General features: G+C 61.7%; 122 protein-coding genes and 1 tRNA gene (2 of these 123 running past the window's edge). 59 read left to right on the top strand and 64 right to left on the bottom strand.

What is annotated here, in order from left to right; all coding sequences use genetic code 11:
- From KD146_RS17010 to dnaJ, 3 genes are all read left to right on the top strand, one after another.
- Positions 1–312, top strand: the 3' portion of a protein-coding gene (locus KD146_RS17010; protein ID WP_212660021.1) for a hypothetical protein. 156 nt of this gene lie to the left of the window's left edge; 312 of the gene's 468 nt are visible here — the last part of the coding sequence; the start codon falls outside the window, past its left edge; its stop codon occupies positions 310–312.
- A 319-nt stretch (positions 313–631) separates the two neighbouring features.
- Positions 632–1687, top strand: coding sequence for an alpha/beta hydrolase (locus KD146_RS17005; RefSeq protein WP_212660020.1), 1056 nt, complete (start codon positions 632–634; stop codon positions 1685–1687).
- A 231-nt stretch (positions 1688–1918) separates the two neighbouring features.
- Complete coding sequence (gene dnaJ, locus KD146_RS17000) at positions 1919–3052, top strand: molecular chaperone DnaJ (protein WP_212660019.1); 1134 nt, start codon at positions 1919–1921, stop codon at positions 3050–3052.
- 88 nt (positions 3053–3140) lie between these two features.
- Here the strand turns inward: dnaJ and KD146_RS16995 are convergent, their stop codons facing one another.
- The gene (locus tag KD146_RS16995; protein ID WP_212660018.1) at positions 3141–3548 is read right to left on the bottom strand and encodes a VOC family protein; all 408 of its coding nucleotides are present in this window, start codon (positions 3546–3548) and stop codon (positions 3141–3143) included.
- Positions 3549–3662: 114 nt separating this feature from the next.
- On the opposite strand from KD146_RS16995, the gene KD146_RS16990 reads away from it, so the two are divergent.
- On the top strand, positions 3663–4208 hold the full coding sequence (locus KD146_RS16990) for an NADPH-dependent FMN reductase (RefSeq protein ID WP_212660017.1): 546 nt from the start codon (positions 3663–3665) through the stop codon (positions 4206–4208).
- 4 nt (positions 4209–4212) lie between these two features.
- On the top strand, positions 4213–4833 hold the full coding sequence (locus tag KD146_RS16985; RefSeq protein WP_212660016.1) for a histidine phosphatase family protein: 621 nt from the start codon (positions 4213–4215) through the stop codon (positions 4831–4833).
- Here the strand turns inward: KD146_RS16985 and KD146_RS16980 are convergent.
- The gene (locus KD146_RS16980; protein WP_212660015.1) at positions 4805–5023 is read right to left on the bottom strand and encodes a hypothetical protein; all 219 of its coding nucleotides are present in this window, start codon (positions 5021–5023) and stop codon (positions 4805–4807) included. The two genes, KD146_RS16985 and KD146_RS16980, sit on opposite strands and share 29 nt — an antisense overlap.
- 131 nt (positions 5024–5154) lie before the next feature.
- Between KD146_RS16980 and pyrF the strand changes: the two genes are divergently transcribed.
- Both pyrF and KD146_RS16970 read left to right on the top strand, forming a co-directional pair.
- Positions 5155–5853, top strand: coding sequence for an orotidine-5'-phosphate decarboxylase (gene pyrF, locus KD146_RS16975; protein ID WP_212660014.1), 699 nt, complete (start codon positions 5155–5157; stop codon positions 5851–5853).
- Positions 5853–6620 (top strand): hydroxypyruvate isomerase family protein, encoded by a 768-nt coding sequence (locus KD146_RS16970; RefSeq protein WP_212660092.1) that lies wholly within the window; start codon positions 5853–5855, stop codon positions 6618–6620. Before pyrF ends, KD146_RS16970 begins: the two co-directional genes overlap by 1 nt.
- 380 nt (positions 6621–7000) lie before the next feature.
- Here the strand turns inward: KD146_RS16970 and KD146_RS16965 are convergent, their stop codons facing one another.
- Together KD146_RS16965 and KD146_RS16960 are read right to left on the bottom strand one after the other, a co-directional pair.
- Complete coding sequence (locus KD146_RS16965) at positions 7001–8008, bottom strand: adenosine kinase (protein WP_212660013.1); 1008 nt, start codon at positions 8006–8008, stop codon at positions 7001–7003.
- Positions 8009–8079: 71 nt separating this feature from the next.
- Positions 8080–8640, bottom strand: a complete 561-nt coding sequence (locus tag KD146_RS16960; protein ID WP_212660012.1) for a TetR/AcrR family transcriptional regulator — start codon at positions 8638–8640, stop codon at positions 8080–8082.
- A gap of 60 nt (positions 8641–8700) precedes the next feature.
- On the opposite strand from KD146_RS16960, the gene KD146_RS16955 reads away from it, so the two are divergent.
- The gene (locus KD146_RS16955; RefSeq protein ID WP_212660011.1) at positions 8701–9153 is read left to right on the top strand and encodes a DUF2214 family protein; all 453 of its coding nucleotides are present in this window, start codon (positions 8701–8703) and stop codon (positions 9151–9153) included.
- Here the strand turns inward: KD146_RS16955 and nth are convergent.
- Complete coding sequence (nth, locus tag KD146_RS16950; protein WP_212660010.1) at positions 9150–9842, bottom strand: endonuclease III; 693 nt, start codon at positions 9840–9842, stop codon at positions 9150–9152. The genes KD146_RS16955 and nth overlap by 4 nt on opposite strands.
- 48 nt (positions 9843–9890) lie before the next feature.
- On the opposite strand from nth, the gene KD146_RS16945 reads away from it, so the two are divergent.
- From KD146_RS16945 to KD146_RS16935, 3 genes are all read left to right on the top strand, one after another.
- A complete protein-coding gene (locus KD146_RS16945) occupies positions 9891–10373 on the top strand; it encodes a DUF2244 domain-containing protein (RefSeq protein WP_212660009.1) in 483 nt (160 codons plus the stop codon).
- Between the two features lie 69 nt (positions 10374–10442).
- The gene (locus KD146_RS16940; RefSeq protein WP_212660008.1) at positions 10443–11330 is read left to right on the top strand and encodes a methylated-DNA--[protein]-cysteine S-methyltransferase; all 888 of its coding nucleotides are present in this window, start codon (positions 10443–10445) and stop codon (positions 11328–11330) included.
- Between the two features lie 196 nt (positions 11331–11526).
- The gene (locus KD146_RS16935; RefSeq protein ID WP_212660007.1) at positions 11527–12561 is read left to right on the top strand and encodes an AI-2E family transporter; all 1035 of its coding nucleotides are present in this window, start codon (positions 11527–11529) and stop codon (positions 12559–12561) included.
- A 1-nt stretch (position 12562) separates the two neighbouring features.
- On the opposite strand, the gene KD146_RS16930 is transcribed toward KD146_RS16935, so the two are convergent.
- Both KD146_RS16930 and dapB read right to left on the bottom strand, forming a co-directional pair.
- A complete protein-coding gene (locus KD146_RS16930) occupies positions 12563–13177 on the bottom strand; it encodes a 2,3-bisphosphoglycerate-dependent phosphoglycerate mutase (RefSeq protein WP_212660006.1) in 615 nt (204 codons plus the stop codon).
- Positions 13178–13192: 15 nt separating this feature from the next.
- Positions 13193–14005, bottom strand: a complete 813-nt coding sequence (dapB, locus tag KD146_RS16925; protein ID WP_212660005.1) for a 4-hydroxy-tetrahydrodipicolinate reductase — start codon at positions 14003–14005, stop codon at positions 13193–13195.
- Between the two features lie 126 nt (positions 14006–14131).
- Here dapB and KD146_RS16920 point away from each other — a divergent pair, with 126 nt between their 5' ends.
- Positions 14132–14482 carry a VOC family protein gene (locus KD146_RS16920; RefSeq protein ID WP_212660004.1) on the top strand — a complete coding sequence of 117 codons (351 nt, stop codon included), beginning with the start codon at positions 14132–14134 and terminating at the stop codon, positions 14480–14482.
- Here KD146_RS16920 and coaA read toward each other — a convergent pair.
- From coaA to hisB, 8 genes are all read right to left on the bottom strand, one after another.
- Entirely contained in the window at positions 14479–15429 is a 951-nt protein-coding gene (coaA, locus tag KD146_RS16915; protein WP_212660003.1) for a type I pantothenate kinase, read from the bottom strand. The genes KD146_RS16920 and coaA overlap by 4 nt on opposite strands.
- A complete protein-coding gene (locus KD146_RS16910) occupies positions 15429–15761 on the bottom strand; it encodes a phosphoribosyl-ATP diphosphatase (protein ID WP_212660002.1) in 333 nt (110 codons plus the stop codon). The genes coaA and KD146_RS16910 overlap by 1 nt, the downstream gene beginning before the upstream one ends.
- Before the next feature lie 113 nt (positions 15762–15874).
- The gene (gene hisF, locus KD146_RS16905; RefSeq protein ID WP_212660001.1) at positions 15875–16672 is read right to left on the bottom strand and encodes an imidazole glycerol phosphate synthase subunit HisF; all 798 of its coding nucleotides are present in this window, start codon (positions 16670–16672) and stop codon (positions 15875–15877) included.
- A 103-nt stretch (positions 16673–16775) separates the two neighbouring features.
- Positions 16776–17003, bottom strand: coding sequence for a hypothetical protein (locus KD146_RS16900; RefSeq protein WP_212660000.1), 228 nt, complete (start codon positions 17001–17003; stop codon positions 16776–16778).
- Entirely contained in the window at positions 17003–17734 is a 732-nt protein-coding gene (gene hisA / locus KD146_RS16895; protein WP_212659999.1) for a 1-(5-phosphoribosyl)-5-[(5-phosphoribosylamino)methylideneamino]imidazole-4-carboxamide isomerase, read from the bottom strand. The genes KD146_RS16900 and hisA overlap by 1 nt, the downstream gene beginning before the upstream one ends.
- Positions 17731–18381 (bottom strand): imidazole glycerol phosphate synthase subunit HisH, encoded by a 651-nt coding sequence (hisH, locus tag KD146_RS16890; RefSeq protein WP_212659998.1) that lies wholly within the window; start codon positions 18379–18381, stop codon positions 17731–17733. The genes hisA and hisH overlap by 4 nt, the downstream gene beginning before the upstream one ends.
- Complete coding sequence (locus KD146_RS16885) at positions 18378–18725, bottom strand: DUF2628 domain-containing protein (protein ID WP_212659997.1); 348 nt, start codon at positions 18723–18725, stop codon at positions 18378–18380. The genes hisH and KD146_RS16885 overlap by 4 nt, the downstream gene beginning before the upstream one ends.
- Positions 18726–18820: 95 nt before the next feature.
- Positions 18821–19408 carry an imidazoleglycerol-phosphate dehydratase HisB gene (gene hisB / locus KD146_RS16880; RefSeq protein WP_212659996.1) on the bottom strand — a complete coding sequence of 196 codons (588 nt, stop codon included), beginning with the start codon at positions 19406–19408 and terminating at the stop codon, positions 18821–18823.
- Between the two features lie 503 nt (positions 19409–19911).
- Here hisB and hslV point away from each other — a divergent pair.
- From hslV to hslU, 3 genes are read left to right on the top strand one after another with little or no spacing between them, the layout of a single operon-like run.
- A complete protein-coding gene (gene hslV, locus KD146_RS16875) occupies positions 19912–20472 on the top strand; it encodes an ATP-dependent protease subunit HslV (protein ID WP_212659995.1) in 561 nt (186 codons plus the stop codon).
- Entirely contained in the window at positions 20469–20987 is a 519-nt protein-coding gene (locus KD146_RS16870; protein ID WP_212659994.1) for a GNAT family N-acetyltransferase, read from the top strand. Before hslV ends, KD146_RS16870 begins: the two co-directional genes overlap by 4 nt.
- Positions 20984–22294 carry an ATP-dependent protease ATPase subunit HslU gene (hslU, locus tag KD146_RS16865; protein ID WP_212659993.1) on the top strand — a complete coding sequence of 437 codons (1311 nt, stop codon included), beginning with the start codon at positions 20984–20986 and terminating at the stop codon, positions 22292–22294. The genes KD146_RS16870 and hslU overlap by 4 nt, the downstream gene beginning before the upstream one ends.
- Before the next feature lie 80 nt (positions 22295–22374).
- Here the strand turns inward: hslU and KD146_RS16860 are convergent, their stop codons facing one another.
- Genes KD146_RS16860 through KD146_RS16850 form a run of 3 tightly spaced genes read right to left on the bottom strand, consistent with a single transcriptional unit; the run spans position 22375 to position 24077 of the window.
- Complete coding sequence (locus KD146_RS16860; protein WP_212659992.1) at positions 22375–22743, bottom strand: helix-turn-helix domain-containing protein; 369 nt, start codon at positions 22741–22743, stop codon at positions 22375–22377.
- Entirely contained in the window at positions 22740–23333 is a 594-nt protein-coding gene (locus KD146_RS16855; RefSeq protein WP_212659991.1) for a Smr/MutS family protein, read from the bottom strand. Before KD146_RS16855 ends, KD146_RS16860 begins: the two co-directional genes overlap by 4 nt.
- A gap of 30 nt (positions 23334–23363) precedes the next feature.
- Positions 23364–24077: a Tim44/TimA family putative adaptor protein gene (locus tag KD146_RS16850; protein ID WP_212659990.1), complete on the bottom strand. Its 714-nt coding sequence runs from the start codon at positions 24075–24077 to the stop codon at positions 23364–23366.
- A 160-nt stretch (positions 24078–24237) separates the two neighbouring features.
- Between KD146_RS16850 and KD146_RS16845 the strand changes: the two genes are divergently transcribed.
- A complete protein-coding gene (locus tag KD146_RS16845; protein WP_212659989.1) occupies positions 24238–24696 on the top strand; it encodes an FxsA family protein in 459 nt (152 codons plus the stop codon).
- An 81-nt stretch (positions 24697–24777) separates the two neighbouring features.
- Positions 24778–25293: a protein-export chaperone SecB gene (secB, locus tag KD146_RS16840; protein ID WP_212659988.1), complete on the top strand. Its 516-nt coding sequence runs from the start codon at positions 24778–24780 to the stop codon at positions 25291–25293.
- A 69-nt stretch (positions 25294–25362) separates the two neighbouring features.
- Here the strand turns inward: secB and dnaQ are convergent, their stop codons facing one another.
- From dnaQ to KD146_RS16820, 4 genes are read right to left on the bottom strand one after another with little or no spacing between them, the layout of a single operon-like run.
- Positions 25363–26076, bottom strand: a complete 714-nt coding sequence (dnaQ, locus tag KD146_RS16835) for a DNA polymerase III subunit epsilon (protein ID WP_212659987.1) — start codon at positions 26074–26076, stop codon at positions 25363–25365.
- On the bottom strand, positions 26077–26670 hold the full coding sequence (gene coaE / locus KD146_RS16830; protein ID WP_212659986.1) for a dephospho-CoA kinase: 594 nt from the start codon (positions 26668–26670) through the stop codon (positions 26077–26079).
- A 2-nt stretch (positions 26671–26672) separates the two neighbouring features.
- Positions 26673–27500 (bottom strand): shikimate dehydrogenase, encoded by an 828-nt coding sequence (locus KD146_RS16825; RefSeq protein ID WP_427857118.1) that lies wholly within the window; start codon positions 27498–27500, stop codon positions 26673–26675.
- A complete protein-coding gene (locus KD146_RS16820) occupies positions 27497–28099 on the bottom strand; it encodes a Maf family protein (protein ID WP_212660090.1) in 603 nt (200 codons plus the stop codon). Before KD146_RS16820 ends, KD146_RS16825 begins: the two co-directional genes overlap by 4 nt.
- A gap of 434 nt (positions 28100–28533) precedes the next feature.
- Between KD146_RS16820 and hemE the strand changes: the two genes are divergently transcribed.
- From hemE to KD146_RS16780, 8 genes are all read left to right on the top strand, one after another.
- Positions 28534–29559 (top strand): uroporphyrinogen decarboxylase, encoded by a 1026-nt coding sequence (gene hemE / locus KD146_RS16815; protein ID WP_212659985.1) that lies wholly within the window; start codon positions 28534–28536, stop codon positions 29557–29559.
- Between the two features lie 30 nt (positions 29560–29589).
- Positions 29590–30015, top strand: a complete 426-nt coding sequence (gene hemJ, locus KD146_RS16810; protein ID WP_212659984.1) for a protoporphyrinogen oxidase HemJ — start codon at positions 29590–29592, stop codon at positions 30013–30015.
- A gap of 183 nt (positions 30016–30198) precedes the next feature.
- Complete coding sequence (rho, locus tag KD146_RS16805; protein ID WP_212659983.1) at positions 30199–31464, top strand: transcription termination factor Rho; 1266 nt, start codon at positions 30199–30201, stop codon at positions 31462–31464.
- A 52-nt stretch (positions 31465–31516) separates the two neighbouring features.
- A complete protein-coding gene (gene mnmE / locus KD146_RS16800) occupies positions 31517–32809 on the top strand; it encodes a tRNA uridine-5-carboxymethylaminomethyl(34) synthesis GTPase MnmE (protein WP_249327936.1) in 1293 nt (430 codons plus the stop codon).
- A gap of 83 nt (positions 32810–32892) precedes the next feature.
- The gene (gene mnmG, locus KD146_RS16795) at positions 32893–34755 is read left to right on the top strand and encodes a tRNA uridine-5-carboxymethylaminomethyl(34) synthesis enzyme MnmG (protein ID WP_212659982.1); all 1863 of its coding nucleotides are present in this window, start codon (positions 32893–32895) and stop codon (positions 34753–34755) included.
- Entirely contained in the window at positions 34755–35402 is a 648-nt protein-coding gene (rsmG, locus tag KD146_RS16790) for a 16S rRNA (guanine(527)-N(7))-methyltransferase RsmG (RefSeq protein ID WP_212659981.1), read from the top strand. Before mnmG ends, rsmG begins: the two co-directional genes overlap by 1 nt.
- Before the next feature lie 24 nt (positions 35403–35426).
- Entirely contained in the window at positions 35427–36227 is an 801-nt protein-coding gene (locus tag KD146_RS16785) for a ParA family protein (RefSeq protein ID WP_212659980.1), read from the top strand.
- Positions 36228–36237: 10 nt separating this feature from the next.
- Positions 36238–37110 carry a ParB/RepB/Spo0J family partition protein gene (locus KD146_RS16780; RefSeq protein ID WP_212659979.1) on the top strand — a complete coding sequence of 291 codons (873 nt, stop codon included), beginning with the start codon at positions 36238–36240 and terminating at the stop codon, positions 37108–37110.
- Positions 37111–37135: 25 nt separating this feature from the next.
- Here KD146_RS16780 and holA read toward each other — a convergent pair whose 3' ends face one another.
- From holA to leuS, 3 genes are read right to left on the bottom strand one after another with little or no spacing between them, the layout of a single operon-like run.
- Entirely contained in the window at positions 37136–38158 is a 1023-nt protein-coding gene (holA, locus tag KD146_RS16775; protein ID WP_212659978.1) for a DNA polymerase III subunit delta, read from the bottom strand.
- Positions 38158–38664, bottom strand: coding sequence for a hypothetical protein (locus KD146_RS16770; RefSeq protein ID WP_212659977.1), 507 nt, complete (start codon positions 38662–38664; stop codon positions 38158–38160). Before KD146_RS16770 ends, holA begins: the two co-directional genes overlap by 1 nt.
- The gene (gene leuS, locus KD146_RS16765) at positions 38651–41269 is read right to left on the bottom strand and encodes a leucine--tRNA ligase (protein ID WP_212659976.1); all 2619 of its coding nucleotides are present in this window, start codon (positions 41267–41269) and stop codon (positions 38651–38653) included. Before leuS ends, KD146_RS16770 begins: the two co-directional genes overlap by 14 nt.
- A gap of 130 nt (positions 41270–41399) precedes the next feature.
- Here leuS and KD146_RS16760 point away from each other — a divergent pair, with 130 nt between their 5' ends.
- From KD146_RS16760 to KD146_RS16750, 3 genes are all read left to right on the top strand, one after another.
- Entirely contained in the window at positions 41400–42083 is a 684-nt protein-coding gene (locus KD146_RS16760; protein WP_212659975.1) for a YggS family pyridoxal phosphate-dependent enzyme, read from the top strand.
- A 156-nt stretch (positions 42084–42239) separates the two neighbouring features.
- Positions 42240–42923 carry a response regulator transcription factor gene (locus KD146_RS16755; protein WP_212659974.1) on the top strand — a complete coding sequence of 228 codons (684 nt, stop codon included), beginning with the start codon at positions 42240–42242 and terminating at the stop codon, positions 42921–42923.
- A gap of 123 nt (positions 42924–43046) precedes the next feature.
- A complete protein-coding gene (locus KD146_RS16750; RefSeq protein ID WP_212659973.1) occupies positions 43047–43511 on the top strand; it encodes a Crp/Fnr family transcriptional regulator in 465 nt (154 codons plus the stop codon).
- Between the two features lie 21 nt (positions 43512–43532).
- Here the strand turns inward: KD146_RS16750 and KD146_RS16745 are convergent, their stop codons facing one another.
- The 4 genes from KD146_RS16745 to rimM all read right to left on the bottom strand — a co-directional run bounded on the left by KD146_RS16745 (position 43533) and on the right by rimM (position 46519).
- On the bottom strand, positions 43533–44345 hold the full coding sequence (locus KD146_RS16745) for an exodeoxyribonuclease III (protein ID WP_212659972.1): 813 nt from the start codon (positions 44343–44345) through the stop codon (positions 43533–43535).
- Between the two features lie 189 nt (positions 44346–44534).
- On the bottom strand, positions 44535–45101 hold the full coding sequence (gene rplS / locus KD146_RS16740) for a 50S ribosomal protein L19 (RefSeq protein WP_212659971.1): 567 nt from the start codon (positions 45099–45101) through the stop codon (positions 44535–44537).
- A 189-nt stretch (positions 45102–45290) separates the two neighbouring features.
- On the bottom strand, positions 45291–45983 hold the full coding sequence (trmD, locus tag KD146_RS16735) for a tRNA (guanosine(37)-N1)-methyltransferase TrmD (protein WP_212659970.1): 693 nt from the start codon (positions 45981–45983) through the stop codon (positions 45291–45293).
- Positions 45980–46519: a ribosome maturation factor RimM gene (gene rimM / locus KD146_RS16730; protein ID WP_212659969.1), complete on the bottom strand. Its 540-nt coding sequence runs from the start codon at positions 46517–46519 to the stop codon at positions 45980–45982. Before rimM ends, trmD begins: the two co-directional genes overlap by 4 nt.
- A gap of 117 nt (positions 46520–46636) precedes the next feature.
- Here rimM and KD146_RS16725 point away from each other — a divergent pair, with 117 nt between their 5' ends.
- Positions 46637–46939: a hypothetical protein gene (locus tag KD146_RS16725; protein WP_212659968.1), complete on the top strand. Its 303-nt coding sequence runs from the start codon at positions 46637–46639 to the stop codon at positions 46937–46939.
- A 63-nt stretch (positions 46940–47002) separates the two neighbouring features.
- On the opposite strand, the gene KD146_RS16720 is transcribed toward KD146_RS16725, so the two are convergent.
- From KD146_RS16720 to htpX, 8 genes are all read right to left on the bottom strand, one after another.
- Positions 47003–47308, bottom strand: coding sequence for a hypothetical protein (locus KD146_RS16720; protein ID WP_212659967.1), 306 nt, complete (start codon positions 47306–47308; stop codon positions 47003–47005).
- A 180-nt stretch (positions 47309–47488) separates the two neighbouring features.
- The gene (locus KD146_RS16715; RefSeq protein ID WP_212659966.1) at positions 47489–47917 is read right to left on the bottom strand and encodes a metallopeptidase family protein; all 429 of its coding nucleotides are present in this window, start codon (positions 47915–47917) and stop codon (positions 47489–47491) included.
- A complete protein-coding gene (leuC, locus tag KD146_RS16710) occupies positions 47908–49314 on the bottom strand; it encodes a 3-isopropylmalate dehydratase large subunit (protein ID WP_212659965.1) in 1407 nt (468 codons plus the stop codon). The genes KD146_RS16715 and leuC overlap by 10 nt, the downstream gene beginning before the upstream one ends.
- Positions 49315–49403: 89 nt before the next feature.
- Positions 49404–50759 (bottom strand): oligosaccharide flippase family protein, encoded by a 1356-nt coding sequence (locus KD146_RS16705; protein ID WP_212659964.1) that lies wholly within the window; start codon positions 50757–50759, stop codon positions 49404–49406.
- A gap of 112 nt (positions 50760–50871) precedes the next feature.
- Positions 50872–52458: a bifunctional phosphoribosylaminoimidazolecarboxamide formyltransferase/IMP cyclohydrolase gene (gene purH, locus KD146_RS16700; protein ID WP_212659963.1), complete on the bottom strand. Its 1587-nt coding sequence runs from the start codon at positions 52456–52458 to the stop codon at positions 50872–50874.
- 68 nt (positions 52459–52526) lie between these two features.
- A complete protein-coding gene (locus KD146_RS16695; protein ID WP_212659962.1) occupies positions 52527–54125 on the bottom strand; it encodes a heparinase II/III family protein in 1599 nt (532 codons plus the stop codon).
- A 100-nt stretch (positions 54126–54225) separates the two neighbouring features.
- Positions 54226–55533 (bottom strand): RsmB/NOP family class I SAM-dependent RNA methyltransferase, encoded by a 1308-nt coding sequence (locus KD146_RS16690; protein ID WP_212659961.1) that lies wholly within the window; start codon positions 55531–55533, stop codon positions 54226–54228.
- Between the two features lie 8 nt (positions 55534–55541).
- The gene (htpX, locus tag KD146_RS16685; RefSeq protein ID WP_212659960.1) at positions 55542–56519 is read right to left on the bottom strand and encodes a zinc metalloprotease HtpX; all 978 of its coding nucleotides are present in this window, start codon (positions 56517–56519) and stop codon (positions 55542–55544) included.
- A gap of 93 nt (positions 56520–56612) precedes the next feature.
- Here htpX and KD146_RS16680 point away from each other — a divergent pair, with 93 nt between their 5' ends.
- Complete coding sequence (locus tag KD146_RS16680) at positions 56613–56828, top strand: DUF1674 domain-containing protein (RefSeq protein ID WP_212659959.1); 216 nt, start codon at positions 56613–56615, stop codon at positions 56826–56828.
- A gap of 12 nt (positions 56829–56840) precedes the next feature.
- Here KD146_RS16680 and KD146_RS16675 read toward each other — a convergent pair whose 3' ends face one another.
- From KD146_RS16675 to ccmA, 6 genes are all read right to left on the bottom strand, one after another.
- Complete coding sequence (locus KD146_RS16675; RefSeq protein ID WP_212659958.1) at positions 56841–56993, bottom strand: Flp family type IVb pilin; 153 nt, start codon at positions 56991–56993, stop codon at positions 56841–56843.
- A 72-nt stretch (positions 56994–57065) separates the two neighbouring features.
- Complete coding sequence (locus KD146_RS16670; protein ID WP_212659957.1) at positions 57066–57611, bottom strand: DsbE family thiol:disulfide interchange protein; 546 nt, start codon at positions 57609–57611, stop codon at positions 57066–57068.
- Complete coding sequence (ccmD, locus tag KD146_RS16665) at positions 57611–57781, bottom strand: heme exporter protein CcmD (RefSeq protein ID WP_249327935.1); 171 nt, start codon at positions 57779–57781, stop codon at positions 57611–57613. Before ccmD ends, KD146_RS16670 begins: the two co-directional genes overlap by 1 nt.
- On the bottom strand, positions 57778–58539 hold the full coding sequence (locus tag KD146_RS16660; RefSeq protein ID WP_212659956.1) for a heme ABC transporter permease: 762 nt from the start codon (positions 58537–58539) through the stop codon (positions 57778–57780). The genes ccmD and KD146_RS16660 overlap by 4 nt, the downstream gene beginning before the upstream one ends.
- 33 nt (positions 58540–58572) lie before the next feature.
- The gene (ccmB, locus tag KD146_RS16655) at positions 58573–59226 is read right to left on the bottom strand and encodes a heme exporter protein CcmB (protein WP_212659955.1); all 654 of its coding nucleotides are present in this window, start codon (positions 59224–59226) and stop codon (positions 58573–58575) included.
- Entirely contained in the window at positions 59223–59855 is a 633-nt protein-coding gene (ccmA, locus tag KD146_RS16650; protein WP_249327934.1) for a heme ABC exporter ATP-binding protein CcmA, read from the bottom strand. The genes ccmB and ccmA overlap by 4 nt, the downstream gene beginning before the upstream one ends.
- Positions 59856–60025: 170 nt before the next feature.
- Here ccmA and acnA point away from each other — a divergent pair, with 170 nt between their 5' ends.
- The 4 genes from acnA (at position 60026) to KD146_RS16630 (ending at position 64719) form a co-directional block, all read left to right on the top strand.
- Positions 60026–62698: an aconitate hydratase AcnA gene (acnA, locus tag KD146_RS16645; protein WP_212659954.1), complete on the top strand. Its 2673-nt coding sequence runs from the start codon at positions 60026–60028 to the stop codon at positions 62696–62698.
- A gap of 134 nt (positions 62699–62832) precedes the next feature.
- Positions 62833–63567 carry a DUF1223 domain-containing protein gene (locus tag KD146_RS16640; protein ID WP_212659953.1) on the top strand — a complete coding sequence of 245 codons (735 nt, stop codon included), beginning with the start codon at positions 62833–62835 and terminating at the stop codon, positions 63565–63567.
- A 292-nt stretch (positions 63568–63859) separates the two neighbouring features.
- A complete protein-coding gene (locus tag KD146_RS16635; RefSeq protein WP_212659952.1) occupies positions 63860–64249 on the top strand; it encodes a DUF2794 domain-containing protein in 390 nt (129 codons plus the stop codon).
- A 155-nt stretch (positions 64250–64404) separates the two neighbouring features.
- On the top strand, positions 64405–64719 hold the full coding sequence (locus tag KD146_RS16630; protein WP_212659951.1) for a GNAT family N-acetyltransferase: 315 nt from the start codon (positions 64405–64407) through the stop codon (positions 64717–64719).
- Positions 64720–64741: 22 nt separating this feature from the next.
- Here KD146_RS16630 and KD146_RS16625 read toward each other — a convergent pair whose 3' ends face one another.
- Positions 64742–65242 carry a GNAT family N-acetyltransferase gene (locus KD146_RS16625; RefSeq protein WP_212659950.1) on the bottom strand — a complete coding sequence of 167 codons (501 nt, stop codon included), beginning with the start codon at positions 65240–65242 and terminating at the stop codon, positions 64742–64744.
- A 102-nt stretch (positions 65243–65344) separates the two neighbouring features.
- On the bottom strand, positions 65345–66115 hold the full coding sequence (locus KD146_RS16620) for a Bax inhibitor-1/YccA family protein (RefSeq protein ID WP_212659949.1): 771 nt from the start codon (positions 66113–66115) through the stop codon (positions 65345–65347).
- A 200-nt stretch (positions 66116–66315) separates the two neighbouring features.
- Between KD146_RS16620 and thpR the strand changes: the two genes are divergently transcribed.
- From thpR to KD146_RS16590, 6 genes are all read left to right on the top strand, one after another.
- Complete coding sequence (gene thpR / locus KD146_RS16615; protein ID WP_212659948.1) at positions 66316–66855, top strand: RNA 2',3'-cyclic phosphodiesterase; 540 nt, start codon at positions 66316–66318, stop codon at positions 66853–66855.
- A gap of 272 nt (positions 66856–67127) precedes the next feature.
- On the top strand, positions 67128–67598 hold the full coding sequence (locus KD146_RS16610; protein ID WP_212659947.1) for an invasion associated locus B family protein: 471 nt from the start codon (positions 67128–67130) through the stop codon (positions 67596–67598).
- A gap of 92 nt (positions 67599–67690) precedes the next feature.
- On the top strand, positions 67691–68194 hold the full coding sequence (locus KD146_RS16605; RefSeq protein WP_212659946.1) for an invasion associated locus B family protein: 504 nt from the start codon (positions 67691–67693) through the stop codon (positions 68192–68194).
- Between the two features lie 125 nt (positions 68195–68319).
- Positions 68320–69525 (top strand): dual-specificity RNA methyltransferase RlmN, encoded by a 1206-nt coding sequence (rlmN, locus tag KD146_RS16600; RefSeq protein WP_212659945.1) that lies wholly within the window; start codon positions 68320–68322, stop codon positions 69523–69525.
- Complete coding sequence (locus KD146_RS16595) at positions 69525–69923, top strand: bleomycin resistance protein (RefSeq protein ID WP_212659944.1); 399 nt, start codon at positions 69525–69527, stop codon at positions 69921–69923. Before rlmN ends, KD146_RS16595 begins: the two co-directional genes overlap by 1 nt.
- A 61-nt stretch (positions 69924–69984) precedes the next feature.
- Entirely contained in the window at positions 69985–70398 is a 414-nt protein-coding gene (locus KD146_RS16590; protein WP_212659943.1) for a GNAT family N-acetyltransferase, read from the top strand.
- On the opposite strand, the gene KD146_RS16585 is transcribed toward KD146_RS16590, so the two are convergent.
- Together KD146_RS16585 and KD146_RS16580 are read right to left on the bottom strand one after the other, a co-directional pair.
- Positions 70399–71046 (bottom strand): LysE family translocator, encoded by a 648-nt coding sequence (locus KD146_RS16585; RefSeq protein WP_212659942.1) that lies wholly within the window; start codon positions 71044–71046, stop codon positions 70399–70401.
- Between the two features lie 73 nt (positions 71047–71119).
- Positions 71120–71587: an Lrp/AsnC family transcriptional regulator gene (locus KD146_RS16580; RefSeq protein WP_212659941.1), complete on the bottom strand. Its 468-nt coding sequence runs from the start codon at positions 71585–71587 to the stop codon at positions 71120–71122.
- Positions 71588–71717: 130 nt separating this feature from the next.
- Between KD146_RS16580 and KD146_RS16575 the strand changes: the two genes are divergently transcribed.
- The 8 genes from KD146_RS16575 to leuB all read left to right on the top strand — a co-directional run bounded on the left by KD146_RS16575 (position 71718) and on the right by leuB (position 80672).
- Entirely contained in the window at positions 71718–72944 is a 1227-nt protein-coding gene (locus KD146_RS16575; protein ID WP_212659940.1) for an argininosuccinate synthase, read from the top strand.
- Between the two features lie 112 nt (positions 72945–73056).
- Positions 73057–75183: a putative bifunctional diguanylate cyclase/phosphodiesterase gene (locus KD146_RS16570; protein WP_212659939.1), complete on the top strand. Its 2127-nt coding sequence runs from the start codon at positions 73057–73059 to the stop codon at positions 75181–75183.
- Positions 75184–75425: 242 nt separating this feature from the next.
- Complete coding sequence (gene typA / locus KD146_RS16565) at positions 75426–77240, top strand: translational GTPase TypA (RefSeq protein ID WP_212659938.1); 1815 nt, start codon at positions 75426–75428, stop codon at positions 77238–77240.
- 92 nt (positions 77241–77332) lie between these two features.
- Positions 77333–77941, top strand: coding sequence for a DedA family protein (locus KD146_RS16560; RefSeq protein ID WP_212659937.1), 609 nt, complete (start codon positions 77333–77335; stop codon positions 77939–77941).
- 99 nt (positions 77942–78040) lie between these two features.
- On the top strand, positions 78041–78646 hold the full coding sequence (gene leuD / locus KD146_RS16555; protein WP_212659936.1) for a 3-isopropylmalate dehydratase small subunit: 606 nt from the start codon (positions 78041–78043) through the stop codon (positions 78644–78646).
- Positions 78647–78655: 9 nt separating this feature from the next.
- Positions 78656–79042: a RidA family protein gene (locus KD146_RS16550; protein WP_212659935.1), complete on the top strand. Its 387-nt coding sequence runs from the start codon at positions 78656–78658 to the stop codon at positions 79040–79042.
- Positions 79043–79045: 3 nt separating this feature from the next.
- Positions 79046–79471, top strand: coding sequence for a GNAT family N-acetyltransferase (locus KD146_RS16545; protein ID WP_212659934.1), 426 nt, complete (start codon positions 79046–79048; stop codon positions 79469–79471).
- A gap of 100 nt (positions 79472–79571) precedes the next feature.
- Positions 79572–80672: a 3-isopropylmalate dehydrogenase gene (gene leuB, locus KD146_RS16540; protein WP_212659933.1), complete on the top strand. Its 1101-nt coding sequence runs from the start codon at positions 79572–79574 to the stop codon at positions 80670–80672.
- On the opposite strand, the gene KD146_RS16535 is transcribed toward leuB, so the two are convergent.
- From KD146_RS16535 to KD146_RS16520, 4 genes are all read right to left on the bottom strand, one after another.
- Positions 80669–80989 carry a hypothetical protein gene (locus KD146_RS16535; RefSeq protein ID WP_212659932.1) on the bottom strand — a complete coding sequence of 107 codons (321 nt, stop codon included), beginning with the start codon at positions 80987–80989 and terminating at the stop codon, positions 80669–80671. The genes leuB and KD146_RS16535 overlap by 4 nt on opposite strands.
- 125 nt (positions 80990–81114) lie before the next feature.
- On the bottom strand, positions 81115–81540 hold the full coding sequence (gene rpsP, locus KD146_RS16530) for a 30S ribosomal protein S16 (protein WP_212659931.1): 426 nt from the start codon (positions 81538–81540) through the stop codon (positions 81115–81117).
- A 29-nt stretch (positions 81541–81569) separates the two neighbouring features.
- A complete protein-coding gene (gene ffh / locus KD146_RS16525; RefSeq protein WP_212659930.1) occupies positions 81570–83165 on the bottom strand; it encodes a signal recognition particle protein in 1596 nt (531 codons plus the stop codon).
- A 216-nt stretch (positions 83166–83381) separates the two neighbouring features.
- Entirely contained in the window at positions 83382–84812 is a 1431-nt protein-coding gene (locus tag KD146_RS16520) for a methyl-accepting chemotaxis protein (protein ID WP_212659929.1), read from the bottom strand.
- A 225-nt stretch (positions 84813–85037) separates the two neighbouring features.
- Between KD146_RS16520 and KD146_RS16515 the strand changes: the two genes are divergently transcribed.
- A complete protein-coding gene (locus KD146_RS16515; RefSeq protein ID WP_212659928.1) occupies positions 85038–85367 on the top strand; it encodes a hypothetical protein in 330 nt (109 codons plus the stop codon).
- A gap of 1 nt (position 85368) precedes the next feature.
- Here the strand turns inward: KD146_RS16515 and KD146_RS16510 are convergent, their stop codons facing one another.
- Together KD146_RS16510 and KD146_RS16505 are read right to left on the bottom strand one after the other, a co-directional pair.
- Complete coding sequence (locus KD146_RS16510) at positions 85369–86589, bottom strand: GNAT family N-acetyltransferase (protein ID WP_212659927.1); 1221 nt, start codon at positions 86587–86589, stop codon at positions 85369–85371.
- Positions 86586–87545, bottom strand: coding sequence for a hypothetical protein (locus tag KD146_RS16505; protein ID WP_212659926.1), 960 nt, complete (start codon positions 87543–87545; stop codon positions 86586–86588). Before KD146_RS16505 ends, KD146_RS16510 begins: the two co-directional genes overlap by 4 nt.
- 301 nt (positions 87546–87846) lie before the next feature.
- On the opposite strand from KD146_RS16505, the gene dapF reads away from it, so the two are divergent.
- From dapF to KD146_RS16485, 4 genes are all read left to right on the top strand, one after another.
- The gene (dapF, locus tag KD146_RS16500; RefSeq protein ID WP_212660086.1) at positions 87847–88698 is read left to right on the top strand and encodes a diaminopimelate epimerase; all 852 of its coding nucleotides are present in this window, start codon (positions 87847–87849) and stop codon (positions 88696–88698) included.
- A complete protein-coding gene (gene mtaB / locus KD146_RS16495; RefSeq protein WP_212659925.1) occupies positions 88698–89963 on the top strand; it encodes a tRNA (N(6)-L-threonylcarbamoyladenosine(37)-C(2))-methylthiotransferase MtaB in 1266 nt (421 codons plus the stop codon). The genes dapF and mtaB overlap by 1 nt, the downstream gene beginning before the upstream one ends.
- Positions 89964–89981: 18 nt before the next feature.
- Positions 89982–91223, top strand: coding sequence for a signal recognition particle-docking protein FtsY (gene ftsY, locus KD146_RS16490; protein ID WP_212659924.1), 1242 nt, complete (start codon positions 89982–89984; stop codon positions 91221–91223).
- Between the two features lie 91 nt (positions 91224–91314).
- Positions 91315–91947, top strand: a complete 633-nt coding sequence (locus KD146_RS16485) for a septation protein A (RefSeq protein ID WP_212659923.1) — start codon at positions 91315–91317, stop codon at positions 91945–91947.
- 33 nt (positions 91948–91980) lie between these two features.
- Here the strand turns inward: KD146_RS16485 and KD146_RS16480 are convergent, their stop codons facing one another.
- The 5 genes from KD146_RS16480 to tsaD form a co-directional block, all read right to left on the bottom strand.
- The gene (locus KD146_RS16480; RefSeq protein WP_212659922.1) at positions 91981–92385 is read right to left on the bottom strand and encodes a DUF1761 domain-containing protein; all 405 of its coding nucleotides are present in this window, start codon (positions 92383–92385) and stop codon (positions 91981–91983) included.
- 69 nt (positions 92386–92454) lie between these two features.
- Positions 92455–92889 carry an EVE domain-containing protein gene (locus KD146_RS16475; protein WP_212659921.1) on the bottom strand — a complete coding sequence of 145 codons (435 nt, stop codon included), beginning with the start codon at positions 92887–92889 and terminating at the stop codon, positions 92455–92457.
- 5 nt (positions 92890–92894) lie between these two features.
- Positions 92895–93188: a YciI family protein gene (locus KD146_RS16470; RefSeq protein ID WP_212659920.1), complete on the bottom strand. Its 294-nt coding sequence runs from the start codon at positions 93186–93188 to the stop codon at positions 92895–92897.
- Positions 93189–93195: 7 nt separating this feature from the next.
- Positions 93196–94182, bottom strand: coding sequence for an NAD(P)H-dependent glycerol-3-phosphate dehydrogenase (locus tag KD146_RS16465; protein WP_212659919.1), 987 nt, complete (start codon positions 94180–94182; stop codon positions 93196–93198).
- A complete protein-coding gene (tsaD, locus tag KD146_RS16460; RefSeq protein ID WP_427857121.1) occupies positions 94172–95230 on the bottom strand; it encodes a tRNA (adenosine(37)-N6)-threonylcarbamoyltransferase complex transferase subunit TsaD in 1059 nt (352 codons plus the stop codon). The genes KD146_RS16465 and tsaD overlap by 11 nt, the downstream gene beginning before the upstream one ends.
- Positions 95231–95306: 76 nt before the next feature.
- Here tsaD and hemC point away from each other — a divergent pair, with 76 nt between their 5' ends.
- From hemC to KD146_RS16435, 5 genes are all read left to right on the top strand, one after another.
- Entirely contained in the window at positions 95307–96248 is a 942-nt protein-coding gene (hemC, locus tag KD146_RS16455; RefSeq protein WP_249327933.1) for a hydroxymethylbilane synthase, read from the top strand.
- The gene (locus tag KD146_RS16450) at positions 96245–96976 is read left to right on the top strand and encodes a uroporphyrinogen-III synthase (RefSeq protein ID WP_212659917.1); all 732 of its coding nucleotides are present in this window, start codon (positions 96245–96247) and stop codon (positions 96974–96976) included. Before hemC ends, KD146_RS16450 begins: the two co-directional genes overlap by 4 nt.
- Positions 96977–97003: 27 nt before the next feature.
- Positions 97004–98311: a COG4223 family protein gene (locus tag KD146_RS16445; RefSeq protein WP_212659916.1), complete on the top strand. Its 1308-nt coding sequence runs from the start codon at positions 97004–97006 to the stop codon at positions 98309–98311.
- Positions 98308–99684 carry a heme biosynthesis protein HemY gene (locus tag KD146_RS16440; protein ID WP_212659915.1) on the top strand — a complete coding sequence of 459 codons (1377 nt, stop codon included), beginning with the start codon at positions 98308–98310 and terminating at the stop codon, positions 99682–99684. The genes KD146_RS16445 and KD146_RS16440 overlap by 4 nt, the downstream gene beginning before the upstream one ends.
- Positions 99685–99697: 13 nt before the next feature.
- A tRNA-Thr gene (locus KD146_RS16435) sits at positions 99698–99773 on the top strand.
- Between the two features lie 119 nt (positions 99774–99892).
- Here KD146_RS16435 and KD146_RS16430 read toward each other — a convergent pair.
- The 3 genes from KD146_RS16430 to KD146_RS16420 form a co-directional block, all read right to left on the bottom strand.
- Positions 99893–100675 (bottom strand): N-acyl amino acid synthase FeeM domain-containing protein, encoded by a 783-nt coding sequence (locus tag KD146_RS16430; RefSeq protein ID WP_212659914.1) that lies wholly within the window; start codon positions 100673–100675, stop codon positions 99893–99895.
- 104 nt (positions 100676–100779) lie between these two features.
- Positions 100780–103092 carry a putative bifunctional diguanylate cyclase/phosphodiesterase gene (locus KD146_RS16425; protein ID WP_212659913.1) on the bottom strand — a complete coding sequence of 771 codons (2313 nt, stop codon included), beginning with the start codon at positions 103090–103092 and terminating at the stop codon, positions 100780–100782.
- Positions 103093–103320: 228 nt separating this feature from the next.
- Positions 103321–104538, bottom strand: coding sequence for an ABC transporter substrate-binding protein (locus KD146_RS16420; RefSeq protein ID WP_212659912.1), 1218 nt, complete (start codon positions 104536–104538; stop codon positions 103321–103323).
- A 269-nt stretch (positions 104539–104807) separates the two neighbouring features.
- Between KD146_RS16420 and KD146_RS16415 the strand changes: the two genes are divergently transcribed.
- On the top strand, positions 104808–105098 hold the full coding sequence (locus tag KD146_RS16415; RefSeq protein ID WP_212659911.1) for a 4a-hydroxytetrahydrobiopterin dehydratase: 291 nt from the start codon (positions 104808–104810) through the stop codon (positions 105096–105098).
- Between the two features lie 10 nt (positions 105099–105108).
- Here the strand turns inward: KD146_RS16415 and KD146_RS16410 are convergent, their stop codons facing one another.
- The 3 genes in view from KD146_RS16410 to KD146_RS16400 are tightly spaced (each overlapping or abutting the next) and all read right to left on the bottom strand, a layout consistent with a single transcriptional unit that may run on beyond the window.
- Positions 105109–108552: an error-prone DNA polymerase gene (locus tag KD146_RS16410; protein WP_249327932.1), complete on the bottom strand. Its 3444-nt coding sequence runs from the start codon at positions 108550–108552 to the stop codon at positions 105109–105111.
- The gene (locus KD146_RS16405) at positions 108549–110186 is read right to left on the bottom strand and encodes a Y-family DNA polymerase (RefSeq protein WP_212659910.1); all 1638 of its coding nucleotides are present in this window, start codon (positions 110184–110186) and stop codon (positions 108549–108551) included. Before KD146_RS16405 ends, KD146_RS16410 begins: the two co-directional genes overlap by 4 nt.
- Positions 110110–110811 carry the 3' portion of a hypothetical protein gene (locus KD146_RS16400; protein WP_212659909.1) on the bottom strand. Its footprint extends 102 nt past the window's final position, so the window shows 702 of its 804 coding nt (coding positions 103–804); its start codon lies off the right edge, out of view; the stop codon is at positions 110110–110112. Before KD146_RS16400 ends, KD146_RS16405 begins: the two co-directional genes overlap by 77 nt.

Below are 110811 nucleotides of genomic sequence, written 5' to 3'. Positions count from 1 at the left end.
GTCGAACGGGCCTTCTGGACCAGCCTGGCGGCTGCCGAAGAGTTCCGCACCGCCGACAATGGCCGGGTGACCCGGCTGGTCAAGGTGCGCGCCAAGCACAAGCGCGTCGGCGCCAACAAGGTGCTGAGCGATCAGATGATGGAAGAAGGCGTCAGCGACGGCTTCGAGAAACTGGTGGCCCATGGTCGCGGTGACCTGACCAGCGAAGCCATCGTGATGCGCCATGAAGACGAATTCAGCGTCGATGCGGTCAATGCCGCGCGCAAGAAGCTGATGGACAAGGGCGTCAATGTCGCCGACGTAACCGGCTAAGACTGCGCCGCGGGGGCCTGCGTGCCCCCGACCATGCCCCTTCGGGCAGCGCCACCGATATGCGCCGCATCAGCGGCCGCCACCTTCAATCCCCATGCTGCAATCCCCCCGAACCGACACCACACGCGCCACTGGCGCGGTTTTTCGTTGTGGTGAAGGCTTGCTGGTTTCACGTGAATCAGGCCAGAAACCGGCGCCTAGCGGGTATGCCGCTGTCGGCGGACGACAGGGTTGCCGCAAAATATCCTTGATTGAGCCCAATTGCGGACCGGTTCAGCCGGTCCAAGGGACGCTTGAAAACTGACAGGGCAGCGCCATCATGACCGATCCCCGCCCCGATCCCGACGCAGCCGCCGACTCAATTGGCCGGATTGCCGAACTGATCGGGCAAGACCCTGCCATCGGGCTTGATACCGATATGAAGCTGGTGATCGACATGCTGGGACAACTGGGTGCGCGTCCGCTTGAGCAGTTGAGCCCCGATGCGGCCCGCAGCCAGCCCAGGGCCGTCGATGCGATCGCCGCGCTGATGGCGCAGGGGGGCGGCACGCTCAGTGATGATCAGGTGGCGGACGAGGCGCTGAGCATTCCCGGCGGCGATGGCAGCCTTGCGGCGCGGCTTTATCGTCCCGCCGGGCTGGCGGAGCGGCTCAATCCGATGGTGCTGTATTTTCACGGCGGTGGTTTTGTTACCGGCGATCTGGACAGTCACGACGCCTCGGCCCGCGCCTTTGCCTGGCGGGCGGGCGCCATTGTGCTTTCGCTCGATTACCGGCTGGCGCCCGAGCATGGTTTTCCCGCGGCCCATGATGATGCCTGGGCGGCATGGGGCTGGCTGAGTGGTCAGGCCCATCGGCTGGGCGGCGATCCGCGCCGCATTGCGGTGGCCGGCGAAGATGCAGGCGCCAATCTGGCCATGCATGTGGCGCTCAAGGCACGTGAAACGCGGGGGCTGCGGCCGGTACAGCAAGTGCTGATCCATCCCATTGCCGACACGGATATGGGCACACCGTCCTATGATGAAGCCCTGCGCACGCGCCCGATCGGGCTACCCGCCATGCGCTGGCGCTTCAAGCAGCTGTTTCCCGAAGGCATGCCCGAAACCGTGCCCGCGCTGCAATTGGTAGGCCGCGATGATCTGGCCGGACTGCCACCGAGCCTGATCGTGCTGGCGGGGATTGATCCGCTGCGCTCGGAAGGCGAAGCACTGGCCAGCGCATTGAGCGCGGCCGGTGTGGCGGTCACCATGCTGCGCTATGACGGGGTCACGCAGGGATTTTTCGGCATGGGCGGGATCGTCACCAAGGCGCTGTTTGCCCAGGCCGATGTCGCGGACGGGTTGAGCAAGACATTTGCGGCCGCGCTGCGCCGCTAGCCAATCGAATCACCCATGTTGAAGCCTGCGCCCGCTCTTGCTACATGAGCGGGTAATTGGTTGCCCTGAGAGCAGAAGGGCGTTTTGGCCGACAAAAGTGCACCAACTTTTGCTCAAAACGCTCTAGCGGCCCCAGACCCCTTGCGGGCCGTGGGGTCGATTGCCATCTAGGGGCTTAGATCTTGATCGGGCGCGCCTGTCGCGACCGGCAACGCATTGGAGACGTGCTTCTTGTCCAAACGGGATTTCTACGACGTGCTCGGTGTCGAAAAGGGCGCCGATGACGCTGCGCTCAAGAGCGCCTACCGCAAGCTGGCCATGGCGCATCACCCTGACCGGAATCCGGGCAATGATGAGGCCGAGGCCAAGTTCAAGGAAATCAACGAGGCCTATGACACGCTCAAGGACGGCCAGAAGCGGGCCGCCTATGACCGGTTTGGCCACGCGGCGTTCGAGAATGGCGGTGGTCGCGGTCCGAGCGGTTTCGGGCCTGACTTCAACTCGTCCATGTCCGATATCTTTGACGATATCTTTGGCGACTTCATGGGCGGCGGCGGCCGTCGGGGCGGTGGCGGCGCGGCCAAGCTGCGTGGCAGCGATCTGCGCTACAATCTTGAAATCAGCCTCGAAGAGAGCTTTGAAGGCCGCACCGTCGAGATCGACGTGCCAACCTTGGTGGGCTGCGATACCTGCGACGGCTCGGGTGCCAAGCCTGGCACGGGCACCCATACCTGCCGGCAGTGTAATGGCCATGGCAAGGTGCGCGCCGCCCAGGGCTTTTTCACCATTGAGCGGACCTGCCCGGTCTGTCAGGGCCGCGGCCAGATGATGGACCAGCCCTGCACCGATTGTGGTGGTCAGGGCCGTCGTCAGGAAAACCGTACGCTCAGCGTTGATATTCCCAAGGGGATTGAAGACGGCACGCGCATCCGGCTGGCCAATGAAGGCGAAGCGGGGCTGCGCGGGGGCCCGCCGGGGGACCTGTATATCTTTATCTCGATCCGGCCCCATGAGCTGTTCCAGCGCGATGGCGCCGATCTGTTCGCCCGGGTTCCCATTGCCATGACCACCGCCGCACTGGGCGGCGAGTTCGAAGTGCCAACGCTGGACAATGCGAGGGCCAAGGTGAAGGTGTCGGCCGGTACCCAGCCCGGCCAGCGTGTCCGGCTCAAGGGCAAGGGCATGCCGGTGCTGCGCAGCAAGGATGTCGGCGACATGTATGTGCAGCTCGATATCGAGACGCCACAAGCGCTCAGCCGCAAGCAGCGCGAACTTCTCGAAGAGTTCGCCCAGCTCGAAACCGAGGCCACCAGCCCGACCTCGGGCGGGTTCTTCGACAAGCTCAAGAAGATGTTCGACGCCTAAGGCGCATCGCGTATTCAATCAGCGCCATGCGGGGTAACCCCGCATGGTATCAATGCCGCGCACGCGGCAGCGCAATCACCAGCGGCGCCTAGTCCTGGGGCATTTGCGCCATATCCATCCACATATGTTCCCACACATGGCCATCCAGATCGGCAATGGCGCGTGAATACATAAAGCCCATATCCTGGGCCGGCCGTATTTCGCTGCCCCCGGCCTTGAGACCGGCCTCGGCTATGGCATCCACCGCCGCGCGGCTATCGCGCGAGAGCGCATAGAGGGCCTGGGTCTGGGCCTTTGGATCGGGAATGGGCAGGGGCGAGAACTGCTTGAACTTGTCATGGGTGAGCAGCATGACAAAAATGGTGTCGCTGATGACGATGCAGGCCGCTGTCTCATCGGTAAATTGCGGATTGTGATCAAAGCCGATGGCCTTGTAATAGGCCATGGCAGCGTCCAGATCGGTGACCGGCAGGTTGACGAAGATCATTGCAGACATGGGCAATACTCCCTGATGGATTGATATGGCTAGGACATTGCCCGATCGGGGGCAACGCCCTTGCCACGACGGACCAGCCACGTCACTTTCGACATCAATTGAGTTGGAGATGACATGACCACTGCCCTGACCCTGTCCGGATCGATCCGCCAAGGCTCGCACAACCTGAAATTGCAGGCCCATATGGGACGCCAGCTCGAGGCGACGGGCGTGAGCGTGAACGCCATCAATCTGGGTGATTTCAATCTGCCCATCTTCAATGAGGATCTGGAAGCCGATGCCGTTCCGCAGGGTGCGGTGGCCCTGGCCGAGCTATGGCGCAGCCACGACATCGTTTTCATTGCCACGCCAGAATATAATGGCGGGCTGCCGCCACTGCTGGTCAATGCCATCACCTGGGTCAGCCGCCAGCGGCCGAGCCCGTTTCGCCATGCGGTGTTCGGCATTGGCGGGGTGAGCTCGGGCAAGTACGGCACAATCTGGTCGCTGAGCCATCTGCGCGAATCGCTGACCAAGGTGGGAGCGCTGGTGGTGCCAACCCTGCTGGGCATCGGGCCCGCCGAAGAAGCGTTCGACGCCCAGCAGAACTTTGTCGAACCCGCCATTGTGCGCAAGGTCGATCAGATGGTGCACGAACTGACCCATTTTAGCCGGGGCTAGCGCAGTGCGCGCGCTCTATGTCACCCATCCGCAAGTGCTGATCGACGCCAGCGTGCCGGTGCCGCAATGGGGGTTGAGCCCACAGGGGCGCGCGCGGGCCCAGGCTTTTGCCGATCGCGATATCGTACCGACAGGGGCGGCGATCTTTGCCAGCGATGAGCGCAAGGCGATCGAACTGGCCACGCTGTTGTCGCCCGACCGCGATATCCGCATCGATCCTTCCCTGGGCGAGAATGATCGCAGCGCCACCGGCTTTCTGCCCAGCGCAGAATTCGAGACCATGGCTGACCGGTTCTTTGGCGAACCGGCAACCAGTGCCCAGGGCTGGGAACGCGCCATCGACGCTCAGATGCGCATCGTGGCGGCGGTGGCCCGGGCGCTGGCCGAAACCGGCGCGGACCGCCCGGTGGTGTTTTGCGGCCATGGCGGGGTGGGCACCTTGCTCAAGTGCCATGTGAGCGGCCGCGCCATTGCCCGCGCCGAGGATCAGAGCCGGCATGCGCATCCCGGCGGCGGCAATTGCTTCGCGTTCGATCTCGAACCGGCAAAGCTTGCGGCCGAATGGGTGGCGATGGAAGATTTCGCACCCGGCTGGTTCAGCCCTTCTGTTGCGGCAGCTCGATAGTGGCCGCCACCAGTTCATCGGACAGGGACTGAACTGCGATATTGGCCGCGCGCTCGGCATCATCAAGCGTGGTGCCATAGGGCACTTCGAGCCCCAGCCGCTTGGCCGGATCATCGGACCAGACGAAATTCAGATAGGATCTGCGGTTCTGCAGATCGTGGTTGAGATGGGTGACGACGAGCGTGGACATTGACCATTGCCCTCCTTGGCATCGCCAAGACTAAGCACGCCGACCCGCCATCGGCAATCGCGCCCGGCAGCTTGCGGCGTGGGTGCAAATCCTCTAGGTGCTGAGCCAACATACACATCGGAGGGAAGAGCATGGCTGGCCAATTGATCGTTGGACTGGATGTGTCGTCACGCGCACGCGCCGAGGAAATCGTGGCGCTGCTGGGTGACAGCGTCGACTTCTACAAGATTGGCTATCAGTGCTTTTACGGCGCCGATGGCTTCGCGCTGGGCAAGGCGCTGCTGGCGGCAGGCAAGAAGGTGTTCTTTGACCTCAAGCTGCTCGATATCGACAATACGGTCGAAAAGGGCGTGGCCGCGATTGCCGAGACCGGGGCCACCATGCTGACCGTGCACGCCTATCCCCAATGCATGCGCGCCGCGGTCAAGGGTGCGGCAGGCTCGGATCTGTCCATTCTGGGCGTTTCGGTGCTGACCTCGATGGACGATAGCGATCTCAAGGAAGCCGGTTTTGCCCGCGACACGGCAGGACTGGTGGCGCTGCGGGCGCAGCAGGCGCGCGATGCCGGCATTGGCGGGCTGGTCGCCTCGGCGCATGAAGCGGCCATGGTACGCGACATTGTTGGCCCAAATCTCTCCATCGTCACCCCGGGCATCCGGCCGGCCGGCAGCGCGGCTGGTGATCAGAAACGGGTGATGACCCCGGCGCAGGCGCTCAGCGCCGGGGCTACCCATCTGGTGGTGGCGCGGCCCATCATTGAAGCGGCCGATCCCGCTGCTGCGGCCAAAGCCATTCTGGCGGAAATGAATACCGGCACGCGGCTGGCATGATGCGCAAATTCTCTGCCTGCATCGACATGCTGTTCGTCCCCGAGACCGATGATTTTTGCCAGCGCATTGAACTGGCCAAGGCAGCGGGGTTCGAACAGGTCGAATTCTGGCTGTGGTCGAACAAGGATCTCGATGCGGTGGAGCGGGCGCTGCAGCAGACCGGCATCACGCTGGCCGGCATTGTCGCCGAACCGTTTGCCGAGCTGACGCGCGACAGCGACCATGACCGCTTTCTTGCCGGCCTCGAAAACAGCCGCGATGTGGCGGTGCGTCTGGGTGCGCCGATCCTGATCTGCCAGTCGGGGCCGTTGCTTGAGGGCGTCGAGCGCGCCCGCCAGCATGCGGCGCTGACCCGGGCCATGGCCCGCTCGGCCGATGTGCTGACTGGCTCGGGCGTGCGGCTGGCGCTGGAGCCACTCAATGATCGCGTCGATCATCCCGGCTATTACCTGACCAGCACCGCCGAAGCGCTCGACATTGTCGACGCCGTCAACCGCCCCGAGATCGGGCTGACCTATGACATGTATCATTCCATGGTGATGGACGAGGACCCCGAGAGCGTGCTGGCCGGCCGATTGAACCGCATCTTTCACGTCCACATCGCCGACCATCCCGGCCGCAACCAGCCCGGCAGCGGGCATTTGCCGCTCCGACAGAAGCTGAGCTGGCTGGACACACAAGGCTATGCGGGCGCCGTGGGTCTGGAGTTCCGGCCGACGGGAACGACAGCAGACGCGCTGGAAATGATGCGGAGGAGTCTGGGGTAGGTCCGCCGTCAAAGATCGTGTTCTAGCGGGAAGGGCTTCGACTCCCAGAGATGTTCAACGCCCTATTTGCTCCATGCCGGTAGCGTTAACTACTTCTCAGCAGCGGCATGCCGGGGACGATACATCTTGTTGTTTCCTAAAGCCCAAGGCGAGGCTCCAGAATCTGATGTTTGGGAGAATGGGAATGGACTTTATGCGTTTTCTATCTGCGCTGGTTGCCGCTGCGGTTGTTTATTCCGCGGCGTAAAGCAGTGTGCCGACAGCACTGGCTGCAATCGCATTCTTCGTCATGCTCTCAGCCGGGTGGAGCGAAGCCCGGTTTGAGCGGATCATGAAGGCCATCAACTCCAAGTGGGGGCTCGACTAGCGGCAGAGAACGCCTAGCTGGCGGCCAGGCCGTGCTGGCTGAGCAGGGTGGTCAGGTCGACCTGTGGCCTTGCGCCGATATGGCTGATCACTTCATGGGCCGACAGACAGCCGGTCTTGAGGGCTTCTTCCATGGTCTGATTGCGGGCCAGACCGAGCAGGAAGCCCGAGGCGAACAGATCGCCCGCGCCGGTGGCGTCGACCACCTTGTCGATGGGGAAGGCAGGGACCGAGGTCACTTCGCCATTGTGGATGGCCATGGCGCCATCAGCCCCCATGGTAATGGCCGCGACTTCGGCATCCTTGGCAATTTCGCGCACGGCTTCGCCCAGATCATCGGTCTGATAGAGCGATTTGAGCTCGTGCACATTGGCAAAGACGTAGTCGATGGTCTTGGAGCGGATCAGGTCGAGGAATTCGGCACGGAAACGATCAACGCAGAACGGATCAGACAGGGTCAGGGCCGCGGCGCGCTCGTTCTTGTGGGCATAGTGGGCGGCCAGCACGAAGGCCTTCTTGGCCTCCTGGGGATCCCACAGGAAACCTTCCATGAAGGTAATGGCTGCGCCGCCGATCTCGTTTTCGTTGATATCGGCTTCGGTCAGCTGGTGGCAGGCGCCCAGATAGGTGTTCATGGTGCGCTCGCCATCTTCGCTCAGAAAGATCATCGAGCGGGCGGTCAGCGCGCCATTCTTGAGGCGGCTGGTATTGTAGAACACGCCAATATCGTTCAGATCGGCCTCGAACACATCGCCGAGCGGATCATCGGCAACCTTGCCGACAAAGGCGGCGCGACCACCCAGCGAGGCAATGCCGGCTGCGGTATTGGCGGCGCTGCCGCCGGAAATCTGCTGACGGCCCTGGGGCATCTTGGCGTAGAGATCTTCGGCCCGATCGGTATCGATCAGGTGCATGATCCCCTCTTTCATGCCCTCGCGTTCGATGAAGCCTGGTTCCACCGGTGCAATGATATCGACGATGGCATTGCCGATGGTGAGAACGTCGAAGCGCGTCTGGGTCATGAACGGATCCGGGTTGAGGGGGCCGGATGACCGTTTAGAGCAAGGTTTGGCCGGGCGCAACGTCCAGCGGCTCAGCGCTTCTCGATGATTTCGGTGATCAGGGCCTCGATATCCTCGCCGGCCTGGATGGCGATCTGTCCATCAAGCAGCAGGACGGCCAGACCATGCACCCGGGCCCAGGCGGCCAGCGCGGCGATCCGCCCGCCGGGATTATCGCCGCCGCTGACCTGGCGGAGCGTGTCAAAGGCGGCATTGGCGGCCATGCGCAGACCGGGGCGGTTATCGCGCTTGAGCTGGGGCGAAAACATCAGCCGGAACAGCGCTGTATTGTTCAGCGCGAACAGCACATAGGTCTTGCCCATGGCCGAGAGAATATCGGGTGGGTTGCTGGCCGCGACCTCGTTCATGGCGGTGGTGAAGCGCTGATAGCCGGTGACGGCCAGCGCTTCGAGCAGGGCGGCGCGGCTATCGAAATGGCGATAGGGCGCCGCAGGCGACACCCCCACCGCCCGCGCCAGATCGCGCAGACCCAGCCCCGCCTCGCCGTCACGTTCGAGAATGATCAGTGCTGCATCGAGCAGGGCGCGGCGCAGATCGCCGTGATGGTAAGGCGCATTGGCAGATGTTGACATTGTTTACATGGCCATTCATATATGTGAGCAGTGATAACATAAGGTGCTGGAGCCCCGCAAATGGATATCGATCTGGTTCTGGCCGTCGCCCATCATCTGGCGGTGTTCGTGGTGGTGGGGATTGTCGCTGCCGAATTCGCGCTGTTGCGGCCAGGTCTGGAAGGCATGCGACTGAGACAGCTGGCACGGATCGACCGGGCCTATGGCGGCGCGGCAATGTTGCTGATCGCCGTGGGCGTGGGGCGCGTGCTGTTTGGCCAGAGCGGGGCGGGCTATTATCTGGCCAACCACATTTTCTGGGGCAAGATGGGGCTGTTCGTGATTGTGGGCCTGCTCTCGATCCAGCCCACCGTTTCTCTGGTGCGCTGGAGCCGGGCGCTGCGGGATGATCCGGGCTTTGTCGTGCCCGATGCCCAGATCGCGCGCAGCCGCCGCTTCATCCATCTGCAGATAATCGGGCTGGCGCTGATCCCGCTGTTTGCTGCTGCCATGGCGCGGGGCTACGGCATCTAGCCCTGATGGGCCTTGGCCGGAACGCTGGGCATGGGCGTCTTGGGGGTAAAGCGACACCACTGGGCAATCGGGCAGCGCCAGCATTCAGGCTTGCGCGCCTTGCAGATATAGCGCCCGTGCAGGATCAGCCAGTGATGGGCATGCAGCATATATTGCGCGGGGATGACCTTGAGCAGGATCTGCTCGACCGCCAGGGGTGTGTTGGCCGGCGCCATGCCGGTGCGGTTGGAAACCCGGAACAAATGGGTGTCCACCGCGATGGCGGGCTGCTTGAAAAAGATATTGAGCACCACATTTGCGGTCTTGCGACCGACGCCAGGCAGGGCTTCGAGCGCTTCGCGGGTCTGCGGCACTTCGCCACCGTGCAGGTCAAGCAATTGCTGACTGAGCAGGAACACGTTCTTGGCCTTGGTGCGGAACAGGCCAATGGTGCGCACATGCTGCTCGATCTGTTCCTGGCCCAGCGCCACCATGGCGGCGGGATCAGGGGCCAGTGCAAACAATGACTTGGTTGCCTTGTTGACCCCCACATCGGTGGCCTGTGCCGACAGCACCACCGCCACCAGCAGGGTAAAGGCATTGGAATAGTCCAGCTCCCCCTTGGGTTCGGGCTCAATTTGGTGGAAGCGCGCAAAGATGGCTTCGATGTCCGCCCTGGGCAGGCTCTTCACTTTTTTGCTGGCAGCCATTCTCTCGCCTCTGATTCTGGGCCTATAGTTAGGCCACAAGAGAACGCCATGCCAATGCAAGCCACAACCACAACGCCGCTGTTTGCGGCAGAACTGACGCCCAACCGCTCGCTGAGCGCGCGCGGCGCCTGGGTGTTGTTCGGCCTGACCGCCGCGCTGTTCGCCATGCCCGGCCTGTTGTTCATGTCGATGGGCGCCTTTCCGGTCACTGCATTGATGGGGCTGACCGGCGCGGCCATCATCGGTGCGCTCCATGTAGCGCTGCGCCGCAGCAAGCGCAGCGAGCGCGTCACGGTATGGTCCGACCAGATCGAGTGGCTCAGCGTGGACAGTGCTGGCCAAAGCATGCTGCGCCGGTTTGATCCGGTGAGCATCCGGCTGGTGCTGACCCGCGACGAGCACGAAAAGACCAATGCGGTCTGCCTGCGCGATGGCAAGGATGTGTTCGAGCTGGGCGCATTCCTGAGCACCGAAGACAAATCGAGCTTTGCCAAGGCGCTGGGGACGGCGTTGCGCCGGGCACGCAACTAGGTTCGGGCAAAACCGGGTCGCTTCGGGACCCGATGGGTTCTACAGCCTTGATCACGACAGCAATCAGCAATGAGCGTGGCGATGAACCAGGCGGCACAGATCAGTCCGGCCAATGATTACGACACCATCAGGGCGGCCATTCGCTATCTCAGCGAGAACGGACCCGATGTGGCAGACCTGCCCGGTTTCGGTCGCGCGCTGGGGCTGAGCGAGCGGCAATTGACTGATCTTTTCCGGCGCTGGTGTGGTCTGTCGCCCAAGAGCTTTGCCCAGGCCGTGGCGCTGGATCATGCCAAGGGTCTGCTGCGCGCGCAGGAAAGCGTGCTCGACACCACCTATGAGGTGGGACTGAGTTCGACCTCGCGGCTGCATGATCTGTTTGTGACCTATGAGGCGATGCCGCCCGGCGTGTTCCGGGCCGGTGGCGCCGGACTGGACATGATGTGGGGCGCGGCACCCTCGCCCTTTGGCACGGCGGTGGTGACGGCGACCGATTACGGCATGAGCGGGCTGGGCTTTGCCGATGAAGAGACATCGATCGAGCAGGCGTTTGAGGATCTGGCCAATCGCTGGCCCAATGCCCGCTTCGCCCGGGATGATGCCCGCGTTGCGCCCATGGTGGCGCAGGCTTTTGATCCCAACCACTGGGCGGCGGACCGGCCCGTGCGGGTGGTGCTGATCGGCACCGATTTTGAAGTCCAGGTGTGGGAGACACTGCTCAAGATCCCCGTGGGCAAGGCGACCACCTATTCGGCCGTGGCCAATCATATCGGCCGCCCCACCGCCTCGCGTGCCGTTGGCGCGGCGGTGGGCAAGAACCCGATCAGCTTTGTGGTGCCGTGCCACCGCGTGGTGGGCACATCGGGGGCACTGACCGGCTATCACTGGGGTGTGCCCCGCAAGCGCGCCATTCTGGGCTGGGAAGCCGGGGTGATCTCGGCGACACGCCAGGCCTGATAGCTAAAAATCCTCTGGTTCAGGCATCAACGGCCCGGCCATTCGTGCTTTGCTCTCAATCGCCTTCTCGCCTCAAATCGCGCCACTGGCGCGATTTGCCCTGCGGGATAGTTCGACGTTTCACGTGAATCGGTAGCTTTGAGCGGAACTTCGGCGGCGCTGGGGGCTTGGTCCTTTGACAAACCCTGGAGGCACCATGTCCGAACCCGTCCGCGCGGTTCTCATCGGCGTGGCGGCCACGGTTGGATTGGCCATGGTGTGGCTGCTCGCCGGACCGCTACTGACCATTTTTGCCGGCCTGCTGGTGGCGGCGCTGCTTGACGCCATCGTGCGCGGCATACGCCGGGTCGTGCCCCTGCCACAGGCACCGCTGGTGATCGTGGTCAGCCTCGCCATTGTCGGGCTGACAGCCACGGGGCTGTCCTTTGGCGGCATGGGGCTGTGGCGCTCGGTGGATGAGCTGGTGCAGATGCTCAGGCTGCAAGCGGGAGAAATCTATCAGCAACTGGCCTCATTTGGATCCGGCAGCGATCTGCTGCCCGATGACCCGGGCGCCATGCTGGCCGATTTCATGCCCAGTTCTGCCGGGGTGTTCTCCAGCGCCCAGTTCCTGTTCGGCAGCACGATGGGACTGGTGAGCAATGCCGTGGTGATCGTATTTCTGGGCATTTTCTTTGCCCTGGCGCCGGGGCGTTATCGCGACGGGCTGTTGCGCATGGTGCCTGCTTCGGCGCGCGAGGAAGCCCGCCGGGCCATGGATGGCACCGGCCATACGCTGCGCGGCTGGCTGGTCACGCAGATGGTGACCATGATGGTGGTTGGCACGCTGATGGGGGGGCTGCTGCTGGCACTGGGCGTGCCCAATGCGATTTTGCTGGGCGTACTAGCCGGGCTGTTGAACTTCGTGCCGTTTCTGGGGCCGCTGTTTTCCGCCGTGCCGGTGCTGATGACACTGGCGACGCAGGACATGACCACGCTGATCATCGGCGTTGGGGGGCTTTTGCTGATCCAGAATCTGGAAGGCTATGTGCTCACGCCCATGCTGCAGGCGCGGATCATTTCGCTGCCGCCGGCGTGGTCGCTGTGCATGATGCTGGTGATGGGGGCCCTGTTCGGGCTGCCGGGTGTGGCGCTGGCCACACCGTTGTTCGCCGTCATTCGCTCGCTGACGCTGTCGCTCTATGTCGAACCGCAGCGGGCCGGTGCCGGCCCGCCGCTGGAAGATGATTGAGCTAAAGCTCGACGCGGCGCTCGAGCTTACCGTCGGTGCTGATCTCATAAACCGTTGGCTGACCGGTGCCGATTTCGCGGGCCAGAATCTGCTCGGGCGTCAGGTCTTCAATGTACTTGACCAGGGCGCGCAGCGAATTGCCGTGAGCGGCGACCAGCACGGTCTTGCCGGCCTTGAGCAGCGGCAGCAATTCGGTCTCGTAATAGGGCAGGGTGCGGTCGGCCGTGTCCTTCAGGCTCTCGCCGCCGGGCGGGGGAACGTCGTAGCTGCGGCGCCAGATATGGACCTGCTCCTCACCCCATTTGACGCGGGCGTCGTCCTTGTTCAGACCCGCCAGATCACCATAGTCACGCTCATTGAGCGCGATATTGCGGGTGATGGTGACATTGTCGATGCCCATTTCCTCAAGCATCAGGTCCAGCGTGTGCTGGGCGCGACGCAGGGCCGAGGTGTAGTAATAGTCCGGTACGATGCCCTTGGCCTTGAGCGCCTTGCCGGTCTCGCGGGCTTCTTCAACACCCTTTTCGGTCAGGTCCGGATTGCGCCAGCCGGTGAAGAGGTTTTTCAGGTTCCACTCGCTCTGGCCGTGGCGGACGAGGATCAGGGTTCCGGTCATCAAAATCATCCTTGTTCAGTCGTTGAGGCCGAGCACGTCGACCATGGAATAGAGCCCGGGCTGCTGATCGGCAGCCCAGAGGGCGGCGCGGGCAGCGCCATTGGCAAAGATCGAACGGTCCTCGGCGCGGTGGCCCAGCTCGATCCGCTCGCCGGGACCCGCCAGGATCACCGAATGATCGCCCACAACCGTACCGCCGCGCAGGGTGGCAAAACCGATCGTGCCGGTTTCGCGCGGGCCGGTATGGCCATCCCGGACGCGCACCGCATGGGCCTTGAGCGAAATATCGCGGCCCTTGGCGGCGGCTTCGCCGAGCATCAGGGCAGTACCCGATGGTGCGTCGACCTTGCGGTTGTGGTGCATTTCAAGAATGTCGATATCGTAGTCAGCCAGGGCGGCGGCAGCCTTTTCGACCAGATTGGTCAGCACCACCATGCCCATAGAAAAATTGCCGGACTTGACGATGCGCGCGCCATCCTTGGCCGATTGGGCAATCGCCGCGTCGTCAGCTTCGCTACAACCAGTAGTGCCGATAATGTGCACCAGGCCGAGATCGGCCACGCGGGCGGCCAGCGCCACACTGGCCTGGGGCGCGGTAAAATCGATAATGATGTCGGCGCCCACCAGAGCGACATCAAGATCATCGGTAATGGTGACGCCCTGTGCGGCAATGCCCGCGAACAGCCCGGCATCCTGGCCAATGGCGTCGGCGCCGACACGATCGACGGCAGCATGCAGGCTCAGCCCGGCCTGCGCCGCGACAGCGCGAATATTGGCCGCACCCATGCGCCCACCGGCGCCAGCGACCACGACCTTGAGTTCTGCCATCTGTCGTCTCCCAATTCGGTCTGGGCTATAGCAGCGCTGTGATAAAAGGCCAACACTGTGCCCGGGCCTGCCGCATTACCGTCAACATGGTAAGGTTGAGGTTGGGACAAAACCAAGGACGCTGATTTGACTATCACCAACGCGCTGGCCGGTATCGCGGTGGACGACATCACCGAGGCGCTCGATTTCTATGAACGGCTGTTTGGGCGGGCGCCAGATGCGCGGCCGATCAGCGATGTTGCGGAGTGGAAACTGCCCGGTGGTGGCTGGGTGCAGATCCTGGCGGACAGCGACAAGGCGGGGGCGTCAACGCTGACGCTGATCGTTGATGATCTGGCCGAGGAGCTGGGCCGGCTAAGCCTGCAGGGGCTCAAGCCGGTCGCCAAATCGATGGGCGATTTCTTCAAGACCGCCAAGTTCCGCGACAGCGACGGCAATCAGATCATCTTCAGCCAGCCCCAGCACGGGACCTATTAGACCCGGCGCAGCTTGACGTCCTCGATGTGGTGGCTCTTGCCCTTTTTGAGGATGAGATCGGCACGGCCGCGCGTGGGCAGCACATTGTCGAGCAGGTTGGGCAGGTTGATGGTGCGCCACACCATGCGGCCAAATTCGCCAGCTTCTTCTTCGCTCATTTCGGCAAAGCGGCGGAAGAACGAGGTTGGGTCCTTGAAGGCGGTCTCGCGCAGGCGGAAGAAGCGCTCCATGAACCAGGCCTCAAGATCATCGACTTCGGCGTCGATATAGATCGAGAAATCGATGAAGTCCGAAGCGAACAGGATCGGCGCGCCGTTCTTGGGCAATTCGCCGGGCTGCAGGATGTTGAGCCCCTCAACGATCAGGATATCGGGCTGCTCGATGGTGACTTCGCTATCGGGCACCACGTCGTAGACCATGTGGGAATAGACCGGCACCTTGACGTTGGTCTTGCCCGATTTGATATCGGCCAGAAACTGCACGAAGCGGGCGCGATCATAGCTTTCGGGAAAACCCTTGCGCGCCATGATGCCGCGCTTTTCCAGCTCCGCATTGGGATGCAGGAAGCCGTCCGTGGTGACCAGATCCACCTTGGGGCTGGCCGGCCAGCGCTGCAGGAGCGCCTGCAGGATACGCGCGGTGGTCGACTTGCCCACCGCGACCGACCCGGCCACACCGATGATGAAGGGGACCTTGTGGTCGCGGGTTTCGAGAAAACGGGTCGAGACCGAGTGCAGGTTCTGGATCGCCTCGACATAGAATGAGAGCAGACGCGTCAGCGGCAGATAGGTCTCTTCGGCCTCTTCAAGCGAGATCGGATCGCTCAGTGTGCGCAGACGCGAAATGTCTTCGCGGGTCAGCGTCATGGGTTCGTCGGCGCGCAGGGCCCCCCATTGCGCCTTGGTGAAATGGTGATACGGCGCCAGGACCGGCTTGCGCTTGGCCATCAGCCCTGATCCTGACCGGGTTGATATTGGCGGGCGGCCTTTTCGGCCAGGCCCGACTGGGCCGTGCGGGCATCAAGCTCGGCCATCACATCCGCCAACGGCACCCCGGCAGCGCGCAGTACAACGAGCAGGTGATAGAGCACGTCGGCGCTCTCCTTGACCAGTTCGGGCTTGTTGGCGGTGACCGCGGCGATCACCGCTTCGGTGGCTTCCTCACCCAGCTTCTGCGCGCATTTTTCAATACCGCGGCTGAGCAGTTTGGCGGTGTAGCTGTCCTCGGGTGCGGCAGCTGCACGCAGGGCGAGGCGGGCGTCGAGATCGTCCAGGGTCATGGCAGGCAAGGCTCCTCATCGACGATGTCATCCCGGTATTGAGCCGGGGTAGCACCGCTATTGGGACTGGCTTAAAGCAAACTTTGGTGGCCGCGTCATCTCCGACCTGTGGCTTAGGCCGGGCGGTCCATGCGCACGGCAACGCCATGATCGGCCAGATATTGCTTGGCCTGGGGAATGGTGAAGGTGCCGAAATGGAAGATCGAGGCGGCCAGCACGGCGCTGGCATGGCCATCAACCACACCATCGACCAGATCCTGCAGCGATCCCACGCCCCCCGATGCGATCACCGGCACGGCCACAGTGTCGGCAATGGTGCGGGTCAGCTCGAGATCAAAGCCGGACTTGGTGCCGTCGCGATCCATCGAGGTCACCAGCAATTCGCCCGCGCCCCGCTCGACCATGCGGGCGGCAAATTCGACGGCGTCGACGCCGGTCGGCTTGCGGCCACCATGGGTGAAGATTTCCCAGGCCGAAACATTGTCGCCGCCCACGGCCTGGGTCAGGCGCTGCTTGGCATCGACCGAAACCACGATGCACTGATTGCCGAACTTGTCGGCCGCGCGGGCGATGAAATCGGGATCGTTCACGGCGGCGGAATTGATAGCCACCTTGTCGGCCCCGGCCAGCAGCAGCTTGCGGATATCGTCAATGCTACGCACCCCACCGCCCACAGTGAGAGGCATGAAGCAGTGTTCGGCGGTACGGGCGACAACGTCCAGAATGGTGTCGCGCCCCTCATGGGTGGCGGTGATGTCGAGAAAGGTCAGCTCGTCAGCACCCGCGGCGTCATAGGCCATGGCCGCCTCGACCGGGTCACCGGCATCGCGCAGATCGACAAAGTTGACGCCCTTGACGACACGGCCGTCCATGACATCGAGGCAGGGAATAAGGCGAGTCTTGAGGGTCACCGGCCGCGTCCTTTTTGATTTGCGCGTCCTCGCGCCTGCGGCGCTGCGGGCGACACGGGCATATCCATGACATGGAGGCAGGGGATAAGGCGGGTCTTCAGGGTCACGGACGCTGTTCCTTACGCTCTTGCCGCTTGCGCTTGAGCACGGCGAACACCGTGAAACCCAGCGAGAACAGCCACATCAAAAAGGCGAAGACGGCGATCAGCAGCGACCAGCTCGGTAGCCAGCTCATCAGCGCCGCATAACCCAATGCCAAGATGGGCACGATCGGCGCCAGATACCAGAGGAAGTTGACGTTCCTGATCAGCAGGGGGCGGGGGGCATTCATCAGCCAGCCGCCTTGAGCAGCGCCAGTGCTTCACGTGAATCAATGCGGCCATCATAGAGCGCGCGCCCCGAAATGGCGCCCTCGAGCACGGCGCAATCGGGCTGGGTCAGACGCTCGATATCGCTCATCGAGGCGAGGCCGCCCGAGGCGATCACCGGGATCGAGGTGGCGCGGGCCAGCTCGATGGTGGAATCCCAGTTGATGCCGGCCAGCACGCCGTCGCGATCAATATCGGTATAGATGATGGCAGCCACGCCCGCCCCTTCAAAGCGCTTGGCCAGTTCGATGATGGACAGCTCGGAGGTCTCGGCCCAGCCTTCAACGGCGACCATGCCCTTGCGCGCATCAATGCCGACGGCGACCTGACCGGGCCATTTGCTGGCGGCAGCCTTGACCAGTTCAGGATCGCGCACCGCAACGGTGCCCAGAATGACGCGGGCCAGACCCTTGTCGAGCCAGCTTTCGATATGGGCCAGGGTGCGGATACCACCGCCCAACTGGACCGGGAATTTCACGGCCTTGAGGATCGCTTCGACCGCCGCGCCATTGACGCTCTGCCCGGCAAAGGCGCCATTGAGATCGACGACGTGGAGATAGTCGAACCCCTGATCCTCAAAGCTCTTGGCCTGGGCGGCGGGATCATCGTTGAACACGGTGGCCTGCTCCATGTCGCCCAGCTTGAGGCGCACGCACTGACCGTCTTTCAGATCGATGGCAGGAAACAGGATCACGGCGTCCACCTCAGAAAATTCTCAATCAATTGCAGACCCAGCGCCTGGCTCTTTTCGGGATGGAACTGGGTGCCAAACATGTTGTCGCGGCCGACACAGGCGGTCAGCGGCCCACCATAATCGGTGGTCGCCAGCAGCGTGTCGGGGCTCTGCGTCACCAGGTGATAGGAGTGCACGAAATAGGCGTGCAACCCTTCCGGGCCATCGGGGATATTATCAAACAGCGGATGCGGGTGGGTGATGGAAATGGTGTTCCAGCCCATATGCGGCACCTTGAGCGCTGGGTCAGACGGTGTGATCGCCTGCACCGCACCGGGGATCCAGCCCAATCCCGCGGTCACGGTTTTCTCGCGGCCCTCGGATGCCATCAGCTGCATGCCGACGCAGACGCCCAGAAAGGGCGTGCCGCCCTTGATGACGCGTTCTTCGAGAACCTCTTCCATGCCGGGCACGGCATCGAGCCCCGCCTTGCAATCGGCAAAGGCGCCGACGCCGGGCAGCATGATGCGATCGGCCTGACGGACGCGCTCGGGATCAGCGGTCACTTCAATGGTGATGCCGCCCAACCCCTCGGCCATGCGTTCGAATGCCTTAGCGGCGGAATGCAGATTGCCGGCGCCGTAATCGATAATGGTGACAAGGCTCACGACAGGGCCTCCAATTGAGCAAGATCAGCACTGGCAGCGATACGGTCGCCGCGATGGCGCCAGCCGCGCCAGCTCAGGCCATGGCGGCGAAAGCCGGGGGCGGCGAAACCGAGCCAGATGGCGAGCAGGCCATAAAGCAGCAGCGCGGCGTCATCACCGATGAATCCGGCCAGGATGACCAGCGCGACAATTTTGAGACCGTAGGCCAGGCATTCCAGCCACAGGCCATGGCGCAGGAAAAATACCGGCGGCAGGACAGCGGCCAGCCAGGAGAATTTTTCCGGGACCGCGACAGGCAGGGCAGGCTTGCCCGGCTGGGGATCAAAAATGGCGTAAAGGGTCACACGTGGCTCCAGTCCCGCGACTGTCATCCCGGACGCTGGCCGGGGTGACACCGTGAATGAGGGTGGATTAGTGCAAAAGGGCCGAAAACAAAAGCCTAGAGCGTGCCCTTGGTGGAGGGGATGCGATCAGCGGTGCGCGGATCGATCTCCACGGCCACGCGCAGCGCCCGTGCCACCGCCTTGAACATCGACTCCGCCAGATGGTGGTTGTTGTCGGTGTAGAAGTTTTCGATGTGCAGCGTGATGCCGGCATTCATGGCAAAGGCCTGAAAAAATTCACGGAACAGCTCGGTGTCCATCTCGCCGACCTTGTCGCGGCTGAATTCGGCGCGGAACACCAGAAACGGGCGGCCGGACACATCAAGCGCGGCGCGGGTCAGCGTGCCGTCCATGGGCAGATCGGCCGAGGCATATCGACGAATGCCCTTTTTGTCGCCCAGCGCCTGAGCGATAGCCTGGCCCAATGCGATGCCGACATCTTCCACCGTGTGGTGAAAATCGATGTGCAGATCGCCCGAGCAGGCCACGTCCATATCGATCAGGGAATGGCGGCTGAGCTGATCAAGCATGTGATCGAAAAAGCCGACGCCGGTCGCCATGGTGTGCGCACCGGTGCCATCGAGATTGATCGTGACCTTGATTTCGGTCTCGTTGGTCTTGCGGGCAATGGTCGCGGTACGCATGGGCTGTTCTCATCAAAGTTCGGCGCTGTCCTAGCAGATAAGGGCAAACGCATAAAGATTGCGTTGCCGTGGGGATCTGGGTGCCGCTGGCTCGCCCCTCTCCCTGGCAGACAGGATGCAGGCGACGGCCAGACTGCGCGAACCGAAAAAAATATTCATCTAATCCCCACCCTCAAGACTCCGTGCCATCATAGCCCCGTTCCCGCCAGTCACCGGCCCCAACGCAGGGTCGGGCGGGGAGACCGGGGGATGGGGGCGCCCGTCCAGTGGGGCAAGCGGCAGTCGCGTCTGAAACACCGGCGCAGGCTGAACCGCCCCCCGCACAAAACCGGCTCGTGACGGGCGGCCCTTGGCTCCCCATTGTCTGTTTCAGTTGAGTCAACGGCCGCCCGTTACCGTGCACCGCGACGCCAACGAGGCGCGGCGGGGTTTTGGCGCGTCGGTTGCATTCCGGGCTGAGGCTCCTAAATATCACTCAACAGTTCTGGAGTATTTTTTCCATCATGAGTGACTCTGCATTCCCCGGCTGGCACGGGACAACGATCGTGTCGGTACGCAAGGGCAACAAGGTTGTGGTGGCTGGCGATGGCCAGGTGTCCATGGGCCAGACCGTCATGAAGCATGGCGCCAAGAAGGTGCGGCGGCTGGCGGGCGGCAAGGTGATCGGCGGCTTTGCCGGATCGACCGCTGATGCCTTCACCCTGTTTGAAAGACTTGAAGCCCGGCTTGAGCAATATCCCGACCAATTGATGCGTGCCGCGGTCGAGCTGGCCAAGGACTGGCGTACCGATCGCTATCTGCGCAAGCTGGAGGCGATGATGATCGTGGCCGACAAGAAGGACACGCTGGTGCTGACCGGCACGGGCGATGTGCTGACCCCCGATCATGGCGTTACCGCGATTGGCTCGGGCGGCAATTATGCGCTGAGTGCTGCGCTGGCGCTGCATCAGGGCACCGAGATGGACGCCGAAGAAGTGGCGCGACGCGCCATGTCGATCGCCGAGCAGATCTGCGTTTACACCAATGGCAGCGTGACGCTGGAAACCATCGAGCTGGACGCGTGAGCTACGCCATCCGGCGCCTGACACCGGCCGATGTCGAGGCTTACCGCGCCATACGGCTCGAAGCCCTGACCAATCATCCCGAAGCCTTTGGCAGTGCGGCCGAGGATTTCGTGCTGCACGCCATCACCGATCTCGAAGCGGTGCTGGAAAAGCTGGTGTTCTTTGGCGGGCTGACCCCGGATGGCGAACTGGTCGGGATCATGGCCTTTGACGTCAGCCAGGGGCGGCAGGCGCACCGGGCCTGGGTGATCCAGGTCTATGTGCGGCCGCACATGCGCGGCACGGGCTGCGCCGCGGCGCTGCTGGATGCGGTGATCGATTACGCCAGAGGCGAGGTCAAACAGCTCCACCTCAGCGTCGCCGCACACAACGCCCCGGCCCTTCGCCTCTACGAAAAGGCAGGCTTTGAAATCTACGGCACCGATCCGCGCTTCATGGCGGTGAATGGCCGCTATATCGACGAACATTTGATGGTGCGCTTGCTCGATAAGGCACCAGGAAAGACAGACCAATGAGTGAGACCAATTTTTCGCCTCGTGAGATCGTCAGTGAGCTGGACCGCAATATCGTTGGCCAGAATGACGCCAAGCGCGCTGTCGCGGTGGCGCTGCGCAATCGCTGGCGCCGGCAGCAGCTGCCACCCGAACTGCGCCGCGAGGTCAGCCCCAAGAATATCCTGATGATCGGGCCGACCGGCGTCGGCAAGACCGAGATTTCGCGTCGTCTGGCCCGTCTGGCCCAGGCCCCGTTCATCAAGGTGGAAGCCACCAAGTTCACCGAGGTGGGCTATGTCGGCCGCGATGTCGAACAGATCATCCGCGATCTGGTGGAAGCCGGGATTGCCGTTTTGCGCGACAAGCGCCGGGCCGATGTACAGGCCCAGGCGCACCAGAATGCCGAAGACCGCGTGCTTGAAGCGCTGGTGGGCAATTCGGCGACGCCCGCAACCCGCGATTCGTTCCGCAAGAAGCTGCGCAATAACGAACTCGATGACAGCGAAATCGAGATCGAAATGACGCCACCGGCCAGCAGCGGGGGCTTTGATATCCCCGGCATGCCCAATGGCGGCATCGGCATGATCAATCTGAGCGACATGTTCAAATCGGCCATGGGCGGGCGCGGCGTCAAACGCAAGATCAAGGTCAAGGATGCCTATGAGCCGCTGATCGCCGAAGAGGCGGACAAGCTGCTTGATCAGGACCAGCTGAAAAGCGAAGCCATCGAGCTGGTGGAGAACCACGGCATCGTGTTCATCGACGAAATCGACAAGGTGGCTCACCGCGAAGGCGGGGCACAGGGCGGTCCGTCGCGTGAAGGCGTGCAGCGCGATCTGCTGCCGCTGATCGAGGGCACCACCGTCTCGACCAAATATGGCCCGGTCAATACCGACCACATCCTGTTCATCGCCTCGGGCGCTTTCCACGTGTCCAAGCCCAGCGATCTGCTGCCCGAATTGCAGGGCCGCCTGCCGATCCGGGTGGAGCTCAAGGCGCTGACGCGTGGCGATTTCATCCGCATCCTCAACGATACCGAGGCCAGCCTGATCAAGCAGTATATCGCGCTGATGGGCACTGAAGGGGTGACGCTTGAATTCAGCCAGGATGCCATTGAGGCAATTGCCGACGCGGCGGTGCTGGTCAACGATACGGTCGAGAATATCGGCGCCCGGCGTCTGATGACCGTGATGGAACGACTGGTAGAAGACATCAGCTTTGATGCCCCCGACAAGCATGGTCAGACCATCAGCATCGACGCGGCCTTCGTGGCTGAAAAGGTCGGCGCGCTGGCTGGTGATACCGATCTGAGCAAGTTCGTATTGTAGCCGACGAACCCGTCACAAATGCGATGTCACCCCGGCGCAGGCCGGGATGACATCGTGGGTCAAGCGAGGAACGAGAAAACTCAGCGCTTGCGGGAGGCCCGGCGGGCGAGTTCGTCGCGCAGGGCGTGCAGATCCTCGGCATCAAGCCGGGCAATATCGGCAGCCAGCCGATTGGTCAGCTCGGTGGCTTCGGGCAGCATGCCGCCGGTATCGATGGTAATCTTGGGGTCGCTGATTTCGGCCAGCCGCTGCAGCTCTTCGGCCTCATCCCAAATGACATTGAAAAAGGCGATGATACGGTGCAGCAAAAAGCCGGTGGGCTTGCCGCGATGGCCATGCTCGAGCGCCGAAAGATAGGCGCTAGAGACATTGAGCGCGGCGGCCATTTCCTTGAGGGAAATGCCGCGCTCCTCGCGCAATTGGCGGATACGGGCACCCAATGGGGTCATCGGCGACGCAGGCGCACATACCACGCCCCCTCCCCACCATGGCTGCGCGCGGCGGCCGACCAACCCGACACCAGCGGCGCCAGAGACGGCTCGTTAAGCCAGATGGGCAGCATGGTGCGCAAAATGCCCCGACCGGTCATGGCGGCGATATAATCATCATCGGATTTCAGGCCCTTGCCGGTAATCACCAGAATGGTACGGGCGCCCTGAGCCACCTTGGCCTGGACAAATCTGTGCAGCGCAGAGCGGGCCTCGGCCTGGGTCATGTCATGCAGATCGATCTTGCCGTCAATCTCGATGCGGCCGCGACCCAGCTTTTTGCGGATCGAGGGATCAACCGCCTTGTCGGGCGGCGCGCTATTGGCCTGAGGGGCCTGATAGGGGGGCAGGAACGGCTCGCGCGGCGCCTGGCGCTTGGGCGCGGCCTTGCCATTGGCCGGGGCCTGCCGTGGTGGTTCCTCAGCGGGCAGGGGCAGGGGGCCGGTGCCCAGCTTGAGCAGCCCCTTGCGCCGCAGCGGATCGACCGTCGCGGCGACGGCCGTCCAGAGATGAAAGTCATGCGGCAGGCGCCGGGGATCACGCTTAGACATGAGTCATGAACCCGCCGCGCCGCTTTCGGTTCAGTCGAGCTGGCTGGTGGAAACGACTTTCCAGTTGGGGTCGCGCGATTTGGGATTGCGCGCAAAGGTCCATTCATCGGCGATGGTCTGGACCTGATCGGCATTGCCATCAACCAGATTGCCGTCTTTGTCGCGGGTCGCCGAGACTACTTCGGCGTGGAAGCGCACGGTCAGCGTGACGGTCTTCTTGTCGAATTCAGCGTCGGAATATTCGACCTTGGGCAGACCCACAAAGGTGAAATCAACAGTCTGGCCAGCGGCCTCGCGCTCGGTGATGGCGCTCTGGAAGCCTTCATAGACGTCCTTTTCGAGCAGGTTCTTCAGCGTTGCCCGATCGCCGGTGGCGTAGCCGGTCACGATCATCTCATAGGCCTGCTTGGCACCATCGAGAAAGGATTTGGGCGTGAAGGTCGGATCGGCGTCAGCCACTTCCTTGAAGCCGGCGGCCAGTTCAGCATCGCCATGGGAGAACTGTTCGATCTCAGCCTCAACCTTGCGGGCGCGGCGTTCCTCATCAAGCTCGGGGGCAGCCGTGCCCTTGGGACGCAGCGGCACCACGGTGTCTTCATTGGCCGGGGTGTCGCTGGGCTTGCGGCGCTCAAGCGGTGGGCGCTCGGTGCCGGTGCGGGTGCCCAATACGGAGCGCAGCCGGAACAGCACGAAAACCGCGATAGCGATCACGATGAGAGTGGGCAGATCGAAGAATTCGTCCATTGAGCAATGCACCTTACCGTCGACTACGTCGGAAAATGACGCGGGAGCGCTCGCTGAGCGCCAGATTTGAACTATATATAGGCAAAGCCTCACCCCAAAACCAGTTCACGATGGGGTAAACGCCGTTTTGCCGCGCTTTGCGCGAGAAGGAAACCCGACCTTGGCCCGATTTTTTGCTCTTAGCCTGCTTGTGTTGCCCATTATCGAGATCGCGATCTTCATCAAGGTGGGGCAGACCATCGGCCTGTTTCCTACGCTGGCGCTGATTATAGGCGCAGCGCTGCTTGGTGGGGTGGTGCTGCGCCTGCAGGGGCTGCAGGTGCTCGGCCAGCTGCGCAACAATGTCAGCACCGGCAAATTGCCCGGCCGCACCATTGCCGACGCCATGATGATCGGGCTGGCCGCGCTGCTATTGATTCTGCCGGGCTTTCTGAGTGACTTCGTGGCGCTGGGCCTGCTGCTGCCGCCGGTGCGCAGCTGGATCTATGCGGGGCTGGCCAGTCGGTTCACCGTGGTCAGCGCCACCAGCAGCTATCGCCGCTCTGATCAACCCGATGAACCCCGCGTTGGCGGCCCCGGCGTGATTGATCTGGACGACGACGATTACCGCCCACAGTAACCCTTAGGGGTGGCTCGCGCTTGTGGCCTCACCCCAAAGATGGTAGCCAGCTGCAACGTTTTTTCGACAAAGGAACCGTCTATGACTGACGAGACCCAGGGCGACGCAACAGCCCAGGCCAACACGCCCTCGATGAACATGGTGGGCCAGTATATCCGTGATCTGTCCTTCGAAAATCCCGGCGCACCCGGTTCGATCATGGCGGGCGGCGGCAACCCGGCCTTCAACGTCTCGATTTCGGTCGCGGTCAAGAAGCAGACCGACGAAGTCTATGCCGTTGAGCTGACGCTCAATGCCAAGGCCAATCGCGAAGAGACAGTGCTGTTCAATGTCGAACTGATCTATGGCGGCGTGTTCCGTCTGCAGAATGTGCCCGAGGCAACTCTGAGCCAGCTGCTGATGATCGAATGCCCACGCCTGATCTTCCCGTTTGCCCGCCAGGTGCTGGCCAGCGTGACCCAGCAGGGTGGCTTCCCGCCACTGATGATGGAGCCCGTCGATTTTGCTGCCATCTACCGGCAGAACCTGGCCAAGCTGGCTGCCCAGCAGGGCGCTGCACCGCTGGCCACGCCAGATGGCGCCGACAAGCCCAACTGATCGGTCCCTGATCGCTGAATATGAATTTGAAGAGCCCCGGATCACTCCGGGGTTTTTTGTTGGCTGGTATCAGGAGGCCGAAACGACGTCCTGGCGGTATTTCTGCCAGATGGCGTCGTCACCGAGCTTGCCGATGAAGGCGGCATGGGCCTCAGCTTCGGCCTGGGTCAGCCGGCTTGGCAGCGGCGTTGGCCGCGCGGTGGCGGTGACGCGGGTGGCGATGGCATCAGCGCCCGACACATTGCTTTCGGCGATCAGGGCGAGACTGACCTGCTTGCCGCCCAGCAGCTCGAGATAGACCTCGGCCAGGATTTCGCTATCGAGCAGGGCCCCATGCAGCGTGCGGCGCGAATTGTCGATACCGTAGTGCTTGCACATCGCATCAAGGCTGACACGGGCACCCGGGTGCTTCTGGCGCGCCAGCATGACTGTGTCGATGACCCGATTGGCTAATGGCTTGTGGCCGGCGCGTTCCAGCTCGGCATTGAGAAAGCCCATATCGAAAGGCGCGTTATGGATGACCAGTGTGGCGTCGCCGATAAACGCCTGAAAATCGCTGACCACGTCCCCAAACAAGGCCTTGTCGGCAAGGAATTCCTCGCTCAGCCCGTGCACGCGGAACGCCTCTTCGGGCATGGAGCGCTGCGGGTTGATATAGACGTGGTAGTGATTGCCCGAGGGAATGTGGTTGATCAGCTCAACGCAGCCGATTTCAACCAGACGGTCGCCCGAAGCGGGGGACAGGCCGGTGGTTTCGGTATCGAGGACGATCTCGCGGTTCATTTAGCTGGCATCCCTGGCGCGAATTGCAGCCACCAGAGCGGCGACCATCTCGCGGGTCTCTTCGATCGGCATGGCGGTATCAAACAGATAGCTCGCCCGTGCCTTCTTTTCGGCCTGTGGCATCTGGCGGGCAAGGATGGTGTCGAGCTTTTCCCCGCTCATTGCTGGACGCGCCAGGGCACGTTGTCGCTGGATGGCGGGATCGACCCAGGTCACCGCAACTGCGTCAAAACCATAGTCGAAGCCGCTTTCAAACAGCAGGGGGACCTCAACAACTGCCAGCTTGTGACCCTGCGCCTGAGCGTCTTCGAAAAACCGGGCAATGCGCTCGCGCACCAGGGGGTGCACGATGGCTTCAAGGCGCGCAAAGCCAGATGGATCGGCCGTCAGCGCGCGCGACAGGGCTGCCTTGTCGATGGCGCCATCGCGTGCCGTGCCGGGAAACAGCGCCTCGATCGGGGCCACTGCCTGGCCTCTATAGAGCTCGGCCACGGCCTGATCGGCAGAAAATACCGGAACACCGAGATCACCAAAGGCCTGCAACACAGTGGATTTGCCGGTAGCGATCGAGCCGGTCACTCCAATGCGCCACATGCTCAATGCTCCAGCGCCGCTTCAATCGTCGCGCGCAGGGCCGGTGTCACATTAGGGCGCACGCCGAACCAGGCACTGAACCCCGGCACGGCCTGATGCAGCAGCATCCCCAGCCCATCGACCGTTCTGAGGCCACGAGCGCGGGCATCGGCCAGCAAGGGAGTTACCAGCGGCACATAGACAATATCGGTGATCAGCGCGTCGTCAGGCAAGTGGTCGAGGGCCAGATCCTTAAACCGGGTGCCGTGCATGCCGATCGAGGTGGTATTGACGACAAGGCCCGCACCCGGCGCCAGGGCGTTGAAATCGCCCAGCGCACCGGCGGTGATGGCCCCACCAATTTCTCTTGCCAGCTTGTCAGCGGTGGCACGGGTGCGATTGAGCAGGTGAACAGGGATGTTGCGGCTCTTGAGCGCCACCAGAATGGCCCGGGCAGCCCCGCCAGCCCCCATCACGATAGCCGGGCGGCCGGCACGGTCCCAACCGGGCGCGCCGGCGTCCAGATTGCCCAGAAAGCCGAGATAGTCGGTATTGGTGCCATGCACCTGGCCATTGTTGACCACCAGCGTATTGACCGCGCCAATGGTGGTGGCGAGGGGATCAATGCTGTCGCAAAGGGCGAACACGGCTTCCTTGTGCGGGATAGTGACATTGCCGCCGGCAAATTCGCCACTGCGCAGGCGTTGGAAGAAGGCTGGCAAATCGGCGGGCGCCACATCGATCGCTTCATAGCTGCCGGCAATGGCGTGTTGCGCCAGCCAGTTGCCATGGATCAGGGGCGAGCGCGAGTGATTGATCGGATGACCGATGACAAAGGCTTTGATGATCACTGCAGCGTCTCGGGGGCAATCATGCGCAGCGCCGCCAGCAATCGCAGCAGGGGCAGGCCCAGAATGGTGAAATAGTCGCCAACCACCTTGTCGAACAGACGAATGGAGGGCCCTTCGAGCCGATAGCCGCCGACCGAGGCCAGAATGGCGTCGCCTTCGCGATCGAGCACATCGTCGCGCTCCTGGGCGGTGAACTCGCGCATGGTCAGCTCAGCGGTCTGAATGTCGGACCACAGCAGGACATCATCGCGGACCAGTGTCACCGCCGCATGCAGACGATGGGTCTTGCCACGCAGATGGTCGAGCTGGGTGGCGGCATCATGGCGGTCAGTGGGCTTGTGCAAAAGCTCGGTGCCCAGGCTCAATGTCTGGTCGGCACCGATCACAATGGCGCCGGGATGGGTTTTGGCGACCGCCTCAGCCTTGTGTCTGGCCAGCAGGAGGGCGACATCACGGCCATCGCCGCCGGCAGCAATGGCGGCCGTTTCCAGTGCCCGCTCATCAATGGCAGCGGGGGCGGTGGAAAAACCCAGTCCGGCCTGCTCTAGCAGTGCTTTGCGGGTGGTGCTCTTGGACGCAAGGATCAGCATGGCTAGCATGTTTTCCACACTGTCATCCCCAGCTCAAGCCCAAGCTGTGACAATGACTCATGACTTTGGCTGATCGGCAAACTTGTTCGACTTGGTTACCAATCTATTAACAGTTCGGCCCGGCCCCTGTCTGCCGGGGGGCTATGGATAGCTCTGGGGATAACCCATGCGGAACGTTATTCGCCTGCCAAGCGGTTTTGCACACGCGCGCAGCGAATCGTTGACTCCGGAGTCGGCCCGTTAAGCTTTCGTTAAGACCTGTTAAGGACTGGTAACCATGTGCGGGCACCGACAGTGTTAACACCGTCTTAACCATGGGGCTGCGCGCTTGTGCCACGAGCCAGGGTGATTGTGGATGGCCATGAATTGCCTCAAAACACCGCCATGATAATACAAATACTAAGTCAGAAAGACTCTTTAGGGGTTTTGGAAGGAAGTCAGGCGTGACCGTTAAACCATTGCTGGCAACCGTGCTCGGTGAGCGCCAGGCACGACCGCCCATCTGGATCATGCGTCAGGCCGGACGCTATCTGCCTGAGTATCGGGCAACGCGCGCCCAATCCAAGGGGTTCCTTGATCTCTGCTATACCCCCGAGCTGGCGATTGAAGTCTCGCTGCAGCCGCTTCGCCGGTTTGATCTCGATGCAGCGATCATGTTCTCGGACATTCTGGTGATCCCCGATGCGCTGGGCCAGTCGGTTCGCTTCGCGCAGGGCGAAGGACCCATTCTCGACCCGATCGATGAAACCAGTATCGCTTCGCTGACGCCGGAGAAGGCTCTGGATCATCTGGCACCCGTGCTGGAGACCCTGAAGGGGTTACGAGCAGCGCTGGCGCCTGAAAAGACCCTGATCGGCTTCTGCGGGTCTCCCTGGACCGTGGCGACCTATATGATCGGCGGTCGTGGATCGACTGATCAGGCCGCGGCGCGACTGTTCGCCGTGCGTCACCCGGAAGCTTTTGGTCAGCTGATGGATATTCTGGTGCAGACCAGTATCGATTATCTGGTGGCCCAGTTTGCAGCGGGTGCCGATGTGGTGCAGCTGTTTGAGAGCTGGGCCCTTAATCTGGATGATCAGGCTTTTGACGAGCGGGTGATCAATCCCAATCGCCGAATTGTCGAAGGCGTACGCGCCAAGGTGCCAAATGCGCCCATTATCGGTTTTCCGAGGGGTGCTGCGGGCAATCTGGCGCGCTATGCAGCCGCGACCGGGGTCAATGCGCTGGGTCTGGACTATGCAACGCCGCTGGATTTTGCAGCCAGGTACCTGCCCAAGGATCTGCCGGTTCAGGGCAATCTCGATCCACTGCGCCTGGTGGCCGGCGGCGCGCAGATGGACAACCGGATTGACGCGATCATTGAGGCCTTCAGCGACAGGCCACACATTTTCAATCTCGGTCATGGCATTGTGCCAGAAACACCTATCGAGAATGTCGCCCGGCTGATCGAGCGGGTCAAAAACGGCTAAATCTGCTGAACTGTTGAGGAGTTGGCGAGCATGGAATGGGTCAAGGCCGCGCATGTGCTTTCGGTGATCGCCTGGATGGCGGGGATGATGTACCTGCCAAGGCTGTTTGTTTATCACGCTGACGCGGCGGTGGGCTCGGACAAATCCGAGACCTTCAAGGTCATGGAAAGACGGCTTTATCGGGGAATTATCACCCCGGCCATGCTGGCCACCTGGATCTTTGGCTTGTGGCTGGCCTTCGGGTTCGGACTGGTCGATTTTTCCCAGGGCTGGATGTGGGTTAAAGCGGTGATGGTTATCGCCCTGAGTGGCGTGCACGGGTTTTACGGCAGCCTGCTGCGGGGCTTCGCCCAAGACCGCAATACCCGCAGTCACAAATTCTACCGGGCGATCAATGAAATTCCCTTCGTTCTGGCAATCATCATCGTGATCATGGTGATCGTTCGGCCATTCTAAAATCGCTGTTTCACGTGAATCTGGCGGTTGGGCGACGGTTCAACCTTGAAACAACCGCCAGATCGGGTTATGTGGCTTTTAACGCATCCCATTTCACAAGCTGACCCGCCCGGGTCGCTGCGCGGTGCCTACCCTCCCAAATAGACTAGTCGTCCAGATTTCCCTCAAGGGTTTATCGATTACATGCAGAATATGAAGCTCAGTGAGCTCAAGGCCAAATCCCCGGCCGAATTGCTGGTGTTCGCCGAAGAACACGAGGTCGAAAACGCTTCGACCATGCGCAAACAGGAATTGATGTTTGCCATTCTCAAGGAACTGGCCGCCCAGGAAGTGGACATCACCGGCGAAGGCGTCGTTGAGATCCTGCCCGACGGGTTCGGTTTTCTGCGCTCCCCGGACGCAAACTATCTGCCCGGTCCCGACGATATCTATGTGAGCCCCTCGCAAATTCGTCGCTTTGGTCTGCGGACCGGCGACACGGTTGAAGGCCAGATCCGGTCTCCCAAGGATGGCGAGCGCTATTTTGCGCTGCTCAAGGTCAACACCATCAATTTCGAGGATCCTGAGGCGGTTCGCCACAAGGTCAACTTCGACAACCTCACCCCGCTTTATCCTGAAGAACGCCTCCGCATGGAGATGCCCGATCCGACCGTCAAAGATCGTTCGGCGCGCCTACTGGATTTGGTGGCACCATTGGGCAAGGGCCAGCGCGCTTTGATTGTTGCGCCGCCACGTACCGGTAAGACGGTACTGTTGCAGAATATTGCACAATCAATCGCCGCCAATCACCCTGAATGCTATCTGATCGTATTGCTGATCGACGAACGGCCAGAAGAAGTGACCGATATGCAGCGCTCGGTGCGCGGCGAAGTCATCTCCTCGACCTTCGATGAACCTGCCAGCCGACACGTGCAGGTCGCTGAAATGGTGATTGAAAAGGCCAAGCGCCTCGTTGAACACAAGCATGACGTGGTGATTCTGCTCGATTCAATCACCCGCCTGGGCCGCGCCTACAACACTGTGGTGCCATCGTCGGGCAAGGTGTTGACCGGTGGTGTAGATGCCAACGCCCTGCAGCGTCCGAAGCGTTTCTTCGGTGCCGCCCGCAACATCGAAGACGGTGGCTCGCTGACCATTATCTCCACTGCGCTGATCGATACCGGCTCACGTATGGATGAAGTGATCTTTGAAGAATTCAAGGGTACCGGCAATTCGGAAATCATTCTGGATCGCAAGGTTGCTGATAAGCGTATCTTCCCTGCCATCGACATCACCAAGTCGGGCACGCGCAAGGAAGAGCTGCTGATCGAACCCGATATTCTCAAGAAGATGTACGTGTTGCGTCGTATCCTCAATCCAATGGGGACGATTGATGCCATGGAATTCCTGATGGACAAGGTTCGTCAGACCAAAACGAATTCCGACTTCTTCGACTCGATGAACACCTAACAGCCATGGGCGTGTTGCTGATTGCTGCCGCCCATGACCTGGCCTGATCGAGATGCGGTCGGGCGACACAATTGTGGCGTTGTCCTCCGGGGCACCGCCTTCGGGGGTGGCGGTCATCCGCCTTTCGGGTCCCGATGTTGCGACAATCATCAAAAGCGTCGCTGGTGGCCTGCCAGAGCCCCGCCGATTGAGCTTGCGCCCCATCGGGGACCAATCGCTGCTTGATCGCGGCCTAGTCGCCTATTTTCCAGCACCGCACAGTTTTACCGGCGAAGATTGCGCAGAATTGCAGGTGCATGGTTCGCCAGCCGGTGTGCGCGCTATCCTCAAGCTCCTGACAACCCAAGGTGCTCGCCTGGCCGAAGCTGGCGAGTTCACCCGTCGGGCATTTGAAAACGGCAAACTCGATCTGGTCGAGATCGAAGGCCTGGGCGATCTGCTTGAGGCAGAAACAGAGAACCAGCGCCGTCAGGCGCTTGCCCGGTTTGAAGGCGGTCTGAGCCAGCATGTCGACAGCTGGCGCCATCAACTGCTGGATCTACGCGCCGAGATCGAGGCACGGCTCGATTTTTCCGACGAAGGTGATGTCAGCGATGCCTTGCCGCAAAGCTTCGGCTCCAGCATTGCGACCCTTCAAAGCGATATCGGTCTGGCGTTGGCATCAGCCGAGCATGGTCGGGTGGTGCGCGAAGGTATTCGCGTGGCGCTCGCGGGCGCCCCTAATGCCGGAAAATCCAGCCTACTCAATGCTCTGGCGCGATCCGACATTGCCATTGTGACAGATGAAGCTGGCACCACGCGCGACGTTCGTGAAGTCCCATTGGACATTCACGGTCAACTCTACATCCTTCTCGACCTAGCGGGGCTGCGTGAGACGGATAGCAAAGCGGAAGCGGAGGGCGTACGGCGCGCCCGACATGCAATCAGCCAAGCTGATATCGTCTTATGGCTATCTGCGCCCGATATTGAGGACACCGATAGTGCGTTGAGGGCCGGGGCGGATCTACGTATCGGGACCAAGGAAGACATAGGCGCCGCGCCCGACGTTGATCATCTGGTTTCGGTAGCTACAGGTGCGGGCCTGACCGAATTACTCGCAGCGATCGAGTCAATTGGGCGCACCATTATGGGCGGCGAGCCCGCATTGATCAGCCGCGCCCGCGACCGGGTCGCACTGGCGAGCGCCATCGACGCACTGGATAGTGCCCAGACGCAGCTTGAGGTCCCTGAAATCGCGGCTGAAAGCCTTAGATTGGCCTCTCAGTCGCTGGAACGATTACTGGGGCGAGTGGACGCCGAACGCGTGTTGGACCGGCTGTTTTCCAGTTTCTGCATCGGCAAATGATTCACGTGAAACACTGCCATGCTTGGTGCGGAATTGATTCACGTGAAACATTGGCCTATTGAGCCCGTCTGGAGATCAGACCTATGAATGATTACGCGGTCATCGTCGTTGGGGGCGGTCACGCCGGCTGTGAAGCCGCGGCGGCATCGGCACGCCTGGGCGTCCCGACAGCGCTGGTCACCCACAAATTTGCAACCATCGGCGAAATGAGCTGCAATCCCGCTATTGGTGGTCTGGGGAAGGGCCACCTCGTTCGCGAGATCGATGCGCTCGATGGTCTGATGGGCCATGTCGCCGACGCAGCCGGTATCCAGTTCCGTGTGCTCAATCGCCGCAAGGGTCCGGCGGTACGCGGACCACGAGCGCAGGCGGATCGAAAGCTGTATCGCAATGCGATGCAGGCGGCGATTTCGCGCCAGGCCAATCTAACGGTAATCGAAGGCGAAGTTGACGATATTGTCGTCAGCGATGGTATCGTTACCGGTGTCAAGTTACTTGACGGCCGCGCTCTCGGCACTAAGGCTGTGGTCCTCACAACCGGTACCTTTTTGCGCGGGCTGATCCACCGCGGTGAGCAAACCACGCCGGCGGGTCGCATGGGTGAAGCACCGGTCCTGGGATTATCGACGCGCCTTGAAGCGATGGGGCTGCAGCTCGGGCGTCTCAAGACAGGTACACCGGCGCGCCTGGATGGTAGCACCATTGATTTCTCGGTACTTGAGGATCAGCCCGGCGATACGCCAGCTGAGCCGTTCTCCGCGATGACGCAGGCGATCACCACCCCCCAGGTCAGTTGCCACATCACACGAACGACCGCAGAAACGCACAAGATCATTTCGGACAATCTGCACCGCTCAGCGATGTATTCGGGCAAGATCAGCAGCCGCGGGCCGCGCTACTGTCCCTCGATCGAAGACAAGGTTGTTCGTTTTGCCGATCGCGACAGTCATCAGATCTTCCTCGAGCCAGAGGGACTGGATGACACCACGATCTATCCCAATGGCCTGTCGACATCCCTGCCAGCGGATGTGCAAGAAGCGTTTCTGCGTTCGATGCCCGGTCTGGAAAATGTGAAGATCGTTCGCCCGGGCTATGCGATTGAGTATGACTATGTTGATCCGCGCGAACTGCGTCCGACGCTGGAGGTCAAGCGTCAGCCCGGGCTGTATCTGGCTGGGCAGATTAACGGAACAACGGGCTATGAAGAGGCGGGTGCGCAGGGGTTGCTGGCGGGTGCCAATGCAGCACTGGCATCAGCGGGGCGTGAGCGTCTCATGCTGTCGCGCACCGAAAGCTATCTTGGCGTGATGGTGGATGATCTGGTAACGCGGGGGGTAAGCGAACCGTACCGCATGTTTACCTCCCGAGCCGAGTTCCGCCTGCACTTGCGTGCCGATAATGCCGATCAACGGCTTACGCCTCTGGGAATTGCTACCGGCTTGGTGGGTGAGGAGCGAACCGCTCTATTTACGGCAAAGGCCAAGGCCTTGGCCAAAGGCATGCGCTTGCTGACGTCCTTATCGACAACGCCCAGCGCGGCGCGAAAAGCAGGTATTGCAGTCAACGAAGACGGTAAATCACGGTCGGCGTTTGATCTGCTGTCCTATCCGGACGTCGACCCAACAGATGTCAGCCGGCTTTGGCCCGAGATCGGACAAATTGCGCCGGTTGTGATCGAACAATTGGTCGTCGATGCCCAGTATGCGGTCTATCTCGATCGACAGCGGGACGATATTGATGCGGTCCGCAGAGACGAACAAAAACCTATTCCCGATAGTATCGATTATGAGGCTATCCCCGGCCTGTCGATGGAACTTCGCCAGAAGTTGGACCAGTATCGCCCACAGACAATAGCCCAGGCGCAAGCCATGGACGGCATGACGCCTGCAGCCGTCACGTTGCTGCTAGCCGTGATCCGTCGTGGCGAATTGCGAAAGGCGAGCTAATGGCAGATTATTCGGCAATAGCCCCCTACACCCCCTATTTTGCGCGGGGCCTGGATGAGGTTGGCGCGGATCTGGAATCCTATGCTGCGCTGCTGCGGAAATGGCAGAGTGTACAGAATCTTGTTTCACGTGAAACACTGGATGAAGTCTGGACGCGGCATTTCGCAGACAGTCTGCAGGTGCTTAAGCTACTGACGGAAACCGATCAGTCATTTCTGGACTTCGGTAGCGGCGGGGGGCTGCCGGCGCTGCCGTTGGCGATCGCCCTTAAAGGGTCGAATCGGCAGTTCACCCTGATTGAACCGAATGGCCGTAAGGTCAGCTTCTTGCGGACAGTAGCACGGGAGCTTGGCTTGCTGGTGAGTGTCGAGGGACGTCGCACGGATCAGGTTGATTCACGTGAAACACCAGCCCCGGACGTCATCACCACGCGGGCTTTGGCCTCCTTGCCGCAGCTCTGTAGCTGGATGCAGCCCTTTGTGACGCCGAAAACCCGGGCGATTCTGCACAAAGGCCGGGAACATGTTGAAGAACTCGCGGAAACGGGTGCGCTGTGGGACTTTAACGTGGTATTAACGCCTAGCGACACCGATCGAAGCGGTGTTTTGCTTACGCTTTCGGATTTGAAAGCGAAATCAGTAAGTTAGCGGCGAACGAGCTGGAGGCCGATAGTGGCGCCCCGTATCCTGACACTGGCCAATCAAAAGGGTGGCGTGGGTAAGACCACGACGGCCATCAACCTTGCCACGGCATTGGCTGCCATCGGCGAACGCGTCCTGATCGTGGACCTTGACCCGCAGGGCAATGCGTCCACGGGGCTGGGCATTTCGCGGACGGATCGCGAGGTTTCATCCTATGATCTGCTGGTCGGCGAAGCGACGGTCGCCGAAGCAGCCATCATGACCAGCGTTCCCAACGTGGCCATTGTGCCCTCGACGATGGATTTGCTCGGCGTTGAGCTGACCATTGCAGAACATGGGGATCGTGCCTTCAAACTGCGTAATGCGTTCAAGCAGCTTGGTGATTTGACGATCAATGAGAAGCCGGTCTCCTATATCCTGATTGATTGCCCCCCATCACTGAACCTGTTGACGGTGAACTCTCTGGTCGCAGCAGACGCGGTGCTTGTGCCGCTGCAGTGTGAGTTTTTCGCGCTGGAGGGTCTTAGCCAGCTGCTGCAGACCATCGAGCAGATTCGCTCGACGCTCAATCCACGGCTGTCGATCCAGGGTGTGGTGATGACCATGTTCGACAAGCGCAATAATCTGAGTGAACAGGTGCTGCACGACGTGCGCAGCGAAATGGGGTCGCTGGTCTATGACACGGTCATTCCACGCAATGTCCGCTTGTCGGAGGCGCCCTCCTATGGCAAGCCCGCTTTGCTTTATGATTTGAAATGTGCCGGCAGCCAGGCCTATTTGCGGCTGGCAACCGAAGTGATCCGCCGCGAGCGGCAGCTCAACGCGGCATAGGAGCCCGTCCATGAACGAAAAACCCACACGTCTTGGCCGCGGGCTGGCCGCCCTGATTGGCGATATGGCCACTGTCGAGGGTGCACGCGTCACCGAATCGGGCGGAATCAAGCGCCTACCGGTTGATTTCATCATCGCTAACCGGTCCAATCCCCGCCGCACCTTCAATGACGAGCAGCTGGAAGAACTCACGAACTCGATTCGCGAGAAGGGTGTGATGCAGCCCCTGCTGGTGCGTCCGAGCGACGATCCCAACATCTTTGAGCTGATCGCGGGTGAACGCCGGTGGCGCGCCTCGCAGCGCGCTGGACTGCATGACGTACCCGTTATCATTCGCGACGTGAATGACAAGGAAGCGCTTGAACTCGCGATTATCGAGAATGTGCAGCGTGCCGATCTCAATCCGCTCGAAGAAGCTATGGGTTATGGTCAACTGATCGAACAGTTTGAATATACCCAGCAGGATCTGGCCCAGGTGATCGGCAAGAGCCGCTCTCACGTGGCCAATACGCTGCGTCTGCTGCGCCTCCCCGAAGACGTGCGTGAAATGGTGTCGAGTGGATCGCTGACGGCCGGTCATGCGCGGACGCTGATTACGGCTGAGGATCCGGCTACGCTGGCGCGGCAGATCGTGTCCGGGGGGTTGTCGGTGCGGGATGCAGAGGCATTGAGCCAGCAGCGCGACATTGCCGGGACAAAGAAACCCAGTGCATCGGCGAGCGTGCGAGACCCGGATACCGTGGCGCTTGAGCGGCGTCTGGCAGATGCCCTGGGTCTGTCGGTTTCGCTTTCACACGGCGATCGTGGCGGCAAGCTTGAAATACGCTACAAGACGCTGGAGCAGCTTGATGGTATCTGCCTCAAGCTGACCGGCTCGAACTAGTTTCACGTGAAACGCTGCGGCGGGCCTAGCGGGCCGCTGCCATCATGCATATCGCCAGCAAGGTGCGCCGCAAGGCCGGTTCGGCCAGACCCGGCCGGCGGCGGGTGTCGGCGGTCGTCTGCAGAATGCGGGCGCTTGCCGTCGCCAGCGCATTATCGGACCAGAGTCGCAATTGCTGCTCTAGAGCGCCAATGCGGGAGAAGTGTGGCTTGGGGCGTTGGCCGTCCAGCACGGCCCGCGGCGCCTTCCCGGCATCCACTTCGGTCCGCCAACGGCGCAAATTATCAAAATGAATCATACACATACGCAGTAATCGCTGCGGATCAACGGCTGACGACAGGGCGCGATTGAGCGCCAGTTCGAGCCGCTCGGCATGGCCGCCGCCAGTTGCGTCCAGAATGGCGTCTATCACCAGCATACCGTTATCGGCACAGAGCAATAGCACGTCCTCGCGTGAAAGCTCCTTGCTCGCGGCAGCGTAGAGGCAGAGCTTTTCGAGTTCGCGACGGGTGATTTCGCGATCATTACCGAGGATTTCGCGCAGTGTACCGACGACGTCGGCGTCCACACGAATACCCTGTTGGTTGAACGTGTCTCGTATAAGGGCCGCCAGCGCCTCATCGCTGTCGGGATAGCAAGGAAGGGCCCGGCCGTTCTTTGCAGCCTCCACAAGGGCTCGCAGGGCGTCTCTGGGAGGGAGATTGCCAGCCTCGAGCACGATAGAGGCGCCTTGCATATCGTCACGCAGTTCAGTGAGGGTCATAACCAGTGACTTGCCCGCGCCACGGACACGGACAATACGCTTGCCGCCAAACAGGGAGATGGTCTTCGCTTCGACTGCGAGAATAGATGGATCAGCATCAACTTCGGAACCATCCAGGGTCACGATGCTGGCCTGTTCGGGGTCGTCGCCGCTCAATTTTCGGATCAGGCGCTGTGCTGTCTCGCGTACCAGACCGGCATCAGGCCCGTAGGCCAGGAAGATACCCTCATCAACGTCCGGGCGCGTGAGAAAGCGTGCAACCTCATGGGCCTTCAGTGCCGCCATTAGCGGTTCAGACCTGCCAAAACGGCCAAACGCAATGATTCGGCAGCGCCTCTGGCGGCGCGTTCTACCGCTTCATCGGCGGCGGCATTATCAGCCACGATCTGGCCCGAGCGGGTATAGTTCGCCGACGCAGTCCGGGTGAAGCTGCGCGCCTCGGCGTCGCTGCCGTCGCGTGCCGTAATTGTCAGGGTCGCGGTGACCTTAACCTCAACCGGAATGGCGGGGCTGGGGTTACCGGTAACCAGCATGTCGCCGCCACCGGCACTCGCCGAGACGGTGGCGAGCGGGGCGGTTTCCGAGGTCGATTCGCCCAAGCGCAGGGCTAGTTCTTGATAGATCAGCTGTTCGAGGCGATTAGCAGGCTTGGCATAGGCGAGGTTCAGCGAAGGCTGGCTCGCCAAGGTGCCACTATAGACCGGGGAGAAGCTGCAGCCGCCCAGCGCCGCACCGATGCCGAGCATGAAACCAGCCAGAACCGTGCGGCGAAGCGCGTTAGACAACGACATTGACGATCCTGTCCGGGACGATGACGATCTTTTTTGGAGCCTTGCCGTCAAGAATGCGGATAATCTCGTCCATAGACAAGACAAGTTTCTCCACTTCGGCGGCCGGCATGCCCTTGGCAACAGTGATTTCGCCGCGGCGCTTGCCGTTGAACTGGATGGGCAGCGTCACATCATTGTCGACGAGAAGGCTCTCATCGACGTCAGGCCAGGGGGCGTCGGCCACAAGGCCAGTCTTGCCCAGGGCTTCCCAGCAGGTTTCGGCCAGATGCGGCATCATCGGCGCAATCAACTGGATCAGGTGGGAAACACCAAGCTCCAGTGCCGCCAGGCGGCTGGCAGGTGCCACGGCGCAAATACCTTCGGCCCGCACCAAAGCGTTGGTGAGTTCATAGATCTGGGCCACAGCGCGGTTAAAGCGCAGGCCTTCGATATCGGCGCCGACATTGTGCACCGCGCGATGGATGATCTTGCGCAGCGCCAGCCCCTCGTCGTCGTCTTTTACGCGAACAGTCTGGGAAGACTGTTTAACGATCTCGATCGTTTCACCAACCAGACGCCAGACGCGCTGCTGGAAGCGGCTGGCGCCTTCGACGCCGGATTCGGTCCACTGCACATCGCGCTCCGGGGGAGAATCCGAAAGCATGAACCAGCGCGCGGTATCGGCGCCATAGGTCGCGACGATCTCATCGGGGTCGATGACGTTTTTCTTGGATTTGCTCATTTTTTCGACCGAGCCGATGGCAATCGCCTCGCCCGATTTGAGGTGCTTGGCGCTACGCGTTTCGCCATTGGTCTCGACCACAATATCGGCCGGCGCCACCCATTCGCCCTTGGGCGACTTATAGGTTTCGTGGGTGACCATGCCCTGGGTGAACAGGCCCTTGAACGGCTCGTCGAGCCCCACATGGCCCGTCGCCTTCATGGCGCGCGTGAAATAGCGCGAATAGAGCAGGTGCAGGATCGCATGCTCGACGCCACCAATATACTGATCGACCGGTAGCCAGCGATTGGCAATCTCGGGCACGGTTGGCGTCGCCGCATGCGGTGCGGTGAAGCGGGTATAGTACCAGGACGAATCCACAAAGGTGTCCATGGTATCGGTTTCACGCCGCGCTGCGCCGCCGCATTGCGGACAGTTGACGTGCTTCCAGGTGGGGTGATGATCAAGCGCATTGCCGGGTTTGTCGAAGCTGACATCCTCAGGCAGCACGACAGGAAGATCCTTCTTGGGCACGGGCAGGGTGCCACAGACCTCGCAATGGATCACGGGGATCGGGCAACCCCAATAGCGCTGGCGAGAGACACCCCAGTCGCGCAGACGGTAATTGACCTCGACCGTGCCCTGCGGCTTGCCGTCGACGGTGCGGGCCTCGAAATGGGCCGCTGCGGCCTTTTTGGCCTCGTCAATGGTCAGTCCATCCAGAAAGCCGGAATTGAAGATGGTGCCGGCATCGGTAAAGGCTTCGTTGGCGACGGCAAAGCTCGCGGCATCGGCGCCGCTGGGCAGCACCACGGGCTTGACCGGCAGGTCATAACGGCGCGCGAAATCCAGATCGCGCTGATCATGGGCAGGACAGCCGAAAATGGCGCCGGTGCCGTAATCCATCAATACGAAATTGGCGACATAGACGGGCAGAGTAGCGCCCTCGATCACCGGGTGCTGCACGTGCAGGCCGGTGAAGACGCCTTTTTTCTCTGCCTTTTCAAGGGTTTCTGTCGCAGTGCCCTGAGCATGGCACTCAGCGATGAAGGCGGTCAGTTCGGCATTGTCGGCAGCCAGCTGGGTGGCCAGCGGATGATCGGCTGAGAGCGCGATGAAAGAGGCGCCAAAGATGGTGTCGGGACGGGTGGTGAAAACCTCGATCGACTTGGCGTTGGTCTGATTGCCCTCAACCAGTGCGAACAGCAGGCGCAGGCCTTCGGACTTGCCGATCCAGTTACGCTGCATGACGCGTACTTTTTCAGGCCATTCGGTGAGCGTATCAAGCCCGGCGAGCAGATCCTCGGCAAAATCGGAAATCTTGAAGAACCACTGGGTCAGTTCGCGCTGTTCCACAGGGGCGCCCGAGCGCCAGCCCTTACCGTCAATGACCTGCTCATTGGCCAGCACGGTCATGTCGATGGGGTCCCAGTTGACCTTGGACTGTTTGCGCGTGACCAGGCCCGCTTCCATCATGTCGATGAACATGGCCTGCTGGTGCTGGTAGTATTCCGGCTCGCAGGTGGCGATCTCGCGGGTCCAGTCGATCGCCAGACCCATGGACTGCAACTGTGCCTTCATCGAGGCGATATTCTGGCGCGTCCAGGTGCCCGGATGGGTGTTGCGCTCGATTGCGGCGTTTTCCGCTGGCAGACCGAACGCATCCCAACCCATGGGATGGAGCACATTCTTGCCCTTGGCGCGGTGATAGCGCGCTACCACATCGCCCATGGAGTAGTTGCGGACATGACCCATGTGGATGCGCCCCGAAGGGTAGGGGAACATCTCAAGGACGTAATAGGGTTCGCGCGGGTCATCATTGGATGTGACAAAGCTTTTGGCCTGATCCCAGACCTGCTGCCATTTGGGTTCCATCTCGCGCGGATTGTAGCGTTCGCCGCTCACTTGGCTCGTCCTCGGGTGAATGTCGCAATGCACGCTGGAAGGTCCAGAGCGGCTTGCGTTTATGGGGGATTTTGTCTACCGGACCATCACCAGAAATACCCCGCTAGGTCAACAGGAACAGGGCGAAAGCATGGAAGCCAGTGCCGCCAGCAATCTCGCCGCGATCAATGAGCGGATCGCAAAGGCCAAAGACCGCTTCGGACCGCCGCCTGATCGGGTGACGCTGGTCGCGGTATCCAAGACCTTCCCCGCCGAGGCAATTGCGCCTTTTCTGGAAGCTGGACAGCGGGTTTTCGGCGAGAACCGGGTGCAGGAAGCCAGTCAGAAATGGCCAGGGCTGCGTGAGCGCTTCAGTGATGTCGAGCTGCACCTGATCGGCCCATTGCAGACCAACAAGGCGCGCGAGGCGGTGGCGCTGTTCGATGTGATTGAAACAGTTGATCGTAACAAGCTGGCCGGCGTTCTGGCGGAAGAAATGGACCGCGCGGGACGACAATTGCCGTGCTTTGTGCAGGTCAATATCGGGCTTGAAGAGCAAAAGGCCGGCGTTGCGCCCGCTGAGGCAGCTGGGTTCGTGCAGCGCTGCCGGGACGAGCACGGGCTTAACATTGTCGGGCTGATGTGCATTCCCCCCGACGGCGTGCCCCCCGGCCCCTATTTCGCCCAGATGGTAGCGTTGGGACAGGCGGCGGGTGTCAGTCAGCTGTCTATGGGCATGAGTGGCGATTTCGAGGTTGGCATCGGTATGGGGGCAACCCATGTGCGGGTGGGATCGGCTTTGTTTGGTCACCGGCCCACGATAATTGAGGCCTGAGCCAAGAAATATTGTCATTACCGGCTGATTGCCTGCAACTTCTCCGGGGGCGGGCACGTTGTTGTTCAGGATAACGCCGTTGTGATTGGCAGGCCAAAAACCGGTCGCAATATTGTGACCGTTGGGCAGGTCGACGCAAAAAGACCGGAGAAAACAATGAACAAGCGACGCATTCTGCTAGTGGACGATGATGCGGACCTGCGTCAAACCCTGGTCGAGCAGCTCGAAACGCTCCCGGATTTTGAGATCCTGCAGGCCGAAACGGCCAATGATGCGCTCAAGTCGACGCGCGAAAACAATATTGACCTTACCATTCTCGATGTCGGACTGCCCGACATGGATGGCCGTGAAGCCGTCAAGGTCCTGCGCGCAGAGGGTTATAACAGCCCGATTCTGATGCTGACCGGCCATGATAGCGATGCCGACCAGATTCGTGGGCTGGATTCGGGCGCCAATGACTATCTGACCAAGCCATTCCGTTTTCCCGTGCTGTTGGCCCGCATCAATGCGGCGCTGCGCCAGCATGACCAGAGCGAAGATGTGGTCTTCACGATTGGACCCTACAGCTTCCAGCCGTCAGCGAAGGTTCTCGAGACCAATGACGGCAACAAGGTGCGCCTGACCGACAAGGAAACAGCGATCCTGAAGTTCCTGTATCGTCAGGGCCCCAAGACCATGTCGCGCGATATCCTGCTCAAGGAAGTGTGGGGCTACAATAACCGGGTCACCACCCATACGCTGGAAACCCATATCTACCGGCTGCGTCAGAAGATCGAGCGCGACCCGTCCAACGCCCGTTTGCTGGTTACCGAAGAGGGCGGTTACCGTCTGGTGCCGTGAAAGCCGTGAAAGCCGTGGACGGCGGGGCGCAAACACAAAATCGGGTATAAATGCGCGTAAAATGCCCTATAGGATGAAACGGCTCCGCTTTGGCGGGGCCGTAGTGCATTCGGATTGGGGCTTATGATCAGGGACGAGGCGGACGCCGCGCTGGCGCAGGCCGAATTTTTCGATATTTGCGATGATGAGCAGCGCCGCTTGTTGGCGTTTGCGGGCACACGTCGGCACTACGATCCCGATGCGGTTATCTACCAGTCCGGCGATACGCCGCTGGGCGCCCATGTGCTGATCTCTGGTACGCTCAAGGCCAGGCCGGAAGGCAAGGGGGCCAACAAGCCCTATGCGATCTCAGAACCTGGCAGTGTGGTATCGGCAATGGCGCTGATATTGGACAAGCCGCGCCTCGTCACGTTCACCGCTGTCACCGATTGCGAGACGCTTTTTGTGCCGCGCACGGCCTTTCTCAAGCTGGTCCAGCAATCGCCGGACCTGGCGCAACGCGCGGTGGCGCGGATCGAGCGCGATCTGGGCAGCTATCTGGGCGCGCTGGAGCCATTGGGCCGGCGCATGCGCGCAGGCCAGGACTAATCTAAGACATCAACGCGTTGTCTAGACCCCGGCGAAACGGGCGATGACCGGTACGTGGTCGCTGGGCTTTTCCGTCCAGCCGCGCGCCGGCTTGATGATTTCGGCCCCGATGCAGTGATCGGCAACGTCACCGGTTGACCAGATATGGTCGAGCCGACGGCCGCGATCAGAGGCTTCCCAGTCCTTGCCGCGATAGCTCCACCAGGAATACAGCTTTTGATCATGGGGCAGGTGCTTGCGCACCAGATCGGTCCAGCCGTGGCCGCCATTGAGAATGGCGTCGAGCGTTTCGGTCTCAAGCGGGGTGTGGCTGACAACCTTGAGCAGCTGTTTGTGGCTCCAGACGTCGTTCTCATGCGGGGCAATGTTGAAATCACCGGCGATCAGATGACCGCGTGAAAAGTCAGGCTCCTGAAACCAGCTGGTCAGTTCACTGAGGAACCCCATCTTGTGCTTAAACTTGGGGTTGATCTCGACATCGGGCTCGTCACCGCCGGCCGGAATATAGAAATTGTGCACGGTGAGCGGGCCGCGACCGAAATCGAGGCGGGCAGAGACGTGGCGTGATTCCTCAATCTCGCAGAAAACCCGGCTGGAGACGTTGGTCAGCGGGAATTTAGAGATGGTGGCGACGCCATGATAGCCCTTCTGTCCATGCACAGCCTGATGGGGATAGCCGGCATCGGCGAAGGCCTTGGCAGGAAACTGGTCATTGGTGCATTTGATTTCCTGCAGCATCAACACATCGGGCTGATACTGGTTGATGAAATCAAGCACCATGGGCAGGCGCAAGCGAACCGAATTGATGTTCCAGGTGACGATGGAGACGGACATGACGGGCCTTTGACGCAAGCGGGGCCTTCTTATCGCGGAGGCGCGCAGTGAGGTAAAGCCGGAATTGGCGGCTTATCGAGAGCGTTTCACGTGAATCGGTGACAGTGCGCCAGCAAGAAGCCCGACACCTTGCGGGGCCGGGCTTTGCAAAATTTGTTCGCTCAAGCCTGAGCGGCTGACGGCAAAAGCCTATTCAGCCTTTGGCTCGGCGTCGGCTGGCGCGGCTTCAGCAGCAGCGGCCTGCTCGGCGGCTGCAGCTGCTGCTGCGGCCTCGGCATCCTTGGCTGCCTGCTCAGCGGCAAAAGCCTCTGCAGCGGCGATCTTCTCGGCTTCACGAGCTTCCTTGGCAGCAACGGCTGCAGTGCGCTCGGAATCCTGGATCTTCTTGGTACGCGAATTGGTCGATTCGAAAATACGAGCCGATTTACCGCGACGATCGCGCAGGTAGTACAGCTTGGCGCGACGAACCTTACCGCGCTTGAGAACTTCAACCGAAGCCACGTTGGGGGAGTAGAGCGGGAATACGCGCTCAACGCCTTCGCCGTACGAAATCTTGCGCACGGTGAATGATTCCATCAGGCCGCCGCCGTTGAAAGCGATGACAACGCCTTCATAGGCCTGCAGACGCTCCTTGGCGCCTTCAGTGATACGGACCCACACCTTGACGGTGTCGCCGTGGGTGAATTCAGGAAGCTGGCGCTTTTCGGCGACCGCTGCCATCTGCTCGGCTTCGAGCTGTTCGATGATGCTGGACATGGTGATTCCGTTCTGAATCTTTTCAAAGGAGCGTTTATTCGAGCCTTGCAGCCCGATCGCCCGGTCTTGGTTGGTAACGGAGTTTGGTCGTCTTTTTGTTGGTGCGTGACAGGTCCGATTAGCCCGACACGCGGATAGTGGCGCGGCTATAGGGGAAAACCGGCCAAGAGTCTAGAGTTTGTGTGCGGTTTATGACTTGCGCGGGTCCAGAAGGTCTGGCCGTCGCGCGCGGGTCAACTCCAGGCTTTGTTCGGCGCGCCATTTGGCAATCTTGCCGTGATCACCCGAGGTCAGCACCGGCGGGATGTCGACGCCCTCAAAGCTCTGCGGACGGGTATATTGGGGGTATTCGAGTTGGCCGTTCTCAAAGCTCTCATCGGCATGGCTGTCAGCGCCGCCGAGCACACCGGGGATGAGCCGCACAACGGCCTCCAGCAGCACCATGGCGGCTACTTCGCCACCTGCCAGCACATAGTCCCCGATGGAGATTTCCTCGAGCGCACGGGCGTCTATGACGCGCTGGTCGATGCCCTCAAAGCGACCACAGACAATCACTGCGCCAGGGCCAAGCGCCAGTTCGCGCGCGCGCTTCTGGGTAAGGGGCTTGCCACGCGGGGACATCAGGATGCGCGGACGCGGATCGCCCTGAGGCGCCACGGTGTCGATTGCCTTGGCCAAAACATCGGGCTTGAGCACCATGCCGGCGCCGCCACCTGAAGGGGTGGCGTCGACGCTGCGGTGACGATCGGTGGCAAAGTCACGCAATTGGGTGGCCTGAAGCGACCAGAGCCCATCGGACAGGCCCCGCCCCAGAACCGATGCACCCAGCGGGCCGGGAAACAGCTCGGGAAACAGCGTGATGATGGAGGCTGAAAAACTCAATCGGGTTCTTCCCCGCCCTCTTCAGCGTCAAGCGGCACTTCGATGACCAAAAAACCTTCGGCAATGCGGATGGTGGGTACCACTGCCTTGGTGAAGGGGTACAGGAAGGTATCGCCGCTATTGGGGTCGCGTATTTCAATGAGGTCGCCGGCGCCAAAATTGGGAATGGCGGAGACCTGTCCGATGATCTGGCCGGAGGCGATGCGGGCCTCAAGGCCGATCAGATCAGCGTGGTAGAAATCTTCGTCATCTTCTGGCTCGGGCAGCCGTGCGCGATCAACGTAAAGACCAACGCCATTAAGCGTTTCGGCGGTGTTGCGGTCATTGATGCCCTTGATGTGAGCAACGACCACATTCTTGTGCAGACGCAGTTTGGAGATGGTGATGGTCAGCCCGGGGCGGTCGGTTTCAAGGGGCCCGTAGCTGCCGATATCAGTGGGATCCTGGGTATGGGAGGCGATACGGACGGCGCCCTTGATGCCATGGGCGGCGCCGATCTGGCCGAGCAGGATACGATTGGGGTTCTGGGTGGTCATGGCAGCTCCGAGCGGTCTAAGGTGCTCTTAGCAGGCAACGCCCGGATTGGGAATTGCCGCGGAACCAACGGCAGATAAAGCGATTGTTGGAACAGCACACACCAAGGAGCGTACGCAATGGCCAAGACTTTGACGGACCGCAATGAAATTCGCGAATGGGCCGCGGCGCGCGGTGGCAACCCGATGCTGATGGAGGTGCCCGATGGCAGTGGCAGCCGGACGTTGCTGCAGCTGACCTTTGGCCAGTACGAGATCAATACGGACGGCAATGAGGGCCCGGACCGGATTGGTGGATTTCAGCTTGTCAGCTGGGACGAGTGGTTCGACGCGCTCGATGCGAACAATCTCGCCGTGCGGGTGTCGGACGATCCGTCTGGAGGCAATGAAGCGGAATTCGAGTTTGTCGAAAAGTCTAAATAAAATCAGGCTTTAGCAGGCAGGCTCGCATTTCGGCGGTTCATCGCCTCCAGTAGGTCGCCCGGCTCACTCAGGCGTCGCGAGTGAGTTGAGGCCGGCTTCGTACAGGCGCATCGTCGCTTCAATATCATCGATATGCATCGTCAGGCCCTGTTCAACAGCTTCGGCCTGGCGGCGCACAAGGTCACGACGCGACAGCAATTCAAAACGCTCGCTTTCGAGTTCCTTGACGGCCATGTCGATCCGGTCGCGGTGCGCGGCCAGACGCTGCACCATGGGCGCGGTCTGCTTGGACGCTTCCTGCATGATAGCTTCCATCTGTTCAATTTCAGGCTGAACGATCTTCAGATTGGTCTTGGCTCGGGTTGTCATTGGCTGCTTCCCACAACATTTGAAATACGCGCCCGACTTCCCCTTTTGCGAGGCCGACAGGCGTTGTCTGGCAGATATAGTGATATTGTGGGGAATCCCAATGTTTACCCGTTGTTTACCTTAACAACTGGCGGCTCATGACTGAGAAATCTAAATAAAATTGAAGTAAAATTAGCCGGATCAGGGAGCGTCGGCTGCCGCTTCGATAGCATCCATGTCGTCGTCGGAAAAGCCGAAATGATGTCCGAGCTCATGGATCAGCACGTGCGTGACGACTTCTCCCAAGGTATTGTCGTCATGCTCTGACCAATAGTCGAGAATAGCCCGACGATAGAGGAAGACAGTATTGGGCAATTGTCCGGTCTGTGGGGTGGACCCGTCCTGTGCCAGCCCGATGCCGGTGAACAGACCCATCAGCTCGAACGGGCTTTGCATGCCGAACTCCGCCAGCACGTCGTCCGGGGCAAATTCGGCGACCGCGCAGGTCACATCGGCGGCCAGAGATCTGAAAGGCTCGGGCAAGTCGGCCAAGGCCTGACTCGCCAGAGCTTCAATGTCGTCCAGGGTTGGCGCGTGGCGCGCCGCCCAGTCTGAGTGGCTTACTGCCAATCGCGGATGTCGACGAAGTGACCGGTGACCGCTGCGGCGACCGCCATGGTGGGGGACACCAGATGGGTACGCCCCTTAAAGCCCTGACGACCCTCGAAATTACGGTTCGAGGTCGAGGCGCAGCGTTCCTGCGGCTTGAGCTTGTCGTCGTTCATGGCCAAGCACATCGAGCAACCGGGCTCGCGCCAGTCAAAGCCGGCATCCTTGAAGATCTTGTCGAGGCCTTCAGCCTCGGCCTGTTCCTTGACCAGACCGGAGCCGGGCACGACCATGGCGCTGACCGATGGGTGAACAGTCTTGCCTTCGAGCAGCTTGGCTGCTGCGCGCAGATCTTCGATACGACCATTGGTGCACGAGCCAACAAAGACGCGGTCAACGGTGATGTCGGTGATCTTGGTGCCGGGTTTGAGACCCATATATTCCAGCGCGCGCCATTTGGAGGCCCGCTTGTTTTCGTCGGCGATGTCATCGGGATTGGGCACTGCGCCGGTTACCGCGATGACGTCTTCAGGCGAAGAACCCCAGGATACGATGGGCGGCAGGTTGGCAGCGTCAAGCACTACAACCTTGTCATAGACAGCGCCTTCATCGGTGTAGAGCGTCTTCCAATAGTCCAGCGCCATGTCCCAGGCCTTGCCCGTTGGCGCGCGGTTGCGGCCCTGGACGTAGTCAAACGTGGTCTGGTCGGGGGCAATCAGGCCAGCGCGGGCGCCGCCTTCAATGGTCATGTTGCAGACCGTCATGCGGCCTTCCATGGACAGGGCCTGAATGGCTTCGCCAGCGAACTCAATGACGTGGCCATTGCCGCCAGCCGTGCCGATCTCGCCGATGATGGCCAGGATGATGTCCTTGGCAGTGACGTGGGGGGGCAGCTTGCCATCCACGCGCACCAGCATGTTCTTGGCCTTCTGCTGGATGAGCGTCTGGGTGGCCAGAACGTGCTCGACTTCGGAAGTGCCGATACCGTGCGCCAGCGCGCCAAAGGCGCCATGGGTCGAGGTATGGCTGTCGCCGCATACAATTGTCATGCCGGGCAGGGTAAAGCCCTGTTCGGGACCCACGATGTGGACAATGCCCTGACGCTTGTCGAGCTCGTTGAAATACTCGACGCCGAACTCGCGGGCGTTTTCGGCCAGCGTGTCGACCTGCAGCTTGGATTCGGGATTGTCGATGCCGTGTGTGCGGTCCGAGGTGGGCACGTTGTGATCCACCACGGCCAATGTACGCTCGGGGTGGCGCACCTTGCGGCTGTTGAGGCGAAGCCCCTCAAAGGCCTGCGGGCTGGTCACTTCGTGCACCAGATGCCGGTCGATATAGAGGAGGGAGGTTCCGTCCTCATTGTTCTGGACCAGATGGTCATCCCAGATCTTGTCGTAGAGCGTGCGAGCCTTGGTCATGGCAAAATTCCGGCAGGTAAAGTTTGGAGTGGTTCTAAGCCGCTGGGGCAGAGGGGTCAAGCATTACCGTACTCGCCGGTACGGTTCGGCTAGTCCGTGGCGCGGTCGGTTGCGGTCCTGATGGCCAGAATACCCAGCAGGCTGGTGTCCAGGCCAATGCGCTGACGGCACCACAGGGCAATTGCCAGCTGCGCGATGATGCGCGCGCCCATATTGGCGGTGGCCGCGCCCACAATGCCATAGGTGGGGATGATCAGGATCTGAACCAGAAAGCCCAATCCCATGATGGCGCCGAAAATCATGGCGTAGGCCCGCTCATGGCCAGTCATCATCATGACAATCTTGGAGGGGCCGGTGGCAGCGTCAAACAGCAGACCGAACGAGAGCAGGACCAGCACAAGCCAGCCTTCAGCATAGCTGGGGCCGAAAAAGCTCAAGATCCAGTCCCCCCAACCGAAAAAGGCGGTGAAGACCAGCAGGGAAAACACAAAGCCAGCCGCTGAGCCCATGGCAGTGATGGCCTGGGCCTTGCGCATTTCACCGGCATGGAAGTGTTGCGCGATCATCGGGGCAATCACCAGCTCGATGGCGAAGGTGAACAGCGTCATCAGGCCGGCAGTGCGGAAGGCGTTGAAGTAGAGCCCCGAGCTTTCGAGGTTGAGCATCAGGCCAACCAGAATGACATCGGCATTGAGCGCCGCGGTTTCGATCAGCGCGCCCAGCAACAGCCAGCGGCTGATGCCGCCCCACTGCTTCCAGTATCGCGCGCTGACGCCACGCGCCGGGTTGAGCACATAGCCGCGCCGCATGGCGCTCCAGAACTGCAGCACCAGCATGCCCGAAAGCAGGGCTGCCGACAGCACCAGCGCATCGGGCCCGCTCAGCACGATGCCAAGGCTGAACAGGGCCAGCACGGCGGCGGGCAGGGCAATGCGCCAGAGAATGTCGCGCGGCACCAAGGCGCTCCACAGCGAGCCCTGGGCGCGCAAGGCCGAGGAATTGTACTCGGCCAAGGCCATGGGCAGGATGAGAAAGGCGGCGCCATAAAAATGGTTTGCCGTATCGGTGGTTGGGAAAAACGAGACCCACAGGAAGACTGTCAGGCACAGCGTAACGGCAATGACCAGCCCCGCCAGAATGGTCAGAACCGATCCAGCCTGGGCGGCCTTGAGCGCGGCGAGTTTGTCGCCGGCAACGGATAGCTGGGGCCAGAGGCGCAGAATTGCAGTGGGCTGACCCACGCCCGCGGCAATGGCCAGCACGGTGGCCAGGGCCAGACCGAAGGCAAAGTGGCCGTATTCATCGGCCGTCATGGTGCGTGAGAGCACCACATAGGTGAAATAGGTCAGGCCAGCGGTGGCGACCTTGATGCCGAGCGAGCCGATGGAGCGCCACATGCCGGTGTGGAGCAGAGCAGACAGATCGGCGGGGATAGACAATCGCATGGCAGGCCTCAGGGCCGCGCGAGGTGCGCGACCCAAGCAACCTAGATGGGCAATCTCAAAAAGGTCTTACCGCACCGCCATTTGAAGATTACGGTTTGGTCAGGTTTGCCGATCAGTGCCGGAAATGGCGCATGCCGGTCATGACCATGGCGATCCCTGCGGCATCGGCAGCGGCGATGACTTCATCGTCGCGCATCGAACCGCCGGGCTGGATAACGGCGGTGGCACCTGCCGCGACCAGCGCCTCAAGCCCATCAGCGAAGGGGAAGAAAGCGTCCGAAGCCGCTACCGAACCTGCAGTCAGGGCCCCTTCAATGCCGGCAGCCTTGGCTGCATCGATGGATTTACGATGCGCCGTCAGGGCTGAATCGACGCGGCTCATCTGGCCCGCACCGATGCCCACGGTCGCGCCGTCCTTGACGTAGACAATGGCGTTGGACTTGACGTGCTTGGCGACCTTGGCGGCGAGGCGCAGATCGGCCATTTCGCGCTCTGTGGGGGCCTTCTTGGTCACGACCCTGAGGTCGCAGTCATCGACGTTGCGATTGTCGCGTGACTGCACCAGCAGACCACCCGCCACGGATTTGACCATCAGGCCATCGGCCTTGGCGTCAGCCAGACCGCCGGTCAGCAGCAGACGCAAATTCTTCTTGCCCGCAATAATGGCCTGCGCCTCGGGGGTGGCCGAAGGGGCCACGATCACCTCGGTGAAAACCTTGACGATCTCAGTGGCTGTGGCGGCATCAATCTCGCGATTGGTCGCAACAATGCCGCCGAAGGCCGAGACCGGATCGGTGCGCAAGGCGTTGTGGTAGGCGGTCAGCAAATCCTCGGCCATGCCGACGCCGCACGGATTGGCATGCTTGATGATGGCCACGGCGGCGACGTCTGCGGCATCGAACTCGCTGACCAGCTCAAAGGCGGCGTCCGTGTCGTTGATATTGTTGTAGCTCAGGGTCTTGCCCTGAACCTGGGTGGCGGTGGCAACACCGGGGCGGTCCTCGCCATTGGCATAAAAGCCGGCCCACTGATGGGGGTTTTCGCCGTAACGCATGACCTCGCGCAGGGTGCCAGCAAAGCTGCGATAGGGGATTTCAGGGTAGTCGATGGTCTTGGCGAACCAGGTTGAAATGGCGCTGTCATAGGCCGCGGTGCGGGCATAGGCCTTGGCCGCGAGCTTTTGGCGCATTTCGAAGGGCACGCCGCCGGTTTCGGCGATGGCGGCCAGGATGGCGGGGTAGTCGGCAGGATCAACCACAACGGTGACAAATGCGTGGTTCTTGGCGGCCGAGCGGACCATTGCGGGGCCGCCAATGTCGATATTTTCGATGATATCGTCATAACCGGCGCCCGAGGCGACGGTCTTTTCGAAGGGGTAGAGGTTCACGGCCACCAGATCGATGGCGCCGATATCGTGTTCGGCCATGGAGGCGGCATGATCGGGTTTGTCGCGCACGGCCAGCAGGCCGCCATGCACCTTGGGATGAAGGGTCTTGACCCGGCCGTCCATCATCTCGGGAAAGCCGGTGAGATCGGCGATTTCTCGCACCGGCAGACCGGCATCCTTGATCAGCTTGTGTGTGCCGCCAGTGGAGACGAGCTCGACACCTGCAGCGCTCAGCCCGCTGGCGAAATCCGCCATGTCAGATTTGTCGAATACCGAAAGCAGTGCGCGCCCGACCTTGACCGTCTTGCCCATGAGGTGTGTGCCCTATTTGAGGTGAATTCGCGCGCTCGCTAGCACGAAGCCGGGCCCAGGCCAACTGGCTATTGCTGCTCGAGCGTAAAGATCCAGGCAATCTCGCGGTCGGCAGCCACATCTGCCTCGAGCACCAATTGCCGGGTTTTGTGCAGGCCGACATAGGCCGACTGGCGCACGCTTTCCTCATCGCGGAAGGTCGCGCCTTCCCACAGGAAGATCCACACGGTGCCGTTGGGCAGTGTCAGGCGCACTACACCTTCATCGCGATTGCGCTCCATCTGCACGCCGGGTGCCAGATGAAACCGCACGGCCAGCAGACCCGAAGGTTTGCCATGGGCGATCATGCGGTCCTGTCCAACCAGAGTGGTGCCGCCCGACAGCAGGGTAATGCGGCGCTCAAGATCAATGCCGAACCGCTTGGCATAGCCAGCGGTGGTGATCGAGAGCAATTGGTCGGCAGGCGCAAGTGTCATGGCCGGCGCGGGGGAGGTGGCCGCGTCCTCGGCGTCAATGGTTGGTGCTGAATGGGCCACACCCTGTCGGAACAGCGCCTTGCTGGCAGGCAGGTCAGCCGGGGCGGGCCCACAGCTGCCCAGGATCAGCTCGCTGCCATGGGAGAATTCCAGCGCCAGCGCACTGGCATGGGCATTGCCGGCATAGCCCGGTGGCGGGGTGCGGCCAGAATCGGCGATCACCACAGCGTCGCCGGCGCGCAGAATGCCATAGCCCCCAAGCAGCATGGAGCGGCGACGATGCCCGGTCGCATTGGCCTGGATGGCAATCAGCACATCGTGCGGCAGGTGTCCGCCGCCATTGAAGTACACCGGCTCGCCGCTCGACAGGGTCAGGGCGTCCAGGCACTCATGCATGCGATCGATCTGGGCAGCCAGTTCGTGGGCAGCCTCGGATTTGATCTGGGCGGCGATGCGACGCACGCTGACCAGCTCCACCAGCAGCTGCAATTGCAGCTTGGTATTGCGGGAGCGGTGCAAACCGTCGGTGTCGAGCTGGCGCGCCAGCAGGCGGTTGAGCCGCTCAACCCGGCCGGGGACATCTGTCTGGTCGCCTTGTTCGCAATACTCGGCGCCCAGCAGGGCGATGGCGGCAAACAGCGCATCGGCGGGTTCACCCGCAAGACGGCCGCGCAGCTTGAGGCTCTGGATCTGTGCCCCGAGCACGCGCTGGATGGTCTTGGCCTGCTCGGGGGTGGCCCCCTCAAGCAGCAGGGGCAGGTGGCGCAACCAGTTCAGCACGCGTTGCGCTGTCAGCGCCAGCGCCCAGGTGTCCCGCTCGAAGCGGCCTTCGCGGCCGATCCAGTCGAGCACCAGCGTGCGGGCAAAATTGCGCTCGCCGGGGTCACGCACGTCGCGGAAATGACGCAGCCAGGCAAAGCCATGCAGGTTGAACCACCAGTCGGTGTGATCCACTTCAAGCGCAAAGGGCGACACACCATGGGTCTCGATAAGTTTGCTGGCCAGCAGATAGCGGCCCGCCATCATGTCGCGCACCGCCTCGCGATCGGTGGGCCGGAACTCGTGCAGTTCGCCAGAAAACGCATCGTCGGCCAGGCCGCGCCAGGTCCAGCGCAGAATGGGCAGGGTGACAAACGTATCGGCCAAGCCATAGGCAAGGCGCCGCACGGCATAGCCGAGCCTGGGCAGCATCGTGCTGCTAGCGTCCGCCGCGGCTGAGGCCTGCGTCGTTGTTTGTCTGCCCGTCAATGATCAGTTCCTAATTTGACGCCTTCCCCTCAGCGCCAGTCGATCACCCTATCTCGTTGCGGCCAAAGCGCGCCACGAAGAAGCCATCCATGCCACCTGCGCGTCCCCCGGGCATCATGCCAGGATGGGTCCGCACCAGCCCCTTGGCGGAAACGGCGGCCTCCAAGCCAACCATTTCCTCGGGCTTGATTGGCAAAAGCTTCAGCCCAGGCAGCGATTGGAGGGCCCAATCAACCTGTTCTTCACCTTCCGCTGGTTCAAGCGAACACACGCAATAGATGAGCACTCCGTCACGATCAAGGCAGCGCAAGGCGTTGGTCAGCAGGGCCCGCTGCAGCCGTACGCGGCCGGCGACGTCGCCCACGGAGCGATGCCAGATGACCTCGGGGTGACGGCGGAAGGTGCCGGTGGCTGAGCAGGGTGCGTCCAGCAGTACGCCCTTGAAGGGCGATGGCGGCTCGAATTTTCCAGCGTCGGCGACAACGGTCTCGGCGGTGTAGTTGAGGCGTGTCAGGTTCTCGCTGAGACGCTCCATGCGCTTGGCATCGGCATCAAGCGCTGTCACTTCATAGCCAGCCTTGATGAGCTGGGCAGTCTTGCCGCCGGGGGCGGCGCACAGGTCCAGAACACGCGCGCCGGGTTCCAGGCCCAGCAGACGGGCGGGGATCGCAGAGGCTGCGTCCTGCACCCACCAGCGGCCTTCGGCAAAGCCGGGCAGGGCCTCCACAGGGCGATCGCGCTCTTCAATGCGTACCGTGTCCGCGATGACACGCTCGGCACCCAGGGAATCGATCAGGTCCTGATCGTCATCCTTGAGGGTCAGATCAAGCGCAGCGCCAGCCAGCAGGGCGTCGGAAAAGGCATCGATGGCTTCTTCGCCGTAGGCGGTGAGCCAGGTGTCGCCAAAGGTGTCGGGGATGAGCAGATCGTCGCTGAGCATGCCGAACTTGGCCGAATTGGCCTGGGCGTTGCGCAGCACAGCATTCATCAAACCAGAAAGATGGCGCGCCTTGGGGTCGCGCTTGGTGGCTTCAACAGCCAGAAACAGCGCGCTATGGGCTCCCAGATCGGGCAGGAAGACCAACTGTGCCAGGCTCAGGCGCAGCACGGCTTCGAAGGTGCCTGACTTGCCGGGCATGCCTTTTTCAAGCAGCGCATGAATGATGAAATTGAGCTGACCCTGACGTCGTAGGGCGGTGGTGATCAGCCGATTGGCCAGCGCACGGTCGCGCCCATCGGCGAGATCGGTGGCCCCAAGCGGGACGAAATTGTCGCTCGCCAAAACGGACTTCAGCCGCTGTGCGGCAATAAGGCGGAGCTTGAGCCCCGCCGGTTCAGGTTTGTACGCCACGCTTGATTCTATCCCCAGGGACCGCGTTGTCCGCCATCCTCGTCGGTTCGTCCGACGGTTGGCACGCGCCAGCCGCCGCCGCTGTGCCGACCGGTGGTCGGGGCTGGGCGTGGCTGAGGCCTAGGGCTCTTATCGTCCACATAGCCTGAAGCTGCAAGCTTGCGCAGCGCTTGAATGCGATTGCCTGTGTCGGGATGGGTCGAAAACAGATTGTCCATGCGCTGACCCGAGAGCGGGTTGATGATGTACATATGGGCCATGGCCGGATTGCGCTCGGCGGCGACATTGACCTGCCGACCAGCCAGACTGGCGATCTTGTGCAGGGCTGAAGCCAGCGCCAACGGGTCGCTGGAGATCTCGGCGCCGATACGATCGGCCTCATATTCGCGCGTGCGGCTGACGGCCATTTGTACCAGCATGGCGGCCAATGGGGCCAGAAACACCATCAGCAGGCGACCAATGCCACCCATGGGGTTGTCGCGATTGCCGCCACCAAAGAACAGGCCGAACTGCGCCAGTGCGGAAATGGCACCGGCAAAGGTCGCGGTGATGGTCATGGTCAGGGTATCGCGGTTGCGAATGTGGGCCAGCTCATGGGCGACCACGGCGGCGACTTCGCGCGTATCGAGATGCTTGAGCAGGCCGGCCGATACCGCAACGGCAGCGTTTTGCGGATTGCGGCCCGTCGCGAAGGCATTGGGCTGGTCTGACTGGATCAGATAGACGGCGGGGGTGGGAATGCCCGCCTTGCGCGAGAGCACATCGACCATGTCGTAGAGCTCAGGCACGCGGCTGCGCTCGACCGGAACGGCATTTTGCATGCGCAGAACCAGCTTGTCAGAGTTCCAATAGCCAAAAATATTGGTAACCAGGGCAAAGATGAAGGCGATCATCATGCCGCTGGTGCCGCCGATAAAATAGCCAACGGTCATGAACAGCGCGGTCAGCGCGGCCAGCAGGACCGTGGTCCGTAACGCATTGAACATCAGGAGCCCTTGGGTTCGTGGTCTTGAACAATTATGTTGGGTCGGGACAGGTTGCATGCAAGCGCATGACCAAAACGTAATGCGGATATGACCATGAGCGACGACAATAGCCCAGATGACATCACCGAAGCAGCACCGCGCCCGCCGTTGACCCCGGCGGCGCAACGGGCATTGGCTGAAGCACAAGCGCGCCGCCAGGCCATTGATGCCAAGGGTGCGTTTGCTCAAAAGGAACTGGGCGGGCGCGGCGGGCTTGAGCCGGGTCGCTATGGTGACTGGGAGATCAAGGGGCTGACCAGCGATTTCTAGCTGGCAAGACGGCTAGTTGGTGATGCTGATCAGGTCGTGGATATTATAGCCGGCAGCAGACACGGCCACGGTGGCAAAGACCACCAGAATGGCGGCGATCAGGCCATATTCGACGGGGGTAACACCAGCCTCGTCACGGGCAAATCTCTCGATCGCGGTCAACATGGTACGCTTTCAACACAACAACAATGCCGGCAATGTGGCGGTCGGCGGCTGAACTGAAGCTGAACGGGTTATTCAGCGATCACTTCTGGCTTGTGCGGCAGCAATGGCGGGCAGGAGTTCGTTCTCAAAGGCATCGGGCGAGAGCGGGCCGACATGCTTGAAGGTGATGATGCCATTGGCATCGACCACGAAGGTTTCAGGGACACCATAGACCCCCCAATCGATCGATACCCGACGATTGCGATCGGCGCCGACTGCATCATAGGGATTGCCCAGTTCGGCAAGGAATGCGCGGGCATTTTCCGGCGCGTCGTTCTGGTTGATGCCGAACAGGCGTACGTCTGAAATGTCCTTGAGCGTCATGAGCAGTGGATGCTCGTCGCGGCAGGGAATGCACCAGCTGGCGAAAACATTGACGACGGTGACCGCGCCCTTGAGCGTTTCGGTGGCAAAGCCGGGCACCCCGAGTTCGGGCACCGCATCCATGGCAAAGACGGGCGCGGGCTTGTCGATCAGCACCGAGCGGACGAGGCTGGGGTCGCGGTTGATCGAAAAGGCGAAAACGGCGACCAGTGCCACCAGGGCGATCAGCGGCAGTCCGAACAACACATAACGCATTACTTGGCTGGCTCCGTGGCGCGGCGTGGATGGCGTGTTTCAAGCATGGCCAGTTGCCGTGTGGTGCGCCGGGCATCAAACAGGGTCCAGCCGATCAGCCCGAGCACGGCCAGAGCGACGCCGAGGTAACACCAGATAATGAAAACCGCATGCGGGCCGAGATCGATCATTGCGCGGCCCCTTGTGCCAGCTTGCGCTGCAGTGTCATGACCCGCCGGCGCTTGATTTCAGTATGCATGGCTTTGAGGTGCAGTGTCAGAAACAGCAATGTAAACGCGAAGAACATCACAAAAAGCGGGGTCAGAATGGACCCCGGCATGCGCGGCCCGTCGGCGCGAAATACGCTGGCAGGCTGGTGCAGTGTGCTCCACCAATCCACCGAGAACTTGATGATGGGAATGTTGATCGCGCCCACCAGGGTGAAGACGGCGATAACACGGGCGGCCCGGAGCTGGTCGTCAAAGGCGCGCCACAGCGCGATAATGCCCAGATAGATGAAGAGCAGCACCAGGGTGGAGGTCATGCGACCATCCCATTCCCAGAACGTGCCCCAGGTTGGGCGGCCCCACAGGGCGCCGGTGAACAGGGCCAGGGCCGTGAACATGGCGCCCAGCGGCGCTGCGGCTTTCATTGAGACATCGGCCAGTGGGTGACGCCAGACCAGTGTTCCCAGCGCTGAAACCGTCATGATCGCGTAGACGAACTGGCTCAGCCAGGCATTGGGCACGTGGACATACATGATGCGCACGGTGTCGCCCATTTGATAGTCTTGGGGTGAATTGAAGAAGGCGAACCACAGGCCCAGCACGAAGAGCGCAGCAGTCAGGACGGTCAGCGGCCAGAGCAATGGCGTGGTCCAGGCGACAAACTGCCCGGGATGGGCGATCCGTTGCCACCAATTCTGCCGCGGTGCCGTGTCTTGGGTCATGGGATTATCTGGCAACTGTGTTGGGTTCGGGCTCTAGTCTTCGGCGGACCGTATCGCAAGCGCGGCGACAAAGGGAGCCAATGCCACAGCCATGAGGCTCAATGCCGCAAGAAACAGCGTTGCCGCATTTGATTGGGGCGAGGTGATGGCGCCGACGCCAAAGATCAGGACGGGCACCGAGAGCGGGGCGATCAGGATGGGCGCGATCAGCCCACCCCGTCGGATCGGCACGGTGACCGCCGCGCCAATGGCGCCAAAGGCGGTCAATGCTGGTGTGCCCAGCGCCAGGGAGAGCAGGGTGCGCCAGAAGGTGGACAGATCCATGGCCAGCAGCAGCGCCAGGATCGGGCTGGCGATCAGCAAGGGCAAAGCGGTGACCAGCCAGTGCGCGATCAACTTTGCGGCAATGGCAGCGCTGAGCGGCAATTCAGCCTGTCGCAGCAGGATCAGTGAGCCGTCCTCGTGATCGGGTCGGAACAGGCGTTCGAGCCCCAACAGCATTGCAAGGAAAGCCGAGATCCAGACAATGCCGGGGGCGATGCTGGCCAGCAGGGTCTGGTCAGGACCGACGGCGAAGGGGACAATGGCCCCCACAATGACGAAAAACAGCACCAGCGTGAGCACGTCACCACTGCCGCGCAGGGCCAGGCGCAGTTCGCGCAGCAGCATGGCCATAAAGGCGCTCATGGGGCGCGCTCCAGGTGCAGTGTGCCCAGTGCGCCAGGGTCAGGCAGGACAATCGGATCGTGCGTCGCGGCAATGGCCAGACCGCCCATGGCCAGATGTTCAGCCAGCAGACGCGCGACCAATTGGTGACCCTGATCGTCCAGCGCGGCGGTGGGTTCGTCCAGCAGCCAGAGCGGGCGCAGGCTGACCAGCAGGCGGGCCAGTGCCAGCCGGCGCGATTGTCCTGCCGAAAGATAGCCCGCATCGAGCGCCTCAAGGCCCGCCAAGCCCAGTTCAGCCAGCGCGGCTTCACAAGACAGGCCGGTTGCGCCGTTGATGTCAGCCCAGAAACGCAGGTTTTCCAAGACACTCAGGCGCGGCTTGATGGCGTTGCGATGGCCGCAATAGTGCAGCAAAGGCGCGTCCTGCGCGCTGTCATGAGGCCCGAACTGCCCGGCCATGGGGGCGACAATGCCGGCCAGGGTCAGCAGTAGCGTGGTTTTGCCGGTCCCATTGGGCCCGCGCAGCAACAGGGCCCGACCATTGGTCAGCGAGAAACTGATATTTTCGCTCAATAGCAGGCCGCCACGACCACAGCTGAGGCCGGTCGCGCGCATTGTTAGCTGGGGATAGACTTGCCGATCAGTCATGACCCCTTCTCGTATTGAACGAAAGGTCGGGCTGGCAAGCCCAATCGTCTTTCTCTATAAGCCCTTATAGATTGGAGTCATTCCAGGAAAGGCGGCGCTGTTGAACGGTTTCGGGGAGTTTTTCCCAGACCAGAGCGCCAGCCGCAACACCAGATGACGGGCGGAACAACGTGACCTCGATAAACAGCTTCAAGTCCAAATCGACCCTGGTGGTCGGTGGCAAGACCTACACTTACTATTCGATCGTGGAGGCCGAAAAGAACGGTCTGGCGGGCGTTTCGGCCCTGCCGCATTCGATGAAAGTGGTGCTCGAAAACCTGCTGCGGTTCGAGGACAACAATACCGTGACCAAGGCCGATATCGAGGCCGTGGCCACCTGGTTGACCACGCGCACCTCCGAGCATGAGATTTCCTACCGTCCAGCCCGCGTGCTGATGCAGGATTTCACCGGCGTTCCTGCCGTGGTCGATCTGGCCGCCATGCGCGACGCGACAGCCAAGCTCGGCGCTGATCCGCAGAAGATCAACCCACTGGTGCCGGTTGATCTGGTGATCGACCATTCCGTGATGGTGGACAATTTCGGCACCGCGCTGGCATTTGGCCAGAACGTGGAGCTGGAATATGAGCGCAATGGCGAACGCTATGAGTTCCTGCGCTGGGGCCAGTCGGCCTTTGACAATTTCCGCGTTGTGCCTCCCGGCACAGGCATCTGCCATCAGGTGAACCTGGAATATCTGGCCCAGACCGTGTGGACCAAGGATGAGAACGGCGAGACCGTGGCCTATCCTGACACGCTGGTGGGCACGGATTCGCACACCACCATGGTCAATGGTCTGGCGGTTCTGGGCTGGGGCGTTGGTGGCATCGAGGCAGAAGCCGCCATGCTGGGCCAGCCGATCACCATGATGATCCCCGAAGTTGTCGGCTTCAAGCTGACCGGCAAGATCAATGAAGGCATCACCGCCACCGATCTGGTGCTGACCGTCACTGAAATGCTGCGCAAGAAGGGCGTTGTCGGCAAGTTCGTGGAATTCTACGGCCCGGGTCTTGATTATCTGAGCCTGGAAGATCAGGCCACGATCGCCAACATGGCGCCTGAATATGGCGCGACCTGCGGTTACTTCCCGGTCGATGACGACACGCTGAAATATCTGACCACCTCGGGTCGCGATCCCGAGCGCGTGGCGCTGGTGGAAGCCTATTCCAAGGCGCAGGGCATGTTCCGCGAGACCAGCTCGGCCGATCCGGTGTTCACCTCCACGCTCGAACTTGATCTGACCACTGTGGTGCCATCGATCTCGGGTCCAAAGCGCCCGCAGGATCGTATTGCGCTCGATCAGGCCAAGTCCAAATTCGCTGAAGGCCTGCCCAAGGAATTCGGCAAGACCGACAATCCCAAGATTGCCGTTGAAGGCACCGATTACGAAATCGGCCATGGTGACGTGGTTATCGCGGCGATCACCTCCTGCACCAATACCTCGAACCCATCGGTTCTGGTGGCCGCTGGCCTGGTGGCCCGCAAGGCCCGTGCGCTGGGTCTGGACTCCAAGCCATGGGTGAAGACCTCGCTGGCCCCCGGCAGCCAGGTGGTGACCGACTATCTCGACAGCGCTGGCCTGAGCGAAGATCTCGATGCCATCGGCTTCAATCTGGTGGGCTATGGCTGCACCACCTGTATCGGCAATTCGGGTCCGCTGCCGGTCGAGATCTCCAAGGCCGTGCAGGCTGGCGATCTGGTCGCCGCTTCGGTACTCTCTGGCAACCGCAACTTTGAAGGCCGTGTGAACCCGGACGTGAAGGCGAACTATCTCGCTTCGCCGCCGCTGGTGGTGGCCTATGCCATTGCCGGGTCAATGAATATCGACATCACCAAGGATCCGATCGGCACCTCCAAGGATGGCAAGCCGGTCTATCTCAAGGACATCTGGCCCTCCAATCACGAGGTCGCCGAGATCGTGCGCGAGAACGTCACCAAGGAGATGTTCCAGGGCCGTTATTCGGACGTGTTCAAGGGTGACGAGAACTGGCAGGGCATCGCCGTCGATGGCGGCGAGACCTATAAGTGGAACTCCGGTTCGACCTATGTGCAGAACCCTCCCTATTTTGAGGGCATGACGATGGAGCCTAAGCCCATCACCAATGTCGCCAAGGCCAAGGTTCTGGCGCTGTTCCTGGATTCGATCACCACCGACCACATCTCGCCAGCGGGGTCGTTCAAGTCGACCACGCCAGCGGGCAAGTACCTGGAATCCCATCAGGTCGCGCCGCGTGACTTCAACTCCTATGGCGCCCGTCGCGGCAATCATGAAGTGATGATGCGCGGCACCTTTGCCAATATCCGCATCAAGAACCAGATGCTGGATGGCGTTGAAGGTGGTTACACCAAGGGCCCCGATGGCAGCCAGATGGCGATCTATGATGCGGCCATGGCCTATCAGGCCGCCGGTACGCCACTGGTGGTGTTTGCGGGCAAGGAATATGGCACGGGTTCGAGCCGTGACTGGGCCGCCAAGGGCACCAATCTACTGGGCGTTCGCGCCGTGATTGCCCAGTCGTTCGAGCGCATTCACCGCTCCAATCTGGTTGGCATGGGCGTGATTCCGCTGCAGTTCAAGGATGGTGAAAGCTGGCAGAGCCTGGGTCTTGATGGCAGCGAAACGATCGATATCGAAGGCGTGACGGAAATCGCGCCACGCGCCATGGTGACCGTCAAGATCACCAAGGCCGATGGCTCGGTGACCAGCGTGGAAACACGCTGCCGCATCGATACGGCCAATGAGCTGGAATACTACAAGAACGGTGGCATTCTGCATTACGTGCTGCGCAGCCTGGTTGCCGCATAAGCGGGCCCGGTTCTGGAATGGAGATGGCGGCCCCCGGTGGGCCGCCATTTTTTGTTTGGAGGCACCGGCCGATTTAACCGTCTCACCCTCTTTTGACTGGCGGGGAATGGCGCGGGCGGCCTACAAGTAACGCCATGAAATCTGTCAGTCGGCTTTCCGCCCTTCTGGGTGGCGTTATCCTGTGTGCCCTGGTCCAGCCGGCCAGTGCCGAAGTGCGTATGAACCCCAAGGCGGTGGTGGAGCTGTTCACCAGCCAGGGGTGCTCGTCATGCCCGCCTGCTGACGCCTTGCTGACGAGCCTGGCCGAGCAACCCGATGTGGTGGCGCTGGCCTACCATGTCGACTATTGGGACTATGTGGGCTGGAAGGACACCTTCGGGCAGGCCGAGTATTCTGACCGTCAGCGCGCCTATGCGGAAAGCTGGGGTTCCTCGCGCATCTACACACCGCAAATGGTGGTCAATGGCACCAAGGGTGTCGTCGGGTCGCGTCGCGGCGAAGTGCATGGGGCGATTGATCGAGCCAGCCTGCCGCTACCCATCACTGTCACCGAGCATGGTGACATGCTCAAGATTGCCATCCCCGCCGATATGTCGCTCAAGGATGCGGTGGTGTGGCTGGTGACCTATGTCGATCGGGCCGATGTTGATATTGAGCGCGGCAACAATGCCGGCAAATCGGTGGTCTATACCCAGGTGGTGACCGGCCGGCAGGTTCTGGGGATGTGGGAATGCGCCACGGGTGCCAATCTCAAGCTGCCCATTCCCGAAGTTCTGGCCGACAGGAGCACCGGCATTGCGGTGATCGTGCAGCAGGAGAATGATGGCCTGCCCGGCCCTATTCTGGGTGCGGCGGCCTTCGAGCGCTAGGCCAGACACCTACTTCAAACAGAAAACCCCGCCCTTGGGGGAAAGGGCGGGGTGAGTATTGGCAGGTCAAATCTATTTGGGGTGGGCTGGCGCTCAGGCTTCAAGGTTTGGGGGCTCAGTCGGCCCGGGCGCCAGCCCCTGGAGGCAATGGTTGAATGCTGATCCTTCAATCGGGCGGGTTCAGGGACAAATTGTGACCGGATTGGGGTTTTCTGCCGAACCTTGCGGGGTCTTGCATCGCGGTGCAAATGCCGCGATCATGACAATTGGTTGACAGGGAGAATTCGGACCGGTGCAGAGCCGCAGACCGAACGACAAGACTGCATCGCTCTCGCTGGTCCATTCCAGCGAGCCTGCTGCAACTGCCAATAACGGCAAGATCCCTGCCATCGTCGCGTTTGACCGCAAGGAACTGGCGTTGATCCTGTCGGTCTATGGCCGCAAGGTCGGGCAGGGTGAGTGGCGCGACTATGCCATGGACTTTCTGCGCGAACGTGCCGTGTTCTCGATCTATGCGCGCGTGTCCGAGCGCCCTCTGTTTATCGTCGAAAAAACCCCGCGCATGCGCAACAGGCAGGGTCAGTACACCGTCACCAACCAGCAAGGCCGCATTCTCAAGCGCGGGCACGATCTGGCGCTGGTGCTGCGGGTGCTGGATCCCGATCTTGTGGTCGTGGGTTGAGCGTCCGGATCCGACCGGCCGAGACCAAGGACACCCCCCAAATCAGTCGCGTTCTGATTGCGTCGATCACCCAGCTATGTGCCGCAGACCACAACAATGATGCTACCAGTCTGGCAGCGTGGACGCGCAATAAGAGTGTGCCGGGGGTCGCTGCCATGTTGAGCAATACAGAAGTCTTGCTGCGCGTCGCAGAACGGGATGGCACAGTGGTTGCCGTGGGTGCTGTCAATCGAAGTGGCGAAGTCACGCTGAACTATGTTGCGCCCGAGGCGCGCTTTGCGGGGATCAGCAAGGCCCTGCTTGCGCAGCTGGAAACCGAGCTGGTGACTTTGGGTTTTCACGAAGGTCGTCTGGAAGCCACGCAAACGGCACGGCGCTTCTACGAGAAAGCGGGTTGGCTCGCTGAGGGCCCACAGGCCACGGGCCGGGTGGTCAACGGTTTTCCGATGCGCAAACGGCTCGTGCGCTGAACCTTGCGGACAGACTCATCCGCTAAAGCGTGAGCTGCATGTGGACGATATCGAGCCAGCGGTCGAACTTGTAGCCGAGCGCTTGGTGTCGACCGATATGGCGGAAACCGAGTTTGTCATGCAGCTTGATCGAGCCGGTGCCTTCGGCTGTGATCACGGCAATCATCTGCTTGAAGCCAAAGCTGCGCGACTGCGTGATGATTTCGTTCATCAGCAAGGTGCCCAATCCCTTGCCGGTGGCATCGGGGGCGCAATAGACCGAGTTCTCGCAGGTGAAGCGATAGGCCGGGCGCGGGCGATAGACCGATGCATAGGCGTAGCCCAGCAGCTTGCCGCTGGCGTCCTGAGCCATGACCACCGGGTGCCCTGCGGCCAGCATGTGGCCGAATTTTTCACCCAGCACGTCCTCGCCCGGGGCTTCGAGGTCAAAGGTGGCCACCGAATGCTCGACATAGTGCCTGTAGATGGCGGTGATGGCGGGAACGTCGGCCCACTGAAAGGGGCGCAGGATAATCTCGGACACGGGGCGCACTCAGGCAAAAGAAAAGACCGCAGCCCTTGTAGGCTGCGGTCCGAAGTCTCGTCCAACCAAATTCCTTGATTGGTCAATCAAGGATGCTGTTGGCTATTCGCGATTGCCGAACAGGCGCAGCATCATCAGGAACAGGTTGATGAAGTCGAGGTAGAGGCGCAGCGCGCCCATGATGGCACCCTTGGCCAGCACTTCCGTGCTGTGGCTTTCGGAGTACTCTTCCTTGATCTTCTGGGTGTCATAGGCGGTCAGACCGACAAAGATCAGCACGCCAACAGCCGAGATCGCAAACTCGAGCATTGTGGACTGCATGAAGATGTTGACCACCGAGGCGATGATCAGGCCGATCAGGCCCATCATCAGGAAGCTGCCCATCTGGGTCAGGTCACGCTTGGTGGTGTAGCCATACAGGCTCATCGTGCCGAAGGTCGCGGCGGTGATGAAGAACACCTTGGCGATCGAGGCGTCGGTATAAACCAGGAAGATCGAGGACAGCGACAGGCCCATGATCGCGGCAAAGCCCCAGAAGGTGCCTTGTGCGGCAGGGACCGAAAGCTTGTTGATGCCAAAGCTGAGCACCAGCACGAATGCTAGTGGCGCGAGCATGACAACCCACTGCAGCGGGCTGGCGAACAGCAGGTAACCCCACTGGGTAACCATGGTGCCATTGGCCAACTGGCCCACTGCAGCGTCCGGATTGGTGGTGACGGCAGCGGTAGCGGCAAACCAGGCCGCGAGGCCCGTTACCACCAGGCCAATGCCCATGTAATTGTAAACGCGCAGCATGTAGCTGCGAAGGCCCTCGTCGATGGCCGCGGCCGAGCCGGCCCGCGCACCGAGGGTCTGACGGTCATATTCAGCCATTTATTCGGTTCCTTTCCCAGATGAAGCGGTTTCTTTCACCGCCGGTGGGCGTTTTTTGCCACTTGGTGATCAATATGGATGGGGGTTCAGAGGTTTACAAGGGTTCTGGCATGGTTGCGACGATTCGACTGGCTGGTCACACGGGCTATGCTACGGTCATGATACGAATCGTGCTGACCTGAGTATAAGAGGAGGGCCTCATGCCCCGGCTCTTCACCGGCCTTGAAATCCCGGCAGATGTGGGATTTGCGCTCTCGATGAAACGGGGCGGCCTGTCCGGCGCGCGCTGGATCGATACGGACAATTATCACATTACGTTGAGGTTCATCGGCGACGTCGACCATCAGACGGCCGATGAGGTTGCCGACAACCTGGACCGGCTGGCCAACTCGATGCGATTTGATGTCCGGCTGACGCATCTGGGCATTTTTGGCGGCGACAAGCCCCGCGCACTTTATGCCGGTATCGAGCCCAGCGAGGCGCTAAACCGGCTGCAGGCAGCGCAGGAGCGCGTGGTGCAGAAGGCCGGGCTGGCGCCCGAGGGCCGCAAGTTCGTGCCGCATGTGTCGCTGGCCCGCTTGCGCGGCTCCAGCGCCATGGATGTGGCCCGCTTCATGGCCGAGGCGGGTCGGTTCGAGCCATTGGTGTTCCGGGTCGGGCGGTTCGTGTTGTTCTCGAGCAAGGACTCGGTGGGGGGCGGCCCCTATGTGATCGAGCAGAGCTATCCACTGGCGGCCTGAGCGATCAAGCTCACGACACTGTTAGCGAGATGTTAACCCTGACGGCGCAAACCGGGACTGAAGTCGTGCCCGCTGCCAAACTACTGCCGCGTTTGGCAGGCAATTGAAGCAAATTCGTGCAAATGTGGCGGCATTTGACACCTTGGTAACCATGACGGGGGCAGACTTCGCGGGCAGCTCCACCCCCATAGCGGACCTTCAAGATGAGGAATAAATTGGCGATGACGAGGAAAACCGGAAGCCTAGTACTCGGGCTCGCGGTCGGCGCGATCATGGCTCTGGCCCCTGCCGCACAGGCGCAGCAGGCGACTGAGCTGGGGACGTTCAATGCCTGGACCGCCTGGCAGGCCACGGATGCCAGTGGCGTGATCTGTTATGTGTCGGCAACGCCGCAGGCCAGTGAGCCTGCCGGTGCCAATCGTGACCCGATCCACTTCATGATCATCCACCGCAAGGGCATGGGGACCAAGAACGAGGTTCAGACCATTATCGGCTACCCGTTCAACACCACCAATGCCAAGGCCAGTGCGACCGTGGATGGCAAGGCCTATCCCATGGTCACCGAGGGTTCTGCGGCCTGGCTGGCCTCGACCGGCGATGAGGGTGGTTTTGTGCAGGCGTTCAAGGCCGGCTCCAAGCTGACCGTCAAGGGCACCAGCCAGCGCGGTACTGATACCACCGATACCTATTCGCTCAGCGGCGCAACGGCGGCAGTCAATGCCATTGATGCTGCCTGTAAGTAAGCCATATTTACGGGTTGCCCGGTTCGGGCAATCCGCCATAACTGGGCGGTGGGCTCGCTGAGCCCTCGCCCATTATCGTGTTTGAGGCCCTGATGACCAAGTCCGCTGTAGCGCTTGCCCTTGTTGCGACGCTTTTTCTGACCAGCGCTGCCAGTGCGCAGCAGGTTCGGCTGCTGGGCGAGCATCGGGCCTGGTCCAGCTATGGTGCCAGTGATGCTGCCGGTGCGGTGTGCTTTGCCATGACCAAGCCGGAAAGCGTGACGCCGGCACCCGATGGCTATACCCAGGCCTATGTCTACGTCACCACTCGTCCAGCCGAGAACGTGACCACCGAATTCAATCTGGTGGCGGGATTCACCTTCCAGCCCGACAGCAAGGCCACGGTCAATGTTGGCGGGCAGGTGTTCAACCTGTTCACCCAGAATGACGCCGCCTGGCTCGACGATGCCAGCCAGAGCAGTGCGCTGGCCAGCGCCATCCGGGCGGGTTCGAGCATGACGATCGAAGGCACCAGTGCTGCCGGCATCAAGGTGACGCAGGCCTATTCGCTTTCGGGCGCAACGGCGGCCCAGCAGTCGATCGGCGCTGAGTGCTAGGCACGCGCCAGGGGTTGCTCTGTGAACCCAGCGCATTGCTGCTCTCTGATCGGTGACTTTGCCTAAAACGCGGCTCTATGCTATTGGCCGCGCCAATCCCGCAGTTTCCGGACCTTTCGCACGCCATGAGCATTGCGCTGAACCTTGACCATTCGTCTGCCATTCGTCCTGCCGCGACCAGTCGGCCCTCGCTGATCGGGCTCACCAAGCCGCAGCTGGTCGAGGCCCTGACCACGACCGGGATCGCTGCTGACAAGGAAGCGCGCATGCGCGCCAGCCAGTTGTGGAACTGGCTCTATGTCAATGGCACCACCGATTTCGAGCGGATGAGCAATATCGCCAAGCCGGTGCGCCAGAAGCTGGCTGATGTGTTCAATCTGGATCGCCCGGAGATTGTTTCCGAGCAGGTTTCGACCGATGGCACGCGCAAATGGCTGTTCCGCTTCCGCGATCCAGCCAATCCGAACTATCCGCCGGTCGAGGTGGAAACGGTCTATATCCCTGAAGAAGACCGCGGCACGCTATGCGTGTCCTCGCAGGTGGGCTGCACGCTGACCTGCTCGTTCTGTCATACCGGCACGCAGAAGCTGGTGCGCAATCTGACGGCCGGTGAAATCCTGGGCCAGATCCTGATGGCGCGCGAACAGCTGGGCGATTTTCCCGGCGGCACGCGGCCAGCTGATGGCGGCCTGGTGCCATCAGCTGGTACCCGCGCCATCACCAATGTGGTGATGATGGGCATGGGCGAGCCGCTTTATAACTATGAAAACGTCAAACAGGCCCTGCTGATCGGCGTTGCCGATGACGGGATGAATCTGTCCCGGCGCCGCATCACGCTGTCGACCTCGGGCGTGGTGCCGTTCATTGAGCCGACCGGGCGCGAGATTGATGTGATGCTGGCGATTTCGCTGCATGCCACCAATAATGATCTGCGCGACGTGCTGGTGCCAATCAACAAAAAATATCCCCTCGAAGAGCTGCTGGAAGCCTGCCGGACCTATCCTGGCGTTTCCAATTCGCGCCGCATCACCTTTGAATATGTGATGCTGGACGGGATCAATGACAGCGATGCCGAGGCGCATGAACTGGTGCGCTTGCTCAAGGGAATTCCGGCCAAGATCAACCTGATCCCGTTCAATCCATGGCCCGGTGCCAATTACGGCACCTCCCCATCGAGCCGGATCGAGCGCTTCGCCGATATCGTCAACAGGGCGGGCTATGCCAGCCCCGTTCGTACGCCGCGCGGTCGCGATATTTTTGCCGCCTGCGGCCAGCTCAAGAGCGATAGTGAACGCCTGAGCAAGAAGGACCGCGAGGCGCTGGCAGGCTGATGCTGCCGGCGCTGGTGCCCGAGCTTTCGGTCAGCGATATCGGGCGTAGCCTGGCGTTTTACCGCAATGTGCTGGGGTTCTCCCTGAGCTATGAGCGGCCGCAGGAGGGCTTTGCCCTCGTGCAGCTGGGCGCCGCGGCACTGATGCTCGACCAGATCGGCACCGGGCGTGACTGGGTGACCGGCCCACTCGAGCCACCCTATGGCCGCGGCATCAATATTCAGATCCAGGTCGCTCAGCTCGAGCCCTTGCTGACGCGCCTTGAAACCAACCAGGTGTCGCTGTTCCAGCCGGTCGAGACCAAGACCTATCAGGCCGGCAGTGCCCAGATTACCCAGCGCCAGTTCTGTGTGCAGGATCCGGACGGTTATCTGCTGCGGTTTTGCCAGGACCTCTAGTGCCTTGTTCACCGCTGTGGTGCGGCGTTAGGCTTTGGTGTGCACTCAATTGGGGGCTGCCATGAGGATCCATCGCGCCTCGGCCAATGATGTCGGCCTGTTTTCGTCTATCGCCGCCGATGTGTTTGATGCCGAGATTACGTTGGCGGGGATCACCGACTATCTCAATGCGCCGGGTCATCTGATGGTGCTGGCGTTCGATGGCGATGTGATTGTGGGGCAATGCATGGGCGTACGGCATTTTCACCCGGATAAGCCGAGCGATCTCTATATTGATGAGGTGGGTACAGCTACCAGCCATTTGCGGCAGGGGGTTGCCCGGGCCATGCTGGCCGAGATGTTCGCGTGGGGCCGCGAGTTCGGGTGTTCGGTGGTGTGGCTGGCGACAGAATATGACAATGCGCCCGCCATTGGTCTTTATCGCGGGCTTGATGGGCAGGAAGATACAGTCAGATATTACGAGTTCACGCTCTAGCTATTTGCGCCCCTCGGCCAGCAGGATCGTGGCGGCAAAGGCCATGAATACGGCAGCAAAGCTCCAGTTGAGTGCCTTGGAGACCCAGGCATTGTCGCGCAAAGTAGTGGTCAGCAATTGGGCGAACAGCACGATGGCAATGACCACTGGCAGCGAGACCACGACGAATTCAACACCCAGGAACAGCAACTTGCCCACCGCGGCAGGGTCATGCGCCGATACGAACTGGGGCAGGAAGGTCACAAAGAATAGCGCGATCTTGGGATTGGTCAGATTGATGCCCAGGCCGGTCATGTAGCTCTGGGTCAGGCTGGGCACCTTGCCGCCGGCCTTGGTCACCAGAATGCCGCCGCCGGTGCGAATGGCCTGAATGGCCAGCCAGACCAGATAGAGCGCGCCAACGATCTTGAGCACCCAGAAGGCGGTGGGCGCGGCAATGATCAGCACTGAAATGCCAAAGGCCACCAGGGCGGTGTGAATGGCAATGCCGGTCAGGGCACCCAGAACGGTGGCAAAGCCATGCAGGCGGCCAAAATTCATGGTGCGCGAGACAAATAGCGCCATGTCGGGCCCCGGGGTGACAGCCAGCAACAAGGCGGCCACGGCAAAGGCGAGCATGACTGACAGGTCGGGCAGGAAAGCGGGCATGTTGGGTCTCGAAGTGGCGCGAACTGGCAAGAGGTCTAGCGCAGCGCCCGCTGCCAGACCAGAGGGTGACCGGCTAGAGTAATGGTAGTCCGGTGCTGGCCTTGATGGTTTCCATGGGCACGTCGGTCTTGACGCTTTGCACGCTGGGGATGCGGGTCAGGTGATCGGACTGGAAACGCCAATAGGCGTGCAGGTCGGCGGTGACCACACGCATGATGGCGTCGCATTCGCCGGTGGTGAGGTAGCATTCGACCACTTCGGGGAACTTGCGGACCGTCTCGGCGAACTGGTGGGTGATGGCGGCGTCCTGGGTCTTGAACCAGACGCGCACAAAGACCGTCAGCCCTACGCCTACCTTGGTGGGATTGAGCACGGCAATATAGCGGTCGATAATGCCGGATTCCTCGAGCAACCGAACGCGCCGCAGGCAGGGGGAGGGCGACAGGCCCACCTGATTGGCCAGATCGACATTGGAGATGCGGCCATTGTTCTGCAGGACGCGTAAAATACGGCGATCAATGGCATCAAGCGTTTGCGGCATATTATGCGGTCCTTGGATAGTTCAGTGGCAGCTTATGCCAAAACGAGGCGCTGAGGTGAAGTTTTGGCAAGTTCATTGCGTGTGGGCTAGTCTATCATTCCATATCATTTTCGTTGGAACGACAGAGCTCATGGCAAAAGACATCAAGAAAGTCGTGCTGGCCTATTCGGGAGGCCTGGACACCTCGATCATCCTGAAATGGCTGCAGGAGACCTATAATTGCGAAGTGGTGACCTTCACCGCTGATCTGGGGCAGGGTGAAGAGCTCGAGCCAGCCCGCAAGAAGGCCGAACTTATGGGGATCAAGGATATCCGCATCGAGGACCTGCGCGAGGAATTCGTGCGCGATTTCGTCTTCCCCATGTTCCGCGCCAATGCGGTCTATGAGGGCGTCTATCTGCTGGGCACCTCGATTGCCCGGCCACTGATCACCAAGCGCCTGGTCGAGATCGCCCAGGAAGTGGGCGCTGATGCCATATCCCATGGCGCCACTGGTAAGGGCAATGATCAGGTGCGGTTCGAACTGACTGCCAATGCGCTAGACCCCGCCATCAAGGTGATCGCGCCGTGGCGCGAATGGGATATCTCCTCGCGCACCCAGCTGATCGACTACGCCGAAAAGCACCAGATCCAGGTGCCCAAGGACAAGCGCGGCGAAGCCCCGTTCTCGGTGGACGCCAATCTGCTGCACACCTCGTCGGAGGGCAAAGTGCTCGAAGATCCCGCAGAAGTCGCGCCCGAATATGTCTATCAGCGCACCGCTGATCCCGAGCAGGCCCCCAATACGCCCGAAATCATCACCATCGGCTTTGAAAAGGGCGATGCGGTCTCGGTCAATGGCGTCAAGCTGTCGCCGGCGGAACTGCTGACCAAGCTCAATGAGCTGGGCGGCAAGCATGGTGTGGGTCGCCTGGACCTGGTCGAAAACCGTTTTGTCGGCATGAAGTCGCGCGGTGTCTATGAGACGCCCGGCGGCACCGTCTTGCTGGCCGCCCATCGCGGTATTGAATCGATCACGCTGGACCGTGGCGCGGCTCATCTCAAGGACGAGATCATGCCGCGCTATGCCGAGCTGATCTATAATGGCTTCTGGTACTCGCCCGAGCGCGAAATGCTGCAGGCGCTGATCGACACCAGCCAGGAATTCGTGGCCGGTGAAGTCACCATCAAGCTCTACAAGGGCAGCGCCAATGTGATCGCCCGGACATCGCCGTATTCGCTGTATTCGGAAGATCTGGTGACCTTTGAAGAGGGCACGGGCAGCTATGATCACCACGATGCCGAGGGCTTCATCCGGCTCAACGGGCTGCGCCTGAAGACCTATGCTGCGCGCAATAAATTGGCCGGCCGCAGCTAGTTGCCGTTCACGGACCCGCGATGTGTTCGCGGGTCCTTAATCCCTCGTTAAGCGTGAGGCTCTAGCCTTCGCGCTGGCGTCACATTACTGCGCCATTGAGGGGATTCGTCGAGTGCGCGCAGTGGACGCTGGCAGCTTGAGCGAAATGGCCGAAGCATTGCTGCTTGATGCCGCGCTCGAGAACATTCCGTACGGGTTTTGTGTTTGGTCGCCGCAGTTCCGCCTGGTGATGTGGAACCAGCATTACAGCGACTTCTACGGATTTGCGCCTGATGCCCTGCATCGTGGCATGAGTCTGGAAGATGTGGTCCAGCTCAGCTCCAAGCTGGGCAACCATCCAGACCGGACACCGGACGATTTTTACGAGGTCTACACTGGCCAGCTGCTGGCCAATCGTAATGGCGCGCGCGTCAAGAGCCAGGAAGTGGTTCGTGGGGGCCGGACCATCGAGACCGCCCATGTTTATTCGGCAGCCCTGGGATGGGTGGTGACCCATGAGGACATCACCGACGAAGTGGCACGGACCGAGGTTGTCCAGAAGCGCAAGCTGGAGCTTGAGCGGCAGAACATCCGGCTGGACGCTGCGGTCAACAATATCAGTCAGGGCCTGTGCATGATGGACGCCAAGGGGCGTCTGGTGATCTGCAACGAACCCTATGCCCGGATTTACAGTCTGCCCGAACGCATGCTGCGGCCCGGTACGCAGCTTGAGGACATTCTCAGCCACCTGTTTGGTCTGGGGATGAGCGCCAGCGGGACGCGCGAGGAATATGTCACCTGGCGGCGCGATATCATTGCGCGGCGCGAATATGGCAAGACCATTCACGAGCTGAACAACCGCACCATCATGATGCAGCATCATCCGATGAAGGATGGTGGCTGGGTGTCCACCCATGAGGACATTACCGAGCAGCGACAGAACGAAGCGCGTATTCGCCATCTGGCGCGCCATGATGCGCTGACCGATCTGCCCAATCGTATCGAGTTTCTGGACCAGATGGCCAAGGCCGAAGCAGGGCTGAGCCGTGGCGAGATGGCCGCTGTGCTCTATATTGATCTGGATCACTTCAAGGCGGTCAATGACACGCTGGGCCACGCCGTGGGCGATGAAGTCATCAAGCAGGCCTCTGCGCGGCTGTGGGGCGCTTCACGCGAAACCGATGTGTTGGCGCGGCTGGGGGGTGACGAGTTCGCGCTGCTGGTGCGGCCCATTGATGGGGCAGATACCGCCGCCAAGATAGCCGACCGCATCATCCGCTCGATCAGTGCGCCCATGCTGATTGGCGGGCAGCGCATCGAGATTGGCGCCAGTATCGGTATTGCGGTGGGCCCCGGCGACGGGATCAAGACCGATACCCTGGTCAAGAATGCCGATCTGGCGCTCTACAAGGCCAAGAGCGAAGGCCGGTCGAACTACCATTTCTTTGAATCGGGCATGGATGCGGCCCTGCAGCAGCGTCGCACCATCGAGGCTGGCCTGCGCCTGGCGCTGCAGCGCGAAGAGCTGCGACTGGTCTATCAGCCGTTGCTGGGGCTCGAGGAGAACCGGGTGATCTGCGTGGAGGCGCTGTTGCGCTGGGACCATGAAGACCGCACCGTGTCGCCTGCCGAGTTCATTCCCATTGCCGAGGAAACCGGGCTGATCGTGTCGATTGGCGAATGGGTGCTGCGTGAGGCCACCAAGGCCGCTGCAAAATGGCCTGGCGATGTGCGCGTGGCGGTCAATCTGTCGCCCATCCAGTTCAAGAACCGCGATCTGGTGGCGCTGGTCAAATCGGCGCTGACTGATGCGCGCCTGCCGGCCTCGCGTCTGGAGCTGGAAATCACCGAATCCCTGTTGCTGGCCGAAAACGACACCACGCTGACCGCGCTGCATGAATTGCGCTCCATGGGCGTGCGCATTTCGATGGATGATTTTGGTACCGGCTATTCCTCGCTGAGCTATCTGCGCAGCTTCCCCTTTGACAAGATCAAGATCGATCGCTCCTTCATGGCCGATCTGACAGACCGCACGGACAGTCAGGCCATCATGGAGGCGGTGATCGGGCTGGGGCGTTCGCTGGGCATGTCCACCACAGCCGAAGGGGTGGAGACCGAAGAACAACTGGCCATGGTGCGCGCGCAGGGGGCTACCGAGGTGCAGGGCTTCCTGTTCTCGCCGCCGCTGCCGCCAGCAGCACTGGTCAACCTGCTGCGGGCCGAGAACAAGCAGGGTGCCGAGCGCAAAAAAGCGGGCTGACGACTGCGCTGAACGGTGGGTTTTGCGAGTAACCATTGCGGTAATTGGGCGCGCCTGCAAACCACCTGTGCGTCCCCTGCGCTTGTAGAAATGCCCATCTTCCTGTAATGCAGCGCCGAATGCGCCAATCCCCTTGGTTTTTGGGAGTGTTGGCGCGCGTTCATTCCTGCATGGTTCAGCCGCTTGTTGCCGCCCCTATCGCGGCCCGAGGTTTTGGGATCATGCCAACAGGCCGGATCCATATGTCCCTGCGCAATATCGCCATCATCGCCCACGTTGACCACGGTAAGACCACTCTGATCGACGTTCTGCTCAAGCAGTCGGGTTCTTTCCGCGAAAACGAACGCGTCGAAGAGCGCGCCATGGACAGCAATGACATCGAGCGCGAGCGCGGTATCACCATTCTGGCCAAGGTCACTTCGCTGCTCTGGAAAGACACCCGCATCAATATCGTGGATACCCCCGGCCACGCCGACTTTGGCGGCGAAGTCGAGCGCATCCTGTCCATGGTTGATGGTGTGGTGATCCTGGTCGATGCGGCCGAAGGCCCGATGCCACAGACCAAGTTCGTGCTGGGCAAGGCGCTGGCCCAGGGCCTGCGTCCAATCGTGGCGATCAACAAGATCGACAAGTCCGACGAGCGCCACCTCGAAGTTCTCGAGGAAATCTTTGACCTGTTCATCGCGCTGGATGCCAGCCCCGAGCAGCTCGACTTCCCAGTGCTGTACGGCTCGGCCAAGCAGGGCTGGATGGCCATGGAGCCAGAGGGTCCCAAGGAAACGCTGGCGCCGCTGCTGGACAAGGTTGTTGAGCATGTGCCCGAGCCAACCGTTGAGGAAGGCCCGTTCCGCATGCTGGTGACCACCATTGAGCGCAACCCGTTCCTGGGTCGCATCCTGACTGGTCGTATCACTTCGGGTTCGGTCAAGGCCAATGATCCGATCCACACCCTCAATCGCGAGGGCAAGGAAGTCGAAAAGGGCCGAATCTCCAAGGTTCTGGCCTTCCGTGGTCTTGAGCGTACCCCCGTTGATGTCGGTGAAGCCGGTGACATTGTGGCCATTGCCGGTCTGGTGACCTCGACCGTGGCTGACACGCTGTGCACCCCACAGGTGACCACACCAATCGCCTCCAAGCCAATTGATCCGCCAACCCTGTCGGTTACCTTCCGCATCAATGACGGCCCGCTGGCCGGCCGCGAAGGCGACAAGGTGCAGTCCCGCGTGATCCGCGAACGCCTGATGCGCGAAGCCGAAGGCAATGTCGCCATCCGCGTGACGCCCGGCGATGACAATGACAGCTATGACGTTGCCGGCCGTGGCGAATTGCAGCTGGCCGTGTTGATCGAAAACATGCGTCGCGAAGGCTTTGAGCTGACCATTGGTCGCCCCAAGGTGCTGTTCAAGGAAGAGAACGGCGTCAAGATGGAGCCGGTCGAAGAAGTCATCATCGACGTGGATGACGAGCACACCGGTACGGTTGTGCAGAAGCTGACCGAGCGCAAGGGCGAGCTGACCGACATGCGTCCTTCGGGCGTTGGCCGTACCCGTATCCAGCTGCTGGTGCCCACCCGCTCGCTGATCGGCTACCAGCCTGAACTGCTCAGCGACACCCGTGGCACAGCGATCTTCAACCGCCTGTTCCACTCGTTCGTTCCGTTCAAGGGCGATCTGCCCGGTCGTCGCACCGGCGTTCTGATCTCCAATGGCACCGGCCAGTCCGTGGCGTTCGCGCTGTGGAACCTGGAAGATCGCGGCCAGATCATGATCGACTCGGGCGTGGACATCTATGAAGGCATGATCATTGGCGAGCACAGCCGCGAGAACGATCTCGAGGTCAATGCGCTCAAGGGCAAGCAGCTCACCAATATCCGTACCACCTCCAAGGATGAAGCGGTGCGTCTGACCACGCCAAAGAAGCTGACCCTTGAGCAGTCGCTGGGCTATATCGCCGAAGACGAATATGTCGAGGTCACGCCAAAGTCGCTGCGTCTGCGCAAGATCTGGCTTGACCCCAATGATCGCAAGCGCATGAGCCGCGCCTCCAAGGCCAGCTAAGAATTTCAGGGCTCCGGTGGAAATACCGGGGCCCTTACTGTTTCTTGGTGGTTTAGGTTGATGGTGACGCCCGGACCCAGCAGGAGCGCGCCATGACGGCCTGGATTATTCAGACTATTTCGGATTTGGGCTATGTCGGCATCTTTCTGGTGATGCTGGCGGAGTCGATCTTCCCGCCCATTCCCTCGGAGCTGATCATCCCGTTTGCCGGCTTTGCCGCTGCCAATGGGGAGCTCAATTTCTTTGGCGTGCTGGCTGCGGCCACCATTGGCGCGGTGGTGGGCATGCTGCCCTGGTATTTTGCGGGGCGGATCTTCGGGCTCGAGCGCCTGCGCGCCATGTCGGACCGGTTTGGCCGGGTAATGACGCTCAATGCCGAAGAAATCGACATCGCCGTGCTCGCCTTTCACCGGTTTGGACCGATTATCGTGCTGTTTGGCCGGCTGATGCCGCTGATCCGCACGCTGATCTCAATCCCGGCCGGTCTGGCGCGGATGCCGCTGGTGGTGTTCATCCTGGCCTCGACGACAGGCGCGCTGATCTGGAACACCATTCTGACGCTGGCCGGCTATTTGCTGCATGAGCATTACCACCTGGTCGAGACGGTGCTGGACCCGCTGAGCTATATCGTGCTCGCGCTGGTGGTGGTGATCTACCTCTATCGCTTCATCACCTGGCGGCCAAGCAAGCAGGCCGACTAACTAACGCGCAGCCGCGCCCAGGCGAACGCTTTCAGCCAATCCCGGCTTGACCCCAGGCGGGGTTTTGCGCAATGACCTGTGCCAAAGCGAGGTTTCCTCATGGACAAGTTCACTACCCTGACCGGTGTCGCGGCGCCCCTGCCGATCATCAATATCGATACCGACATGATCATCCCCAAGCAGTACCTCAAGACCATCAAGCGGACGGGTCTGGGTTCAGCGCTGTTCAGCGAAATGCGCTATAATGAGGATGGTACGGAAAATCCTGATTTCGTGCTCAACAAGGCCGCCTATCGCAATGCCCAGATCATCGTGGCCGGCGACAATTTCGGCTGTGGTTCGAGCCGCGAGCATGCGCCATGGGCGTTGCTGGATTTTGGCATTCGCTGCGTGATTTCGACCAGCTTTGCCGACATTTTCTACAATAACTGCTTCAAGAACGGCATTCTGCCGCTGGTGGTCAGCCCCGAGCAGCTCAAACTGCTGCTTGATGATGCCGAGCGCGGCTCCAACGCCACGCTGACTGTGGATCTGGAAGCCCAGACCATTTCGGGTCCAGATGGCGGCACGCTGTCGTTCGAGATTGATCCGAGCCGCAAGCAGATCCTGCTTGAAGGTCTGGACGATATTGCGGGCACGCTGAAGTCGGATCCCTCGATCACCTCGTTTGAAACCAAAATGGCAGCCGATCGCCCCTGGCTCTGAGTGCTCAAGATGCAGCGTGTATCGACCGGTTCGCCGTTTGAAGCGACCTTTGGCTATTCTCGCGCCGTGCGGCACCAGGACACCATCTATGTCTCGGGCACGACGGGCTATGACTATGCCAGCATGACCATGCCCGACGATGTCGGGACGCAGGCAGCCAATGCCCTGGCCACGATCGACAAGGCGCTCAAGGAAGCCGGGTCGTCCATTCAGGACACTGTGCGGGTGGTCTATTATGTTGGCGATCGCGCCGATGTGGATGCGGTGGTCAAGGCTGTGGGGCCGGTGTTCAAGGACATCCGCCCGGCCGCCTCCATGTTGATCGTGCAGATGATCGAGCCAGGCATGAAGATTGAGATCGAAGTCACGGCCCGTATCGGCGCGGCAACGAGCTGATCGATGAAGATCGTGGTCGACACAAATCCTGTTGCGGCCGACTACGATATTATCGCCGATGGCCTGCTGGCGTTCAATGCCGCAGCGTCAGGGCGCCCCCGCACGGCCAAGACAGATTTTGCGGTGTTGCTCCGTGATGATGATGGTGCCACGGTCGGCGGGCTTTGGGGCGCGGTCTTTTCAGACTGGCTGTTCATTGAATTGCTCTATGTGCCCGACAGCCTGCGTGGGCAGGATCTGGGCAGCCAGCTGATGGCCAAGGCCGAAGGCCATGCCCGGGCGCAGGATCTGACCGGGATCTGGCTCGACACCTATTCGTTTCAGGCGCGTCCATTCTACGAAAAGCTCGGCTTTGCAGTGGTTGGCGAGATCGTCGACATGCCACCGGGCAGTAGTCGCTACTTTCTGAGCAAGCCCCTCAAGCCCTAACGCGCCTGATGTCCAACCCATGCTGCCGCTTGCCTCATTGCGGCAAAAGCAGCTATGAGCATGGCAACAGGCGTAACCACCAGTACGGTAAGGACCCATCATGGCCACCCATTCCCTCTTCCTGCTTCCCGGCGACGGCATTGGTGCCGAGATCATGCTCGAAGTCGACAAGCTGATCGCGTGGACCAATAGCGAACAGCTGACCGATTTCTCGACCGATAGCGGTCTGGCCGGCGGCGCTGCCTATGACGCCCATCAGGTCGCCATTACCGATGAAGACACCGAAAAGGCCAAGGCCGCCGACGCCGTGATCTTTGGCGCGGTGGGTGGTCCCAAGTGGGACAATGTCCCCTATGAGCACCGGCCCGAGGCTGCGCTGCTGCGTCTGCGCAAGGAAATGGCCGTGTTTGCCAATCTGCGCCCGGCCATTTGCTATCCGGCGCTGGCCGATGCCTCCTCTCTCAAGCGCGAACTGGTGGAAGGCCTCGATATCCTGATCGTGCGCGAGCTGACCGGCGGCGTCTATTTCGGCGAGCCCAAGACCATTACCGATCTGGGGGACGGCCAGAAGCGCGCCATCGATACCCAGGTCTACGAGACCTATGAGATCGATCGCATTACCCGCGTTGCCTTTGATCTGGCCCGCACCCGCAACAACAAGGTGCACTCGGCCGACAAGAAGAACGTGATGAAGTCCGGCGTGCTGTGGGACGAGGTGGTGCGGGGCATCGGCAAGGACTATCCCGATGTCGAGCTGCACCACATTCTGGCCGATAACGCGGCCATGCAGCTGGTGCGCAATCCCAAGCAGTTCGACGTGATGGTCACTGACAATCTGTTCGGCGACATCCTCTCGGACGTGGCGGCCATGCTGACCGGCTCGCTGGGCATGCTGCCCTCGGCGTCGCTGGGGGCGCCAGATCCGCTCACCGGCAAGCGCAAGGCGTTCTACGAGCCCGTTCACGGATCGGCACCTGATATTGCTGGTCAGGGCATTGCCAATCCGATCGCCATGATTGCTTCGGTCGCCATGGCCCTGCGTTACAGCTTCGGCATGATCGAGCTGGCCACGAAAATCGAGAACGCGATTTCGGCCGTGCTCAGCGACGGCCTGCGCACCGGGGACATCGCCCAGGACAATCGCAAGACGGTTGGCACCGAGGAAATGGGCGCGGCGATCCTGGCCAAGCTCAAGGCTTAGCTGGCTTTATACCGCGTCAGCGGCGACAAGAAGGACTTCAGGACATCGAAGTCCTTCACATCGCCGAAGCTGGCAGCAGACATGTCCGATGGATCGAAGACCACTGCGACGTCTTCGCTGCTCAACCCGGTAAACGCGCGCTTGGCAAACGAATTGGTATCGAGACCTGACTCGACTAAGAAGAACGATGTAGTGCGATCCCAATAGCCGAGGTCGTCCTCACGAACATTGTCAATCAGACGTTGACGTCGCTCGTCGTCAGTCTTTCCGCCAATAGTTTTTTTCGCGATCGTGAGTGTTACGCAATAGGTGGACATCTTGAGACCTGTGTTTATGGAACATTTAGTGAACATGCGCCCGAGTCTCTCAAAGAGTCAATGAAACGTTAAAAAGGCCCCGGTGTTTCCACCGGGGCCTTTGTCATTTCAGGTCTGCGCCAGACTTATTCGGCAGCAGCTTCTTCAGCGGCAGGAGCGGCTTCTTCAACAGGAGCCTCTTCAACCTTGGGGGCGTTCTTGGCTTCTTCGGCAGCAGCAACCTTGGCGGCCTTTTCTTCAGCGCGCTGGGTGGCCTTTTCGCCGGGCTTGCCCTTGTCCGGATTGTTGCGGGCTTCGCGGTTCAGAACGCCAGCGGCGTCGAGGAAACGCAGCACGCGGTCGGTTGGCTGAGCGCCGACAGCGAGCCAGTGCTTGGCGCGCTCGATGTCGAGAACGACACGGCCTTCATTGTCCTTGGCGAGCAGTGGGTTGAAGGTGCCGAGCTTTTCGATGAAACGGCCATCGCGGGGCGAACGGGCATCAGCAATGACGATCTGATAGAAAGGGCGCTTCTTGGTGCCACCACGGGCCAGACGGATCTTGAGGGACATTTTGGTATCCTAGGGTTTGGTTGAAACGATTATTTTTTCTTGCCCAGGCCGGGCAGGCCAGGGAAACGGGGGGCGCCGGAACCCAGACCGGGCAGTGCCGGTCCGCCGGAGGATTTGAGCAGGGCGCCGACATCACTCGGCAGCGCCTTTTGCGCGGGGGCTTCTGCGCCTTGCAGGCCCTTGAGCTGATTGGGGTCGATACCGGCCTGACGGGCCATCTGTTCGATCTGGGCGGGGTCCATCTTGGAGAGGTCCGGCATGGAGCCCATGCCCCCCATCATCTGGCCCATCTTGCCACCCATCATGCCGCCGAGCGCGCCCATGCCACCCTTGCCGACCTTTTTCATCATGTCGGCCATCTGGCGGTGCTGCTTGGCCAGCTTGTTGATTTCGCTGACTTCAACGCCCGCACCGGCGGCAATGCGCTTGCGGCGGCTGGCATTGAGCAGGTCAGGCGCGGCGCGCTCTTTCTTGGTCATCGAATTGATGATGGCAACCTGACGATCGAACACCTTCTCATCGATATTGGCGCCGGCCATGGCTTTTTTCATCTGGCCCATACCGGGCATCATGGACATCAGGCCGCCCATGCCACCCATCTTCTTCATCTGCAGCAGCTGATTGCGCAGATCTTCAAAGTCAAAGGAGCCCTTTTTGAGCTTCTTGGCCATCTTCTGCGCGTCTTCGGCAGAGACGTGCTCGGCGGCCTTTTCGACCAGCGAGACGATGTCGCCCATGCCCAGAATACGGTCGGCAATACGCGATGGATGGAAGTCTTCCAGCGCGTCCATCTTTTCGCCGACACCGATCAGCTTGATCGGCTTGCCGGTAGCCGCGCGCATCGACAGTGCCGCGCCGCCACGGCCATCGCCGTCAACGCGGGTGAGCACGATGCCGGTGATATCGAGGCGCCCGTCAAAGGAGCGGGCGACGTTGATGGCGTCCTGACCGGTCAGCGCATCAACCACCAGCAGGATTTCGTGCGGGTTGGCGATGTCCTTGATGCTGACGGTTTCAACCATCAGTTCTTCATCGACATGGGTGCGGCCGGCGGTATCGAGAATGAGAACGTCATAGCCACCCAGACGGCCTTCGCGCTCGGCGCGGCGGGCGATTTCGACAGGGGTTTCGCTGGTGACGATGGGCAGGGTGTCGACGCCAACCTGTTCGCCCAGCACGCGTAGCTGCTCCATGGCAGCGGGGCGGCGGGTATCAAGCGAAGCGAGCAGAACTTTTTTCTTCTGCTTGTCCTTGAGGCGCTTGGCAATCTTGGCGGTGGTGGTGGTCTTGCCCGAGCCCTGCAAGCCGACCATGAGCAAGGTCACGGGGGCCTTGGCATTGAGGTCGATGGCAACGGTGCTTTCGCCCAGCACGGCGACCAGCTCGTCATGAACGATCTTGATGACCTGCTGGCCGGGGGTCACCGAGCGGGTGACCTCGGCGCCAACGGCGCGATCCCTGACCTGGTCGACAAAGGCACGGACGACTTCGAGAGAGACGTCGGCTTCGATCAGGGCGCGGCGAATTTCGCGCATTGCTGCGTCTACGTCGCTGGCACTCAGTGCTCCGCGACCGCGCAGTCCGTCAAAGATTTTGCCAAGCCGGTCTGAAAGGCTCTCGAACATATTTTGTCCTCTTCTCTATCGGGCAATCCGACGAGATATGGGATCCATCAGTCCAAACGCCAAGCACACCCACGGGCGCAACGCGCTGGTGGGTGGTGGCCTCCGGGATCGTCTATACCCGTAAGGGGTCCCGGTCGGCTGGTCAGGAGCAAAGCCTGATGAATGGGGTGGCTGTAAGTCAAACCAACCGCGGAGTCAAGAAAAGCTGGTCTTGGCTCAGACCTTGAAGGCAATCCGCAAACCGCCCCAGTGTCGGCCATTGATAGTGATGGGTGCCGAGCAGTCCTTCATCAGCGCAAACTGCCCGCCGCCCATGTCCCGTCGGTAGGTCTGGAGCAGGAAGGGCTTGGTCGAGCGGCCCGCTGACAGGCCCGTGCGATCGTCGAAAATGCGCCGATTACGACAATTGGCAGCGTTCCAGACCGGGTCGCCCCCCTGCGGCTGGGAATAGACGGCATTGTGGGTCGGCAGATAGCCATTGCGATCAACCGCCGCGCAAAAGGCGATGCGCTTGTCGAAGTCCAGCACAGGCTCCTGCAATGCGGGCAGCACCTGATCGGTGAAATCGGTAAACCGGGTGGTCACCTGCTGCGGGTCGGTGCCCTTGATCGGCTGATAGTGGTCGTCAAACAGATCGGCCATGCCGATCTTGCCGCGGGCGACGGCGTCTGTGAACACGGCGGCGATCTCCCCCGCCTTGGCGCGGGCCAGAGCGATATAGGGGGCGTCGGCGGTGTGGAAGCCGCTTTCGACCAGGAACAGCATGAAGTCCTCTGAAATGGAGAGGATCGACTGGGTACGGGCTTCGGCCAGTTCCAGATGGCCGCGGCCGGCGGCTACACCATCGGCGAGTGCGGACAGTTCAGTCTGCATTGTGCTGAAGCCGGCAATGGACTGCTCGACGGGCTGGGCCATGGCATCGATATCGGTGACCAGACGGTCCACCGACCCCACCAGCGCTTCCAGGGTTGCTGTCGCTTCGGCAGCGGCGCTGGTGTCGGCGATGGTCTGCTCGGCCGCCTGTGAATTGCCCCTGGCCTGGGTACGCAAGGCATCGAGCGCCGCGGTCAGATTACCCAGATTGCCGGTGGTCTGGGTCGAAAATTCATGGATCTGGTCGGCCAGGCCCTTGACCGCATTGGCGATGATGGCAAAGCCCCGCCCGGCATCGCCAGCCCGGGCCGCCTCCACCGAGGCATTAAGGGCCAGCAATTTGGTTTCGCGGGCAATCTGGCCAATGGCCGTGCTGGCGGTCTCGACATTCTTGACCGAACCTGAGACGCCATCAAGCGTGGTCTGAATATGCAGTGCGCCATCGGCCATGGCGGACAGCGTGATTGTGGTGCGCTGCACGGTGCCCGAGATGGCCGAAGCGCTCTTGTCGAGCACGGCGCGTACTTCGGCGGCGGCCTGCCGGCTGGTGCCCATGGTGCGGCTCAGTTGGGCGGCAGCGGCGTTCATGCTGGCGGCCGCGCTCTGTGTGGCCTGCGCCTGGCTCTGCTGCTGCCCGCTGAGTTTGGAGAGGTCGGCGATCAATCCGGCGACGTCGGCTATCTCGACGCCCAGCCGTCCGGCGCGGTCACCGATATCTGACTGAGAGTCGGCGTGTTGAACCGACACGGTGGCTTCGGCGGCAATAGCTGACATTGGTCCCCCCCAGGCGCGCAACATCACAAGCCTAGCGGGCAATCGGTAAGGAATGATTAACCATGTTCTTGCGCAGGCGCGCTGCTGAGCGGTGTCGCGCTGTCGCGCTGTCACCTTGCCGCAAGCTGTCCGGCAGATGAATTGGCGAGCAAAATGATGAGCAAAGCCTAACTTGTTCGCCGTGGCCGGCGCTGCCAGCCTGCAGTGGAACCGAGGAGGATCACCATGAAACCGCTAATCAACGTCGCCATCGTCCTGCCACTCCTGCTGGTGTCCGGCTCGGCCTATGCCGTATCGACGCCCGAACAGGTGTTGGGGGATCCAAACCGTCCCGTGGCCGCCATTGCTGCTGCGCTGGACGTTACCCCGATGCAGTTTGCGACTTGCTTTGCCGGGGTGACGCCGGCCCGCACCGCCGCTGAACTCATTGGTGCGCGTGAACTGGACAACAAGGCTGTGTTGCTGCCCTGCCTGCAAGCTGCCAATCCTGAAATCGACAATGCCCGGCTTGACGGGGTGATGGATAAATACCGGGGCCCGGCACCGCGCCCGTAATCTAGAGGCCGCGGCCGGTGAGCTTCATCAGCAGGCCCCGCAGACCGGCGGGCATGTTGAGCACCAGGTGCTTGACGGCGGGGCGCAACAGGCGGTCCCACAAATTGAGCACCAGCAGACCGCGCGGGGTCACGGGCAGGGCGTAATCCTTGACCGTCACCGTTTCGGTGGCCCAGGTGCGCTTATAGGGCATGACCGGTACCATCAGATCGGCGCCGCGCAGGCCCCGATCAGCGCAGGCCCGGATGACCTCGCCAAGATGCAGCTTGCCCGGGCTCTCATCGGAATTTGAAAAGTCGCGGCTGGCGACAAAGGCGTAGTAACGCTGATTGTGGATGAAGCCCCATTGCTCGGCAATGGCTTCGCCCTTGTGGTGCAGCGACATGGCCAGCACCGGAATATCCTGGCGGCCCGCCAGTGACTGGCAGAAATCGGTGAAGGCGCTGTCGCTGAAGGCGCGGGACGTCAGCCCCTGATCCCTGAGCCGTTCGGCCCGGCCGCTCAGCGTGCGATTGATTACGCCCAACCGGTCCTGGGTGGTCTCGGCGATCTGGTGGCAGACCGCACCATCGCGCTCAAGCCGGTTGCGGGCATTGCGCATGTTCTTGCGGGTCTTGGGCTTGATGGTGGCAAAGTAGCGATTGAAATCGCTAAAGGCATCAAGCGCCACATAGGGGGCGCCCTGAACCGTGCCGGTGACGATGTGGTCGGCGGGCATGCCCCGCGCCAGAACACTGTCGCTGCGCACCTTGAGAAAGCTGACGGCATCGCAGGGCGCGGCCTGAATGGCGGCGCGCAACAGCCGGGCCACTGCGCCAGCGGGTTCAATACCGGAGGCCACCATGACATCGGAATACTGGCTGAAGGCGTGCCCGATCGGGGCCAGCACGGTGCGCACGCGGGTACGAATCCGCTCCAGCGGCAATACGGCCAGCAGGCGCTTGCCGTCAAAAATGGTCACAATGATAGGGTCGAATTCGTCATTGCCGCGCGCGGTTTCGAAATCGAAGACGGCGCGGGCCCAGCCGCAGCTTTGAAACAGCACGGCCCCGTCGGCCTGAGTCTCCAGACCTTCCCATTGCGCAGCAATCAGCTCGAGCCCAGCGCGCGTGTTGATGATCTCGGTGCGCAGATCGTGATGCACGGCCTGGGTGTCGAGTACCAGCGTGGGGCGGCCGCTGCGGCGTTCATTGGTTCTGGGCAGGGCTGAAAGGGAGGTCATTTGCTGTAGGTATGACCTTGGATGTCCCGAATGCCTTCGGGCGCATTGGGATCAACCTGGAAGTCGACCGTGTAGACCTTCTTCTTGTGTGGGTTGAGCGGGCTGAACTTGACCGCTCCGGCCAAGGCAAGCTTGGCGTAATAGGACAGGCCGGACACGTTCTGGTTGAGCTTCTTGAAGCCCGCCTTGGAGCGCAGAATCCCATTGGCGTAATTGACTGCATAATGGCGGCGCAACTCATCGCTCCAGTGCTCGGTGGTGAAGCTGACATTGAGCATGTTCTCATTGACTACGCGGTGCGGCCCGTTGAGGGGCCAATGCGCCATCTTGCCTGCTTCGAGCATGTGCACTTCAGCATAGTCGTCGAACCATGGTTCAAACGGCATGTCGGTTTCACGCGCCTGACCCAGAATCAGGTTTTCCAGTGCGGGCTGGGAGAGGAAGGGCGGCGTGTTGGGATAGATATAGACCTTTTTGGTGCCACGGACCTGCCACAGGCATTGGCCGGGCACGTCGGCATGATACTTTACCGAGACGTTGGGCGAAGAGATCAGCAGGGTCATGTTGCGCTTGTAGGACTTGAAGCCCGGTACGCGCTCCTCAAACTCGTCATAGAGCGCGTTGAGCATATCGCCATAGCCAGCATCAATCTTGGCGGGTTGGGTCAGATTGATCCAGATATTGCCGGTGCGCACGATCTCAAGCACCTCGGCGCCAGACAGATCCTTGATCTCGCCTTCGCGACGCTTGGGGGGATTGCCCGGGGTCTTCTGCGAGTAATTGACGTGATAGCCATCGCGCGGCGCGGCATCGATCAGGCGCGCCAGCGCATCGTCGGTGAACAGGGGAGAGGCCGCCAGGCTGTGGCTGAGCGCCAGGGTGTGCTTGCCAAACAGCGATGGGAAATGCGGCTGCCAGTCGGTAATGATCTGGTCTGTGCGCATGGGCATGTTCATGGGGCCGGGCTCCAAAAAATCTGCAATTGCGTGCAATTTTCACGATCTGGAACAAAGTTAGCTCAAAACCGGGGTACTGGCCCGCACTTGCTGGTCGGCTGGTTAAGCGGCCATGAAGAGTGAAACCCTTACAAAATATGAATAATTCGCTGTTTAGGGGTGCCCGAAGGCACTCCGTACACGGGGGGTGGTGGCCGCTGATCAGGGCGACCACTGGCATTTTTTGGCGGCATCAGCCATATAGGGTCATTCCTTCCGATACTGGGCGAGGCAGACTGTGGACGGCGCGCCGTTTCTCAAGATGAACGGGCTGGGCAACCAGATTATCGTGGTCGATATGCGCGGCCGCGCCGATCGGGTCACGCCTGCTGCTGCCATCGCCATCAATGCCATGGCGGGCACCAAGTTCGATCAGATCATGGCCATCCATGACGCCCGCACGCCGGGTACCGCGAACTATATCGAGATCATCAATTCCGATGGCAGCCGGGCGCAGGCCTGCGGCAATGGCATGCGCTGTGTGGTGCAGGCGCTGACGGCCGAATTGGGCGTGCAGCGCTTAACCTTCGAGACCGTGGCCGGTCTGCTGTTCGGCGAAGAGCAGGCCGATGGCATGATCACCGTCGATATGGGCACGCCCAAGCTGGCCTGGTACGACATTCCGCTGGCCGAAGAATTTGCTGATACCCGCAAGATTGAGCTGCAGATCGGGCCGATCGATGCACCGGTGCTGCATTCGCCGTCGGTAGCCTCGATGGGCAATCCGCACGCCACCTTCTGGGTGGGCGATGATGTGTGGAGCTTTGCGCTGGACCGGTTCGGTCCCATGCTGGAAAACCATCCGATCTTTCCCGAGCGGGCCAATATCTCGCTGGCGCAGGTGACTGCCCCCGACAAGATGATCCTGCGCACCTGGGAGCGCGGCGCCGGGTTGACCGAAGCCTGTGGCACGGCGGCCTGTGCAGCGGTGGTCAACGGCGCTCGCACCCGCCGGACGGCGCGGGCAGTTACCGTGACGCTGCCAGGCGGCGACCTGCATGTTGAATGGCGTGCTGATGATCACGTGGTGCTGACCGGGCCTGCCGAACGCGAATGGACCGGTATTGTGGACCCGGCCACCGGGGTCTGGGTGCGCGACGAGGTCGCGGCCTGATGGCGGTTGAGACGCTGACATTTGGTTGTCGCCTGAATGCCTATGAAGCCGAGGTGATGAAGTCCGAAGCGCAAAAGGCCGGGCTCGATAATGCGATCATCGTCAATACCTGTGCGGTGACTGCCGAGGCCGTGCGGCAGGCCAGGCAGACGGTGCGCAAGGCACGCCGCGACAACCCGCAGGCACGCATCATCGTCACCGGCTGTGCCGCGCAGACCGAGGCGCGCAGTTTCGGCGACATGGCCGAGGTCGACCTGGTGATCGGCAATCACGACAAGATGCAGGCGGCAAGCTACGCTCCGATGGCGTTCGGCACCCCGCTCAATGACAAGGTCCAGGTTAACGACATCATGAGCGTGCGGGAGACCGCCGGCCATCTGATCGAGGGCATGGATGGTCGGGCGCGCGCCTTTGTGCAGGTGCAGAACGGCTGCGATCATCGCTGCACCTTCTGCATCATTCCATTTGGCCGGGGACCGTCACGGTCGGTGCCGATGGGGCTGGTGGTCGATCAGGTCAAAAAACTGGTCGACAATGGCTGTGGCGAAGTGGTGCTGACCGGGGTGGATATCACCTCCTATGGACCGGACCTGCCGGGCGCGCCCACCTTGGGCAAGCTGACCCAGTCCATCCTGCGCCATGTGCCGGACCTGCCGCGTCTGCGGATTTCGTCGATCGACAGCATCGAGGCCGATGAGGCGCTTTATGACGCTGTCGCCAGCGAGAAGCGGTTGATGCCACATATGCATTTGTCGCTGCAGTCCGGCGATGACATGATCCTTAAACGCATGAAGCGCCGGCACAGCCGCGATGGCGCGCTGGCGATCATGGCCAAGTTGCGAGCGCTGCGGCCCGAAATGGTGTTTGGCGCCGACATCATTGCCGGCTTCCCGACCGAGGATGAGGCCATGTTTGCAAATACGCTGGCCATTGTGAAAGAGGCCGATCTGACGCATCTGCACGTGTTTCCCTATTCGCCGCGCGAGGGGACGCCTGCCGCGCGCATGCCCCAGGTCAGCAAGAAGCTGGTCCGGGATCGGGCGGGCCTGTTGCGCGCCGCGGCCCAAGCGCAGTTTCAGGCGTTGTGCGCCAGTCGCGTGGGTCAGACCGAGCAGGTGCTGATGGAGCGCGGCGGGCAGGGCCGGAGCGAACAATATATCCCGGTTCGGGTGGCCGGTACGCAACCGGGAGCGCTGCTGACCGTTCGGATCAGTGGTGTGACCAAGAATGGTCTGGTTGGCGAAGCGGTGCGCAAAGCTGCCTAAAAACAAGAAAGTCCACCAATGACCGACAAGAAACCGGGATTTTTCAAGCGCCTGTTTGGTGGCGATGCGCCAACGCCAACGCCAGCTGAAACAACTGTGCCACCCGTCGAAGAGACGGCTGTGCCCGACATTGCGGCGGTGACACCCGATGCTGTGGTGCCCGAACCCGCGCCCGAAGTGACGCCAGCGTCGGAGCCCACGCCAGTTGAGGCACCAGAACATGTTCCTGTTCCAGGCCCGCCCGAGACCACGCCGGACTATGTCGAAGAGGTCGAGGAAAAGGCAGCTCTTGCGGCGCAACGTGCAGTGATTGAACCGCCGGCTGCGCCCGTCGAGGCTGAACCCAGGGGCTGGTTTGCGCGCCTGGCGTCAGGTCTGAAACGCTCTTCAGATCAGCTCACGGGGTCGATCACCTCGGTGTTCACCAAGCGCAAGCTCGACAATGCGACGCTTGAAGAGCTCGAAGACATACTGATCCAGGCCGATCTGGGTATCGATACGGCCACCACCATCACCGAGACGCTGCGTCGCGACCGGTTTGACCGCGATGTATCGGGTGAAGATGTGCGCGCGGTGCTGGCGGCCGAAGTTGAAAAAGTGCTCGGTCCGGTAGCATTGCCGCTCGAGATTGACGCCAGCCAGAAGCCGTTCGTCATCCTGATGATCGGGGTGAACGGGTCGGGCAAAACCACGACCATCGGCAAGTTGGCGCAGAAACTGGCCGACGAGGGCAAATCGGTGATGCTGGCCGCCGGCGACACCTTCCGCGCCGCGGCCATCGAGCAATTGCAGATCTGGGGTGATCGGACAGGGGCCAGTGTGGTGTCCCGGCCGGCGGGGTCTGACGCCTCCGGGCTGGCCTTTGATGCGGTGACGCAGGCGCGGGCCGAAGGGCGCGATGTGCTGATCATCGATACGGCGGGCCGGCTGCAGAACCGCGACGAGCTGATGAATGAGCTCGAAAAGGTCATCCGCGTCATCAAGAAGGTCGACCCCAGTGCGCCGCATGCCACGCTTTTGACGCTGGACGCGACCACCGGGCAGAATGCGCTCAAGCAGGTCGAGATTTTTGGCCAGCGTGCCGGGGTGACCGGACTGGTGATGACCAAGCTCGATGGCACGGCGCGCGGCGGCATTCTGGTGGCGATCGCCAAGAAGTTTGGCCTGCCCGTGCATTTCATCGGCGTGGGTGAGAGCGTCGGCGATCTCGAAGCTTTTACCGCTGCGGACTTTGCTCAGGCGATTGCCGGGCGCGACTAGCCCTATTGTTACCATGCTTGGTGCCTACCAGCCCTTGCATGGTGGGGCGCTGGCGCTCACATTGCCCCGATGCCGAACAGAGAAATGCTCAATGTCTGAAAATGCCAAGCCCGAACCCGCCGAACCCGAGGTCAACTGGGACGAACTGCGTCCGCAGTTGATCAAGATGGCGCTGGAGCTGGGCCCTCTGGTGATCTTCTTTGTGGTCAATGCGCGGGTCGACATCTTCGCGGCAACGGCCTGGTTCATGGGCGCGATGGTCATTTCGCTGGTGCTCAGCAAGCTGATCCTGAAAAAAATCGCGGTGATGCCACTGGTGACCGGCGCCGTGGTGCTGGTGTTTGGCGGGCTGACGCTGTGGCTGCAGGATGACACCTTCATCAAGATCAAGCCGACCATCACCAATGGGCTGTTTGCCGCGGTGTTGCTGGGTGGCCTGCTGTTCAAGCAGTCGCTGCTGAAATACGTGTTTGGTGATGTCTACAAGCTTCAGCCCGAGGGTTGGAGCAAGCTGACGATGAACTGGGGTCTGTTCTTTGTGGTGCTTGCCATCATCAATGAAGTGCTGTGGCGCAATTTCTCCACCGATTTCTGGGTGGCGTTCAAGGTCTGGGGCGTGATGCCGCTGACCATTGCGTTCTCGATCAGTCAGCTTTCGCTGCTCAACAAATATGCGCCACCGGCCGAACCCCAGCATGTGCCGCCCATCGTGGTGGATAGCTGAGGCGCCCAGAGCGCCCCAGCTAGTGGTCGTTGGTCAGCCGAACAGGCCGATGACCACGCCTTCGATCAGCAAGACACCGAGCAGATAGCCGCCATCGATCATGGTGCGCGCCCAGGGCGCGCCCTGGTAGCGGTGGTTGAGCACCATTGAGGTGATGACAAAGCCCAGCCACATATGGGCGCCCACGATCAGCCCATTGGTGACGTTGGTCGCCTCGGTCAGCATCGGGGTGAGCAGGGCGATGAAATAGGCCATCACGAAGATGCACAGGACCGACCACAGATAGGGCGTGTAATCGGCGCGGTCGATCTCGTCCATTGTCTTGCCGATGGATGCAACCCATTGCTTGCCCAGCACCATATACCAGGCAGCACCGAAGGCCCAGGCGGCCACTGTGGCCAAAATCACGGCCAGCCAGTTAACGTCAAAATGCGACATGCTGTTCTCCCCCCAAATTGGATTAGCGGGGACAGCCTAGCCTTGCCTGTGGCGCTTGGGTAGAGGCGCTCAGAGCCCGCCCATCTTGCACAGCAGGGCCCATTCTGCATCGCTGACCTTGGAAACGGAGAGGCGCGAGAGCTTGACCAGTTCAAGCTCGCTCAATTCCGGGGTCGCCTTGACCGTGGCCAGAGTGACCGGCTTGGGCATGGGTTTGACAGCGGCCACATCGACGCATTCCCAGACCACTTTGCCCTTGGCATTGAGATCGGCCGTGCTGTCGGGGTGCGCGGTAGCCACCACTTTCATGATGCCGACAATCTCCTTGCCGATATTGGAGTGGTAGAAGAACGCCTCGTCGCCCAGCGCCATGGCCCGCATGTTGTTGCGGGCCGCATAATTGCGCACGCCGCCCCATTCTTCGGGTTCATTGCGGGTTGTCTTGGCCTGCAGATCGTCAAACGAAAACACGTCCGGCTCGGACTTCATCAGCCAGTAGGCCATCGATATCAGCCCCGCTTGGCCATGTGATCGATCGCCAGGTTCCAGCGCTTGACCTCCCAGGAGGCAAACACGCCCTGCTGCACGAAGGGATCAGCGGCAAAGGCGGTTTTGGCCGCCTCAAGGCTGTCGGCTTCGAGCACCATGACCGAGCCTTCGGGCTTTTCATTGTCGTCCCACAGCGCACCAGCGGCGACGAGCTTGTCGCCCAGACTGTTGAGGTGTTCCAGATGCACGGGACGCACGGCCAGGCGTTGCTCAAGATTGTCTGGCTTGTCCTTGCCGATGAATACAAACAGCATGTTGGGTCTAATCCTCGCGTTTGAGTGGGCGGGCCATCAGCCCGGCTACCACGGTAGCAATATTGGCGTCGCCGCTGAGCACGGCGTGCATGGCGGCAATCAGGGGGGCGTCGACATCCAGGCTCTTGGCCAGGGCGTCGGCAACCGGTGTGGTGGCAACGCCTTCGGCCAGCTTGGCGCCCGAGGCGATAATCTGCGCAACAGTCTGGCCGCGGCCCAGCGCCATGCCGAACTGGTAATTGCGCGACTGTACCGAGGTGCAGGTCAGCGTCAGATCGCCCAGACCGGCCAAGCCGGTCAGCGTGGTCGCCGAGCCGCCCATGGCTTTGACCATGCGGGCCATCTCGGCATAGGCGCGGGCAATCAGGGCCGAGCGGGCCGAGGCGCCCAGACCGGCGCCATCAACGGCACCACAGGCAAGGGCATAGACGTTTTTCAGCGCGCCGGCGATTTCAACACCGATGCGATCATCGCTGGCATAGGGGCGGAAACTGGGTCCGGCGAGCGCGGCGGCCAAGGCGGAGGTCTGATCGGCGTCGTCACCGGCCAGGGTAACGGCAGTGGGCCGACCCGCAGCAACGTCGGCGGCGAAGCTGGGGCCAGACAGCACGTAGGGGATGGCGTCGGGCGCCATATCGAGCAGGATTTCGCTCTGGCGATCCAGTGTGCCGGTTTCGAGCCCCTTGGCCGAGAGCACGACGGGTCGGTGCGCCAGCAAGGCGGGATTAAGTGCGCCCAATGCGGCGCGGCTCGATTGGGCCGGCACGGCCAGAATAATGATATCGGCGGGTGTGGCCTGCATGCTGGCGCTGACGGCCTGGTGCAGGATCTGCTCGCCGAGATAGCGCTGATTGGTGTGGCTGGTATTGATCTCGTCGACTTGGCTGGCGTCGCGCACGACGAGGCGTACCGTGCGGCCTGCCATGGCGGCCGCCTGCGCCAGTGCGGTCCCCCAGGCACCGCCCCCGATTACCAGTACGCTATCAAGTGACATTGGTGGCCACCTTCATGTCGGGCAGGTCGAGCGGCCAGCGCGGGCGTGCGGTGACGTCGAGCGGATCCCTGACCCCCAGGGCAAAGCGTTCAGCGCCCGCCCAGGCAACCATGGCGCCATTATCGGTACACAGCGCAATGGGCGGTACGATCAGCGCCGCACCTTCTGCCTGGCAAGCTGTGCTCAGTGCGCTGGCAATGGTGCGATTGGCAGCGACACCGCCGGCAACCACTAGTTGCGGCTTGGCATCGGGCAGTTCGGCCTTGAAACGCTGCAGCGCCTGTGTGGACCGGAATGCGATGATTTCGGCAACCGTGGCCTGAAAGCTGGCTGCAATATCGGCGACGTCCTGATCGCTGAGCGGGGCCAGCGCCTCCGCCTGCAGGCGCACAGCGGTCTTGAGACCGGAGAATGAAAAATCCAGCCGTGCCTCGCGTAGCAGGGGGCGGGGAAACTTGAACCGTCTGGGATCGCCCTGCCTGGCGACCGCTTCAACCGCCGGGCCGCCGGGATGGCCCAAAGTCAGCAGCTTGGCGACCTTGTCGAAGGCTTCGCCCAGCGCATCATCTATCGTGGTGCCCCAGCGTTCGTAATCGCCGACGCCGCGCACCAGCACGAACTGGCTATGCCCGCCCGATACCAGCAGCATCAGATAGGGAAATGCCACGCCATCGGTCATGCGGGCAGTCAGCGCATGGGCTTCAAGATGATTGATGGCCAGCAACGGCTTGTCGAGCGCGGCAGCGAGGGCCTTGGCGGTGGTCAGGCCCACCAGCACGCCCCCGACCAGGCCGGGGCCAGCCGTGGCCGCGATCGCATCAATATCGGCCAGCGCGATATCGGCCTCGCGACAGGCCTGGGCGATGATATGGTCGAGATAGGTGACATGGGCACGCGCGGCCAGCTCTGGTACCACGCCGCCGAATGCCGCATGTTCATCGAGCTGACTTCGGACCACATTGGAACGAATCGTTGAGTGGCCGAATTGGTCTCGTACAACAATTGCGGCTGCGGTTTCATCGCAGCTGGTCTCGATGCCAAGGATTATGGCTGGCGCTTGCCCGGTCACGATGAACTGGTTACTCCCTGATGGGTGTCTCTGCCTACTATAGGACCAAATCACATTGCAATCGCCCCAAGCTTTCGCCCGGATCGGAACACGCGGCAGCCCGCTGGCGCTGATGCAGGCGCGTCTGGTGCGCAGCCTGCTCGCTTCAACCCATGGGGTGAGCGAGGACGACATCGCCATTGAGGTCCTCTCGACGGGCGGTGATCGCAGTCAGGCCAGCAATGCCAGCCTGAGTGACATTGGTGGCAAAGGGCTGTTCACCAAGGAAATCGACGACGCCATGCTCAGTGGCCGGGTCGATATCGGCGTGCATTCAAGCAAGGATGTGGCGACGCGCCTGCCCGATGGGTTGGCGCTGGTGGCGTTTCTTGAGCGCGAAGATGTCCGCGATGCCTTTTTGTCGGTCAAAGTGCAGAGCATTGATCATCTGGCCGAGCGCGCCAAATTCGGCACCTCCTCGATTCGGCGGGCAGCGCAGGTCCTGCGGCAGCGCCCCGATCTCGAGATCGTGCCGTTCCGCGGCAATGTCGGTACCCGGCTGCAAAAACTGATCGATGGCGTGGCCGACGCGACGTTGCTGGCCATGGCCGGGTTGAACCGGCTGGGTGAAGGCCATCGGGCCACGGGCCAGCTGGACCCCGAGATTTTCATGCCGGCCCCGGCGCAGGGCGCTATCGGGCTGGCGGTGCGTAGCGATGACAAGCGGATGGCCGCGCTGGTCTCGGCGCTTGATCATGCGCCAACCAATATGACAATCACCGGCGAACGGGCCATGCTGGCCATTCTGGATGGCTCCTGCCGCACGCCTGTAGGGGCGTTGAGCAGCTTGGCGAACGGGCAGCTGACGCTGAAGGGCCAGATCTTGAGCCTGGACGGGCAGACCGCGTTCGACAGTACGGCGAGCGGCACTGACCCGCTGGTGGTGGGGCGCGCCGTGGGTGAGGACCTGCTCAAGCAGGCCGGGACCGAATTTCTCGCCAAATGGGCACAAGCATGAGCCAGATGCTGATCACCCGTCCCGAGCCGGATGCGCAATCAAGCCTGGCGCGGTTGCAGGCCCTCGATATCGAGGGCGTTGCGGTGCCGTTGATGGAACGGGTGACGCTTGATGTCAGCCTGCCGCCCGCCGATGGATTCGCGGCGGTGGTGCTGACCAGCGCCAATGCGGTGCGCACGCTGGTGGATCGCGGTGTGGTCGGCGATTACGCGCATTTGCCGGTTCTGGCAGTGGGAGATCGGACCGCGCGCGATGCAGAACAGGCCGGGTTTGCCCGGGTCAGCAGTGCTGCCGGTGCATTTGGTGACCTGGTCAACGCCATTAGTCTGTCGGGCCTGAAAGGGCCGCTATTTTATCCTACAGGCAAACATCAGAGCGCTGATCTGGCCAAGGCCCTGGCGCCGATGGGTGTCATGGTCGCCACCGCCAAGGTCTATGACATGGTGGCGATCGAGACATTGCCGACAGGTGTGCTGGCCGCATTGGGCGATGGTGGCATCGGGGCGGTGCTGGTCTATTCGCGGCGGACGGCCGAAATTTTCGCGCAATTGGCGCAGAGTCTGGACCGCGCACAGCGGCAGAATCTGGGCATGTTGTGCATGAGCGAAGCGGTGGCAGAACCGCTGCTGGAAGCCCATTTCAATCGCATTGGTCTGGCTGATCGGCCCGACGAAGAGGCGATGATGGCGCTGGCACTGGGTTTTGCCCGCGCCCAAACTGGGTCATAGTCGAAGTGAACAAGAGGACTAGCTGAGATGGCGGATAGCAAGGACCCCAAGGCAAACGAAGCCCGGCCGGGTGCGGTCAAACCGCCAGTGCTTGATCTCAAGGCACGAGCGGTGGGTGCCGAGGCCAACAAACCCGAGCCGAGCAAGAGTGATGCTGGTGCCACCAGCGCCGCCAGTGCCGCAGGCGCCAGCAAGCCAGCCGGGGCGAATGCACCCGGCACTGGCGCAACTGGTTCATCGGCATCGGCCGACAGGCCCAAGCCAGGCGACAAGTCGACCGAAAAACCCAGGTCCAAAGCGGTGGTTGAGGAAAGCTCGGGCTTTGGCTTTGGGGCAGCGCTGGTAGGCGGTCTGTTGGGTCTGGGTGCTGCCTATGGTCTGGCCTATGCCGGCCTGTGGCCGACGCCGCCCGCGCCGGTTGCCGTGGCCGATCCGCGCCTGGCGGATTTTGGCAAGGCCATTCCTGAACTCGAAACCGTGACGCAGACAACGCAGTCTGAACTGGCCACGCTCAATCAGCGTATTGCCGCGCTGGAACAGGCCGAACCTGCTGTGGCGCCCGAGGCTGCCGCTCCACTCGATCTGGGTGGGGTTCAGAGCGACATTGCGGCGCTGAGCGCCCGGGTCGATAGTCTGGCCGAAGCGCCAGCCACGGCTGCCAATAGCGGTGCGGTTGATGCGCTACGCGGTGATTTTACCGCTCTGGGTGGCCGCATTGATGAACTGGCTGCCCGGGTTGGCACCGCCGAGGCCAGTCTGCGCACACTTGAAGGCACTGTCAGCGAAACCAGCGCAACGCTGGCCAAGCAGCCCGGTGATATCGGGGCGGTGCTGCAATTGCCGCTGATCCTGTCTGGGCTCGAGACTGCCTTTGCGACGGGGCGCCCCTACGAAACCGAACTTGCCACGCTGCGGGCCGCGGCGCCCAAGGCTGACATTCCCACCCTGATTGCCAATCAGGCGGCGCAGGGGCTGACCCGTCCCGACGTGATCGCGCGCGAATTCGATGCCGTGTTGCCAGCCATTCTGGCGGGCCGCCCGAGCGATCCCGATGCGCAGTGGCAGGATGGTGCGCTGGACTGGCTGGCCGGGGCCATCGCCCTGCGGCCGACCGGCGAAATTGACGGCGATACGCCCGATGCCATCACCTCCCGGTTGATTGGGGCGGTGGAGCGGCGCGACTTTGCCAGCGCGCAGAGCCTGCTGGAAAGTCTGCCCCCGGCCATGCAGGCGGCGGCGGGCGATGTACCCGCGCTGATTGCTGAACAGGCGCAGGCCGAAGCCTTTCTGCAGAGTCTGCGCAATTCGGCGCTAAGCGGCGAGGTCGCGCAATGATCCGTCTTGCTTCCTGGATTGTGGGCAGTCTGATCATTGCGGCGCTGGCCGCCTGGATGATCTCGCTGCCGGGCACGCTGACGCTGGAGGTGGCGGGCTATCGCATGCAGCCGCGGCTGGGCGCGGCGGTCTTTATTTTCATCGTCGTCGCCATCGTGGTGATCTTTGTCTGGGCGATTGTCCGGCGCATCATTTCGGCGCCGCGCGCCATGGCGCGCCGGTCGCGTGAGCGGCGGCGCGAGCAGGGCGTGGAAGCACTCAGTGATGCCATGATCGCGCTGCAGGCCGGTGACCCTGCCCGTGCGCGTGCCCTGGCGCGCGATGCGCAGGCGCGCCTGCCCAGTAATGCTGCTGCCAAGCTGCTCGAAGCACGCGCGGATCTGGCGCTGGGCGACATGCCCGCAGCGCGTGAGCACTATCGGGCTCTCATCGCCAGCGACCAGACGGCTCTGGCGGCGCTGACAGGGCTGTATGATCAGGCCAGCGCGCAGCAGCGACCTGATGCAGCCCTGACCTTTGCGCGCAAGGCGCTGAACCTGGCTCCCAATAGCGGTTGGGCCGCCGAGGCGGTGTTTGATGATCTGAGCCGGCGCGGGCAGTGGGCCGATGCGGTGGCAATGGTCAATGCCGAGCAGGCGGTGAGCCGCGAGGATCGGGCGCGCAAGCGTCGTCGTCAGGCGGTGATTGAAACCGCGCGGGCGCGCGAGGCCGAAGCCAGCGCGCCGCTTGAAGCGCTCGAGCACGCACTGACCGCCCTCAAGCTGCTGCCGGACTTTGTGCCAGCGGCGCTGATCGCGGCACGCATTCACATCAATCGCGGCGATACCCGCAAGGCGATGAGCCTGCTGCGCCGCATCTGGCGCGCCACCGGTCATCCCGATATCGCTGCGCTCTATGCTCACGCCCAGCCCGGCGCCTCGGCTGTCGACCGGCTCAAGCGGATGGGCGAGATCATCGAGACGCCGCCACCGCATCGCGCGGCCGGCATGGCTTTGGCCCGGGCGGCGATCGATGCCTATGACTGGTCTCTGGCGCGCAATGCGCTGGCGCCCTTTGAAGGTCCGGACGCCACCCAGGGTGTCGCCAGCCTGATGGCCGAGATCGAAGAAGGCCAGAATGGCGATCAGGGCAAGGCGCGCGAATGGCTCGCCCGTGCGGTGCGGGCGCCGCGTGATCCGGTGTGGACCGCAGATGGCATGGTCAGTGACGAATGGGAGCCGGTGTCGCCGGTGACCGGACGGCTGGATGCCTTTGAATGGAAGGTGCCCATGACCGCCACCATGACCGCCTCGGCGCGTACGGGTGAGGGTCAGCCTGCACAATTGCCGAGCCAGGCTGCCTTGCCTCTTGCACCGGCCCAAAACCCAACGTAAAAGGCCTCCCGTTGCCGCATTAGCTCAGTTGGTAGAGCACATCATTCGTAATGATGGGGTCAGGTGTTCGAGTCACCTATGCGGCACCATCCCTTTTGACGATCTGGCTGACTCGTGTGCCGCTGCTGATGGTTCAGCCGCAGGTGCTTCTTGTCGAGTGATTATGCCCCGGGCAGGTCACGACCCGAGGCAAATGGCCATCGCCGTTTCAGCAGGGTTCTGCCTGCAGGGCGGACAGGGCTGTCTCGTAAGCCTGGCGTGCCGAGGCGCCGACGCGGCGATTGTCGGTGTCGGAGACAGTCTGGGAGAACAATTGCTGGCGCTCGGCCTGGGTCGAGAGGAAGAACGGAAAGCGCTGCGCCACGCGCGAGCGGATCGAATCCACGCTGGCCGAGAATAGGGCGACCGGGAAGTGCAGATCGGGATAGGTCCGTTCCTCACTCAGCCGCTCAGAGCCAAACACGCGCTTGTAGAAGGCGCCATGTTCGGTGCGCACGAGTGCCAGACACTGATCGGCCTGAAACTGCACCGATGCCATGGCAGCAATGCGCAGCGTCAGGAAGGGCAGGGCCGGATAGGCCAGCGAGGCTTCGTGATCGGCCGTAAAGCGGCTGGGATCAATGAAGGTCAGGCCGGTGTCAAGCATGGGCCCCAGCACATCAGGGAACACCTTCATGCTGGGTGAGCGACGGTGGGTCGCTGTCAGATGGTGCAGCCGGATCGAGCTGACCAGTTGGCCATCGATATAGATGCCAAAGCTCATCGCATTGGGTGCACGATCAAGGTCGTCAATGCAGATCTCTTCGGGATTGTGATCCATGAACCCTTCGCGCGTGTAAGCGCGATAGCGGAGCTTGTAGATGGGATCGTCAATCACGCCGGGATCAACCCGGGCATAGCTCACCTTGTCGAGAATATCGAGCAGGGCGCCCGCGAAACGGGAAGGTGTACCGGCTTTGGCGGCAGCGGCACTGTCGGGGTCGATAACCATGAATTGCTCACTGTCCCACTCTGATACGGACAGGGTAACAATTGCTTAACCATTTTATAAGCTGAACGCGTATTCTTGGTTAATCGAGGGAACTTAGCGCATGATCAGTGGCGGGCGCCGGCGCGCTTGGCAATGGGTTTGAGATCGCTGCGATGATGGGCCTGCAGCAACCGGGTCATGGCCTCCAGATTGAGCGGCGGACCATAGACAAAGCCCTGGATCTGATCGATTTTGGTTTGTGAGGTCAGCAGGTTGAGCTGTCCTTCGGTCTCAACCCCTTCGACCGTGATCTTGAGATCGAGGTCCTTGCCCAGCTGGGCAACATTGGCCAACAGGCGCAGAGCCTGGGGATCGGCTTCGATGTCGATTACAAAGCTGCGGTCGATCTTGAGCTTGGTCAGGGGTAAGGCCTGAAGGTAGCTCAGCGACGAATAGCCGGTGCCAAAATCATCAAGCGCCACGCCCACGCCCTTACGGCACAGGGCGGCCAGCGCCATGGTGGCGGCTTCGCGTTCCTCGATGACAGCTGACTCTGTAACCTCGATTTCGAGGCGATGGTGCGGCAGGCCCGAGACCTTGATGGCGTCAAGGACCATGGATTCCACATTGCACGCCCGGAAGTCGCGGGCCGAGAGGTTGACGGCAATCGTGGTGTCGCCGGGCCAGGTGTTGCAGTCCCGGGTTGCCATGGCCAGAACGGCACGGGTCAGATCGGTGATCAGGCCAGTTTCTTCGGCAATGGGAATGAACAGGGCCGGCGAAATCGGCCCCAGCTCGGGATGGTCCCAGCGCGCCAGCGCTTCACAGCCGACAATGCGGTTTTTCCGGGGATCGACCACTGCCTGATAGGCCAGGGTGATCTCGCCCCCTGCAATGGCCTGCTTGAGGTCCTGCTTGAGTTGCTGGCGCAGCTGGTACTCGGTGTCCATGCGCTCGTGGAACTGCACAACCTTGGCCTTGCCGGTGCCCTTGGCGGCGTAGATGGCCAGGTCGGCCTTGACCATAAGGCTTTCCAGATCGTCGCCACTATTCTCGCTGATCACCATGCCGATACTGACATCGACCACCATGCTGCGGTCGGGCAGGCGCATTTCGGCACCCATGCTGGCCAGCACGTGTTCGGAGCGTTCGGCCAGGAATTGCGGGGCGATGCCGTCGGCGCGAAAAGCGATGAACTCGTCGCCGCCAAGTCTGGCGCAGATGGCGTTTTCGCCGAATGCCAGAGGCAGGCGGCGGCCCATTTCGGCCAGGACGCTGTCGCCGGCGATATGACCCATTGTATCATTGATGTGCTTGAAGTCGTCGACGTCCACGATCCACAGCGCCACATGGGTGGGGTGTCCGGTTTCGCGCCGTTCGCGCAGAATGGCCTCAACCTGCTGGGCAAAATAGGCGCGATTGGGCAGGTTGGTCAGCGCGTCATAACGCGCCATATAGCTCATGCGCTCTTCAGCGATGATGCGGGCCGAAATGTCCTCAAACAGCAAAACGGTCTTGGGACCGCGCGAGGATACCGAAACTTCAAAGTGCCGGCCGGGTCGCACACTGAGCAAGAGCTTGCCGCTGGAATGGGCGGCGATCAGCGAGCCTAATTGATCGCGCGCCGCCTTGGGCATGGCCTGGCTGTCGACAGCCACGTCGAACAGTTCGCTGGCGGGGCGGCCGATCCAGCTTTGGGAATTGGGCAGGTTAAAGGCCTGCAGGGCCTGACCATTGGCCACCTCGATGGTGCCCGCATTGTCGAGCATCATCAGGCCGTGTTCCAGCGTGGTCAGGGCGGTATCGAGCTGAGTGGCGAGAGCAGAGGCCGCAAGGCGACCATGCACAGCGCGCAGCAGAATCTGGCGAGCGCTGCCGGCAATGCGGCGTAGACTGGCAAAGAAGGGCAATAGCAGCAGGGTCAGCAGGGCGTAATAGATATTGCCAACCAGCAACAGGCCGAGGGCCAGCGGCACGGCAATGAGCAAGACCTGGATGGTCATCAGCCGGTCGATGGCAAAATTGCGCTGTGACACGCCCACCAGCACCGAGACCGAGACCGAGGCGGCGGTCAGTTCGGCAAACGGGTCATCGACCAGCCAGAAGCTGACCATACACCATGTTCCGTAGATCAGGGCGATGGCGGCGGCGCCAATGGTGGCGCGGATTTCCCAATGCAGGGCAAGACGGACATTGGTGTCGGAGAGTTGAACGGCGTCAAAGGCGCGCATATCGGCATTACGCACCAGCCCGACCAGAATGAACAGGCCAACAAAAGCGCCCAGGATCATGGAACGTGCTTCAAGGGCCGCGACGGCAGCAGCCAGCGCGGAGCCAAAAGCGCCAAACAGCATCGAGCGTCGATCCGCATACAGGGAGCGGATCATGGACACATAGTCTACTGGCGGCAAAATCTTGTGGGCGGCTTCAAACACCATTGCCCGTTCCTAATTCCCCGATTTCCGGCGCTAATAGCAGTCCGGATCGGGTCTGTGGATACCGTTAACTGACGGCTCGTGGTCTAGATACGCCGGAATTGGCGGCCCTTTGCTTGTGATCAGTCAACAGCAGGCCGGTTAAGATGGTCTTGCTGTTGGGCCGTACTTGTCCGTATGCGCCATATTCCGTTGGCCAGAGTGAATCCCTGCTTAACTTCGGGGCCGGCTCTATTGCACGGCCGCGCCTGGTGGAGCGTTCCAGTTCGCCTTGAGTTGGGCAATGGCAGTCTGGGGCCGCATGGTTTCATCGCTCCAGAATGCCTGGCTGGTGGCCCAGATCTGCTCGATCCAGTCGGCCCGGGCGGTGAGATGCGGCGTCGGCAGGGCAAACCGGGGGCGGTCCAGTGCGCTCAAGAGCATGCCCGAGCAAGGGTCGACAGCGCCCTGGGCATCAAAGCGGATCGGGGTGGACCCCTTGGCGGCGGCAAAGGCGGCCTGATTGGCTGGGTCAACCACAGCGTCGGCAAAGGCGCGGACGGCCTTGTTCATGGCCGGCGTCGTGGCATTCATCAGGCCCCAGCTATCGATGGTGACCGGCAGGGCCCTGGCGCCGGGCAGCAACATGCAGCCATAGTCGGTGTCGAGTTGCTTGCCCGCGGCACGCCATTCGCCCTTCATCCAGTCGCCCTGGATCTGCATCAGTGCCTGGCCCGAAATCACCATATTGGTGGCGACGTTCCAGTCCCGGTCGCGCGCGCCAGGATCGGCGGCCTGCTGGAAACGGCGCAGCCAGACAAACACCTCGGCCAGGTCTGGATCATCGAGTGCGGCCTTGTCGGGGGTCGCACCATAGAGGGCCTGATAGAGGTCGGGACCGCCCAGGGTGGCGACCAGGGAGTGGGTCAGATAGCCGATCTGCCAGGTTTGCGCGCCGATGGCGAGCGGCAGGTATCCGGCATCGCGAGCCGCTTCCATATCGCGCCACATGGCGTCCAGACTGGTCCAGTCTCGCGGGTCGATGCCGATTTCGGCGGCGATGGCATGGTTGTAAAAGATGGTGGCATCGGCGTGGATAGTGGCGGGCACCTTGAGAATGCGGCCATCAATGGTGATGGTATCGCGCACCACTTCGGGCAGGTTCTCGAGCAGGCCATTGGCGGCAAACTGGGCATCGAGCGAGAGCAGTTTTTGGCGCTTGTGGAGGGTGCGATAGATCGCCGGCGGCATGTGCAGGAAGACATTGGGGCTGGTGCCAAGCGCGATCAGGTCCAGCACGGTGGTGTTGGCATTGGTGTCGTGCGGAATGGCCAGCGGCACCCATTGGTCGCCATTGTCCTCGACCGCGTGGCGCAACACATTGAGCGCCGCCAGTTCGGCAGGTGATCGCCAGTCGTGAAATACGACAAGATGTTCAGCCTGGGCGATAGGCGCGCCCAAAAGGGTCACTGCGAAAAATGCAGCCAGTGTTTTGGTCCAAGCGATGCGCTGTTCCTCCCGGCGCTGTGTCAGCGGGCCTGCCGACCGCGTTAATTGCGGTTCTGTAAGACTGTGACCCTGCACTGATGATCTGGTCGCCTGTGCCTGGCGCAATTGCCAGGCCTTTGGTGACACAAACTGGCGGCAAGCTGTTGCCGCGGCGTTAATCGCAGTGCCTTGGAAGCGTCGCTTTGCACGCTTATTGATGGCGGCGTTAACAGACTGCCAATGGGTGATTTATGGTTGAGAAGCTGAACGATGCCGCCCGCGAGACGGCTCTGCGCGGGCTCAATGGCTGGATCTATGATGCAGCGGATGACGCCATCAGCCATGTGTTCAAGTTCAAGGATTTCTCCGAGGCGTTCGGCTTTATGAGTCGGGTCGCGCTGGCGGCGGAAAAGGCCGGTCATCACCCGGACTGGTCCAATGGCTACAATGTGGTGCGGGTGAAATTGACGACCCATGATGCGGGCGGGCTGAGTGCCAAGGATGTGGCGCTGGCCCAGGCTATTGATCGCATCGTGGGCTGAGCCTTGCGGCCTAGTGGAAATTGCGGCCTTCGGGCAGAGCAGCATAGGCGGCCCGGCGGGCCTTTTCGATTTCCAGCATCGCCTTGTGGTCGCGACCGGGCTGGGGGCCTGAGCGGCCTTCATCGCCGCGCGCCAGTATCCTGTCGCCAATGTCCTGGCCATGCGCCAGATCGAGCAGATGATGTGTCATGTCGGTGAGCTGTTCGGCGATGATATGCACCACCAGTCCCTCGCGCTGGAGTTGTCCGCGCACCGCGAGCAGGCGGGCGCCCAGCACGGTCTTGCGATTGGCTTCAAAGGTTTTTGGCCAGATCACGATATTGGCGATACCGGTTTCGTCCTCGAGCGTGGCAAAGATTACCCCGCTGGCCGTGCCCGGTCGTTGGCGCACCAGGACCAGCCCGGCCACTTCGATGCGGCTGCCCGGTTTGACATTGAGCAATTGATCGCAGCGCGTGGTGCGGCGCGCTTGCAGCATGGGTCGGATGAATTGCAGCGGATGGCCCTTGAGCGAGAATGACAGGGTCGAATAATCGTGAATGACCTCCTCGCCGGGCAGCATTTTGGGCAGGCCGGTTTCGCTGTCGACATCGGTCTGGACGCTGCCGGCGGCAACAAATAGCGGCAGGGTATCGGCGCCATGAGTGCCGATCAGCCCCTTGACCGCCCAGAGCGCTTCGCGGCGCGACAGGCCCAGCGAGGCAAAGGCGTCGGCGCGGGCGAGTTTTTCGAGACTGGCAATGGGCACCTGGGTGCGCAGCCAGAGATCGCGCACCGAGTCATAACCGGCGCCACGGCGGGCCACGATGCGGTTGATGTCGGCATCGGCCAGCCCCACGGCATGGGTGAGGCCCAGACGGATCGCCCTGGTGGCATGGACATGGTCAGCCATGGATTGGTGCTGGGGCCAGAGATGGTCGCGGGCGGGGCGGCTATCGCCTTCGAGCACGCATTCGAGATCGGACAGGTTCACATCGACCGCGCGCACCTCCACGCCATGCTCGATGGCATCGCGGATGATCTGGGAGGGAGCGTAGAACCCCATGGGCTGGCTGTTGAGCAGGGCGGTGGCAAACACATCGGGGTAATGGCATTTGAGCCAGCACGAGGCATAGACCAGCAGGGCAAACGAGGCCGCATGGCTTTCGGGAAAGCCATATTCGGCAAAGCCCTGGATCTGGGCGAAACAGTTCTTGGCGAACTCTTCGGGGTAGCCATTGGTGCGCATGCCGGCGATGAATTCCTCACCGAACTGGGCGATCTTGCCAGTGCGACGCCAGGCGGCCATGGCGCGGCGCAGGCTGTCGGCCTTGCCGGGAGAAAACCCGGCGCCGACAATGGCGATCTGCATGGCCTGTTCCTGAAACAGTGGAATGCCCAGCGTGCGCCCCAGCACGCCCTTGAGCTTGTCATCGTGATAGATGGCCGGCTCCAGCCCCTGCCGCCGCCGCAGATAGGGATGGACCATATTGCCCTGGATCGGACCGGGTCGGACAATGGCCACCTCGATCACCAGATCGTAGAATTTTTCCGGCTTGAGGCGGGGCAGCATGCTCATCTGCGCCCGGCTTTCGATCTGGAACACGCCCAGCGTGTCGGCGCGCTGGATCATGGCGTAGACCTCGGCCTTTTTGGACGGGTCGGGATCGATTTCCTCGGCGAGCAGATCGACCAGTGCCAGCGACTGGCCATAATGGGTCTGCATCAATTCGAAAGCGCGGCGCAGGCAGCTGAGCATGCCCAGCGCCAGCACATCGACTTTGAGAATGGCCAGGGCGGCAATGTCGTCCTTGTTCCATTCAATGATGGTGCGGCTGTCCATGGCAGTCTTGGAGATCGGCACCAGACTTTCGAGCGAATCGCGGGTGATGACAAAGCCCCCCACATGCTGGGACAGATGGCGCGGGAAGCCGCGCAGCACTTTGACGACCTCGAACATCTGGGCCAGCGTGGGATCATCGGGGCTGAGCCCGATGGTTGTCAGCTCCCCCAGATCGATGCCGGCGCCCCAACCCCATTGCAGGCCGTTGAGCGCGGTGACGGTATCGTCAGAGACGCCGAACACCTTGGCGGCCTCGCGCATGGCCGATTTGGAGCGGTAGGAAATGACATTGGCGGTCAGGCCGGTGCGTTTGCCGCCATATTTTTTGTAGATATAGGCCATCACCTCTTCGCGCCGTTCATGCTCGAAATCGACGTCGATATCGGGCGGTTCGTCGCGTTCGGTGGAGATGAAACGGCCAAACACCAGGGAGCTGGTTTCGGGGTCGACCTCGGTGATTTCGAGACAGAAACACACCGTGGAATTGGCGGCCGAGCCGCGGCCCTGACACAGGATCTTGCGCTCATGGCGGGCGAACATGACGATGTCATGCACGGTCAGGAAATAGGCGGCATAGCGTTTGTAGGCGATCAGGCAGAGCTCGGACCAGATGGCGCGACGGGTCTTGTCCGATACCCCGTTCGGATAGCGCCTGGCCGCGCCGGCCCAGGCCAGCCGCTCCAGGGTCTGCTGGGCGGTTTCGCCATTGCCGATGGTCTCTTCGGGGTAATTGTATTTGAGCTGGTCGAGCGAAAAATCGATGCGGGCTATCAGCTTCTGGGTCTGGTGCATGGCGTCGGGATAATCGGCGAACAGCCTGGCCATTTCGCGCGGCGGCTTGAGGTGGCGTTCGGCATTGGCGGCCAGCTGCCAGCCGGCGGTTTCGAGCGTCAGATGCTGGCGAATGCAGGTCACGACATCCTGGACCATGCGGCGGTTGGGCTGGTGATACCGGACATCATTGCTGGCCAGCATGGGCGCGTTGTGGCGTCTGGCGAGCTGGTCGATGCGGTTCAGACGCGCCCGGTCGGTGCCATCAAAGCGCGTGGCGGCGGCGACCCAGACGCGGCCTGGTGCCTGTTGGTTCAGCGTGGCCAGCGTCTGTTCGGTCAGGCCCCAATCGGCTTCATCGGGCACCAGAATGAACAGCTGCCCCTGGGCATGGTTTTCCGTTGCCCCCTGCTCGGTGGTCGAGCCGGGATGGCCGGCGCCGAACAGGTCCGACAGATAGAGCACCGGCTTGCCCTTTTCGCCGCGCTGATTGCCGATGGTCAACAGCTTGCACAACCGGCCATAGGCCAGCCGGGTGCTGGGATAGGCGATGATGTCGGGTGTGCCATCGGCAAAGCACAGCCGCACGCCCACCAGATAGCGAAAGCCGGGAGGCGCTGGCTCCATGTCGCGGGCGGCCACATAGCCGCGCACCACCCCGGCAAAGCTGTTGCGGTCGGTCAGGCCAAAGCCGTTCAACCCCAGATGGGCGGCGGCATTGACCAGCTCCTCGGGGTGCGAGCCGCCATGCAGGAACGAGAAATTGCTGGTCGAGACCAGTTCGGCAAAGGGAGGGGCTGGCGGCCGGGGGCGTGACGGTGCCGCCACGGGCGCCTGCATCAGGGTGATCAGATCGCTCATGCGAACAGGCCGTGCAGATACCAGACCGGGCTGGCATCGGGGACATAAAGCCCTTCGCGATAGATCCAGAAGCGACGGCCCATGGCGTCTTCGGCGACATAATAATCGCGGGTGACGGCTGAAGGATTGAAACGCTCAAGCTGGGGCACATAGGGCGGTGCCTTGGGCTTTTCGCCGGGCTTGGGCGGGCGGGGGATTTCGGGCGGGGCCAGTTGCAGGCGCTGGCCACTGCGCCACCATTCAGCCCCCAGTCGTTCGGGCCCGGCAGCCTTGGTGATGCGATAGCTGACGCGGCGCCAGATCATCGAGGCAGGCAGGCCATCGGGCACTTCGGCATTGATGGCGATGGGTTCGGGCACGGGTAGCAGGCGCAAGGGGCGCTGCAGGGATGGGCCGGGCTGGTTGGCGGGGGTTGCCGCATGCACCATGGCCGGTACCAGCCGAGCGGCGCGCTCGGGAATATGGGTGGCCACGAACTGGGTGCGCAGCACGGCCATGGTGCCCAGCCGGCTGCTCATGCGGTCCTGCAGCTGGATCAGGTCGGCAGCGCCATCATCGGTGGCAAAGGCGCCCAATTGGGTGCCATCTAGCTCGCCCACCGAGCTGACGGCCAGCCGGATCATGTCGATGCCGAAACCGGCATCATATTCGCCCGAGAGCCGCTCGGCGCGATGGGCGAACAGCTTGGCGATATGGGCGGGGTCGCGGGTCAGCCGCGCCGAATTGACCGAGAGCGCCATCACCTTGTGATCGACGCGATAGAGAAACAGATGAAAGGTCTGGGCCCCGAGCCCTTCGGCCTGCAATTGATGGCCCAGTTGCACGGCCAGATCCTGGGCGGTCATCAGCACATCATCGAGCAGGCCGATGGGTTCGGGAAAGCGCCGTTCGGCGTAACGTTCGGCAATGGGCAGGCGCGGCGTCATACGCTCCTCGAGTATGCCATAGGCCTGATCGAGCCGGGTCAGCAGGCTGATGCCGAAGCGGGCCTGTAGCGACTTGCGGTCGCGCGGGCGCAACTGGGCCAGGCTGGTCAGCCCCATCTGGGTGAGCCCGGCGATCTGTTCGGGGCTCAATCTGAGCGCGCCTACGGGCAGGGCGTCGAGCGCAGCGCTGAGGGCTTCCTCCTGGACCACCTGGCTGCGGGCGAAATGGCTGACCGCCCAGGCGGCGCCAATGGTGGGGGCGATGGCGCCAGCCACGGTATAGCCCAGCGCGCGCAGCCGGGTGAGCAGGGTGATCAGCATGGCGCGTTCGCCGCCGAACAGATGGGCGACCCCGGTAATATCGAGCACCAGATCGCCGAACCTGGCGACATCGCCCAGCACGGCGACCAGCGGGCTGGCATTGGAGTGCCAGTCAGCGAAATCGGCAAAGGCCGCTTCGAGCATGGGGCGGTCGATTTCGCGTACGCTCAGATCGGGCAGCATGGCGCGGGCGTCGGCCAGGTTCTGGCCCAGACGCAGACCGGCCCGACCCGCCTCGATATCCATGGCGGCGAGCCGCAGGCCGCCCTTGATGCGTTCATAGAGCACCAGCGGACCGCTCAGGGTCGGGTCAGCCCGCTTGAGGTAGTCGGTTGGCCAATGGGGCAGGAACAGGCTGAGAAAGCGGCGTGTCGGCCGCAATGACATAGGGGCGGCGGGCCGCATCGCGTGTGGTAAGTCCATCTTGTGTCCAGCCCAGAAGCCATTGGGTTTGAGAATCGCGGAGCACCCCTTTCTCCAATTGCACCTGCCAGCGCGGCGCGCCGGGGGCCAGGGCATCAAAGCGCCGGGCGGCGCTGAGCACGGGGGTGACGCGCCAGCGCAGATGGGCGGCGCTGGCTTCGCGGCCCGTGCCATAGCGCAACAGCAACATGGAGCTGCCGGCGCTGGTGGTGCGCAGACCCAGTCGACGGCTGGCGGTGAAATCGAGCATTTTTTGATGGCCGGCAATGTCGGCGACCACGGCGGCCACGGCGCGACAGGCAATGGCTTCCTCGGCGGCCCAGAGCAGTTCGGTCATATTGGCGGCGCGCACCAGCACCAGCGCATCGGGGTCAAAGCCGAAGCTGATCAGGCCCGGCCCATAGGGCAGCCCCATTTCCTGCCCCTCCTTGGCCAAGTGCAGATAGATCACCCCCGGGCGGCTGGTACTGATCAGGCTGCGGGCCTGGGCCAGCGCGAAACCAAGCGCCGCGCCGGTGTGGCGGCGCTCATCGGCAAAGACCTCCTGGAGCAGGCCGCCAGCGGGCATGGGGAAACCGCTGGCATCGTT

Origin of the sequence: Devosia litorisediminis (genome assembly GCF_018334155.1) — a bacterium.
GTDB lineage: Bacteria > Pseudomonadota > Alphaproteobacteria > Rhizobiales > Devosiaceae > Devosia > Devosia litorisediminis.
The sequence above is the reverse complement of the archived record's forward strand: the minus strand, read 5'-3'. Positions and strand labels throughout refer to the sequence as shown.

Excerpts from the sequence above, each read along its gene's own strand:
- KD146_RS16545 (WP_212659934.1), top strand. The coding sequence starts at position 79,046 with ATGAAGATCGTGGTCGACACAAATCCTGTTGCGGCCGACTACGATATT.
- KD146_RS16675 (WP_212659958.1), bottom strand. The coding sequence starts at position 56,993 with ATGTTGACCGCGATCGAGAGATTTGCCCGTGACGAGGCTGGTGTTACC.
- KD146_RS16680 (WP_212659959.1), top strand. The coding sequence starts at position 56,613 with ATGAGCGACGACAATAGCCCAGATGACATCACCGAAGCAGCACCGCGC.
- coaE (WP_212659986.1), bottom strand. The coding sequence starts at position 26,670 with ATGTGGCGCATTGGAGTGACCGGCTCGATCGCTACCGGCAAATCCACT.
- leuB (WP_212659933.1), top strand. The coding sequence starts at position 79,572 with ATGGCCACCCATTCCCTCTTCCTGCTTCCCGGCGACGGCATTGGTGCC.
- KD146_RS16770 (WP_212659977.1), bottom strand. The coding sequence starts at position 38,664 with ATGTCGTTGTCTAACGCGCTTCGCCGCACGGTTCTGGCTGGTTTCATG.
- KD146_RS16940 (WP_212660008.1), top strand. The coding sequence starts at position 10,443 with ATGAGCGTGGCGATGAACCAGGCGGCACAGATCAGTCCGGCCAATGAT.
- rplS (WP_212659971.1), bottom strand. The coding sequence starts at position 45,101 with ATGTCCAGCATCATCGAACAGCTCGAAGCCGAGCAGATGGCAGCGGTC.
- KD146_RS16630 (WP_212659951.1), top strand. The coding sequence starts at position 64,405 with ATGTTGAGCAATACAGAAGTCTTGCTGCGCGTCGCAGAACGGGATGGC.
- hemJ (WP_212659984.1), top strand. The coding sequence starts at position 29,590 with ATGGAATGGGTCAAGGCCGCGCATGTGCTTTCGGTGATCGCCTGGATG.
- pyrF (WP_212660014.1), top strand. The coding sequence starts at position 5,155 with ATGGCTGGCCAATTGATCGTTGGACTGGATGTGTCGTCACGCGCACGC.
- coaA (WP_212660003.1), bottom strand. The coding sequence starts at position 15,429 with ATGGCCAAGCGCAAGCCGGTCCTGGCGCCGTATCACCATTTCACCAAG.
- hslV (WP_212659995.1), top strand. The coding sequence starts at position 19,912 with ATGAGTGACTCTGCATTCCCCGGCTGGCACGGGACAACGATCGTGTCG.
- KD146_RS17005 (WP_212660020.1), top strand. The coding sequence starts at position 632 with ATGACCGATCCCCGCCCCGATCCCGACGCAGCCGCCGACTCAATTGGC.
- mnmE (WP_249327936.1), top strand. The coding sequence starts at position 31,517 with ATGCGGTCGGGCGACACAATTGTGGCGTTGTCCTCCGGGGCACCGCCT.
- ftsY (WP_212659924.1), top strand. The coding sequence starts at position 89,982 with ATGACCGACAAGAAACCGGGATTTTTCAAGCGCCTGTTTGGTGGCGAT.
- KD146_RS16820 (WP_212660090.1), bottom strand. The coding sequence starts at position 28,099 with ATGCTAGCCATGCTGATCCTTGCGTCCAAGAGCACCACCCGCAAAGCA.
- KD146_RS16595 (WP_212659944.1), top strand. The coding sequence starts at position 69,525 with ATGCTGCCGGCGCTGGTGCCCGAGCTTTCGGTCAGCGATATCGGGCGT.
- KD146_RS16405 (WP_212659910.1), bottom strand. The coding sequence starts at position 110,186 with ATGTCATTGCGGCCGACACGCCGCTTTCTCAGCCTGTTCCTGCCCCAT.
- KD146_RS16965 (WP_212660013.1), bottom strand. The coding sequence starts at position 8,008 with ATGACCCAGACGCGCTTCGACGTTCTCACCATCGGCAATGCCATCGTC.
- KD146_RS16850 (WP_212659990.1), bottom strand. The coding sequence starts at position 24,077 with ATGGACGAATTCTTCGATCTGCCCACTCTCATCGTGATCGCTATCGCG.
- KD146_RS16510 (WP_212659927.1), bottom strand. The coding sequence starts at position 86,589 with ATGACCTCCCTTTCAGCCCTGCCCAGAACCAATGAACGCCGCAGCGGC.
- KD146_RS16425 (WP_212659913.1), bottom strand. The coding sequence starts at position 103,092 with ATGGTGTTTGAAGCCGCCCACAAGATTTTGCCGCCAGTAGACTATGTG.
- KD146_RS16505 (WP_212659926.1), bottom strand. The coding sequence starts at position 87,545 with ATGAACATGCCCATGCGCACAGACCAGATCATTACCGACTGGCAGCCG.
- hisB (WP_212659996.1), bottom strand. The coding sequence starts at position 19,408 with ATGCGTACCGCGACCATTGCCCGCAAGACCAACGAGACCGAAATCAAG.
- KD146_RS16610 (WP_212659947.1), top strand. The coding sequence starts at position 67,128 with ATGGCTCTGGCCCCTGCCGCACAGGCGCAGCAGGCGACTGAGCTGGGG.
- KD146_RS16450 (WP_212659917.1), top strand. The coding sequence starts at position 96,245 with ATGAGCCAGATGCTGATCACCCGTCCCGAGCCGGATGCGCAATCAAGC.
- KD146_RS16990 (WP_212660017.1), top strand. The coding sequence starts at position 3,663 with ATGACCACTGCCCTGACCCTGTCCGGATCGATCCGCCAAGGCTCGCAC.
- KD146_RS16910 (WP_212660002.1), bottom strand. The coding sequence starts at position 15,761 with ATGACCCTGGACGATCTCGACGCCCGCCTCGCCCTGCGTGCAGCTGCC.
- KD146_RS16590 (WP_212659943.1), top strand. The coding sequence starts at position 69,985 with ATGAGGATCCATCGCGCCTCGGCCAATGATGTCGGCCTGTTTTCGTCT.
- KD146_RS16750 (WP_212659973.1), top strand. The coding sequence starts at position 43,047 with ATGATCAGGGACGAGGCGGACGCCGCGCTGGCGCAGGCCGAATTTTTC.
- KD146_RS16695 (WP_212659962.1), bottom strand. The coding sequence starts at position 54,125 with ATGCTGCCCAGGCTCGGCTATGCCGTGCGGCGCCTTGCCTATGGCTTG.
- ccmB (WP_212659955.1), bottom strand. The coding sequence starts at position 59,226 with ATGAGCGCCTTTATGGCCATGCTGCTGCGCGAACTGCGCCTGGCCCTG.
- KD146_RS16995 (WP_212660018.1), bottom strand. The coding sequence starts at position 3,548 with ATGTCTGCAATGATCTTCGTCAACCTGCCGGTCACCGATCTGGACGCT.
- KD146_RS16585 (WP_212659942.1), bottom strand. The coding sequence starts at position 71,046 with ATGCCCGCTTTCCTGCCCGACCTGTCAGTCATGCTCGCCTTTGCCGTG.
- KD146_RS16580 (WP_212659941.1), bottom strand. The coding sequence starts at position 71,587 with ATGCCGCAAACGCTTGATGCCATTGATCGCCGTATTTTACGCGTCCTG.
- KD146_RS16640 (WP_212659953.1), top strand. The coding sequence starts at position 62,833 with ATGAAATCTGTCAGTCGGCTTTCCGCCCTTCTGGGTGGCGTTATCCTG.
- KD146_RS16520 (WP_212659929.1), bottom strand. The coding sequence starts at position 84,812 with ATGTCAGCTATTGCCGCCGAAGCCACCGTGTCGGTTCAACACGCCGAC.
- KD146_RS16960 (WP_212660012.1), bottom strand. The coding sequence starts at position 8,640 with ATGTCAACATCTGCCAATGCGCCTTACCATCACGGCGATCTGCGCCGC.
- KD146_RS16855 (WP_212659991.1), bottom strand. The coding sequence starts at position 23,333 with ATGTCTAAGCGTGATCCCCGGCGCCTGCCGCATGACTTTCATCTCTGG.
- htpX (WP_212659960.1), bottom strand. The coding sequence starts at position 56,519 with ATGTTCAATGCGTTACGGACCACGGTCCTGCTGGCCGCGCTGACCGCG.
- KD146_RS16860 (WP_212659992.1), bottom strand. The coding sequence starts at position 22,743 with ATGACCCCATTGGGTGCCCGTATCCGCCAATTGCGCGAGGAGCGCGGC.
- KD146_RS16480 (WP_212659922.1), bottom strand. The coding sequence starts at position 92,385 with ATGTCGCATTTTGACGTTAACTGGCTGGCCGTGATTTTGGCCACAGTG.
- KD146_RS16935 (WP_212660007.1), top strand. The coding sequence starts at position 11,527 with ATGTCCGAACCCGTCCGCGCGGTTCTCATCGGCGTGGCGGCCACGGTT.
- dapB (WP_212660005.1), bottom strand. The coding sequence starts at position 14,005 with ATGGCAGAACTCAAGGTCGTGGTCGCTGGCGCCGGTGGGCGCATGGGT.
- KD146_RS16440 (WP_212659915.1), top strand. The coding sequence starts at position 98,308 with ATGATCCGTCTTGCTTCCTGGATTGTGGGCAGTCTGATCATTGCGGCG.
- dnaQ (WP_212659987.1), bottom strand. The coding sequence starts at position 26,076 with ATGAACCGCGAGATCGTCCTCGATACCGAAACCACCGGCCTGTCCCCC.
- thpR (WP_212659948.1), top strand. The coding sequence starts at position 66,316 with ATGCCCCGGCTCTTCACCGGCCTTGAAATCCCGGCAGATGTGGGATTT.
- KD146_RS16475 (WP_212659921.1), bottom strand. The coding sequence starts at position 92,889 with ATGGCCTACTGGCTGATGAAGTCCGAGCCGGACGTGTTTTCGTTTGAC.
- leuD (WP_212659936.1), top strand. The coding sequence starts at position 78,041 with ATGGACAAGTTCACTACCCTGACCGGTGTCGCGGCGCCCCTGCCGATC.
- KD146_RS16900 (WP_212660000.1), bottom strand. The coding sequence starts at position 17,003 with ATGAATGCCCCCCGCCCCCTGCTGATCAGGAACGTCAACTTCCTCTGG.
- KD146_RS16980 (WP_212660015.1), bottom strand. The coding sequence starts at position 5,023 with ATGTCCACGCTCGTCGTCACCCATCTCAACCACGATCTGCAGAACCGC.
- holA (WP_212659978.1), bottom strand. The coding sequence starts at position 38,158 with ATGGCGGCACTGAAGGCCCATGAGGTTGCACGCTTTCTCACGCGCCCG.
- leuC (WP_212659965.1), bottom strand. The coding sequence starts at position 49,314 with ATGACCAAGGCTCGCACGCTCTACGACAAGATCTGGGATGACCATCTG.
- mnmG (WP_212659982.1), top strand. The coding sequence starts at position 32,893 with ATGAATGATTACGCGGTCATCGTCGTTGGGGGCGGTCACGCCGGCTGT.
- rho (WP_212659983.1), top strand. The coding sequence starts at position 30,199 with ATGCAGAATATGAAGCTCAGTGAGCTCAAGGCCAAATCCCCGGCCGAA.
- hslU (WP_212659993.1), top strand. The coding sequence starts at position 20,984 with ATGAGTGAGACCAATTTTTCGCCTCGTGAGATCGTCAGTGAGCTGGAC.
- KD146_RS16550 (WP_212659935.1), top strand. The coding sequence starts at position 78,656 with ATGCAGCGTGTATCGACCGGTTCGCCGTTTGAAGCGACCTTTGGCTAT.
- typA (WP_212659938.1), top strand. The coding sequence starts at position 75,426 with ATGTCCCTGCGCAATATCGCCATCATCGCCCACGTTGACCACGGTAAG.
- KD146_RS16930 (WP_212660006.1), bottom strand. The coding sequence starts at position 13,177 with ATGACCGGAACCCTGATCCTCGTCCGCCACGGCCAGAGCGAGTGGAAC.
- KD146_RS16745 (WP_212659972.1), bottom strand. The coding sequence starts at position 44,345 with ATGTCCGTCTCCATCGTCACCTGGAACATCAATTCGGTTCGCTTGCGC.
- mtaB (WP_212659925.1), top strand. The coding sequence starts at position 88,698 with ATGGCGGTTGAGACGCTGACATTTGGTTGTCGCCTGAATGCCTATGAA.
- KD146_RS16660 (WP_212659956.1), bottom strand. The coding sequence starts at position 58,539 with ATGACCCAAGACACGGCACCGCGGCAGAATTGGTGGCAACGGATCGCC.
- KD146_RS16445 (WP_212659916.1), top strand. The coding sequence starts at position 97,004 with ATGGCGGATAGCAAGGACCCCAAGGCAAACGAAGCCCGGCCGGGTGCG.
- dapF (WP_212660086.1), top strand. The coding sequence starts at position 87,847 with ATGAACGGGCTGGGCAACCAGATTATCGTGGTCGATATGCGCGGCCGC.
- KD146_RS16535 (WP_212659932.1), bottom strand. The coding sequence starts at position 80,989 with ATGTCCACCTATTGCGTAACACTCACGATCGCGAAAAAAACTATTGGC.
- rsmG (WP_212659981.1), top strand. The coding sequence starts at position 34,755 with ATGGCAGATTATTCGGCAATAGCCCCCTACACCCCCTATTTTGCGCGG.
- rpsP (WP_212659931.1), bottom strand. The coding sequence starts at position 81,540 with ATGTCCCTCAAGATCCGTCTGGCCCGTGGTGGCACCAAGAAGCGCCCT.
- KD146_RS16410 (WP_249327932.1), bottom strand. The coding sequence starts at position 108,552 with ATGAGCGATCTGATCACCCTGATGCAGGCGCCCGTGGCGGCACCGTCA.
- KD146_RS16515 (WP_212659928.1), top strand. The coding sequence starts at position 85,038 with ATGAAACCGCTAATCAACGTCGCCATCGTCCTGCCACTCCTGCTGGTG.
- KD146_RS16760 (WP_212659975.1), top strand. The coding sequence starts at position 41,400 with ATGGAAGCCAGTGCCGCCAGCAATCTCGCCGCGATCAATGAGCGGATC.
- ffh (WP_212659930.1), bottom strand. The coding sequence starts at position 83,165 with ATGTTCGAGAGCCTTTCAGACCGGCTTGGCAAAATCTTTGACGGACTG.
- KD146_RS16755 (WP_212659974.1), top strand. The coding sequence starts at position 42,240 with ATGAACAAGCGACGCATTCTGCTAGTGGACGATGATGCGGACCTGCGT.
- KD146_RS16945 (WP_212660009.1), top strand. The coding sequence starts at position 9,891 with ATGCCAATGCAAGCCACAACCACAACGCCGCTGTTTGCGGCAGAACTG.
- ccmA (WP_249327934.1), bottom strand. The coding sequence starts at position 59,855 with ATGACTGATCGGCAAGTCTATCCCCAGCTAACAATGCGCGCGACCGGC.
- KD146_RS16705 (WP_212659964.1), bottom strand. The coding sequence starts at position 50,759 with ATGCGATTGTCTATCCCCGCCGATCTGTCTGCTCTGCTCCACACCGGC.
- KD146_RS16485 (WP_212659923.1), top strand. The coding sequence starts at position 91,315 with ATGTCTGAAAATGCCAAGCCCGAACCCGCCGAACCCGAGGTCAACTGG.
- nth (WP_212660010.1), bottom strand. The coding sequence starts at position 9,842 with ATGGCTGCCAGCAAAAAAGTGAAGAGCCTGCCCAGGGCGGACATCGAA.
- KD146_RS16560 (WP_212659937.1), top strand. The coding sequence starts at position 77,333 with ATGACGGCCTGGATTATTCAGACTATTTCGGATTTGGGCTATGTCGGC.
- ccmD (WP_249327935.1), bottom strand. The coding sequence starts at position 57,781 with ATGATCGATCTCGGCCCGCATGCGGTTTTCATTATCTGGTGTTACCTC.
- KD146_RS16465 (WP_212659919.1), bottom strand. The coding sequence starts at position 94,182 with ATGTCACTTGATAGCGTACTGGTAATCGGGGGCGGTGCCTGGGGGACC.
- KD146_RS16780 (WP_212659979.1), top strand. The coding sequence starts at position 36,238 with ATGAACGAAAAACCCACACGTCTTGGCCGCGGGCTGGCCGCCCTGATT.
- KD146_RS16670 (WP_212659957.1), bottom strand. The coding sequence starts at position 57,611 with ATGCGTTATGTGTTGTTCGGACTGCCGCTGATCGCCCTGGTGGCACTG.
- KD146_RS16725 (WP_212659968.1), top strand. The coding sequence starts at position 46,637 with ATGGCCAAGACTTTGACGGACCGCAATGAAATTCGCGAATGGGCCGCG.
- rimM (WP_212659969.1), bottom strand. The coding sequence starts at position 46,519 with ATGACCACCCAGAACCCCAATCGTATCCTGCTCGGCCAGATCGGCGCC.
- KD146_RS16470 (WP_212659920.1), bottom strand. The coding sequence starts at position 93,188 with ATGCTGTTTGTATTCATCGGCAAGGACAAGCCAGACAATCTTGAGCAA.
- KD146_RS16430 (WP_212659914.1), bottom strand. The coding sequence starts at position 100,675 with ATGGTTATCGACCCCGACAGTGCCGCTGCCGCCAAAGCCGGTACACCT.
- rlmN (WP_212659945.1), top strand. The coding sequence starts at position 68,320 with ATGAGCATTGCGCTGAACCTTGACCATTCGTCTGCCATTCGTCCTGCC.
- KD146_RS16720 (WP_212659967.1), bottom strand. The coding sequence starts at position 47,308 with ATGACAACCCGAGCCAAGACCAATCTGAAGATCGTTCAGCCTGAAATT.
- KD146_RS16955 (WP_212660011.1), top strand. The coding sequence starts at position 8,701 with ATGGATATCGATCTGGTTCTGGCCGTCGCCCATCATCTGGCGGTGTTC.
- KD146_RS16970 (WP_212660092.1), top strand. The coding sequence starts at position 5,853 with ATGCGCAAATTCTCTGCCTGCATCGACATGCTGTTCGTCCCCGAGACC.
- KD146_RS16620 (WP_212659949.1), bottom strand. The coding sequence starts at position 66,115 with ATGGCTGAATATGACCGTCAGACCCTCGGTGCGCGGGCCGGCTCGGCC.
- secB (WP_212659988.1), top strand. The coding sequence starts at position 24,778 with ATGACTGACGAGACCCAGGGCGACGCAACAGCCCAGGCCAACACGCCC.
- KD146_RS16605 (WP_212659946.1), top strand. The coding sequence starts at position 67,691 with ATGACCAAGTCCGCTGTAGCGCTTGCCCTTGTTGCGACGCTTTTTCTG.
- KD146_RS16575 (WP_212659940.1), top strand. The coding sequence starts at position 71,718 with ATGGCAAAAGACATCAAGAAAGTCGTGCTGGCCTATTCGGGAGGCCTG.
- purH (WP_212659963.1), bottom strand. The coding sequence starts at position 52,458 with ATGGGCAAGACGGTCAAGGTCGGGCGCGCACTGCTTTCGGTATTCGAC.
- KD146_RS16415 (WP_212659911.1), top strand. The coding sequence starts at position 104,808 with ATGGTTGAGAAGCTGAACGATGCCGCCCGCGAGACGGCTCTGCGCGGG.